Annotated in this window: 109 protein-coding genes, 1 tRNA gene and 1 pseudogene (2 of these 111 running past the window's edge); 61 read left to right on the top strand and 50 right to left on the bottom strand. The window is 64.1% G+C overall.

Annotated elements, in window-relative coordinates:
* Together FIV02_RS18725 and yjeH are read right to left on the bottom strand one after the other, a co-directional pair.
* A protein-coding gene (locus FIV02_RS18725) for a TAXI family TRAP transporter solute-binding subunit (RefSeq protein WP_134676962.1) crosses the window boundary here: on the bottom strand, positions 1-603 show its start. It extends 723 nt beyond the left edge of the window; only the first 603 of its 1,326 coding nucleotides appear in the window; it begins with the start codon at positions 601-603; the stop codon falls past the left edge of the window.
* A gap of 153 nt (positions 604-756) precedes the next feature.
* Complete coding sequence (gene yjeH / locus FIV02_RS18720; protein WP_152489466.1) at positions 757-2,019, bottom strand: L-methionine/branched-chain amino acid transporter; 1,263 nt, start codon at positions 2,017-2,019, stop codon at positions 757-759.
* 122 nt (positions 2,020-2,141) lie between these two features.
* Here yjeH and FIV02_RS18715 point away from each other — a divergent pair, with 122 nt between their 5' ends.
* From FIV02_RS18715 to FIV02_RS18670, 10 genes are all read left to right on the top strand, one after another.
* Positions 2,142-2,561 (top strand): Lrp/AsnC family transcriptional regulator, encoded by a 420-nt coding sequence (locus FIV02_RS18715; protein WP_152489465.1) that lies wholly within the window; start codon positions 2,142-2,144, stop codon positions 2,559-2,561.
* Entirely contained in the window at positions 2,558-3,787 is a 1,230-nt protein-coding gene (gene sbcD / locus FIV02_RS18710; protein WP_152489464.1) for an exonuclease subunit SbcD, read from the top strand. Before FIV02_RS18715 ends, sbcD begins: the two co-directional genes overlap by 4 nt.
* Before the next feature lie 163 nt (positions 3,788-3,950).
* Complete coding sequence (locus FIV02_RS18705; RefSeq protein WP_047590335.1) at positions 3,951-4,532, top strand: NAD(P)H-dependent oxidoreductase; 582 nt, start codon at positions 3,951-3,953, stop codon at positions 4,530-4,532.
* Between the two features lie 55 nt (positions 4,533-4,587).
* A complete protein-coding gene (locus FIV02_RS18700; protein WP_037049674.1) occupies positions 4,588-5,019 on the top strand; it encodes a hypothetical protein in 432 nt (143 codons plus the stop codon).
* A 70-nt stretch (positions 5,020-5,089) separates the two neighbouring features.
* The gene (locus FIV02_RS18695; RefSeq protein ID WP_152489463.1) at positions 5,090-5,461 is read left to right on the top strand and encodes an SH3 domain-containing protein; all 372 of its coding nucleotides are present in this window, start codon (positions 5,090-5,092) and stop codon (positions 5,459-5,461) included.
* Positions 5,462-5,522: 61 nt separating this feature from the next.
* Entirely contained in the window at positions 5,523-5,927 is a 405-nt protein-coding gene (locus tag FIV02_RS18690) for an MAPEG family protein (protein ID WP_037049667.1), read from the top strand.
* A gap of 106 nt (positions 5,928-6,033) precedes the next feature.
* Positions 6,034-7,125 (top strand): diguanylate cyclase, encoded by a 1,092-nt coding sequence (locus tag FIV02_RS18685; protein ID WP_256662997.1) that lies wholly within the window; start codon positions 6,034-6,036, stop codon positions 7,123-7,125.
* Between the two features lie 70 nt (positions 7,126-7,195).
* Entirely contained in the window at positions 7,196-10,630 is a 3,435-nt protein-coding gene (locus FIV02_RS18680; protein WP_152489461.1) for an AAA family ATPase, read from the top strand.
* 2 nt (positions 10,631-10,632) lie between these two features.
* Positions 10,633-11,175, top strand: a complete 543-nt coding sequence (locus FIV02_RS18675) for a hydrolase (RefSeq protein WP_152489460.1) — start codon at positions 10,633-10,635, stop codon at positions 11,173-11,175.
* Positions 11,176-11,293: 118 nt separating this feature from the next.
* A complete protein-coding gene (locus FIV02_RS18670; protein WP_172979178.1) occupies positions 11,294-12,067 on the top strand; it encodes an ABC transporter substrate-binding protein in 774 nt (257 codons plus the stop codon).
* 139 nt (positions 12,068-12,206) lie between these two features.
* Here the strand turns inward: FIV02_RS18670 and rlmF are convergent, their stop codons facing one another.
* The 4 genes from rlmF to FIV02_RS18645 form a co-directional block, all read right to left on the bottom strand.
* Positions 12,207-13,208 (bottom strand): 23S rRNA (adenine(1618)-N(6))-methyltransferase RlmF, encoded by a 1,002-nt coding sequence (rlmF, locus tag FIV02_RS18660; protein ID WP_152489459.1) that lies wholly within the window; start codon positions 13,206-13,208, stop codon positions 12,207-12,209.
* A gap of 210 nt (positions 13,209-13,418) precedes the next feature.
* The gene (locus FIV02_RS18655) at positions 13,419-15,248 is read right to left on the bottom strand and encodes an SLC13 family permease (protein WP_037049653.1); all 1,830 of its coding nucleotides are present in this window, start codon (positions 15,246-15,248) and stop codon (positions 13,419-13,421) included.
* 30 nt (positions 15,249-15,278) lie between these two features.
* Positions 15,279-15,575, bottom strand: coding sequence for a helix-turn-helix domain-containing protein (locus FIV02_RS18650; RefSeq protein ID WP_047590726.1), 297 nt, complete (start codon positions 15,573-15,575; stop codon positions 15,279-15,281).
* A gap of 215 nt (positions 15,576-15,790) precedes the next feature.
* Positions 15,791-16,660: a LysR substrate-binding domain-containing protein gene (locus FIV02_RS18645; RefSeq protein WP_152489458.1), complete on the bottom strand. Its 870-nt coding sequence runs from the start codon at positions 16,658-16,660 to the stop codon at positions 15,791-15,793.
* A 157-nt stretch (positions 16,661-16,817) separates the two neighbouring features.
* On the opposite strand from FIV02_RS18645, the gene FIV02_RS18640 reads away from it, so the two are divergent.
* Positions 16,818-17,480, top strand: a complete 663-nt coding sequence (locus FIV02_RS18640; RefSeq protein ID WP_152490143.1) for a DUF998 domain-containing protein — start codon at positions 16,818-16,820, stop codon at positions 17,478-17,480.
* On the opposite strand, the gene nhaD is transcribed toward FIV02_RS18640, so the two are convergent.
* The 6 genes from nhaD to FIV02_RS18610 all read right to left on the bottom strand — a co-directional run bounded on the left by nhaD (position 17,450) and on the right by FIV02_RS18610 (position 26,103).
* The gene (gene nhaD, locus FIV02_RS18635; RefSeq protein WP_037049647.1) at positions 17,450-18,832 is read right to left on the bottom strand and encodes a sodium:proton antiporter NhaD; all 1,383 of its coding nucleotides are present in this window, start codon (positions 18,830-18,832) and stop codon (positions 17,450-17,452) included. The genes FIV02_RS18640 and nhaD overlap by 31 nt on opposite strands.
* A gap of 145 nt (positions 18,833-18,977) precedes the next feature.
* Positions 18,978-20,411 (bottom strand): Na+/H+ antiporter NhaC, encoded by a 1,434-nt coding sequence (nhaC, locus tag FIV02_RS18630; RefSeq protein WP_152489457.1) that lies wholly within the window; start codon positions 20,409-20,411, stop codon positions 18,978-18,980.
* 187 nt (positions 20,412-20,598) lie between these two features.
* Complete coding sequence (locus FIV02_RS18625) at positions 20,599-23,430, bottom strand: valine--tRNA ligase (RefSeq protein ID WP_152489456.1); 2,832 nt, start codon at positions 23,428-23,430, stop codon at positions 20,599-20,601.
* Between the two features lie 168 nt (positions 23,431-23,598).
* Entirely contained in the window at positions 23,599-24,042 is a 444-nt protein-coding gene (locus FIV02_RS18620) for a DNA polymerase III subunit chi (protein ID WP_134676974.1), read from the bottom strand.
* A gap of 60 nt (positions 24,043-24,102) precedes the next feature.
* On the bottom strand, positions 24,103-24,522 hold the full coding sequence (locus FIV02_RS18615; protein ID WP_152489455.1) for a DNA polymerase III subunit chi: 420 nt from the start codon (positions 24,520-24,522) through the stop codon (positions 24,103-24,105).
* A 93-nt stretch (positions 24,523-24,615) separates the two neighbouring features.
* Positions 24,616-26,103, bottom strand: a complete 1,488-nt coding sequence (locus FIV02_RS18610) for a leucyl aminopeptidase (protein WP_152489454.1) — start codon at positions 26,101-26,103, stop codon at positions 24,616-24,618.
* A gap of 143 nt (positions 26,104-26,246) precedes the next feature.
* On the opposite strand from FIV02_RS18610, the gene lptF reads away from it, so the two are divergent.
* Together lptF and lptG are read left to right on the top strand one after the other, a co-directional pair.
* Positions 26,247-27,371, top strand: a complete 1,125-nt coding sequence (lptF, locus tag FIV02_RS18605) for an LPS export ABC transporter permease LptF (RefSeq protein WP_152489453.1) — start codon at positions 26,247-26,249, stop codon at positions 27,369-27,371.
* On the top strand, positions 27,364-28,428 hold the full coding sequence (gene lptG, locus FIV02_RS18600; protein ID WP_134676976.1) for an LPS export ABC transporter permease LptG: 1,065 nt from the start codon (positions 27,364-27,366) through the stop codon (positions 28,426-28,428). Before lptF ends, lptG begins: the two co-directional genes overlap by 8 nt.
* A gap of 56 nt (positions 28,429-28,484) precedes the next feature.
* Here lptG and FIV02_RS18595 read toward each other — a convergent pair whose 3' ends face one another.
* Together FIV02_RS18595 and FIV02_RS18590 are read right to left on the bottom strand one after the other, a co-directional pair.
* Positions 28,485-28,982, bottom strand: a complete 498-nt coding sequence (locus FIV02_RS18595) for an RDD family protein (protein WP_037049632.1) — start codon at positions 28,980-28,982, stop codon at positions 28,485-28,487.
* A 165-nt stretch (positions 28,983-29,147) separates the two neighbouring features.
* On the bottom strand, positions 29,148-29,360 hold the full coding sequence (locus FIV02_RS18590) for a cold-shock protein (protein WP_003298189.1): 213 nt from the start codon (positions 29,358-29,360) through the stop codon (positions 29,148-29,150).
* Positions 29,361-29,890: 530 nt separating this feature from the next.
* Between FIV02_RS18590 and FIV02_RS18585 the strand changes: the two genes are divergently transcribed.
* Both FIV02_RS18585 and FIV02_RS25050 read left to right on the top strand, forming a co-directional pair.
* Complete coding sequence (locus FIV02_RS18585; protein ID WP_152489452.1) at positions 29,891-30,112, top strand: hypothetical protein; 222 nt, start codon at positions 29,891-29,893, stop codon at positions 30,110-30,112.
* Between the two features lie 9 nt (positions 30,113-30,121).
* Positions 30,122-30,343 (top strand): hypothetical protein, encoded by a 222-nt coding sequence (locus FIV02_RS25050; RefSeq protein ID WP_152489451.1) that lies wholly within the window; start codon positions 30,122-30,124, stop codon positions 30,341-30,343.
* A gap of 612 nt (positions 30,344-30,955) precedes the next feature.
* On the opposite strand, the gene FIV02_RS18575 is transcribed toward FIV02_RS25050, so the two are convergent.
* From FIV02_RS18575 to FIV02_RS18510, 14 genes and pseudogenes are all read right to left on the bottom strand, one after another.
* Positions 30,956-31,183: a DUF4224 domain-containing protein gene (locus FIV02_RS18575; RefSeq protein WP_152490142.1), complete on the bottom strand. Its 228-nt coding sequence runs from the start codon at positions 31,181-31,183 to the stop codon at positions 30,956-30,958.
* Between the two features lie 372 nt (positions 31,184-31,555).
* Positions 31,556-32,119 (bottom strand): DUF4124 domain-containing protein, encoded by a 564-nt coding sequence (locus FIV02_RS18570; RefSeq protein WP_172979177.1) that lies wholly within the window; start codon positions 32,117-32,119, stop codon positions 31,556-31,558.
* Between the two features lie 115 nt (positions 32,120-32,234).
* Positions 32,235-32,813: a hypothetical protein gene (locus FIV02_RS18565; RefSeq protein WP_152489449.1), complete on the bottom strand. Its 579-nt coding sequence runs from the start codon at positions 32,811-32,813 to the stop codon at positions 32,235-32,237.
* A gap of 3 nt (positions 32,814-32,816) precedes the next feature.
* Complete coding sequence (locus FIV02_RS18560; RefSeq protein ID WP_172979176.1) at positions 32,817-36,050, bottom strand: tape measure protein; 3,234 nt, start codon at positions 36,048-36,050, stop codon at positions 32,817-32,819.
* 108 nt (positions 36,051-36,158) lie between these two features.
* Positions 36,159-36,479: a hypothetical protein gene (locus FIV02_RS18555; protein WP_152489447.1), complete on the bottom strand. Its 321-nt coding sequence runs from the start codon at positions 36,477-36,479 to the stop codon at positions 36,159-36,161.
* A 150-nt stretch (positions 36,480-36,629) separates the two neighbouring features.
* On the bottom strand, positions 36,630-38,351 hold the full coding sequence (locus FIV02_RS18550; protein WP_256662994.1) for a DUF927 domain-containing protein: 1,722 nt from the start codon (positions 38,349-38,351) through the stop codon (positions 36,630-36,632).
* Positions 38,352-38,374: 23 nt separating this feature from the next.
* On the bottom strand, positions 38,375-39,298 hold the full coding sequence (locus FIV02_RS18545; RefSeq protein ID WP_152489446.1) for a toprim domain-containing protein: 924 nt from the start codon (positions 39,296-39,298) through the stop codon (positions 38,375-38,377).
* A gap of 5 nt (positions 39,299-39,303) precedes the next feature.
* Positions 39,304-39,582 (bottom strand): hypothetical protein, encoded by a 279-nt coding sequence (locus FIV02_RS18540; protein WP_152489445.1) that lies wholly within the window; start codon positions 39,580-39,582, stop codon positions 39,304-39,306.
* Positions 39,575-39,838, bottom strand: a complete 264-nt coding sequence (locus FIV02_RS18535) for a hypothetical protein (RefSeq protein WP_152489444.1) — start codon at positions 39,836-39,838, stop codon at positions 39,575-39,577. Before FIV02_RS18535 ends, FIV02_RS18540 begins: the two co-directional genes overlap by 8 nt.
* Positions 39,831-39,995, bottom strand: a complete 165-nt coding sequence (locus FIV02_RS24850; protein ID WP_172979175.1) for a hypothetical protein — start codon at positions 39,993-39,995, stop codon at positions 39,831-39,833. The genes FIV02_RS18535 and FIV02_RS24850 overlap by 8 nt, the downstream gene beginning before the upstream one ends.
* 284 nt (positions 39,996-40,279) lie before the next feature.
* On the bottom strand, positions 40,280-40,582 hold the full coding sequence (locus FIV02_RS18525) for a helix-turn-helix domain-containing protein (RefSeq protein WP_152489443.1): 303 nt from the start codon (positions 40,580-40,582) through the stop codon (positions 40,280-40,282).
* Positions 40,583-40,807 (bottom strand): AlpA family transcriptional regulator, encoded by a 225-nt coding sequence (locus FIV02_RS18520; protein WP_152489442.1) that lies wholly within the window; start codon positions 40,805-40,807, stop codon positions 40,583-40,585.
* A 170-nt stretch (positions 40,808-40,977) separates the two neighbouring features.
* Complete coding sequence (locus FIV02_RS18515) at positions 40,978-42,078, bottom strand: hypothetical protein (RefSeq protein ID WP_152489441.1); 1,101 nt, start codon at positions 42,076-42,078, stop codon at positions 40,978-40,980.
* Positions 42,079-42,382: 304 nt separating this feature from the next.
* A pseudogene (locus FIV02_RS18510) lies at positions 42,383-42,800 on the bottom strand (tyrosine-type recombinase/integrase); the annotation flags it as partial.
* 300 nt (positions 42,801-43,100) lie between these two features.
* Here FIV02_RS18510 and FIV02_RS18505 point away from each other — a divergent pair.
* Genes FIV02_RS18505 through FIV02_RS18495 form a run of 3 tightly spaced genes read left to right on the top strand, consistent with a single transcriptional unit; the run spans position 43,101 to position 44,954 of the window.
* Positions 43,101-43,652: a hypothetical protein gene (locus FIV02_RS18505; RefSeq protein WP_152489440.1), complete on the top strand. Its 552-nt coding sequence runs from the start codon at positions 43,101-43,103 to the stop codon at positions 43,650-43,652.
* Positions 43,653-43,694: 42 nt separating this feature from the next.
* Positions 43,695-44,597: a hypothetical protein gene (locus FIV02_RS18500; protein ID WP_152489439.1), complete on the top strand. Its 903-nt coding sequence runs from the start codon at positions 43,695-43,697 to the stop codon at positions 44,595-44,597.
* Between the two features lie 9 nt (positions 44,598-44,606).
* Entirely contained in the window at positions 44,607-44,954 is a 348-nt protein-coding gene (locus FIV02_RS18495) for a hypothetical protein (RefSeq protein WP_256662993.1), read from the top strand.
* A 163-nt stretch (positions 44,955-45,117) separates the two neighbouring features.
* On the opposite strand, the gene FIV02_RS18490 is transcribed toward FIV02_RS18495, so the two are convergent.
* A complete protein-coding gene (locus FIV02_RS18490) occupies positions 45,118-45,750 on the bottom strand; it encodes a hypothetical protein (protein ID WP_152489438.1) in 633 nt (210 codons plus the stop codon).
* Positions 45,751-46,090: 340 nt separating this feature from the next.
* On the opposite strand from FIV02_RS18490, the gene FIV02_RS18485 reads away from it, so the two are divergent.
* Both FIV02_RS18485 and FIV02_RS18480 read left to right on the top strand, forming a co-directional pair.
* Positions 46,091-46,639 carry a hypothetical protein gene (locus FIV02_RS18485; RefSeq protein WP_152489437.1) on the top strand — a complete coding sequence of 183 codons (549 nt, stop codon included), beginning with the start codon at positions 46,091-46,093 and terminating at the stop codon, positions 46,637-46,639.
* A 292-nt stretch (positions 46,640-46,931) separates the two neighbouring features.
* A complete protein-coding gene (locus FIV02_RS18480; RefSeq protein WP_152489436.1) occupies positions 46,932-47,360 on the top strand; it encodes a hypothetical protein in 429 nt (142 codons plus the stop codon).
* Between the two features lie 806 nt (positions 47,361-48,166).
* Here FIV02_RS18480 and FIV02_RS18470 read toward each other — a convergent pair.
* The 3 genes from FIV02_RS18470 to FIV02_RS18460 form a co-directional block, all read right to left on the bottom strand.
* Positions 48,167-49,075 (bottom strand): SppA protein, encoded by a 909-nt coding sequence (locus tag FIV02_RS18470; protein WP_152489435.1) that lies wholly within the window; start codon positions 49,073-49,075, stop codon positions 48,167-48,169.
* A 197-nt stretch (positions 49,076-49,272) separates the two neighbouring features.
* A complete protein-coding gene (locus tag FIV02_RS18465) occupies positions 49,273-50,496 on the bottom strand; it encodes an integrase arm-type DNA-binding domain-containing protein (protein ID WP_152489434.1) in 1,224 nt (407 codons plus the stop codon).
* Positions 50,497-50,671: 175 nt separating this feature from the next.
* Positions 50,672-50,756, bottom strand: a tRNA-Leu gene (locus FIV02_RS18460).
* Positions 50,757-50,959: 203 nt separating this feature from the next.
* Here FIV02_RS18460 and FIV02_RS18455 point away from each other — a divergent pair.
* From FIV02_RS18455 to FIV02_RS18420, 8 genes are all read left to right on the top strand, one after another.
* Positions 50,960-51,733 carry an ABC transporter substrate-binding protein gene (locus tag FIV02_RS18455; RefSeq protein ID WP_152489433.1) on the top strand — a complete coding sequence of 258 codons (774 nt, stop codon included), beginning with the start codon at positions 50,960-50,962 and terminating at the stop codon, positions 51,731-51,733.
* A 35-nt stretch (positions 51,734-51,768) separates the two neighbouring features.
* Positions 51,769-52,812 carry a tRNA preQ1(34) S-adenosylmethionine ribosyltransferase-isomerase QueA gene (gene queA, locus FIV02_RS18450; protein WP_037049630.1) on the top strand — a complete coding sequence of 348 codons (1,044 nt, stop codon included), beginning with the start codon at positions 51,769-51,771 and terminating at the stop codon, positions 52,810-52,812.
* A 20-nt stretch (positions 52,813-52,832) separates the two neighbouring features.
* A complete protein-coding gene (tgt, locus tag FIV02_RS18445; protein ID WP_172979227.1) occupies positions 52,833-53,948 on the top strand; it encodes a tRNA guanosine(34) transglycosylase Tgt in 1,116 nt (371 codons plus the stop codon).
* A gap of 40 nt (positions 53,949-53,988) precedes the next feature.
* Complete coding sequence (gene yajC / locus FIV02_RS18440) at positions 53,989-54,318, top strand: preprotein translocase subunit YajC (RefSeq protein ID WP_037049627.1); 330 nt, start codon at positions 53,989-53,991, stop codon at positions 54,316-54,318.
* 67 nt (positions 54,319-54,385) lie between these two features.
* Positions 54,386-56,254, top strand: coding sequence for a protein translocase subunit SecD (gene secD / locus FIV02_RS18435; protein ID WP_152489432.1), 1,869 nt, complete (start codon positions 54,386-54,388; stop codon positions 56,252-56,254).
* Positions 56,255-56,263: 9 nt separating this feature from the next.
* Positions 56,264-57,181: a protein translocase subunit SecF gene (secF, locus tag FIV02_RS18430; protein ID WP_047587610.1), complete on the top strand. Its 918-nt coding sequence runs from the start codon at positions 56,264-56,266 to the stop codon at positions 57,179-57,181.
* A gap of 118 nt (positions 57,182-57,299) precedes the next feature.
* Positions 57,300-57,842: a glycine zipper 2TM domain-containing protein gene (locus FIV02_RS18425; RefSeq protein ID WP_037049619.1), complete on the top strand. Its 543-nt coding sequence runs from the start codon at positions 57,300-57,302 to the stop codon at positions 57,840-57,842.
* A 102-nt stretch (positions 57,843-57,944) separates the two neighbouring features.
* A protein-coding gene (locus FIV02_RS18420; protein ID WP_152487935.1) for an IS3 family transposase occupies positions 57,945-59,164 on the top strand; the annotation gives its coding sequence in 2 pieces (ribosomal slippage) (positions 57,945-58,293 and positions 58,293-59,164; 1,221 coding nt in all).
* A 61-nt stretch (positions 59,165-59,225) separates the two neighbouring features.
* Here FIV02_RS18420 and suhB read toward each other — a convergent pair.
* Positions 59,226-60,041: an inositol-phosphate phosphatase gene (suhB, locus tag FIV02_RS18415; protein WP_037049615.1), complete on the bottom strand. Its 816-nt coding sequence runs from the start codon at positions 60,039-60,041 to the stop codon at positions 59,226-59,228.
* Positions 60,042-60,186: 145 nt separating this feature from the next.
* Here suhB and trmJ point away from each other — a divergent pair, with 145 nt between their 5' ends.
* The 23 genes from trmJ to FIV02_RS18300 all read left to right on the top strand — a co-directional run bounded on the left by trmJ (position 60,187) and on the right by FIV02_RS18300 (position 81,469).
* Positions 60,187-60,966, top strand: coding sequence for a tRNA (cytosine(32)/uridine(32)-2'-O)-methyltransferase TrmJ (gene trmJ / locus FIV02_RS18410; protein WP_037049613.1), 780 nt, complete (start codon positions 60,187-60,189; stop codon positions 60,964-60,966).
* Complete coding sequence (gene cysE, locus FIV02_RS18405; protein WP_037049612.1) at positions 60,959-61,744, top strand: serine O-acetyltransferase; 786 nt, start codon at positions 60,959-60,961, stop codon at positions 61,742-61,744. Before trmJ ends, cysE begins: the two co-directional genes overlap by 8 nt.
* Before the next feature lie 136 nt (positions 61,745-61,880).
* Positions 61,881-62,378, top strand: a complete 498-nt coding sequence (gene iscR / locus FIV02_RS18400) for a Fe-S cluster assembly transcriptional regulator IscR (protein WP_037049610.1) — start codon at positions 61,881-61,883, stop codon at positions 62,376-62,378.
* 30 nt (positions 62,379-62,408) lie between these two features.
* Positions 62,409-63,623, top strand: coding sequence for an IscS subfamily cysteine desulfurase (locus FIV02_RS18395; protein WP_047587601.1), 1,215 nt, complete (start codon positions 62,409-62,411; stop codon positions 63,621-63,623).
* Between the two features lie 71 nt (positions 63,624-63,694).
* Complete coding sequence (gene iscU / locus FIV02_RS18390) at positions 63,695-64,081, top strand: Fe-S cluster assembly scaffold IscU (protein WP_017362576.1); 387 nt, start codon at positions 63,695-63,697, stop codon at positions 64,079-64,081.
* A 13-nt stretch (positions 64,082-64,094) separates the two neighbouring features.
* Positions 64,095-64,418, top strand: coding sequence for an iron-sulfur cluster assembly protein IscA (gene iscA / locus FIV02_RS18385; protein ID WP_021442761.1), 324 nt, complete (start codon positions 64,095-64,097; stop codon positions 64,416-64,418).
* Positions 64,419-64,427: 9 nt separating this feature from the next.
* Entirely contained in the window at positions 64,428-64,949 is a 522-nt protein-coding gene (gene hscB / locus FIV02_RS18380; RefSeq protein WP_152489431.1) for a co-chaperone HscB, read from the top strand.
* A 45-nt stretch (positions 64,950-64,994) separates the two neighbouring features.
* On the top strand, positions 64,995-66,860 hold the full coding sequence (gene hscA, locus FIV02_RS18375) for a Fe-S protein assembly chaperone HscA (protein WP_152489430.1): 1,866 nt from the start codon (positions 64,995-64,997) through the stop codon (positions 66,858-66,860).
* Positions 66,861-66,863: 3 nt separating this feature from the next.
* Positions 66,864-67,205: an ISC system 2Fe-2S type ferredoxin gene (fdx, locus tag FIV02_RS18370; RefSeq protein WP_037049601.1), complete on the top strand. Its 342-nt coding sequence runs from the start codon at positions 66,864-66,866 to the stop codon at positions 67,203-67,205.
* Positions 67,206-67,221: 16 nt separating this feature from the next.
* Entirely contained in the window at positions 67,222-67,422 is a 201-nt protein-coding gene (gene iscX, locus FIV02_RS18365; RefSeq protein ID WP_037049599.1) for a Fe-S cluster assembly protein IscX, read from the top strand.
* A 183-nt stretch (positions 67,423-67,605) separates the two neighbouring features.
* Positions 67,606-68,037: a nucleoside-diphosphate kinase gene (ndk, locus tag FIV02_RS18360; protein ID WP_037001951.1), complete on the top strand. Its 432-nt coding sequence runs from the start codon at positions 67,606-67,608 to the stop codon at positions 68,035-68,037.
* Positions 68,038-68,065: 28 nt separating this feature from the next.
* Complete coding sequence (rlmN, locus tag FIV02_RS18355) at positions 68,066-69,214, top strand: 23S rRNA (adenine(2503)-C(2))-methyltransferase RlmN (RefSeq protein ID WP_037049593.1); 1,149 nt, start codon at positions 68,066-68,068, stop codon at positions 69,212-69,214.
* Positions 69,215-69,227: 13 nt separating this feature from the next.
* Positions 69,228-69,989 (top strand): type IV pilus biogenesis/stability protein PilW, encoded by a 762-nt coding sequence (gene pilW, locus FIV02_RS18350; protein WP_152489429.1) that lies wholly within the window; start codon positions 69,228-69,230, stop codon positions 69,987-69,989.
* Positions 69,986-70,978, top strand: a complete 993-nt coding sequence (locus tag FIV02_RS18345; protein WP_152489428.1) for a RodZ family helix-turn-helix domain-containing protein — start codon at positions 69,986-69,988, stop codon at positions 70,976-70,978. The genes pilW and FIV02_RS18345 overlap by 4 nt, the downstream gene beginning before the upstream one ends.
* Before the next feature lie 3 nt (positions 70,979-70,981).
* On the top strand, positions 70,982-72,094 hold the full coding sequence (gene ispG / locus FIV02_RS18340; protein WP_047587591.1) for a flavodoxin-dependent (E)-4-hydroxy-3-methylbut-2-enyl-diphosphate synthase: 1,113 nt from the start codon (positions 70,982-70,984) through the stop codon (positions 72,092-72,094).
* A 161-nt stretch (positions 72,095-72,255) separates the two neighbouring features.
* Complete coding sequence (hisS, locus tag FIV02_RS18335) at positions 72,256-73,545, top strand: histidine--tRNA ligase (protein ID WP_152489427.1); 1,290 nt, start codon at positions 72,256-72,258, stop codon at positions 73,543-73,545.
* A 32-nt stretch (positions 73,546-73,577) separates the two neighbouring features.
* Positions 73,578-74,216 (top strand): tetratricopeptide repeat protein, encoded by a 639-nt coding sequence (locus FIV02_RS18330; protein WP_037049583.1) that lies wholly within the window; start codon positions 73,578-73,580, stop codon positions 74,214-74,216.
* Positions 74,209-75,360 carry an outer membrane protein assembly factor BamB gene (gene bamB, locus FIV02_RS18325; protein WP_037049581.1) on the top strand — a complete coding sequence of 384 codons (1,152 nt, stop codon included), beginning with the start codon at positions 74,209-74,211 and terminating at the stop codon, positions 75,358-75,360. The genes FIV02_RS18330 and bamB overlap by 8 nt, the downstream gene beginning before the upstream one ends.
* A 110-nt stretch (positions 75,361-75,470) precedes the next feature.
* A complete protein-coding gene (gene der, locus FIV02_RS18320) occupies positions 75,471-76,949 on the top strand; it encodes a ribosome biogenesis GTPase Der (RefSeq protein ID WP_037049579.1) in 1,479 nt (492 codons plus the stop codon).
* Between the two features lie 95 nt (positions 76,950-77,044).
* Positions 77,045-78,193, top strand: a complete 1,149-nt coding sequence (locus FIV02_RS18315; protein ID WP_152489426.1) for a pyridoxal phosphate-dependent aminotransferase — start codon at positions 77,045-77,047, stop codon at positions 78,191-78,193.
* A 97-nt stretch (positions 78,194-78,290) separates the two neighbouring features.
* The gene (locus FIV02_RS18310; RefSeq protein ID WP_152489425.1) at positions 78,291-79,073 is read left to right on the top strand and encodes an amidohydrolase; all 783 of its coding nucleotides are present in this window, start codon (positions 78,291-78,293) and stop codon (positions 79,071-79,073) included.
* A gap of 17 nt (positions 79,074-79,090) precedes the next feature.
* Positions 79,091-79,546 carry a hypothetical protein gene (locus FIV02_RS18305; RefSeq protein WP_152489424.1) on the top strand — a complete coding sequence of 152 codons (456 nt, stop codon included), beginning with the start codon at positions 79,091-79,093 and terminating at the stop codon, positions 79,544-79,546.
* Positions 79,547-79,756: 210 nt separating this feature from the next.
* Entirely contained in the window at positions 79,757-81,469 is a 1,713-nt protein-coding gene (locus FIV02_RS18300) for a GEVED domain-containing protein (protein WP_152489423.1), read from the top strand.
* 61 nt (positions 81,470-81,530) lie between these two features.
* Here FIV02_RS18300 and leuA read toward each other — a convergent pair whose 3' ends face one another.
* From leuA to FIV02_RS18240, 11 genes are all read right to left on the bottom strand, one after another.
* Positions 81,531-83,207 carry a 2-isopropylmalate synthase gene (gene leuA, locus FIV02_RS18295; protein ID WP_152489422.1) on the bottom strand — a complete coding sequence of 559 codons (1,677 nt, stop codon included), beginning with the start codon at positions 83,205-83,207 and terminating at the stop codon, positions 81,531-81,533.
* A 275-nt stretch (positions 83,208-83,482) separates the two neighbouring features.
* Positions 83,483-85,168 (bottom strand): flagellinolysin, encoded by a 1,686-nt coding sequence (locus FIV02_RS18285; RefSeq protein ID WP_152489420.1) that lies wholly within the window; start codon positions 85,166-85,168, stop codon positions 83,483-83,485.
* Between the two features lie 66 nt (positions 85,169-85,234).
* Positions 85,235-86,506, bottom strand: a complete 1,272-nt coding sequence (locus tag FIV02_RS18280) for a mechanosensitive ion channel family protein (RefSeq protein ID WP_152489419.1) — start codon at positions 86,504-86,506, stop codon at positions 85,235-85,237.
* Positions 86,507-86,627: 121 nt separating this feature from the next.
* Complete coding sequence (locus tag FIV02_RS18275) at positions 86,628-87,470, bottom strand: peptidoglycan DD-metalloendopeptidase family protein (RefSeq protein WP_152489418.1); 843 nt, start codon at positions 87,468-87,470, stop codon at positions 86,628-86,630.
* A gap of 76 nt (positions 87,471-87,546) precedes the next feature.
* A complete protein-coding gene (locus FIV02_RS18270; RefSeq protein ID WP_037049555.1) occupies positions 87,547-88,311 on the bottom strand; it encodes a M15 family metallopeptidase in 765 nt (254 codons plus the stop codon).
* A 4-nt stretch (positions 88,312-88,315) separates the two neighbouring features.
* On the bottom strand, positions 88,316-89,596 hold the full coding sequence (locus tag FIV02_RS18265; RefSeq protein WP_080757016.1) for a TRAP transporter large permease: 1,281 nt from the start codon (positions 89,594-89,596) through the stop codon (positions 88,316-88,318).
* Entirely contained in the window at positions 89,593-90,072 is a 480-nt protein-coding gene (locus FIV02_RS18260) for a TRAP transporter small permease (RefSeq protein WP_152489417.1), read from the bottom strand. The genes FIV02_RS18265 and FIV02_RS18260 overlap by 4 nt, the downstream gene beginning before the upstream one ends.
* A 61-nt stretch (positions 90,073-90,133) precedes the next feature.
* Positions 90,134-91,174 carry a TRAP transporter substrate-binding protein DctP gene (dctP, locus tag FIV02_RS18255; RefSeq protein ID WP_152489416.1) on the bottom strand — a complete coding sequence of 347 codons (1,041 nt, stop codon included), beginning with the start codon at positions 91,172-91,174 and terminating at the stop codon, positions 90,134-90,136.
* 155 nt (positions 91,175-91,329) lie between these two features.
* Positions 91,330-92,268 (bottom strand): LysR family transcriptional regulator, encoded by a 939-nt coding sequence (locus tag FIV02_RS18250; RefSeq protein ID WP_037049545.1) that lies wholly within the window; start codon positions 92,266-92,268, stop codon positions 91,330-91,332.
* 8 nt (positions 92,269-92,276) lie between these two features.
* The gene (xseA, locus tag FIV02_RS18245) at positions 92,277-93,656 is read right to left on the bottom strand and encodes an exodeoxyribonuclease VII large subunit (RefSeq protein WP_152489415.1); all 1,380 of its coding nucleotides are present in this window, start codon (positions 93,654-93,656) and stop codon (positions 92,277-92,279) included.
* Between the two features lie 43 nt (positions 93,657-93,699).
* Positions 93,700-94,578 (bottom strand): LysR family transcriptional regulator, encoded by an 879-nt coding sequence (locus FIV02_RS18240; RefSeq protein WP_152489414.1) that lies wholly within the window; start codon positions 94,576-94,578, stop codon positions 93,700-93,702.
* Positions 94,579-94,666: 88 nt separating this feature from the next.
* Between FIV02_RS18240 and FIV02_RS18235 the strand changes: the two genes are divergently transcribed.
* The gene (locus FIV02_RS18235) at positions 94,667-95,122 is read left to right on the top strand and encodes a multidrug/biocide efflux PACE transporter (protein WP_152489413.1); all 456 of its coding nucleotides are present in this window, start codon (positions 94,667-94,669) and stop codon (positions 95,120-95,122) included.
* Between the two features lie 55 nt (positions 95,123-95,177).
* Entirely contained in the window at positions 95,178-95,732 is a 555-nt protein-coding gene (locus FIV02_RS18230; protein ID WP_152489412.1) for a sugar ABC transporter ATPase, read from the top strand.
* Between the two features lie 53 nt (positions 95,733-95,785).
* On the opposite strand, the gene FIV02_RS18225 is transcribed toward FIV02_RS18230, so the two are convergent.
* Positions 95,786-97,903, bottom strand: a complete 2,118-nt coding sequence (locus FIV02_RS18225) for a TonB-dependent siderophore receptor (protein WP_152489411.1) — start codon at positions 97,901-97,903, stop codon at positions 95,786-95,788.
* Between the two features lie 145 nt (positions 97,904-98,048).
* On the opposite strand from FIV02_RS18225, the gene guaB reads away from it, so the two are divergent.
* Together guaB and guaA are read left to right on the top strand one after the other, a co-directional pair.
* Positions 98,049-99,518, top strand: coding sequence for an IMP dehydrogenase (gene guaB, locus FIV02_RS18220; RefSeq protein WP_037049532.1), 1,470 nt, complete (start codon positions 98,049-98,051; stop codon positions 99,516-99,518).
* Positions 99,519-99,593: 75 nt separating this feature from the next.
* Entirely contained in the window at positions 99,594-101,171 is a 1,578-nt protein-coding gene (gene guaA, locus FIV02_RS18215) for a glutamine-hydrolyzing GMP synthase (protein ID WP_152489410.1), read from the top strand.
* A 58-nt stretch (positions 101,172-101,229) separates the two neighbouring features.
* Here guaA and FIV02_RS18210 read toward each other — a convergent pair whose 3' ends face one another.
* Both FIV02_RS18210 and FIV02_RS18205 read right to left on the bottom strand, forming a co-directional pair.
* Positions 101,230-101,745: a hypothetical protein gene (locus FIV02_RS18210; protein WP_152489409.1), complete on the bottom strand. Its 516-nt coding sequence runs from the start codon at positions 101,743-101,745 to the stop codon at positions 101,230-101,232.
* 2 nt (positions 101,746-101,747) lie between these two features.
* Positions 101,748-102,218, bottom strand: coding sequence for a hypothetical protein (locus tag FIV02_RS18205; protein ID WP_152489408.1), 471 nt, complete (start codon positions 102,216-102,218; stop codon positions 101,748-101,750).
* Positions 102,219-102,398: 180 nt separating this feature from the next.
* Here FIV02_RS18205 and FIV02_RS18200 point away from each other — a divergent pair, with 180 nt between their 5' ends.
* Genes FIV02_RS18200 through FIV02_RS18190 form a run of 3 tightly spaced genes read left to right on the top strand, consistent with a single transcriptional unit; the run spans position 102,399 to position 104,794 of the window.
* Complete coding sequence (locus FIV02_RS18200) at positions 102,399-103,772, top strand: multicopper oxidase family protein (RefSeq protein ID WP_152489407.1); 1,374 nt, start codon at positions 102,399-102,401, stop codon at positions 103,770-103,772.
* A 56-nt stretch (positions 103,773-103,828) separates the two neighbouring features.
* A complete protein-coding gene (tadA, locus tag FIV02_RS18195; protein ID WP_152489406.1) occupies positions 103,829-104,305 on the top strand; it encodes a tRNA adenosine(34) deaminase TadA in 477 nt (158 codons plus the stop codon).
* 21 nt (positions 104,306-104,326) lie between these two features.
* Entirely contained in the window at positions 104,327-104,794 is a 468-nt protein-coding gene (locus tag FIV02_RS18190; RefSeq protein ID WP_080757066.1) for a hypothetical protein, read from the top strand.
* A 4-nt stretch (positions 104,795-104,798) separates the two neighbouring features.
* Here FIV02_RS18190 and mltF read toward each other — a convergent pair whose 3' ends face one another.
* Positions 104,799-106,265 (bottom strand): membrane-bound lytic murein transglycosylase MltF, encoded by a 1,467-nt coding sequence (mltF, locus tag FIV02_RS18185; RefSeq protein ID WP_152489405.1) that lies wholly within the window; start codon positions 106,263-106,265, stop codon positions 104,799-104,801.
* Between the two features lie 167 nt (positions 106,266-106,432).
* Between mltF and purL the strand changes: the two genes are divergently transcribed.
* The 3 genes from purL (at position 106,433) to FIV02_RS18170 (ending at position 111,214) form a co-directional block, all read left to right on the top strand.
* A complete protein-coding gene (gene purL, locus FIV02_RS18180; protein WP_152489404.1) occupies positions 106,433-110,329 on the top strand; it encodes a phosphoribosylformylglycinamidine synthase in 3,897 nt (1,298 codons plus the stop codon).
* 142 nt (positions 110,330-110,471) lie between these two features.
* Positions 110,472-110,741: a CDGSH iron-sulfur domain-containing protein gene (locus tag FIV02_RS18175; RefSeq protein WP_152489403.1), complete on the top strand. Its 270-nt coding sequence runs from the start codon at positions 110,472-110,474 to the stop codon at positions 110,739-110,741.
* Between the two features lie 155 nt (positions 110,742-110,896).
* A complete protein-coding gene (locus FIV02_RS18170) occupies positions 110,897-111,214 on the top strand; it encodes a YqfO family protein (RefSeq protein ID WP_047589958.1) in 318 nt (105 codons plus the stop codon).
* 36 nt (positions 111,215-111,250) lie between these two features.
* Here the strand turns inward: FIV02_RS18170 and FIV02_RS18165 are convergent, their stop codons facing one another.
* Positions 111,251-111,754 (bottom strand): murein L,D-transpeptidase family protein, encoded by a 504-nt coding sequence (locus FIV02_RS18165; protein ID WP_037049461.1) that lies wholly within the window; start codon positions 111,752-111,754, stop codon positions 111,251-111,253.
* 18 nt (positions 111,755-111,772) lie between these two features.
* Positions 111,773-112,057, bottom strand: partial view of an NUDIX hydrolase gene (locus FIV02_RS18160; RefSeq protein WP_037049459.1) — the 3' portion only. It continues 270 nt past the right edge of the window; 285 of the gene's 555 nt are visible here — the last part of the coding sequence; the start codon falls outside the window, past its right edge — the gene reads right to left on this strand; its stop codon occupies positions 111,773-111,775.

The raw sequence follows: 112,057 nt of genomic DNA, 5'->3' as shown, positions 1-112,057 counted from the left end.
CGGGCCGACGAAGAACGCCGCGTCCAGCTCGCCGGCCAGCAGTGCGCGTGCGGCCTTGCCGCCGCCGATGTTCTGCCAGGTGTCGGGATACTGCTCGGGCAGGATCGCGTTGGCGCCGAGGATGGCGTCGCTGGCAGCGCGGGTGCCGCTGCCCTCGCCACCCAGGCCGAGCTTCAGCGGCAACAGGTCGGCGATGCGGTCCAGGCCGGTTTCACGGCGATAGAACAGCCAGAGCGGCTCCTGATAGATCGCCCCCAGGCTCTGCAGGCGGGTCTGCTCGTCCGGCGACAGTTGCCGCTCCAGGCCGCTTTGCACCAGGCCGATCTGCACGGCCGGGTCATCGGCCAGCAGGCGCTGCAGGTTGTCGCGCGAACCCGAGGTCGGCACCAGGCTGAGTTCGAAACCCTCCTTGGCCAGTTCTTCCTTGAGGCGTTCGGCGAACTGCTGGTAGGCCCCGCCCTGGGTACCGGTGGCCATGCTGGCGCTCATCGGCGGTGGCGGCGCGACGAACTGGAACAGCGCCCAGACCAGGCCGGCCACCACCGGGACGATCCACAGGTTGGCCAGGATCATGATCTTCAGGTCGTTGAGTACGCGGCGCATGGGGCTTCCTTGGGGCTGGGTTCAGGGTAAGGATAGAACCCCATGCGCCCCGAGGTCATCTGTAGCGCCGCTGGCCGGTAGCAATGCGGCTGACGGGCGTAGGGTGGACGACGCTTCACCCGTCCACCGACAGCGCCTTGCGTGAAAAGAGCGTTATCCACCCTGCGCCAGCGCCTTGTGCCTGTCGCGCAGGTGGCTCAACAGCAGCAGGACGGCAAACAGCGCCACGGCATACAGGGCGTCGCTGCTGAGCATCACCAGCACCGCGCTGCACAGCACTGCGCTGAGCCCGGCCAGCAGGCGCCAGATGCCATGCAGCAGGCTCCAGCCTGCGGCCATGCTGAGCAGGTAGATCAGCACGAAGTTGCCGTTGGCGTAGCGGATCAGGTCGTCCACCGACAGTTGCAGCACGGCCGAGAGCAGCGCACACAGCGCGCAACTGATCACGACCAGCAGCAAGGCCCGGCCGGGAACGCCATGGGCGTTGCGCACCGCCAGCCGGGCAGGCAGGCGGCCCTCGTCGGCCAGGCTCCAGATCAGGCGGGCGAAGCCCTGGATATACACGTTCATCGAGGCGAAGCAGGCCAGGTAGCCGAGCACCGCCACCAGCACGCGGGCGCGCTCGCCGAGCAGCTGCTCGAACAGCCGGGGCAGGGCGGTGGTGTCACTGTGCACGTCGCCGTAGGTGGCGAAGCTCAGGACCGCCACCGAACAGGCCCAGTACACCAGGCCGGCGAGCAGCACGCCGAGCAGCAAGGCCAGCGGGAAGTCCCGCTGCGGGTGTTTGAACTCCTCGCCCAGATGGGTGAAGGCCTCGATGCCGACGAAGCACCAGAACATCACCCCCAGCGCCGTCGGCAGCAGGTGCCACTGGCCGTCCAGCGCCGGCAACAGCGGCTGGTCGGCATGGGGCAGGTCGCCCATCCACCAGATCAGCGCCACGCTGGCGACGATGGCCACGGCGATCAGCCCCTGCAGCAGGCCCGAGGCCCTGGGCGGGCGCTGGCCGAGCAGGAGGATGGCGCCCAGGGTCGCCAGCTCGATGATCAGCAGGTCGCTGCGGTCGAGGTCGAACAGGGCCAGCCAGAAGCCACTGGCGATATGCAGGGCCGCCGGCAGGCCCACGGGCAGCACGGCGAGAAACAGCAGGGCGCTGACGCTCTCCATGCGCAGGCCGAAGGCGCGGCCGATCAGGTGCGGTGCCCCGCCCGCGTGGGGGAAGCGCTTGCCCAGCTGGGCGAAGGTGAATGCCACCGGCAGCACCAGAGCGATGAGCATCAGCCAGGCCCACAGCGACGCCTCGCCAGCGGCGGTGGCCGCCAGTGCCGGCACCACGAAGATGCCGGTGCCGAGCAGCGATGTGCTGAGCAGGGCAATGCCCTGCAGCAGGCCCAGCTCCTTGTTGAGTCGACTCATGGGGTATGCTCACGCCTTTGCAGATCCCGCTATGGTAGGCCGCCGCCTGATTACAGGCTGCCGCCTTTCACCGACGAAATGGCGGTTCTTCCCGTCAACCTGATTGCCGCTCGAGAAACACCGTGGACAAGTTCGATCGCCAGATCCTCGCTCTGCTGCGCAGCGACGCGCGCACCTCCGTCAGCCAGGTCGCCCGCGAGGTCAGTCTTTCCCGCTCGGCTGTCAGCGAGCGCATTCGCCATCTGGAACAGAGCGGCGTCATTCGCGGCTATCACGCCCAGGTCGCGGCGCCGGGTGAGGGTGGGGTCAAGGCCTTCCTCGAACTGTTCTACCAGAACGCCCGTTGCCAGGATTACGTCGAGCGCATGCGTGAATACCCGGAAATTCGCCACTGCAGCGGCATCAGCGGGGAAACCGACATGCTGGTGCTGGTCGAGGCGCCGAGCATGGCGCGCCTGAGCGAGGTCCGCGCGGCCATCGAGGCCTTCCCGCAGATGCAGCGGGTCAAGACCCACATCGTCGTGCAGGACTGGCCGCTATGAGCCTGCGCGTGCTGCACAGCTCCGACTGGCACCTGGGCCAGCACTTCATGGGCAAGACCCGCCAGGCCGAGCACCAGGCCTTCTGCGCCTGGCTGCTGGAGCAGGTGCGGACGCATGCCGTGGATGTGCTGCTGATCGCCGGTGACGTATTCGACACCGGTGCGCCGCCCAGCTACGCCCGCGAGCAGTACTACCGCCTGGTGGTCGAGCTGCGCGACGCCGGCTGCGCGCTGGTGGTCCTGGGTGGCAACCACGACTCGCCGGCCATGCTTGGCGAAAGCCGCAGCCTGCTGGCGCAGCTGGGCACCCAGGTGGTGCCGGCGGTGGGCCTCGACCTGGCCGAGCAGGTGCTGGTGCTGAATGATCGCCGCGGCCAGCCGGGCGCCATCCTCTGCGCCATCCCCTTCATTCGTCCGCGTGACGTGCTGGCCAGCCAGGCCGGGCAGAGCGCGCAGGACAAGCAGCAGTCGCTGCAACAGGCCATTGCCGCGCACTACCAGGCCCTGCACGCGCTGGCACTGGAGCGGCGCAACGAGATCGGGCAGCCCCTGCCGATCATCGCCACCGGCCACCTGACCACGGTCGGCGCCAGTGCCAGTGAGTCGGTGCGCGAGATCTACGTCGGCAGCCTGGAGGCCTTTCCCACCAGTGCTTTCCCGCCCGCCGACTACATCGCCCTGGGTCATATCCATCGGCCGCAGAAGGTCGGTGGCCTGGAGCATGTGCGCTACAGCGGTTCGCCGATCGCCCTGTCGTTCGATGAAACGCGCCAGCAGAAGGAAGTGCTGCTGCTGGAATTCGGCGAGGCCAGCCTGCAGTCGATCACGCCGCTGGCCGTGCCGGTGTTTCAACCCATGGCCAGCCTGCGCGGCTCGCTCAAGGAACTGGCCGGTGCCATCGCCGAGGTCGCTGCCCAGGGCACGGGCGAGCGGCCGGTGTGGCTGGAGGTGCAGGTCAGTACCGACGACTACCTCAGCGACCTGCAAGGCCGCATCAGCGCCCTCTGCGAGGGGCATGCCGTGGAAGTGCTGCGCATCCGTCGCGAGCGTGGCAACGCCAGTGCCAGCCTGGCCAGCGCCGCACGGGAGACGCTGGACGAATTGTCCGTCGAGGATGTCTTCGCCAGGCGCCTGCAACAGGAGGTACTGGACGAGGCGGACAGCCAGCGCCTGCTCGAGCGGTATCGCCAGGTGCTGGAGGCCGTGCAGGAACGCCAGGAGCGCTAGGCGCGTGGCGCGGCATTTTGCCCGACAGCGCTGGCCGCACGGGGCAAAGTCGCTATAGTGCACGCTCTTTCGATCTACCCGTGCTGCGAGGGTGGTGCCGAATGCGGGCGCAGGCTCGCTGGCCGCTGTCCTGCCGTAGCCGCCGCAACTGAAGGATCAGTGTGTGAAGTGTCTGGTGGTATTCGCCCATCCGCTGCAGGACAGCCTCTGTCGCCACCTGTGCGATGAAACCGTTGCGCACCTGGCGGGCAAGGGCTACGACATCGAGTTGCTGGACCTCTACGCCAGTGCCTTCGACCCACGGCTCAGCGAGGCCGAGCGGCAGAGCTACTACGCCGGCGCGTTCGACGCCGGGCAGCTGCAGGCCCAGCTGCGTCAGTTGCAGGCGGCGCAGTCGCTGGTGCTGGTCTTCCCCACCTGGTGGTTCGGCTTCCCGGCCATTCTCAAAGGCTGGTTCGACCGCGTCTGGGCGCCGGGCCATGCCTACCAGCATGCCGCCGATCTCGGTGCGATCACCCCGGGCCTGTTGCAGTTGCAGGAGGTGCGGGTGGTTACCACGCTGGGTTCGCCCTGGTGGGTCGACCTGTTCGTCTTGCGCCGGCCCGTCAGGCGGGTGCTCAAGCTCGCCCTGCTGGGGGCCTGTACCCGGGGCTGCAGCTTCCGGATGTTGTCGTTCTACCGCAGTGAGAAGGCCGACCGTGCGCGCGTCGACGCCTTCGTGAGGAAGATCAGGGCGCGTTTCTGAGCGCGCGGACGTGATGCGCCGGCCGTGATGCCGGCGCCTGGCAAGGAGAGTCGTGATGTTGCTACAGGCCAATGGGTTCTTGCTGCTGGGGGCGCTGCTGACGGCGCTGGCCGGCGTGCTGCACTTTGCCTGCATTTTCTGGGGGGCGCGGGGTTTCCAGGTGCTTGGCGCCGGTGAACAGCTGGTGGCGATGGCCGCACGGCGCCACTGGTATCCGCCGGTGGTAGCCTGCGCCATTGGCTGCGTGCTGTTGCTGTGGGCGCTGCTGACGCTGTCTGCCGCCGGCCTCGGCCCGCAGCTGGCGCTGGCGAAATGGGCGGTGCTGCTGATCACCCTGGTCTACCTCGGCCGGGCCCTGGCCTTTCCCTGGCTCAAGCGGGTGATCATCGGCAACAGCGAGCGCTTCTGGCACCTGAGTTCATTGCTCTGCCTGGGGCTGGCGGTGCTGCACGGCGTCGGCCTGGCCCAGGTCTGGCAGGCCGCCTAGGCGCTTCGACAGAGCGGAGAGCGGCGGGCATGTAGCGTTCGCCAAACCACAAGGAATACAGAGGTCGAGCATGCAACTGACGGAATACCGCGTCGTCACGGCGCACACCAGCGAGTACCCCGAGCCGATCCAGTTCGAGGCCGGCGCCCCGCTGACGCTGGGGGAAGTCTACGAGGGGCCGGAGGACTGGCAGGACTGGCGCTTCTGCCACACGCCGGGCCAGGCCGGCGGCTGGGTTCCGCAGCAGATCATCGAGGTGATCGCCGGCGACCGGGGCCGGGCGCGCGAGGACTATAGCGCCCGCGAGCTGGACGTCGTGGTGGGCGAGCGGGTGCTGGCGGGGCGACAACTGAATGGCTGGGCCTGGTGCCAGCGCAGCAGTGGCGACGCGTCGGGCTGGGTGCCGTTGGAAAATCTGCAGGCCGAGGGCGCCGCGCGATGAGCCGCCGACTGTCATCGACCGCGTTGTCCGCCGCTGGGCAGCGCCTGCATGAGCTGCCGTCATGAGCCATGCCTTGATCGCGCCGATGCTGGCCCATGTCGGTCTGGCCGGCTTTCTCTATGTGCTCCTGACCCTGGCGCGTGCGCCCAGTATCTGGGGCATCGGGCGGCGCGCCGATGGCTCGAACCCCTGGGCCGAGGTCGAGCCGCGCATCAGCGCCAACCTGTCCAACCAGTTCGAATGGCCGCTGCTGTTCTACGTCGCCTGCCTGCTGCTGATCCAGGCCGGCGTGCAGTCGCCGCTCGCGACCTGGCTGGCGTGGGGGTTCATCGGCGGGCGCCTGGCACACAGCCTGGTACAGATCGGCACCGGCAACGTGCGCCTGCGCGGCCTGGTGTTCACCCTCAACTTCCTGGCCGCGCTCGGGCTCTGGGCGTTGGTGCTGCAGCGCTATCTGCATGGCTAGCAACGAATCTCGCGGCCGACACTGGAGTCTGGACTGCGCGTGACGACGCCGATCCGGCAATAGCGATCTATGCTGTCGATGATGGCAAATGGACAGGGGTGCTAGGGTGCTGACGACACTGGCCCGGTTGCTGGACCCGCTGCATGGGGTGCCGGATGCGACCCGACAGCGTTTCGAGGACTGGTATCGCCAGGCGGCGATTCCACAGATTCGCTATGTCGCCTTCCTGACCATGGGGCTGTACCTGATCTACGCCGCCATCGAGCAGAATGTCGAAACCGATCAGCCCTTCGCACGCTTCATCGTGCATGCGCTGATGGTGCCGGGCGCCCTGCTGGCCACCGGACTGCTCAGCTTTCGACCCGGCCGGCAGACGCTGATGCTCGGCCTGTTGTCATGTGCGCCCATCGTGTCGGTGCTGTCGAATCTCTACTTCAACTTCGGCTCGTCACGTTTCGCGCTCTACGCGCCGGAAATCTACCTGAACCTGATGTGGACGTTCGCCATCTCGGGCCTGACCCTGAAGCGCGCGATGGCCACGGCACTGGTCTCGCTGTCGGCGATTCTCCTGGTCACCCTCGAACACTCGCTCACCCCGGGGCCGCAGCGCCTGCACCTGATCTGGATTCTCGCCTCGTTCTCCTTCGGGCTGCTCAGCGCCTTCCTGCTGGAGAAGGCGCACAAACGCATGTTCCTGCAGCAGGACAGCCTGGAACTGAGCGCCAGCCTCGACGGCCTGACCGGGCTGTGGAACCGCTCGCGCACCGAGGCGTTCCTCGCCGACGAGCAGGCCAGGGCCAACCGCTACGGCACGCCGTTCTCGGTGGTGCTGATCGACATCGACCATTTCAAGCACGTCAACGACACCTTCGGTCATGCGGTGGGCGACAGCGTGCTGCGCCAGTTCGCCACGCTGCTGCGCGAGAGCGTGCGCGCGGTGGACAAGGTCGGCCGCTTCGGGGGCGAGGAGTTTCTCATCGTCCTGCCGGAGATCGGCTCGCATCAGGCCGTGGCAGCCGTGCAGGCGCTGCGGCGGCGTATCCAGGCGTTCGCCTTCGACACCGTCGAGCGCAAGACCGCCAGCTTCGGTATCGCCGAATACCGCCCAGGCGAAACCCTGGAGGCACTGATGGCCCGGGCCGACAAGGCGATGTATCGGGCCAAGGCCAGCGGCCGCGACCGCGTCGAGGCGCTGTAGCGGCATTCGGGCCTGCAGCGCGCGGCGGAGAATGCCAGAATGGCCGCCTCCAACGGCTTCCGACCTGTGCATGAAAATCCTCAGCCTGCGCCTCAAGAACCTCAACTCCCTGAAGGGGGAGTGGAAGATCGACTTCGCCGCCGAGCCCTTCGCCGACAGCGGCCTGTTCGCCATCACCGGGCCGACCGGTGCCGGCAAGACCACCTTGCTCGATGCCATCTGCCTCGCGCTCTATCACCGCACGCCGCGCATGAGCACGCTGTCGGCCAGCGGCAACGAGCTGATGACCCGGCACACCGCCGACTGCCTGGCCGAGGTCGAGTTCGAGGTCAGGGGGCAGGGCTACCGTGCGTTCTGGAGCCAGCGCCGAGCGCGGGACAAGGTCGACGGCGCGTTGCAGGCACCCAAGGTGGAGCTGGCGCGCATCGAGGGTGGCGAAATCCTCACCGACAAGATCCGCGAGAAGGAGAGCCTGACCGCCGAACTGACCGGCCTGGACTTCGAGCGCTTCACCAAATCCATGCTGCTGGCCCAGGGCGGTTTCGCCGCGTTCCTCGAGGCCAACGCCAACCAGCGTGCCGAACTGCTGGAAGAACTGACCGGCACCGAGGTCTACGGGCGGATTTCCCAGCAGGTCTACGAACGCACCAAGGCTGCCGAGCAGGCGCTGGGCCTGCTGAAAAGCCGCGCCCAGGGCATGGAACTGCTGGATGAAACGCGGCGCACGGAGCTGCAGGATGAAGCCGAGCGCCTGGCGCAGGAGCAGGCGCCGCTGCTCGCCGAGCAACAGGCGCTGCAAGGGCAGCAGCGCTGGCGAGAAGCCTTGCAGCGTGCCGAGCAGCAGGCCGCCGAGGCAGCACAAACCGTGCAACAGGCCCGGCAGCGCCAGGCGGACGCGGGTGATGAGCTGCAGCGCCTGGCCGCCAGCGAGCCGGCCTCGCGCCTGCTGCCCCTGCACCAGGCCTGGCAGCAGGCGCGGCAGGAGCGCGAGCAGGCCGAGCACGACCTGATCGCGCTGCGCGAACGGATGCAGGCCTGCACCGAACGTGAGCGGCTGGCGCTGTGGCAGGCCAGCCGTTATGCCGCGCACGGTTGTGCCCAGCGTCAGGCCGCGCTGACGCAGCTGCAGCAGCAGTATGCCGAGGTGCAGGCCTGGCTGGGCGAACGCAGACAGCATGCGCGTCTGGGCGAGCTGCTCAGCGGCTGGGACGAGCGCTTCACCCAGCGCTCCAGGGGCGAGCAGGGCGTGCAGGCGGCGCAGGCGCGGCTGAGCGAATCCGCCACGCAGCTCGCCGCGCTGCAGCGCCAGCGTGAGGCGCAGGGGGCGCGTCTGACCACGCTGCAACAGCAGCTGGAGCAGGCGCGCGCTGCCGAGGCGCAGCAGCAGGCCAGCGTGCAGGACCTGCTGGGCGCGGCGGGAGAGGCGGGGCTGTGGCAGGAGGTGCAGGGCCAGCAGGCGCGCAGCCGCGTGTTCGACCGCTTGCAGCAACTGGCGCAACGCCGTGAGGCGCTGGGCGGGCAACTCGCCGGGCTGCCGCCGCGCCTGGCCGAACTGCAGCGTCTGCAGAGGGACAAGAATGCCGAGATCGGCGCGCTGCGCGAGCGCTACAAGGCGCTCAAGCAGCAGTGCGCCGACAAGGAAAAGCTGCTGGAGCAGGAACAGCGCATCCACGACCTGGAGGCCCATCGCGCCCGCCTGCAGCCGGGCGAGGCCTGCCCGCTGTGCGGCTCGCATGAGCATCCGGCGATCGAGCAGTATCAGGCGCTGAATGTCTCCGCCACCGAACAGGCGCTGGCGCAGTGCCGCAGTGACCTGGGCGAACTGGAGAGCCAGGGGGCCAGCCTGCGTGATGAACTGACCCGCCTGGCCGCGCAGATCGAGCAGTTGCACGCGCAGCAGGCCGAGGCCCAGGCGCAGTTGCAGCCGCTGGATCAGCAATGGCAGCAGCAACTGAGCGAGCACGACATCCGCCTGCACGATGCCGCCGAGCTGGGCCCGATGCAACAGCAGCACGAGCAGGCGCTGGCGGCGCTGCAGGCGCGTCTGCAGAGCGTGCAACAGCAGCAGGCCGAACTGCAGCGTCTGCGCGAGCTGCGCGAGACGGCCGAGCGTGAGCAGAGCGAAGCACAGCGGCAGCAGGCCCTGCTCGAGCGCGATCTGGACAACACCCAGGCGCGTCTGGCCGAGCAACAGGCCGACCTGAACGATCTGCAGGCCGGGCAAGCACAGCAGACCGAGGCATTGCTGGCCAGCCTGGAGGGTTTCGCCAGCGAACTGCCGGCTGACGGCGAGGGCTGGTTGGCGCAGCAGAAGGCCGCCTGGCAGGCCTGGCGCGACACGCAGGCACGCGAGCAGCAGTTGCTCGAGCAGAAGCACGAGGCGCAGCGGCAGCTGGACGAGGACCAGGCACAGGCCGCGCAGTGGTTGCAGCGCTGGCAGGCCACTGGCGTGGCTGACCTGGCTGAGCCTGCACCCGTCAGCGATTCACGGCAGGCCTGGCGCGAGGCCGCCGAGCGCTTGGCCGCCGCGCAGCGTGAACGTGATGGCCTGGCCGGCAGCGAGCAGGCCCAGGTGGCGTTGCAGGCACGCCTGCAGGCGCGCCTGGATGACTGCCAGCAGGCCTGGCAGCAGGCGTTGGCCGGCAGCCCGTTCGCCGACCAGGCGGCGTTCGAAGCGGCGCTGCTGGGCGATGAGGAACGTCAGCGCCTGCTGCAGCTGAAGGCCGATCTGGAGCGCGCACACACCCAGGCGGCGACCTTGCAAGCGGCGGCGCAGGCCGAGGTACAGCGCCTCCAGGGCGAGGCGCAGAGCGCCCTGAGCCTGGCCGAGCTGGGCGAACAGATCCAGGCGCTGCAGGATCGCCTGCGTGCATTGAGCGAGCGCCAGGGTGAGGTGCGGGCCCAGCTTCAGGCCGACGCGGCACGGCGCAGCAGCCAGCAGGCGCTGTTCGCCGAAATCGCCGCACAGGAGGGCGAGCATGCCCTCTGGCAGCAACTCAACGGCCTGATCGGTTCGGCCGATGGCGCCAAGTTCCGCAAGTTCGCCCAGGGCCTGACCCTCGATCACCTGATCCACCTGGCGAACCGCCAGCTGACCCGCCTGCACGGCCGCTACCAGCTGGCGCGCAAGAGCAGCGGCGAGCTGGAGCTGGAGGTGCGTGACACCTGGCAGGCCGACGTGGCCCGTGATTGCCGCACGCTGTCCGGCGGCGAGAGTTTCCTGGTCAGCCTGGCCCTGGCCCTGGCGCTGTCCGATCTGGTCAGCCACAAGACCAGTATCGATTCGCTGTTCCTCGATGAAGGCTTCGGCACGCTGGATGGCGAGACCCTGGAGGTGGCGCTGGACGCCCTGGACAACCTCAACGCCAGCGGCAAGACCATCGGCGTGATCAGTCACGTCGAGGCGATGAAGGAGCGTATTCCCGTGCAGCTGCGGGTACACAAGGGCGTCGGCCTCGGCTACAGCCGGCTCGATGCGCGTTTCGCGGTGAAGGAAGGAGCGTAGCGATGTTGATGCGAGCGAAGGATTCCACCCTGCTGGTGATCGACCTGCAGGCACGGCTGTTGCCAGCCATCGACGCGGGCGCGGCGCTGGTCGAGCAGGCCACCTGGCTGGTGCGTGTGGCGCAGCGCCTCGACGTGCCGGTGATCGCCACCGAGCAGTACCCCAAGGGGCTGGGTGCAACCGACCCCGGCCTGCGCGAACTGCTGCCGGCGCACGGGCTGCGCGAGAAGATCCATTTTTCCGCCACGGCGGGCGCCGGGCTGTTCGACCTGCCGGGAGGCGAGCGCCGCCAGTTCGTGGTGTGCGGTGCGGAGACCCATGTCTGCGTGCTGCAGACGGTACTCGGCCTGCTGGCCGCCGGGCGCGAGGTGTTCGTGGTCGACGAGGCGGTGGGGTCGCGCCGCCCGCGTGACAAGGCATTGGGCCTGGCGCGCATGGAGCACGCCGGAGCGCTGATCGTCTCGCGCGAGATGGTCGCCTTCGAATGGCTGGAGCAGGCCGGCACCGAGCAGTTCCGCGAGATCAGCCGCACCTTCATTCGCTGACGCGCGCCTGCCTCCGCAGGCTGGGGTGGCCAACTGCGCCTATGCTTAGGCACGGGATCATCAGTCGGTCATTCGCCACGGCCTGCCTGCCGGGCGGTGATACGTTGGAGTGCGGTCATTGTTCAGAACGCTGCAGTGTTGCGTGTTGGGGTTGCTGCTGGGGGCCAGCGTTGCCGCCGAGTCAGCGCTACGGTTCTGCCATGAGGACCAGGATTCGTACCCCTGGGTCATGAGCGATGGCAGCGGCCTCAACAAGGAACTGCTCGATCTCGTCCAGCAGCAGCTCGGCCTGCAGTTCACCTATGTGGCGGTGCCCTGGAAGCGCTGCTTGGCCGGCTTGCAGCATGGGCTGTATGACGGCGCTTTCGCCGCCAGTTTCAAGCCCGAACGCCAGCGGATGGGTCGTTATCCCCTCGATGCGGAGGGCCGGCCGGATACCCTCAGGCGCCTGCATTCGTCGCGCTACACCCTCTATCGGCGCGCCGGCAGCGCGGTGTCCTGGGACGGCCGGCGCTTCAGCCATCTGAACGGCCGCGTGGGCTCGCTCAGCGGCTTCTCCATTCGCGACCTGCTGCTGGCCCATGGCCTGGAGGTGGACGAGTCCAGCCGTGACCCGCTGGCGCTGTTGCAGATGCTCGAGCATGGCCGTATCGAGGCCGCTGCCTTGCAGACCCAGCGCGGTGATTTCGTGCTGCAGGCCAATCCCCAGCTCGCGCAGTCGATCGAGAAGCTGCCGCAGCTGCTCGAGGAAAAACCCTACTACCTGATGCTGTCCAATGCGCTGCTGGCGCACGAGCCGGATCTGGCCGAACGGATCTGGGCCGAGGTGCAGCGCCAGCGTGAGTCGGCCGTCTACCAGGAGCGGAGAGCCGCCTACCTGGCGAAGCCCTAGGCTTTGTACGAAAAGTGCCTGCGCTCGGTGATGCTGCGTTGAAATCGCTCTCAGAATGCTCATTTACAGCACGTAAACTGCGCTTCTTCGAGCGATTTCGCCTGGCCTGACCTTCGCTCGACGACTTCTCGTACAGAGCCTAACGCCAGCGGTTCTGGCGCCAGGCCTCGCGCTGGGCGGCGTCCTTGAACGTCCAGGCCACCAGACGGCTCTGCTTCTGCCCCTGGGACATGCCGAGAATGCGCACTTCGCTGGCGCCGGCCCTGGCCAGCCAGCCCTGCAGCAGTTCCACGTTGCCGCCCTTGGACACCAGGCTGCTGAACCACAGCACCTGCTCGGCGACCTGCGCGCTCTCGCTGGCCATGCGCTTGAGGAACGCCGCCTCGCCACCGGGGCACCACAGTTCGGCAGCCTGGCCGCCGAAGTTGAGCACCGGCAGCTTGCGTTTCGGGTCGAGCTTGCCGAGGTTGCGCCATTTGCGCGTGCTGCCACGGGTGGCGTCCTCGGCTCTGGCGTGGAAGGGTGGGTTGCACAGGGTCAGGTCGATGCGCTCGTCCGCTTGCAGCAGGCCGACAAAGACATGCGCCGCATCGCTTTGCTGGCGCAGCTCGATGGCACCCTGCAGCGCGCGGTTGGCCTGCACGATGGCGCGTGCCGAGGCCAGTGCCGCCGGCGCGATATCGGCGCCGATGAAGTGCCAGCCGTATTCGCAGTGGCCGATCAGCGGGTAAATGGCGTTGGCGCCGACGCCGACGTCCAGCGCCTGAATCACCGCGCCACGGGGAATCTGCCCCGCGTTGTCGGTCGCCAGCAGGTCGGCGAGGTTGTGCAGGTAGTCGGCGCGGCCGGGAATCGGCGGGCACAGGTAACCATCGGGAATGTCCCAGTGGCGGATGCCGTAGTACTGCGCCAGCAGCGCACGGTTGAAGACCTTCACCGCCTGCGGATTGGCGAAGTCGATGCTCGGCTTGCCATGGGGGTTGCTGATGACGAACTGGCCGAGTTCCGGGCTGGCCTTGATCAGCGCCGGGAAGTCGTAATGTCCCTGGTGGCGATTGCGCGGATGCAGTTCGCCCTTGCTCGGCGCCGTCTTCACGGCGGCGGGGGCGGGCTTGCGTGGGCGTTTCGGTGGCTGTGGCATGGACGAGCTTCGGGCAGGCGGGCGGCGATTTTCCCACAGTCGGGCTGGCCGTGCAGCCGGGGCATCGCCTGGTGGCATCCGCAGGGCGCCTCTGGAAACCCGGACGAGGCGGTCAGCACCAGGCAGGAACGAGCGAAGAACGCTCGGAGTCGCGCCCGACTTCACCTGCGCTGAATGAGCCGTTCGGGCGCAGCAGTTTCCAGCGCTCGCCTACAGCGGGAAGATCAGCGGCACCAGCCCCACGCTGACGATCATCACCAGCAGGGTGAAGGGCACGCCGATGCGCACGAAATCGCCGAAGCGGTATTGCCCGGGGCCCAGTACCAGGGTGTTCACCGGTGAGGAGATCGGCGTCATGAACGCGGCCGAGGCGGCCAGGGCCACGGTCATGGCGAACGGCAGGGGCGAGGCATCGAGCGCCTGCGCGGTGGCGATCGCCACGGGCGCCATCAGCACCGCCGTGGCGGTATTGGAGATGAACAGGCCGATGACGGCGGTCAGCACGAACAGGCTGGCCAGGATCAGGCGCGGCCCGGCATCGCCCAGGCCACCCACCAGCCCCTGTACTGCCAGTTCGACGCCACCGGTCTGTTGCAGCGCCTGGGCGAAGGGCAGCATGCCGACGATGAGGATCAGCGTCGGCCAGTGGATCGCGCGGTAGGCACTGTCCAGATCGATGCAGCGAAACGCCCCGAGCAGCAGGCAGGCAATCAGCGCGGCCTGCACGTTGGGCACCAGGCCGCTGACCATCAGCAGCACCATCACCGCCAGGCTGAGCAGGGCATAGGGCGCCTTGCGCGCCGCCGGTGCCACCTCGGCGACCTCGGCTGGCAGGCTGAGCACCAGAAAATCGCGGCTCAGCCCCTGCAGGCGGTGGATATCGCGCCAGGCGCCCGCCACCAGCAGGGTATCGGAGGCCTTGAGCTTCTCGTCGACCAGCAGCCCCTCCAGGGCGCCACCCTGGCGACGCAGGCCGACCACGTTGAGCTTGTGCCGCGAGCGAAAGCCCAGCTCCTGGATGGTCTTGCCCGGTAGCTGCGACTCCGGCGGCAGCGCCACCTCGGCCAGGCCCAGCTCATGCGCGTGCAGGCTGAAGTACGAGTGCGGCAGCGGCATGGGCTCCAGGCCGAGGGCCTGGTAGCTGCCAAGCAGGCCGATGGCGGGGCTGGCGATATCCACCAGCAACACATCGCCGGGCTCCAGCAGGGTGTTGCCGCTGGCCATCAGCAGCAGGGTACGCAGGCGTTGCCGGCGCTCGATGGCGATGACGTTGATGCCGTGCTCGCGGCGCAGTTGCAGTTCGTTGAGCACCTGGTTGGCCAGCGGCGAGTCCGCCCGTACACGCAGGCGCCGCTCGCGCTCGCCGAGGCGATAGCGCTCGGCCAGGTCGGCCAGGGTCAGGCGCGGCGGTTCGGCATTGCCGCCGGCCTCGGTGCGCACCAGCCAGCGACGGGCCAGCAGCATGTAGCCGATGCCGAGCAGGAGGATGGCCAGGCCGATCGGGGTGAAGGTGAAGAAGTCGAAGCCCGCGAGGCCGGCGCGTCGCAGTTCGGCGTGCACCACCAGGTTCGGCGGCGTCGCCACCAGGGTCAGCATGCCGCTGATCAGCCCGGCGAAGGCCAGCGGCATCATCAGGCGCCCCGGCGCCAGGCGCAGGCGAGCGGCGACGCCGAGTACCACGGGAATGAAGATGGCGACCACGCCGGTGGAACTCATCACCGAACCGAGGCCGGCCACGGCCAGCATCAGCAGGATCAGCAGGCGCGTCTCGCTGCTGCCGGCCCTGGCCACCAGCCAGTCACCGAGGCGATAGGCGATGCCGGTACGCACCAGGCCGTCGCCGATGACGAACAGCGCGGCGATGAGGATCACGTTGGCATCGCTGAAGCCGGCCAGGGTCTGCTGCAGGTCGAGTACACCGGTAAGCGGCAGGGCGACCAGCACCAGCAGGGCGACCACGTCCATGCGTGGCTTGCCGATGACGAACAGGGAAATGGCGCCGGCCAGCAGGCCAAGCACCCAGAGAAGATCGGGATTCATCGCAGCTCCAGAAAGCACGGAGCGATTGTTTCAGGGATAACCGAGCGTGGTCTTGATCTGCTGCAGGTTGCCGGCGATCCAGCGCTTGTCGATCGGCCCCCAGTCGCGGATCAGGTACTGCCCGGCATTGTTGCGTTCGCCCTGGCCCTGGGCGAACTGGCAGTCGATGTCCAGTTCGACCAGCGCCGAGAGGGTGTCCTGCGCCGTGCGTCGCGGCATGCCGGTGGCCTCCATCAGCGCCGGCACGCTGGTCGCGGCGCCGCTGTCGATCAGCCAGGCGACGTAGAGGCGGCGGTAGAAACTGGTCTTGGTCTTGCTCACGTCCATGCGCTGGGTGTCCACGTCGGGCCGGGATTGATCGGGGGACTATATCAGCGTGGCGCTGCTCGTGGCACAGAGGGTGGCAGGTGGATTCCTCATGGGAATGCACTGGATGATAAATATGAATTTTTATTATTGCCCGGCGACAGCGGCTTCGGCCCGGCGCAGCGGTTCTTCTCCAGTCTGTTCTGGGGCGCCTGGATCACTTCGCGGCGTGCCGATTAGCGTGTGGCGCTCTGCTCCAGCAGCCAGGCCTGGAACAGCGCCAGCGCAGGTGGTGACTCGGCGTTGGGGCGGGTGACCAGCACGTAGCGCTCGGCCAGTTCTGCCAGCACCGGCCAGGGCGCGCTGAGGCGCCCATCGGCCAGGTCCTGCTCGACATAGCGGCGCGGCACCAGGGCCATGCCGATGCCCGCCTTGGCGGCCTCGATGAGCAGGGCATAGCGGTCGTACACCGGGCCCTGGTCCGTGTGGGCCAGTGCCAAGGCGCTCAGCTCGGCATAGCGTGCCCAGCCGAAGGGGCTCTCGTGCTTGTGCAGCAGCGGCATCTGCCTGGCCGGCCGGGCCGCCAGCTGCGGGTGGCAGACGGCGATCAGCGGTTCCTCGAACAGGGCCTGGACCTGCATCCCCGGCCAGTCGAGGTGGGCATGATGGATCGCCGCGTGCAACTCGCTGTCCGCCAGGGAAAACGGCTGCGTGCGCTCGCGCAGGTTGATCTGGATATCCGGGTGCAACTGGCGAAAGTGCACCAGGCGCGGGATCAGCCAGCGGCTGGCCAGCGTCGGCAGGACACCGATCTCCAGGGCACTGTCGGCGCTGGCGCGCTGGGTCAGTTGCCGGGTGTGGCGCTCGATGTCGGCCAGCAGCGTGCGCATCTGCGTGGCGTAGCCGGCACCGGCAGTGGACAGCTCGACGCGGTTGCCGACGCGGTGGAACAGGCGCACGCCGAGGAAGTCTTCCAGCTTGGCGATCTGCCGGCTGATCGCGCCTTCGCTCAGCGACAGCTCCTGGGCGGCGCGGGCGAAGCTCTGGTGGCGAGCGGCGGCTTCCAGGGCCAGTAGTGCGGCGGTGCTGGGTAGGCGTCTGCTCATTCTGGCCGTCCGTGTGCGAGGCGCGACAGGATGACGCATGTGCAAGCTGCCTTGCAAAAAAATCGGTAACGCCCGCGCCCAGGCCTGCCTAGCATGTCGCCGGGTTGCCACCGTTGCTGGTGGCGCTGTCATCGACGGAGTGAAGGAGCGTGTCGTGCTGAAGACGAGTGATCGGGTGTTGCTGGGCAGTGGTGTACTGATTCCTTGCTGGCTGTTGCTCGGCGTGGCGCTGACGGCGCTGGCCTACCCCGGCTACAGCCACCTGCAGCAGGCCATGAGCGAGCTGGGCGCGCAGGGGGCACCGACCCATGGTTTTTCCGCCTGGGTCAACAACCTGCCGCTGGGGCTGCTGTTCATTCTCTTCGGCCTGGGCGTGGCGCGCCGCTTTCCTGGTTCGAAGCTGGCATTGCTCAGTGCGCTGATGATCGGCCTGCATGGCCTGGGCAGCCTGGGCACCGGCTATTTCGCCTGCGACCAGGGCTGTGCGCCAGCGCAACCGTCGCTGTCGCAGCAGTTGCACAACCTGGCGGGGCTGCTGATGTTTGTCTCGCTGACGCTGGCCTGCGCCCTGTGGATCGTGCTGGCACGGCGGCTGTTGCAGTCGCCCGGGCTGGCGCTGTTCTCGGCATTGTGCCTGGTGCTGGCGATCGTCACGGTGTGGCTGATGGCCACGGCGGTTGCCAGTGGCCAGCTGTTCGGCCTGTACCAGCGCCTGAACTACGGGATATCGGTGCTCTGGGTCGCGGCGCTGGCATTGCAGGTACTGCGTGCCAGCGCGGGACGCACCGCTCAGCCGAGCACGGCGGCGAGCGCCATGTAGGTGGCCGCGCCGGCCAGGTAGCCGATGAAGGCCAGGCCGCTGATCTTCTTCAGGTACCAGATGAAGTTGATCTTCTCCATGCCCATGGCTGCCACACCGGCGGCGGAGCCGATGATCAGGCAGCTGCCGCCGGTGCCGGCGCAGTAGGCGAGCATTTCCCAGAAGTTGCCGTTGACCACGAAGTTGCTCAGCCACGGCAGCTCCTCGGCGGCGGCGGTGGCGAGCATCTCCGGGCTGACCAGCGGGTACATCTTCATCGCCCCGGCGACCATCGGCACGTTGTCCACGACGGCCGACAGGATGCCGATGGAGATGGCGATGCTGTAGACGTTGCCGAGACCGTCCTTGAGCAGGGTGGCGACCTGGATCAGGTGGCCGGCACTGGACAGCGCGGAGACCGCCAGGAGGATGCCGAGGAAGAACAGCACGCTGGTGATGTCGATCCGACGCAGGACGCCGACCACGGACAGCGGGTCCTTCTCTTCGCTGTTCTTGCTGCGGTGGATGATCTCGGTGGTGATCCACAGCAGGCTGAGGCCGAAGAGGATGCCCATGTACGGCGGCAGGTGAGTGATGGTCTTGAAGATCGGCACGAAGATCAGCGCGCCGAGGCCCAGGCCGAAGACCAGATTGCGCTCGAACGGCGTGGTCGGGTCGCGGCGGCTCTCGGCGCTTTCCTTGATGCGCGGCTCGGAGACTTCGCCCTTGAGGACGAAGCTCATGATCAGCAGCGGAGCCAGCAGGCAGACCAGGCTGGGCAGGAACAGCTTGGCGATGATGCCGGTGGCGGTGACCTGGTCACCGATCCACAGCATGGTGGTGGTGACGTCGCCGATCGGCGACCAGGCGCCCCCGGCGTTGGCCGCGATGACCACGATGCCGGCGTAGAACCAGCGCTCGTGCCGGTCGGCGATCAGCTTGCGCAGCAGCGAGATCATCACGATGGTGGTGGCCAGGTTGTCCAGGGCGGCGGAGAGGAAGAAGGTGATCAGCCCCACCAGCCACAGCAGGTGGACACGCTTGGTGGTGCGGATGCGGTCGGTGATGACCTTGAAGCCTTCGTGGGCGTCGATCAGCTCGACGATGGTCATCGCCCCCATCAGGAAGAACAGGATCTCGGAAATTTCCCCCAGGTGATGGCGCAGCTCTTCGACGACGTGATGGGTGTTGGTGCTGGAGCCGGCGGTGCCGGTGCCGAGCAGCGGCAGGATGCTGTCCGCGCCGAGGACCAGGAGGGTCCAGGCGATCACGGCGGTGAGCAGGGCGGAGGCTGCCTTGTCGATCTTTAACGGGTGCTCGAGTGCGATGCACAGGTAACCGAGGACGAATACGAGGGCCATCAACGCATACATGGAGGGTCCGCCTGTTTTCTTCTGTTGATATTGAAGGTCGGTAGGCGGGGGAAGATGCCTGAAACAACTTGCAAAAGGAAAGGACTTAATGCCGCAGCGGCGCTGCGAGGGCGATCCATGCCGCTCGCGCGCAGGTAGTCAGGCGTTATTGCAGCGCAGCGGTGCGGCGTGGCGGCAGCAGGTAGGCCAGGGCGATGGCCAGCACCGGCATGATCAGGTTGAAGAAACAGTACGGCAGGTAGCTCAGAGTGGCCACACCGAGCGTGGCGGCCATGTAGGCACCGCAGGTGTTCCAGGGCACCAGCACCGAGGTCAGGGTGCCGCCGTCTTCCAGGGCGCGGGACAGGCTGGTTGGCGGCAGGTCGCGGGCCTCGTACTCGGCGCGGTACATGCGCCCCGGCAGCACCAGGGCGATGTACTGGTCGGCGGTGATGAGGTTGGTGCCGATGGTGGTGGTGATGGTGCTGGCGACCAGGCCGCTGTCGCTGCGCACCAGGCGCAGGGCGCTCTGCAGCAGGCGCTGCAACAGGCCGAGGCGCTCGAGCACGCCACCGAAGCACATGGCGCAGATGATCAGCCACACCGTGGTGAGCATGCTGGCCATGCCACCCTTGGACAGCAGACCATCGAGTTCGGCATTGCCGCTGGCCGACTCGTAGCCGGCGAACAGCGCGTTCCAGACCGTCTTCAACGGCGCCAGGGCCCCGGCCGAGGGATCGGCCAGGCGCGCCATCACGTCGGGCTGAAAGGCGATGGCGAACAGCGCACCGACCAGCGCGGCGAGGAACACGGCAGGAAAGGCCGCCCACTGACGCACCGCGAGCAGCAGCAGGAAGGCCACCGGCAGCAGCAGGTGCCAGCCCAGGCGGAACTGGGCTTCCAGCGCGGCGAGGACCTCGCTGATGCGCCCCGTGTCGTGTTCGGCGCTGGCCTGCTGGCCGAGGGTGAAGAAGATCGCCAGGGCAATCAGCAGCGCCGGCACTGTGGTACGCAGCATGTTGCGGATATGCGCGAACAGGTCGGCGCCGGCGGCGGCTGGCGCCAGGTTGGTGGTGTCGGACAGCGGCGACAACTTGTCGCCGAAGTAGGCGCCGGAGATGATCGCCCCGGCGGTGATCGCCGGGTCCAGGCCGAGGCCGGCCGCCACACCCATCAGACCGATGCCGAGGGTGCCGGCCACCGTCCATGAGCTGCCGATGGACAGCGCGGTGAGCGCGCAGATCAGGCAACTGGTGACGTAGAAGTACTCGGCGCTGATCAGCTTCAGGCCGAACCAGATCATGGTCGGCACGGTGCCGGCGAGAATCCAGGTACCGATCAGCGCGCCGACGGCCAGCAGGATCAGGTTGGCCTTCATGGCCATGTGAATGCCAGCGAGTATGCCTTCCTCGATCTCGCTCCAGCGCAGGCCGTTCTTCAGCCCGACCAGGCCGGCGACGAAGGCGGCGCTCATCAGGGCGATCTGGTTCGGGCCGCTGGAGGAACCGTCACCGAACAGGTAGACGGAGAGGCTGAGGAGAACGACGAGCACGCCGATAGGCAGCAGTGCATCGAGCAGGGAAGGGGAACGGGCTGTCATGGGTATACCGGAAAATCAGATGAACCTTGGGGCGGGCTGGTGGCCGCGACTGCGCTGTCAGGGCTCGTGGCGGTGACTGCATGGAGGCAGGCGCTGGCGCGCAGCGGGATGTCAGGGCCGAAAGCCCCTCCTGGAAAAAACAGGCCCGCGCCGGTTAGGGCGCGGGCCTGTGGGTGTCGCCGGGGGATCAGAGTGCGGCGATCTTGCCGCGCTGCTCGACCATCTTGGCCAGGGCCTGCTCGGCCTCGGCCAGTTTGGCGCGCTCCTTCTCCAGCACTTCGGCAGGGGCCTTGGCGACGAAGCCTTCGTTGCTCAGCTTGCCGCCGACACGCTTGACCTCGCCTTCCAGGCGGCCGATCTCCTTGTCCAGGCGCGCCAGTTCGGCGTCCTTGTCGATCAGCCCGGCCATCGGCACCAGCACTTCCATCTCGCCGACCAGGGTGGTGGCGGACATCGGCGCTTCTTCACCGGCAGCCAGCACGCGTACCGATTCCAGCTTGGCCAGCTTGTTCAGCAGCGGCTCGAAATCGGCCAGGCGGCGCTGATCCTCGGCGCTGGCGTTGGCCACGATGATGTCGATGCGCTTGGCCATGGAGATCTTCATCTCGCCACGGATCTGGCGCACGCCGAGCATCAGCTGCTTGACCCACTCGATATCGCCTTCGGCGGCGGCGTTGATGCGGGTCTCGTTGGCCACCGGCCACGGCTGCAGCATCAGGGTGTCGCCCTGCACAGCGGCCTGGCCCTTGATGCGCTGCCAGATTTCTTCGGTGATGAACGGCATGAACGGGTGAGCCAGGCGCAGGATGACTTCCAGCACGCGCACCAGGGTGCGGCGGGTGCCGCGCTGACGCTCGAGCGGCGCGTTCTCGTCCCACAGCACCGGCTTGACCAGCTCCAGGTACCAGGCGCAGTACTGGTCCCAGACGAACTCGTAGAGCGCCTGGGTGGCCAGGTCGAAGCGGAAGGCATCGAGCTGGCGGGTGACTTCGGCTTCGGTGCGCTGCAGCTGGCTGATGATCCAGCGGTCGACCGAGGACAGTTCGACCTCTTCGCCATTCACGCCAGTGTCCTGGCCATCGGTGTTCTCGATGACGAAGTTGGCGGCGTTCCACAGCTTGTTGCAGAAGTTGCGGTAGCCCTCGACGCGGCCCATGTCGAACTTCACGTCGCGGCCGGTGGTGGCCAGCGAGCAGAAGGTGAAGCGCAGGGCGTCGGTGCCGTAGCTGGCGATGCCTTCGGGGAACTCGGCCCTGGTCTGCTTGGCGATCTTCTCGGCCAGCTTGGGCTGCATCATGCCGCTGGTGCGTTTTTCCAGCAGCTCGTCGAGGGTGATGCCATCGACGATGTCCAGCGGGTCGAGCACGTTGCCCTTGGACTTGGACATCTTCTGCCCCTGGCCGTCGCGCACCAGGCCGTGCACGTAGACGGTCTTGAACGGAATCTGCCCGGTGAGGTGGGTCGACAGCATGATCATCCGGGCGACCCAGAAGAAGATGATGTCGAAGCCGGTGACCAGCACGTCGGTGGGGTGGAAGGTCTTGAGGAAGTCGGTCTGCTCGGGCCAGCCGAGGGTGGAGAAGGTCCACAGGCCGGAGCTGAACCAGGTGTCCAGCACGTCTTCGTCCTGGCGCAGGGTGGCGCCTTCGAGGTTGTACTTGGCGCGTACTTCCGCCTCGTCGCGACCGACGTAGACGTTGCCGGCTTCGTCGTACCAGGCCGGGATGCGGTGGCCCCACCACAGCTGACGGCTGATGCACCAGTCCTGGATGTCACGCATCCAGCTGAAGTACATGTTCTCGTACTGCTTGGGCACGAACTGGATCTCGCCACTCTCGACCACGGCGATGGCTTGTTCCGCCAGCGGCTTGGTGGAGACGTACCACTGGTCGGTCAGCCACGGCTCGATGACGGTGCCGGAGCGGTCGCCCTTCGGTACTTTCAGCGCGTGGTCTTCGATCTTCTCCAGCAGGCCGGCCGCCTCGAAGGCTGCGACGATCTGCTTGCGCGCCTCGAAGCGGTCGAGGCCGGCGAACTGCGCCGGAATGCCCGCGTCGACCTGTTCGTTGACGCTGCCGTCGAGGTTGAACACCTGGGCGGTGGCCAGCACGGCAGCGTTCTTGTCGAAGATGTTGATCAGCGGCAGGTTGTGGCGTTTGCCCACTTCATAGTCGTTGAAGTCGTGCGCCGGGGTGATTTTCACGCAGCCGGTACCGAACTCGGGGTCGCAGTAGTCGTCGGCGATGATCGGGATGCGGCGGCCTACCAGCGGCAGATCGACATAGCTGCCGATCAGTGCCTTGTAGCGTTCGTCTTCCGGGTGCACGGCCACGGCGCTGTCGCCGAGCATGGTTTCCGGACGGGTGGTGGCGACGATCAGGTAGTCATTGCCTTCGGCGGTCTTCTTGCCGTCGGCCAGCGGGTAGCGCAGGTTCCACAGCGAGCCTTTCTCGTCGTGGTTTTCCACTTCCAGGTCGGAGATGGCGGTGTGGAACTTGGTGTCCCAGTTGACCAGACGCTTGCCACGGTAGATCAGGCCATCGTCGTGCAGGCGGACGAAGGCTTCCTTGACCGCTTCGGACAGGCCGTCGTCCATGGTGAAGCGCTCGCGCGACCAGTCGACCGACGAGCCCAGGCGGCGAATCTGCCGGGTGATGGTGCCGCCGGACTGGTTCTTCCACTCCCAGACCTTCTCCAGGAACTTCTCGCGGCCCAGGTCGTGGCGGCCGATGCCATCGGCGGCCAGCTGGCGCTCCACCACCATCTGGGTGGCGATACCGGCGTGGTCGGTGCCCGGCTGCCACAGGGTGTTGCGGCCCTGCATGCGGCGGAAGCGGATCAGCGCATCCATGATGGCGTTGTTGAAGCCGTGCCCCATGTGCAGGCTGCCGGTGACGTTCGGCGGCGGGATCATGATGGTGTACGGCTCACCGCTACCTTGTGGGGCGAAGTAGTCGTTCTGCTCCCAGGTCTGGTACCAGTTGGATTCGATGGCGTGCGGCTGGTAGGTCTTGTCCATGCGCGGCGGGACCCTTGTGACGGCTGATCGGAAAAGCCGACAAGTATAACGGGGATCAAGCGGGCGGCGTAAGGGCGGCGCGTCGGTCGACGCAACGCTGCAGTCGCAGGGCCGGGGAACCCGCCAGCCGGCAGCCTGGCGGGTAGCGCCCGCCCGGCATGGGGCGCGTCAGGGTTTGCGCGGGGGCAGCAGGCGCGGCAGGCGGGCTTCCAGGCGACGCTTGAGTTCGGCTTCGATCTGCGGCACGAAGTCGTCGATCACATCCTGCAGAATCAGTTGCGCTGCGGCGCGCAGCTCGCCATTGAGGTGCTGCAGGTCGCGGGCGCTGTCGTGCAGGCGCGGCTCCAGGCGTTCGCGTATCGGGCTGGGCGCCGCTTCGCTGGGCGTCGCCGGCTGCGCTGCCGGTTTCGCCTGGGCGGCCGGCGTGGCGTGGAACGGCGGAGGCGGGCCGGGCGGGGCGCTGACGATGTCGGACAGCACGGGGATGCTGTCCGGATCGAGCGAGTCGATCAGCAGCGGTGGCTCGTGGCTGTCATCACCCAGGAGCTCGCGGATCGACTCCAGATCATGCAGCAACTGAACGGGTTTTTGCGGAGGCTTGGGGGTGTCCATGACGGTCAGCGCAGCGATAGGAAAAGGCAGTGTGACAAAGGGTGTGAGCGTTGCCGGACCCTAAAGTTCGACACGTTGCGGATCATACCCGCGCTGGCGGTAGGCGCGGAAATTCTCGCGACAGGCGTTCAGCAGTTCCGGTTGCTGGTTGACGATCTCGATGATGCGGGCAAAGCGCTCGACATGCGGCGACAGGCTGCTGCCGAGGTTGATCAGCACGCCCTGCTCGGCGCTGGGGACCTCGTCGGTGCCCAGTACCACAGGCGACAGCGGCGCATCGCGGTGCAGGTCGTGGGGCACGAAGCGCTCGGCCTTGAACTGCCAGAGCAGGTCATCGAGCTCGCCACACTGCGCCTCGTCGCTGCCGCGCAGGAACACCGGCAGGCCGGCGTTCCAGGCCTTCAGTGCCAGCTGGCAGGCGGCCCGCAGGCGCCCGGGGGCGTCGCTGGAGGAAAGGACGTAGAACTCGATTCTGGGCATGATTTCTTCGGCGGTGATAAAGGGCAGACGTAGCCCGGATGCAATCCGGGACAGCTGTATGTCCGCGGATTGCATCCGGGCTACGGAGTGGCATCAGGCCTTGGCGCGATCCAGCAGGTACTGGGTCAGCATCGGGACCGGTCGGCCGGTGCCGCCCTTGTCCTTGCCGCCACTGATCCAGGCGGTGCCGGCGATATCCAGGTGCGCCCAGTGGAAGTTCTTGGCGAAGCGCGACAGGAAGCAGCCGGCAGTGATGGTGCCGGCCTTCGGCCCGCCAATGTTGGCGATGTCGGCGAACGGGCTGTCGAGCTGTTCCTGGTACTCGTCGTGCAGCGGCAGCTGCCAGGCGCGGTCGTCGGCGCTTTCGCCGGCCTTGAGGATCTGCCTGATCAGGGCGTCGTTGTTGCCCATCAGGCCGGAGACGTTGCTGCCCAGGGCGACGATGCAGGCGCCGGTGAGGGTGGCGATGTCGATCACCGCCTGCGGCTTGAAGCGCTCGGCGTAGGTCAGGGTATCGCACAGCACCAGGCGGCCTTCCGCGTCGGTGTTGAGGATTTCCACGGTCTGCCCGCTCATGGTGGTGACGATGTCGCCAGGGCGGGTGGCGCGGCCGCTGGGCATGTTCTCGGCGCAGGCCAGCAGGCACACCAGGTTGATCGGCAGCTGCAGTTCCAACACGGCTTTCAGGGTGCCGAACACACTGGCGGCGCCGCACATGTCGTACTTCATCTCATCCATGCCGGCGGCCGGTTTGATGCTGATGCCGCCGGTGTCGAAGGTGATGCCCTTGCCGACCAGGGCAAAGGGTTTCTCGTCCTTCTTGCCGCCCTGGTAGTGCATGACGATCATCCGCGGCGGCTGCTCGCTGCCCTGGGCCACGGCGAGGAAGGCGCCGGCGCCGAGTTCCTTGAGCTTCTTCTCGTCGAGGATTTCCACCTTGAGGTTCTTGTACGCCTTGCCCAGGGCCTTGGCCTCTTCGGCCAGGTAGCTGGGGTGGCAGAGGTTCGGCGGCAGGTTGCCCAGGTCCTTGGTGAAGGCCACGCCGGCGGCGATGGCGCGGGCGTGCTGCAGGGCGCGCTCGGCATCGGCCAGCTCGGCCTTGTCGACGGCCAGGGTGACTTTCTTCAGTGCGCGAGGATCGGCTTTCTTGCTCTTGAACTGCTCGAACAGGTAGCTGCCGTCGGCCAGGGTTTCCACGATCAGGCGCGCCTTGCCGTAGGCATCACGGCCCTTGACCTTGAGTTCGCCGAGGGCGAGCAGGGCGTCGCTGCCGCCCAGGCCCTTGAGTACGCCGTGCACGCTGGCAATCAGTTTGCGCAGCTGACGGTCGGACAGATCGCCCTTGCCGCAGCCCACCAGCAGCACGCGCTCGGCCTTGAGGCCCGGCAGGCTGTGCAGCAGCAGGGTCTGCCCCGGTTTGCCGGTGATGTCGCCACGCTTGAGCACGGCGCTCAGTGCGCCTTTGCTGGCCAGGTCCACCGCCTTGGCGGTTTCACTCAGTTTGCGGCCTTCGCCGATGGCGACGACCAGGGTAGCGGTCTTCAGGGTTTCCGGGCGTGTACTTTTGACGAGGAATTCCATAATGAGCTGTCCCCAAGACAAAGAGTCAGGTTTGACGGATAATGTCCGCCATTTTTCGAGGGCTCACCCTGCGGTGGGCCGGCAAGTAGGTGCGGCTAGTTTGAGCGCTCGCGCCTGAGCCTGACAACCCTGGAGCGTCCGGTTTGATCGTCTTCCGTTATCTATCCCGCGAAGTGCTGGTAACTCTCAGTGCGGTAAGTGCCGTACTGCTGGTGATCATCATGAGTGGTCGTTTCATCAAATACCTGGCCCAGGCAGCGCAGGGGGTTCTCGACCCCGGCGTGCTGTTCATGATCATGGGCTACCGGATACCAGGCTTCCTCCAGCTGATTCTGCCGCTGGGCCTGTTCCTCGGTTTTCTGCTGGCTTACGGTCGCCTGTACCTGGACAGCGAGATGACGGTGCTGTCCGCCACCGGTGTCAGCCAGCAGCGTCTGACGGCCTACAGCCTGGCGCCGGCCCTGATCGTCGCCCTGCTGGTGGGCTGGCTCAGCCTCGGCCTGGCGCCGCAAGGCGTTGCCGGCGTGGCGCGCATTCTCAACCAGCAGGACGCCCTGACCGAACTCGACACCCTGGTGCCGGGGCGCTTCCAGTCGATCCGCGACGGCTCGCGGGTGACCTATTCGCAGGAACTCTCCGCCGACCGCAGCGAGCTGCGTGGTGTGTTCATGTCGGAGAAGCGCTTCTCCACCGACGGCACCTCCGAGCGCGGCATCACCGTGCTGGTCGCCGAGAGCGGGCGCCAGGAAATCCAGGGCGATGGCAGCCGCTACCTGATTCTGGAGAACGGCTACCGCTACGACGGCGAACCGGGTGAGGCCGACTACCGCGCCATCCAGTACGACACCTACGGCGTGCTGCTGCCCAAGCCCGAGGTCGCCATCGAGGCCAACGAACGTGAGGCGATTCCGACCCGCGATCTGTTCGGCAGCGACGACCCGGTGCTGCAGGCCGAGCTGCAGTGGCGCCTGTCCCTGCCGCTGCTGGTGTTCGTGGTCACCCTGCTGGCCGTGCCGCTGTCGAAGGTCAACCCGCGCCAGGGGCGCTTTCTCAAGCTGCTGCCGGCGATCTTCCTCTATATGGCGTACCTGGGGCTGCTGATCGCCGCCCGTGGCGCGCTGGACAAGGGCCGCCTGCCAACGGGGCTCGGGCTGTGGTGGGTGCATGGCATCTTCCTGGCCATCGGTTTGTTGTTGCTGTACTGGGAGCGTCTGAGTCTGTGGTGGGCCAGCCGTCGTGCGGCGGTGTCGGAGGTGGCCCATGGCTAAGCTGGATCGTTACATCGGGGCGCAGGTATTCATCGCCATTCTCGCGGTGCTGGGCATCATTCTCGGCCTCGCGCTGCTGTTCGCCTTCATCGATGAGCTGGGTGACCTGAACAAGGGCGACTACGGTCTCGGCCAGGCTCTCTGGTACGTGCTGCTGACCGCGCCGCGCCGCGCCTACGAGATGCTGCCGATGGCCGCGCTGATCGGCTGCCTGATCGGCCTCGGCACGCTGGCCAGCAACAGCGAACTGACCATCATGCGTGCCGCTGGCGTGTCCATCGGGCGCATCGTCTGGGCCGTGATGAAGCCCATGCTGGCACTGATGCTGGTCGGCATTCTGATCGGCGAGTACGTTGCGCCGCTCACCGAGAACCAGGCCCAGGCCGATCGTGCCCTGGCCCAGGGCGGCGGCGCTGCGCAGAGTTCCAAGCGCGGCATGTGGCATCGCCAGGGGCAGGAGTACGTGCACATCAATGCCGTGCAGCCCAATGGTGTCCTGCTCGGGGTGACCCGTTATCGCTTCGATGATGAGCGTCGGTTGCTGTCGGCCAGCTTCGCCCGTCGCGCCGAGTATCGCGACAGCCACTGGATGCTGCGCAACGTGCAGACCACTCTGCTGCACGAAGACCGCTCCGAAGTGGTCAAGCAGGACCAGGAGCGCTGGGATATCGAGCTCAATCCGGAACTGCTGAACACCGTGGTGATGCAGCCCGAGTCGCTGTCGGTCACCGGCCTGTGGCAGTACATCCACTACCTGGCGGAGCAGGGCCTGAACAACGCGCGTTACTGGCTGGCCTTCTGGACCAAGCTGCTGCAGCCGCTGGTGACCGGGGCGCTGGTGCTGATGGCCATCTCGTTCATCTTCGGCCCGCTGCGTTCGGTGACCCTGGGTCAGCGCGTGTTCACCGGTGTGCTGGTAGGGTTCGTGTTCCGCATCGCCCAGGACCTGCTCGGCCCATCCAGCCTGGTGTTCGGCTTCTCGCCGTTGCTGGCGGTGCTGGTGCCTGCCGGTGTCTGTGCGTTGGCCGGCGTCTGGTTGTTGCGGCGCGCAGGCTGAGTCAGATCCACAAAAAAGCCGGTTCATTGAACCGGCTTTTTCATGTCTGCCATTGGTTATTTCTTGTGGACGTTCTTGGGTAGCTGCACGACGCGGCTGCCCGAATAGATGTCGTGCCAGGTACGGCCCTGCTTGTCCCACAGCAGCCAGAGAAAGCCGAGCCCGGCGAACAGCCAGGAGCCGATCGCGACCACGAAGCGCAGCAGGGCCTGCCACAGGTCGATGGCACTGCCATCGGCATTCTGGATGCGCAGGCCCCAGGCCTGCATGCCCAGGGTCTGGCCATTGTGGGTCCAGAACTTGGCGAAGAAGGCGAACAGCGACAGCAGTGCCAGGCTGGCGAGCACCGGGTCATGGTCCAGTGCGCCGGCTTCGGCCATGGCTCTCAGCGTATCGCCGCCGTGGATCATGCGCAGGATGCCCTGCTGGTAGGCCAGGGTCACGACCATGACCAGGGCGACGCAAAGCAGGAAGTCGTAGAAGATGGCCGCCAGGCGACGAATCAGCCCGGCAGTGGGGAAGTCTCCCTGCGGGCGTAGCGTGTGTTTCGGCATGATGGGCTCGCTGTGACGAAAGTGCGCGCCATTCTAACCGCGAGCGGGCGGAGGGGATAAAAAAGCGTCTCGCTGATCTGTTACCTGGCGCTGCAGGGCGTGGGCCCGAACGACAGGCATAAAAAACCCCTGATGAAGATCAGGGGTTTTTCAAAGCTGCGGCAATCAGCCCAGGATCTGAACCTGGTCGGCCTGCATGCCTTTTTGACCTTGCACAGCGACGAAGCTGACTTTCTGGCCTTCTTTCAGGCTCTTGAAGCCGTTGCCTTCGATCGCGCGGAAGTGCACGAACAGATCCGGACCGCTCTCGGGAGTGATAAAACCAAAACCTTTCTCGTCGTTAAACCACTTGACGGTACCGTTCTGACGATTCGACATGTCTTTTTCCTTGAAACTAGAGTTGATGACAGCCTCCGAGTATAGAGGGCTGAGACTGGTTGCAAGGAGTAATAGAAGTCGAGCGGGATGTAGCGGATCTAGATGATCTGCTGCACCAGAGTCACGATTCACAGCGACCCATGCAAACAGTTCGATCACTCTACGCTAACTTTTGCGCAATTGCCAACCCCTGCCAGGTACGTCGCCAGCCAGGTTTTACGGGGCCTGCCGAGGCGCTGGGAAAGTGCAGCGACAGCAGGATTGCAACAATTGCATGGATTGTTCGTGCAGAAATGAAAAAGCCCGCAAGACCAATGTCTTGCGGGCCATGTCGTGGTGCCCGGGGGAGACTCGAAGTTTGCGCTGTAAGGCTTGCCCCTATGGTGCAAGCTTGTTTTGGCTGATGAGGATGCCCCTAAATCTGCCCCTAAAACGAAAAGTGCCATCAGGTTGGAGTTGACTCTGCCGCGCGGGTGATTGCCCCGGTGGTCTACTACTGTTGATCGCAGCATTTTCATCAGGAGGTTGGCATGGCGAAGCGTGAGCTCATCAAAATCAGCGAGTTTCAGCGCCGGCGCTGGGGCGAGAACGGCACCCCTCCATGCAGCCAGGCAATTCGTAACTACATCAGGAACGGTACCATCCCAGGGGAGCAGATCGGGAAGTTGTGGTATGTGGACTGGATCGCCTACCAGGCAGGGAGTCGTAACGAACTTGTGGCGATGGTGCTGCGGGATGTGGAGAGGATGTAGGTCTGGATTATGGAGCCTGAAATCATCCATGTGCCGGAGCTGGCAAAGCTCTTAGGGCGCACTGAGTCATCTATCAGGAGCGCAATCCAGTCGCGCCCCAATTGGCTACCGCCGTTCTTCAAGCAGGGAGCGCGCATCTGCTGGCGCTTGGAGAGCGTTCGGACGTTTCTCCGCGAATATGAGGCCGGCGAACACCAAGCGCTGAAGACGGGCCGGCCGCGACTTCGGTAACAGCTCATGATCTAGCACCTACCCGATCCACCTTGCGCATTTGGTTCTGGCTACATGGGCGGCAAATGTACAAGGCGTACAGGCCCCTAGTACAGACGTAGCTCAGGCCCTGCGCGGCTTGCGGCAGATCATGGCGTGACGTGTGGTGGAGCATTGGAAGGTCGAAAAACTGTCGACTACCGCGCGGCTCAACGCCTTCCCCGTGGGGGCGGGGGTAGGCCAGGGCCCCCGCCTACCTGTCGCCGACGGGGTTGGTCGGAATGCCCGGCGCTGTGTCGTCGTTCGGCCTACCTGGGCGCGGGCCAGGTTGGTGTATGCCCGCGGCCCTGGGCACCGGCCGGTGCGGCCTGATGGGTAACAACAACACAACAACCAACCCCCTAAAAATTCTCATACATAGCGCGGCGCCGGGGCCCGAATTACCCTCGAGGCGCCCCCGTCCGGGAGGACCCAAAGCAGGGGGGCGAGGTGCTAAAGGTGATTCTGAGTAACGTTTAGATGCGAGGGAACCAAGGGAACCGGGGGAACCTCCAGCAATGGCGAGGCTTTCAGAGGTTCCCCCTAGAGTGGTTGAGGGGGAACTGAGGGAACCGGATGAGCCGCGGCCACCCTTCAGCGCTTTCTAGGTTGCATCCGATCAAGCCGGAGCTGAGGCCCCGGCTTGGTGGGCTGCCGAGCAGGGCCCCCGCCTAGGCGCTCGAGCAACGGTGCACGCAACACCTTGGGCCGGCCGTCTCCGCCGACTAGATAAGGGATCTGTTGAGCATCGAGCCAACGGGCTTGCGCCGAAGGCTTTCGGTAGCCAGTGAGGTCGGCGACCTCTTCAGGTGTGAGTAGCATCATCTCTTTGCTCTGTGGGGTGGGGCCAAAAGGCGGGAGCATCCCATCATTTGTGTTCCTTCACCCTCTCCACATAGAAATTCAAGAATCAGCGGAAACGCCCGCCATTACTGGTCTGCGCTCTTTACGCAGAAGTGCAGGAGCAGGGCATTCGAGGTTTCGGGGAGGTTTCCCCCATAACCCGCCACATGCCGGGTTCATCCTGGAGTTGAGGGTGACCCCCAGTGGGGGGATGAGCTCGGATTTCCTCAAAGTGAGGAAATCCCACGTTCACCCCGACGATGGCGCAGATTTGCGCCATGCACGAGAAAGCCTGCAATGCAGGGAATCTGCTGCTATCGATCTGGCTGGGCGTGCTGCTCGCCCTTCTCGTCAGTTCCGGTGCCCCGACTGGTAGCTGCCGCGCACGCAGCCGTTACTGTCATAGCCGACAGAGGTTTGATCCAGATACTTGTCGTTCCAGTACGTGCTCGCCCCGGCACCTCGAGCATGGCCGTCACGATTGGGCGTGCCATACATCGATTCAACGTCCTTGCGGGACATGCCAGGCACGATCTCTCCGCGCACTTTGGCGGTACGTAAGTCGCGATCAGACAGACCGGTACTGCATGGCGATCGCTCTGCAGACCCTCCAACCACGGTCACTGACGTTCCGCCTCCGGCTTGTTGGGCTGGTTGCTGTGCATAGCGTTGGGTTGAGGGGTAGTGCTGCGCTTGTGTCCGGTTAACCGGCTCCGCCATTTTGGTTGGTGCGCTGGAGCCACTTGGGGCTTGATTGCGCGCCGAAATCACATCATCGAGAGCATGGTTATCGGGGCAGTTTTGCTGGGTGAATGTCACCTTGCCCTTGGCATCGACGCATTTGAATACGGTCGCAGCTTGAGCAGCTGGCATGGCTCCAGCGAGCAGGCACATCAAGAAAACTGATCTGATCATGGGGTTCCCTCCCTGCGGCTTGCTTTGGCAATTTACCATCGTTGTGCCACCACACAAAGCTTCGACGGGCTGGGAGAGGAGTAGCCCCGCGCGCGTGACGCTGGGGCTGTGATGATCAAACCAGGTCTGTGGCTGGGTAGTAGAGCGCGAGCGTGGTAGCTATCACGCCTGCGGTATCAAGGTCTTTTTGCTCGCGCTCACGCCTCAGCCAAAGCACTTTGGTTTTGGCCTTTGCAGTGTCTTCGGTTTGCAGGTGAAGGCGAAAAACGATCCAGAGCGGCTCCTGGAGATCGGCAGTTGTAGCACCTTGAAACACGGCGATGTCTGAAGGCGAGCAGCCGAGCCGAGCAGCGATCTGCCTGGCATGCTCGGCGGTCACTTCATTAGGGGATGACTCTACCGTTTCAACAACGTTGAAGGGCGCCAGCAGTAGCCTTTCGAGCCACCATTGGGAGGTGCCAAGCCGCTCATCCAGAGTCTCATCGGGGAGGCTCATAAGCTCAGAGCTGTTGGGCAACCGATCCAACCGAATGCGCAAATCCGGGTAACGCGCCAGGAGCATGTCCATGGCCTCGCCGGCCTCTGCCGCAGTGGGAAAAGGGCCGAGTCCGCTGGGGAACTTGAACACCGGATGGTGTGTAGACAGGTAGTAGCAAAGCAGCCGCCCACCATGGCGGTTCCATTCATTTGGCATGAGCTATCTCCTCTTCATTGAGGGGCCGAACTTGTTAGCTAATCGGCGTAAGTTCATCTCTGTTGTCTTATGGACAAGTACCTCATGAGTCTGTCCTCCACCCAAGTCGAGCCCAAGATAACCGTAGTCGCTAAGATCCGGCCCGCGCGAGGCCTCGACTGTACGCTCTAGCTGTTGGGCTGCCATCGGCACGCTGGGTGCCAGGGCGCTGCTCACCAGGCCGCCATCGGCGAACCGTGGCAATTGGCGGCTGTTGAGTCGCTGCAGCAGCGCGGAGCCGTAGTGCCTCACGGCATCAGCGCGCATGACAAACTCCCCATTGGAAAGCCTGGCCAGAATGCTATCGCTGGTGCCGGTGCCCGGCCCACGGATCAGCCCGCCGTCGGCGTAGCCATCGACCTGACCGGCAGAGGTGGCTCCGGCTTGCCCGGCCACCGGCGTAACCGGAATGACCAGCTCCCGTTTGAAGCGTTGCGCCAACTCGGCAACCTGCTGTTGCGCCTGGGTAGCGGCCTCCTGGTCAACCTGCAGCTCCACGTCTACAGGCGGCAAGTTGGTGAAGCTGTTTTCGCCATCCTGGCGGATGCCTTTGGGCAGCACGCCGACCTCAACTGGCGGCAGGTTCGTCCAGCTATTCGCACCGTCCTGGCGGATGCCTTGCGGCGTCACTGCAACATCGACCGGGGGCAAGTTCGTCCAGCTGTTGGGGCCGTCCTGGCGGATGCCAGTAACCCTCACCTCAGCATCCACGGCGGGGACGTTGGTGAAGCTGTTCGGGCCAGTTTGCCTGATCTGTGTTTGTGCTGGTGCAGCAGCGGGACTGCTCGGCTTACTGACTGGCGGCTTGATGTTGCCAGCTGGCGTTGGTTGGGTATTTGCGGCAGGCAGATCGGGCAGCTCCAAGGCACGCCCGGTGGCCTGGGCTAACTGCGCAAGCTGAGCATATACCTTGTCCAGCGCCGTCTGATCCATCGTGACGGTGATGGTGGTGTCTTTCAGCTCATCGAGCAGTGTTTTCAAGTCGGCCGTTTGCTTCTGGGCTTGCTCGAAGCTGCTCTTGGCTTTGTCGAGACTCACCTTGTCGGCCTGATCCTCGATATCTTTCAGGCTCTTGATGAAGCCCTCGAAGCCGTAGGTGTTCTCGCCGGCATCGGCCAGGTCCAGCAACATTTTCAGCGCCGCCTGGGCGTTCTTCTTGGCGCGCTCGAAGTCGTTAGCCTCCAGGGCCTGGCGTGCAGCTACGCGCAAGCTCATAGCGTTGCCGAAGCTGGCTTCACCACCGGCGCCATCAGAGCGCAGGCGATCGAGTGCTTCCTTGTAGCGAGTTTCGGTGTCGAGCTGCGCCTGCTTGGCCTTGTCCAGTTCCTTGAGCGCTTCCCGCTCCGCCTTCGCCCGCGCCTTCACCGCATCGGCCGAGGCCTTCACTTCGGCGTCACGCAGTTTAGCCAGCTCGCTGAACTTCTCGCGCTTGGCGGCCACCTCCTGCTGGTCAAGTTTCTTCTGCTCATCAAGCGCCTGGCGTTCGGCCTCGCGCTGCTGGCGGGCTGTTTCCTGTTGCGCCTTGTAGGCCTCCAGGCTCATACCGGAAAGCTCGGCGCCGACCTTGGCGATTTCCTCTTCCAGCTCTTTGCGCCACCGTACCAACCCTTCCGGGGCGAATTGCTTCATGAGCACGGCCACTGTATTGGAGCCGATGAAGCTATCGCCGGTGATCGCGTTGTTGACCTCTTTCAGGGTCTTTTCCAGCTTGGTCAGCTTGTCGACGTTGCCGCTGGCCTTGGCTGCCGCATAGCCGATGTTGTCGCCCAGTTCGGCGAAGCCGCTCGCAGCCGATACCGCAACGCTCGCCAGGTACACCATGGCGGAAGCGATCTTGACCAGGTTCTCGACGATCAGCGGATCACCGATGGTCTTGGTCAGATCCTCGATTGCTGCAACCAAGGGCTTCGTGTCGGCCTTGCCGATGGCATCTTCCCATGCATTGTTGAGGCGGGTTAGTGCATCGCTCACCAGGATGTTCATGCCATCGACTGCGCCGCCGAGTGAATCGAGCTGGCTGATCACTGCTGGCACCCACACGTCCGTGGTGAGCTGCCCTTCGGTGGCCATCTTCGCCAGCTCTTCACGGGTCAGGCCGAGTGACCGGGTCAGAGCATCGGCCAAGGCTGGGGTCGTGCGAATCATGGCCGTGAACGCATCGCCCTGCAGCTTGCCGTCCTGTAGAGCGTTGCTGAATTGTTGCAGTGCGGCGGCCGCCCGCTCGCCACGCGCTGCGCTGGCCACCATTCCCAGACCGACCGCCTCGACGAAGCTCAGCACCTCATCATTGCTGAAGCCGCGATCACGCAGGGGCGCTAGGGAGTTCACGAAGTTTTCAGCGTTGCCCCGCATGTCCGTGAAGGTGCGGTCGCTGATATCACGCAACCGCTCCATACCCTGCGCATACTCTTCCTGACTGCCACTGGCGAGCTTGATACGGTCGGTCAACTCGACCCAGTTGTCTGCAATGCGGATAACGCCCTGTAGGCCCCGAAACGCACCATATGCTCCGCCGGCCTGTGCCGCGAGGGCGGCAGCACCGCCACCGATGCGCGAGCGCTGCTGTTCGGTATTGACGCCGCGAATCGCCTGCTGTGTTTCGCGTACCCGCTGAGTCAGCGCCTGCTGGGCTACTGCCAGCTCACGGGCCGTAAGGTTGCCGCTCGTGCGCAGCAGCTGGTACTGACCCCGCAGACGCTCAACCTCAACTTGCGCAGCACGATAGCGGCCAACGCCCAAATCCTGAGCCGCCGTCCTGATGGCCTGATCGTTGCGGCCAGAGGCAAGCCCCTTGGCCAGCGTGCTTTGGAGCCTTTGCTGCTCGGCGGCCAGGTTCCGGGTATCAACCCCCGCGGCTTGCAGTTCGGCGCGCTGCTCACGCACCTTGGCTTTCTGCCGATCAAACTCACGGGTAGCGTTAGCCAGAGTGCGCTGCGCCTGCGCATAGGCGCGATCGAGCTGGCGCACCGGCTGACCAGCCTGCTCTATAGCCCGTTTCAGTTCGTCAACTCGGCGCTTTGCCTCGAAGTAAGCGCTACTCGCTGCCTTGGCGTTCTGTTGTGTTTCCTTCAGGGCATCAATCTGGCGTAGCGGCTTCTCAATGCTGCGCACCAGTTCTGCATACTCGCGGCGAAAGCCGGCCACCTCTTTCGTGGCTTGGCCGACGTCGGCGGTTAACTTGAGCTCAACGTCTGTCATTAGTGCCTCCTGTGGCATTCAGTGATGCGAGAAAGAACGACCACGGATAGCAAGGGGCGCTGGCGTGCCCCAGTTGCACCATGGCCGAAATACAACGGTCCAGCTCTCTCAAGCTGTGGGCGCCGCCTGCTTGACCAGGCGCCCCATGAACCCGAAAAAATCGGGGTTCAGCTCCTTGCAGAGCTCGATCACTTCCCGGATCTGGGAGGGGCGTAGTCCATCGAACTGCTCGCGCGTCAAACTGGTCATTCGCAGCAGGTCACCGATGGAGCACTCGGTAAAAAGAGCTTCGTCCACCAGATCGCGTTGGGCCTGCGGGGCAAGTAGTTCGGCCAGCCAGTTGCGTACCTGCAGCACGCTCAGTTCGCGCACGGTTACCGAGATGTTGCCGAGTTGCAGCTCTTTGCTGTTGGTGATGTTCGCGGTCATTGTTTGTTCCTCTTGTGGGTTGGTGTGTCAGTGGGGTTGGCTTGTTGATAGGGCGGTTGAAGCTCAGCCGTTCGTGGGGGAACCGATGGAACCAGGGGAACCGAGCTAGCAAGTAGCAGGGCATTCAAGTGGATGGCTGTGAACATGGCGTCAGCCCTCCAAGAGGTGTAGGTGGTACAGGCGGCGGCTCTGACCGTCGGCCTTTACCTGTTTTGCGCGCTTGCCGGCTTCGCCTCGCTCAGCGATCCACCCGGCCGCGTCCAACACATCCAGCACCGTGCGCTGTTCGAAACCGGGCACGGCGCGCCGCAGCCCTTCGCTGGTGAACAACCAGATGCGCTGTCCGCAGCTCTCTCGCCACCAGCCCGCCCGATCTCGGATCGGCGGGCAGTCCCTGCCCAGTTCGGAAAAATGGGCTTCTCCATGGCGGGTGATGAACTCCAGCACTAGCGCCTTGATGGCGGCATCTTCGCTGGTGTCCGCGCTGCGCTCGCTCTGCCAACTGGCGAACAGCTCCAGCATGGCCAGGCGTGCGGCCTCTGGCGCCAGCGGCAGAAGTCCGCAGCTGATAGCTAGCTCTCCCGCCAGCGCCAGTAGGGCGAAGCGATCCGCTGCGCGCCCTTCCAGGTTGTTGCGGGGCTGGTACTGACTGCGCAGCAGTGTCAGCGCATCGGGCATGCTATCCAGGCCCTCACCGTCCAGCAGGTAGCGGACAAAGGCGGGGCCGGCGTGGCCGTAGTGGGTGACGCTGGCGCGCTTGATGGCCTTGGACAGGCTGGCGCCATCGGTGTGGTCGTGCAGGTGATCCCAGCAGCCGAAGCGGCGGGTGGCGCTCAAGTCCAGCAGCCGCACCTCCTGGCCGGCTTTGCTGCGCTTTCCCGCCTCGGCCATCTTGGCGGGCAGCGTCAGTTCCCCGGACGACAGCAGCGACACGCGCCAGCGGTTGGTTGTGCGTGCGCCCCCGGTGCGGGTTGCTCGAGCGCGCCCGGTACCGTTGGCCAAGGCGTAGACGATATCGCCGACCTTGGTCGGGTCGGCCTCGCCCAGCTCATCCAACACCAGCAAGGCGTCATTGCGCTGGCTGGCGATCCCCTCCAGGCCATTGCCGGTGGCGTTCCAAGTGCGCAACAGCTCCTCGCCGTGGCCCCATACCGAGGCGGCGGCCTGGGCGATGCTGCTTTTCCCAGTACTGCTCTTGCCATACAGGTTGACCCCGCCGCTCTGCTGGCGCGCTGGGTGCAGCAGGGGGCCAGCCAGGGCGGCACAGATGCCCAGGATCAACAACGGGTTGCCATCGGAGAAGCGCGCCACGCTATCGCGCCAGCCGTCCAGGTCGCCGGCCCGAGGGAAGTCGTCCAAGCTGGCCGCCTCGCTTTGCAGGATGGCGTCACCCTGGCCGATATTCTCGCCGGGCATGATGAACAAGGTGGAACCGTGCCAGCCAGTGGTGCTGGTTGCGGTGACTTGCCGGCCCGGACGCTGGCTCTGGATGTAGCGGTTCAACTGCTTGAAGCCGTCCGGGTCAATCTCCACGCCCATGCTCAGCAGTTCCCCGCGCAAGTCCTCCCCGCTACCGCGCAGCATGGCCATAGGCATGGCCCATTCCCGCCACTGGCCCAAGGTGTTACGGAACCTCAGCAGCCGCCCGAACTGGCCGCCATTGCTGCTGGTGATGGCCTCGACGTGCAGAGGCGAGCAAACCCACTGGTCGAACGGCACGGGCGCGGCGTCTCCTTTCCCGGGGCGCTGGCCGTGCCAGTAGACGCCAGCGCGTAGCTTCTGGCCGGTGCTGGTGGTGATGGGGTGGTCGTACACGCGAAAGGCTGGGCGCTCGATATCCGGCGTGGTGGCTTCGCTCACCAGTTGCAGCACGGTGGCTTTTTCCTTTGGCGCGCTCATGCTTGAGCCTCCCGCCATTGGCGCAAGTCGTTGAAGTCGGAGAGGTTCACGGGTGCGCTCGGCGGCCACTCGGGCAACACCAGCCCACAGCCAAGGGTGGCTGCGCTCTTGATAGCGGCGGTGCGGCCTGGGTTGCCTTCGGTCTGGCGGTCGTCGTCGCCGGCCACGATCAACACCGCGTCGGGGTGTCGGCGTTGCAGGCGGCGGCCCACGTCCAGCAGGTTGCCGGCGTTCATGGCGCAGGCGACAGCGGCGCCGGTCTCCTCGTGGATTGTTGCGCCCGTTGCCCAGCCCTCGCAGATGTACAGCGGTTGGCCGGCAGCGATGGTGCCCAGGCTCGAACAGCAGCCCTTGACCATGCCGCCGCTCAAGAAGCGCTTGCCCCCGTCCAGTTGTATGCGCTGCAGGTTGACCAGCACCCCGTCACGGCTCAGCGGCACTAGCAGCACATCACCCCGCTGGCGCAGGGTGTGCGAGCGGCAGCCCTTACCGACCAGGTAGGGGTGGCCCGGATCGGCGCGGTGAGCATCGCGCCACAGGCGGGCTGCGTACTCGGCCGCGGCCTGTTGGCGCTGGTGCTGCTCGGCCTCGCGCTGGCGCCTGGCATGCTCGATGCGCTGGCGCAGTTGTTCATGCTCCCTCGCGTTGGCTGGCGCGCGGCTGCTCCACTGGCGCCAAGTGCCGGCGTCCTTCCAACTGCCATAGGCGCCAGCGGCGATGCCATCCAGATGGAGCACATACCAGCCGTTACAGGTGCCAGCTTTGTCGCCAGGCACATGGAAACGGTGCAGGGCACCGTCAGCCACGGGCACCCACTCAAGCCGGCCATAGCTGGATTGCAGGGCATCGCGGAAAGCTAGCTCCACTTTCTCAAGGCCGAGCGAGGCCGTCGGCGCACAGGCGCCGTTTTTCTGAGTCATGGTGGTTACTCCTTGGCTTGGGCGGAGTCGACCGCGGCCTGCAGGTCGGAGGCGTCCCGCTGCAGATCTTGAGTCAAATCGTGGGCCAGGAACTGCGCCAGGCTGGCCAGCAACATGGCGCGCTCAATACGGCTCTCCACGCAGGCTTTCCCGCCCTCGAGCGCGCAATGGATGGAGTTGGCCAAGGCATCCAACCACTTGGCGTACTGGACGCGGCAACTGATCTGCTGAACAGCATCATCCGCAGCGGCCGCCAGTTGGCTGAGTTCAGTTGCTTTAGGCATCCGCCACCTCCACCACCTCCACCAGCTCCATGAGCTTGGAAAAGTCGTCGGAGATGGATTGCGAGAGGTAGATCTGGATCTGCATCAGCGAGCCGGCGCGACGGCTGTTGAGGTAAGCGCCCCCGGCACATTCAGCGCTAACCGCGTTGTCCAGCGTGATTTCGGCCAGCACCGTTGCGGTATCGATCTTCATTTCGAGGGCGTCGCCCAATTCCTTGACCTGGGCCTGCCTCTCGTGAGCTACCTGCTTACGCATGGCGCACCTCCTGAGATTCCAGGGCGCGAGCCTTGGCCATGGCTTCGTTGTAGCGAGCCAGGCGTACGGACAGGGAGGAGTTGCTGTGGAGTGCTGAAAGGGCGCGGGCCTTCCAGGCGTCCGCATGCGATGCGGACAAATTGCGGACAGTGTGCATGGGTGTAGCTCCGTGTGTGTTGTTGGAGCTGCCACGGATCGTCGCCAAACGAGTAAGGGTGGCAGCTGTGCGCAGGTTGGCGAACCGGGACACACGGAACCCGGCAGACCCGAGGGTCTCCCACGCACAGCCGCCATAACACGGCATTGCAGGCACAAAAAAAGCGCCTGCAATGGAATGGTGGGCGCTTGTGCGCCGTGTGGTGTTCGGGTCGCCAAACCCGGCCGCGGGATTGACCGCGACGGGCAGACCATAACGCCGTGCTGGCTGAAGCGCAAGGCCAATCATGCCGCTACCTCCAGCGTAGGCAGGGTACCCAGGTAGTACAGCGCAACGCCGTGGTGAGTGCGCCCATGTTCGTCGGTGAGGGTGAGACGGTGCGTTTTGATCGGGTGTCCTGCCTCGCGCAATTCCTTGATGCGAGCCGCAGGCATCATGATATTCAGCAAGCTGCGAGCAGTAATGGTGTCCACGGGGCCCTGGTGCAGTTTCTCCAGAAGTCGAGCGCGCTGGGCGCTGGTGCTGGTATCATCAAGGCGCGTTTTCTTGGGGCTGGCCTGTTGGTCGGCCTTTTCTTTGTCCGTCATTTAGGCGGCCTCCCCTCGACTGGCGGCGATGCGCTCATCGCACCAGGCCTGCACCTCTGCCTCGTTCCACACTACGGATTTGGGGCCCAGGTTGATTTGCTTGGGGAAGGTACCGGCCGCAATACGGCGGTAGATCTCGGAGCGCGAGAGGCTGGTGATTTGCTCCACAGCCTGGCGCTTGATGAATTGGCGGTCGAACTGGCTAGGGGTGGTTTTACTTGGCATCGTGTTAGCCCTCCTGGGCATTGCAAAGCGTTATCGGGAATCAACGCTTTCAATGCTGGCCAGGTGGCTGGCGCTGTAACAGGTGACAGGTTGCAGTAAAGGGGTGACAGGTTCGGGGCTGTACTGTGGATAACTGGCCGAATATCAGGCAGGACAGGGGGTGTAACCGGTCACCCCTTTTTCGGTGCTTTCTTGGCTACGGCCCCGCCCAGCTTGCGGGCCGGCCAGGTCAGAAACCACTGCAGGCGCTTCACCACTATTTCTTTAGGTTTGCCGAAATGCTGTTGCCATAAACGCCCCGCCAGCGGGCCTACGCCTATGCCGGCGGTTGTTGGGTCTGTCTGGCCGTTCTCAGTCATCTCGCACCAAACCATCACACTCCGCCGGCCTTCTACGGGTGATAAATGGTTGTTGGGGTTCATGAACTCGATGATTCCCGCGTGTTCGCGTAGTTGATCTTCTGCCAAGGTGAGTTTCCGGCAATCCTCCGCCGCAGCCCGTCTATAACGCTCTGCTTCCTCCCTGGCTTGCTGTAGCGCTTGCTCCAGAGTCTGCTCTCGCGCGTTACGACGCTCAATCTCCTTTCGGAGGGTTGCGGCTTGTTGTTCTGCTGCTTCTAGCCTTTCGCTTGCGCTTTGCTCGCCTTCCTGGCGCTGCTGTGCCTGGCGCAGGGCGAGGCATTCCGGGGTGCTTCCAGATAGCGGTGACTGGTGCTGTTCGGTCGGTAGTGCTCCTCCGTTGGGAGCTGGTGCTGGCGCCACCTGCTGCAAGCCAGCGGCGATGGTGGCGCGGGCCTCGGCCTCGCTTTCGACGCGTCCTATCCACTGCTTGGAGAGCAATACCGCGCCGGCCTGAGCTGCCCCGTTGGTTGTTTCAATCGTGTCCGCTGGCGCCCCTACGCTGTATCTGTCGAAGTAATCAGCCAGGGCCTCAATGGTTATGCCTCCGGCTCCGGTGGTGGGGTCGTACAGGGTCACACTGGCGGCGGTGTGGTCCAGGACTTGAGTGCTTGGGCCGATGGTGCGCAGAACATCGGCCAGCTCGCTGGCCAGCAGGCGCGGGTTAAGAGGGTGCTCTGCGGCCCACGACTCCACAACTTGAGTCAGTCGGACGCGCCCAAAGGGCTGTGGTGGTTGGTTTGGCAATTCCGCCATCCCTGTTTGTTCATACAGTAGGCGGCCCGATAGTAACAGGGCTTTTAAGTGTTTTGGGGAACACTGAGGAACATGAAAAAAATAATCCGGGAGGCTCTGGCGCTGGGCGCGCGCCACGTTTTCACCGCTCGCCAATTCGTGGCGCGCGGAATTGAGTACAACTCATGCACCATGCCTTCGGGGCGGAGGTGCCAAGTGCGGGCGAACGCCTTGGTTCCCCCGGTTCCCTATAGCTCCCTCACCGGGGGAACCGCTTAAAGCCGCGTCGCACTAGACGGTTCCACCAGTTCCCCCGGTTCCCCTGTAAATTGCACATGCACGGCGTTGGGTCGACGAAAGCCCGACCCCATAGGGCAGAAGCCGAAAGGGTCGCTCGCGACTTACACTTTCGTGAGTTTCCAGGGAACTGAGGGAACCTCAGCTACGCCTTGCGCTTGAGGCTCACCACGTTGGCGCCAGCGCGCAGGGCATCTATCGAATCGGCCCAGGCTTGCATCATCTCGCGGCGCTGCTCGAGGTAGGTGGCGTGGTCGTAGGTGTCGCGGATCTCGTCCTGATCTCCATGCGCGAGCTGACGCTCGATCCAATCACGGTTGTAGCCACGCCCGTTCAGCTCGGTGCTGAGCAGGTGGCGGAAGCCATGGCCGGTCTGGCGATCCTTGTAGCCGATCGACTGCAGGGCCAGGTTCACGGTATTTTCGCTCATGGGCCGGCTGGTGTCGTGCCGGCCTGCGAACGCCCGGGTACTTGCCGGTGAGCTGGTGGAGCTGGCGCAGGATGGCCGCGGCCTCGCGGGGGACGATGTGCGGGCTGCGGGCTTTCATCCTCTCCTTGGGAATTGGGGATGGTTAAGGCAGCGGTCTCACTGGACGTGAACGGGCGCTGATAACCCTATGGTGCCCAACGATAAGCACAGCGAGCTGCTGAGGAAAAGAACGCCTGCATACCCTCGAACACTGTGTTTGGGGGGGCGCCGTTGTCGAGGATGGCAGAAGGCTGGCATAGTCTGTTCCCATTGAGAACAGACAGGCCAGGTTTCTTACCCAAAATTACCCAAGAATTACCGTGCACTTACCCGCGGATCAGCTTGGGGGTTTTGGCTGTAAACCCTGCGCCGCAAGGGCTACGGACGCTCTGTGATGGCTGACAACCAATATTACCCGATCCTCATGGGGGCTCCGGATTTGGCAGATGTGCCTTTGACGGCTGACGAGGTTCACGCAATTGATGCTTTGCTCCTGTGCCGCCAAAAGCGGATACGGCTGTTGAGCAAGGAGCGTGATCAGCGGGCGCAAGCGGACCTCTATAGGCAATTGCAGTTTTTTACGAGCCGCTTACCCCCTGAGCTGGCGAACCTTGAACCTATTGAATTTTATGTGCCTTCGCCTTCAAGCGCCGACGAGCAGGCGAGTCTGCTCAGTGCTTTCTGGGCGGCAGTGCGTGTGTTGCAGGCACAAGGGCTGCAGATCAACCACGCCAGAGGCCGAGGGCTGCTAGCGATAAACCTCCCTCAGTTCAGGCAAATTATCAGTGCGTCACCGTACAAGCTTCAACTCGACCGGGACCTGTGTCGTGCACTGCGCGCTAGCGTTGATCCACTCTTTATAGAGGTCAAGAAGGTAAACAGCGTCGTTACTAGAGAGACTGTCCATTGTTGGATTTTTCAAGCGCTTGACGGTTGGCAGGAATAACAGTTGGCGGAATAAATAACTTGGAACTTGAGGAAGGGCTATATGGCTGTGTATGTTCTTGAAACTTCTTACACTATAAACTATACAACAAAGAAGCCAATTCCTATTCCTGAGATTGTAGATGCTCTACAAGCGCTCGAGCGAATCATTAAGCGCACGCCTGCATTTATTGAAAAATATTACGAAGGTATAATTATTACCGAGACGCAGGTTTATGTTGAGACGATTCAGGCCGGCTCTCTGCGGGAAGAGTTATTGATAAAGTATTTGTTCAGGACAAAGGATAATTATGACCAAGCCAAAGAGTTGGCTGGCAAGATTCTAGAGGATAACGAGGTGATTAAATATCTTGTTGCTATGGGCGTTGGCGCTACCTTGGTTTATGGGGGGAGCTTGCTTAGCAACACCGAATCACCTACTGCACCTCCGGCTATCACCGCGTACAACAACCAAATCATCAATATCGGCGGCGATATCGAGATGAAGGCCCAGGACATTGAGGCCGTTTTGAAGGGTATTACGGACAAGAAAAGCCTTGCGCGTGACGCTGTCAAAGTAGTCAAGCCAGCAAAAAATGATCCGGAGTCGTCTATTGAGATCGGCGATCTGTCTGCATTGACTATCGACAGGAAACTGGTAGCTGTCTTTCCAGAGAGCTATGAGCCGCCGTTGCCGACAGAAAGAAGTACGCGCTATGAGCGGCAAAAGATTGTTATTGACGCCAGCGATAGGCATAAGCATGGCACTGGTTGGGGCGGAGTGGTGCCGTCTTTGTTCCAGAGTCGAGTAAAGTTTGTGCTTGATGAAATGGTTGATCCGGCGTTACTTCATGGGCGAACCAATGCTATTGCGGATATCTCTGTTATTGAGCGTTATGTCCCCTCTAAGAAAGCTTACGAGGTCAAGGAAGTTCTCATTGAGGATGTCTTTCTTGATATGAAGTAGACAACTAGGATGGCACCACCCCCGAAAAGGAGTTCGACCATACCCATTCTTCGCTACCTCTGCGTTGCCCCCGCTTCCGCCCTAGTGGCCGCTTATGCGGCCGTCTGGATCGTCAGCCCTGCGCCGCTGGAGCGCACCGCCACTATTCTCCCGCTGCGAATCGACCAGGGCGACGGCCTGCTGATTTTGGGCGATTGGCGCACTGTGGAGGGCTACGACCACGTCACCACAAATGCCGTGGAGATTATCTGCAGCCGCGAGCGGCGAACCTGTCGAGAGGCCTATGCCGAGCTGCTGTACCACGGCAGCGGTGAGGATCTTGAAGCGCACGCCTACGACTACGAAGTGACCACCTGAGATGACCAGCGCTTGGTGGCCGTCGACAAGGACGGCATGGGCGAGTGCCTTGACCGCACTCTGAGCGTGGACCTGGTAGGCGAGGGCGCTACGCTGGAATGGCGCCCTGGTGAGGGCGAGTGCCAGGGCGATACCGCAAGGCGGTGCTGTTGGGCGATCCGCTTTAACTAGGGCGCTGTCGGCGAGCAAGGGTTGCCTGGGCACGGAGGGCGAGCCGATAGCTGATGAAATCGCTTACGACGAAGCGGCCAAACGCGATGGATGCGGCAAACGCGCTCGCTCCGAGGGTGAAGTCGTAGAGGTCGAATTGATACACCGAGACGGTGAAGTACAACGCGCCCATTATACCGATGGTCATTGCGGCAACGGCACTCCAGATCGCGGCGAATTTCTCGAAGGCGCCGATGACGATCTCAGGCTTATCGCGCCCGTCCGGCACCTCCAAGTGTCGGCATAGGCTGCGAAGCTGTGACTTTGTCCAGTTGCCGTCTTTATCCAGCGCTAGCAAGAAATCCATTTTTGATCGGCTGGTGGTGACGCCAGACGCGATGCGGAATGCCTCCAGCTCGATGGACGTTTCCAGGTAGTGGGATAAGTCCGGGTTTTTTGCGACGCTGGAGCGTAGCGCCTTCAGCCGCTCTAGCGGCTTACGCACGAAGTGTTTGTCATGCGCTTCGAAGGCGCTAAGGAGTGGTGCAATCAGCTTGGGGACGAGAGACAGCACCGTTACTGTTGCCGTGAATAGCGGCGCGTACTGGCTGCCGATTAGAGCTTGAGCTTGTTGAAGCAGATCCATTTGAGGGCAACGTCCATTGAAAAGACGGCAGTTTGCCCGCTGCGGGTTAGGCTGCCAAGGCGTTAGCCGGCTTGCATATTTCAGCCTAGTGGTAAGGTCTACGGACAACTGCCAATGATGGAGTATGCAGATGAGTAGTGATGTGAACGCGGCTGTGGGGGGAGCAACTGGCGGAGCGAGTTGCACAGCCGGCTGGGGAATGGTTGATGCCAGAGGACCGGCTGTTGCTGCGGTTTTACCGCCAACTCGATGCACGGGAACAGGCGTTTACTCGCCGAGCGATCGAGGCTCTAGTGAGTAGTTCGGAAAGACTAAATTGAGTCACAAAGAGGCAGTGAGCATGGCAGTAGATCTAGGCAAGATTTTTGACCTCTCGATGATGATTGATGCAATCGAAACCGAAGATGAGGTGGGCTGTGTGCTGAGGGTCCACCTTATGGCAGAGCAGATACTTATAAATTTTATTGAGCTGAAGAAATCAAGCGAGACCGAGAAATATCTAGGTCAGATGCGCGATTTCGGGGTCAAGATGGCCGTTGCGACTGCCATGGGGATGCCAGCTTGTATTCTTCAGGTTCTACATCACATCAATCGTATTCGTAACGACTTTGCCCATAGGGGAACCGGGAAGCTTGATTTGGGAGATGTGCAAAATATGCAGCGATTTGTAGATCAGATGGCTGAGCTTAATCCTAGATTTTTAGCAATAAAGGAAAGGGGCATTGAATTTGCCGATGGGAGAAAATTCAAATATGGAGCGGGTGGGGCACGGATTGACTTTAGTATCTCCGCTTTAAGCTTTCTGGGTGAGGCGGCGTTATACCTAGTGAAGTGCTCTATTCCAAAAGCGCTGGAGAGCGGTGACTTGGTGTTGGTTCCTAATAAATAAGAAGGGGGCGAAATATTAAAGCGTGCATGCTTGCTGTCTTTAATGTTTTGTTTTTCGATATTCTATTATGAGCTACCTCATTAAAGTATGTTTGATGCCCTGGACACTCGGGAGGTGGTGTGCCAGCACTTTCGCTACTACCTCGGCCGGTAGGTTTGGCAGGTGGCCAGGCCAATGGCGCTTGGCCTCTAATCTGGAGACTGCACCGTTCAGTTGCATGTCGATGCCCTTGCGGATGATCTCCCGGCGTTTCTCTTCTAACGCCTCTTGTTCCTGTAGATCTGGAGTAGTCATGACAGTTTCCAATATTGAGCGGTTTGATGAGTTAACTGGCCGGGTGTTGGCCAGGCTTTATGCAGAGTTCCCGCTGCCAATCCGGCTGATGCCAGACAAGTTCGTGGAGACGTCTTGGGTCGTGGATGCGTTCACCGGCGCCTTGGCTGCCAGCGCAGATACTGAGTTCTTCACTGCGACGGTGGATTGGCTGGCTGATGCGGGATATCTGCGTTATCAGGGGCTCGACCCGACCAAGGTGAATGGCTTTACCGGTGCTGTACTGACGGCCAAGGGGCTGGAGTTGTTGAAGGCGATACCGGATAGTCTGGGCGACTCGTTCGGTGAGCGACTGCGCGAGGCTGCGGCGACCGAAGGACGGGAAGGATTGCGCTCGCTGGTCTCCCAAGTGCTTGGTGCCGGTATTTCGCTGCTATCTAGCCAATAGCGTCTTGATCATGCTTGCTCGCCGTGCTGTATACGCCCAGCCGCCTGCTCAGCACTGGCCTTGCTGGCATACAGGTGCGTGAGCCGCTTGGGGTTAGTCTGGTCGCCGGCGGTGACTTTCTTCTGGGGCCCGGTTTTCTCGTTGCGGTACCAGACGAATGCGACGGTGTACGGCTCGGCGGTGTCGCTCTACAGCTCGTCGCCGTCTGGCAGTTGGCTGTGAGTTACTTGGAATGTGGCTGACCCCCTGCAGGGTTCGATCTATCGATTGACAGCTTGCACTCTGAAGCCTTTCACACAGGAGAGATTCACCATGCCAAGAATCAAAGCTGTACACGGGGTATGCCGTCCTGGCGAGCGATACCTCGATGAGGTGGCTGGCCCGGTCAGAGTAGGGTGTTACACCCATAGCGACCACCTCTGGATCTACTACCGTGGAACCGTTCAGGGACGGCCATGCGAGATTCGTATGGCGGCAATTCCTGACGACTTTCTATGTGGAGTGCGTCGAGGGGAGGGATATCGCTATAGCTGCATAGCCTTGGTCCGAGAGCGCGCAAGCCGCTAGGCTGCGTGAGCTATTGGCGGCTTATTGTCCGGCTAGGGGGCATTTGACTCTGGCTTTGCTGCTGAAAGATGGCTGAGATATGAGGTCTGGCATGTTGGTGCAAACGATTGCACCTGAAATGAAAAGCCCCACTGATGCGGGGCTTTTACAAAGATTATGATCAGCGATCCATTGATGCCGTTGGGCTCTGGCTATGGCTGCGAGGTGCGTTCACCATTGCGTCGGCCAGTGCTTGCCAGCTATCGCTCGCCCGCTTCATGCCCTCCGCCAGCTCCTTCGGCAACTGGTAGCTGGTGACCGGCTTCTGCGTTTGCTTCTGGCTGTTGGTCTGCATGTTGAACCTCGATCTCTTGAGAGTTCCAATTGAAGATTAGGTCGTTCAGTTGGGGGAGCAGAGTATACAGTTTTGACAGCAGTTGTAGCTCTCGTTCGTCAGGTGCTCTGACGCGGTCGAACAAGGTTCCTGCTTCTTTCCTATCGATCACAAAGCTATGGGCAGGATAGCCAGTAATCAAGTTAAGTAGTGCGTTCTGCTTCAAGTTCCGGCTGTCAGCCTCAAGGCGTTTGCCGTACTCAAATCCAACCGTGTTGGCTCGGAAAATCTCCCCAAGCCTGATGGGGTCGATCTGCCCATAGACTGGCTGGAAGACGCTTCCTGCAAGCTTTGCAGAAATCTCAGCAGCCATTTTCGTTGAGATGCCCGTTCGAGCCCTTGTGCTGTACATGAAGTCTTCAAAGGCTGAGTAGGTCTGTTTTCGGAGTAGTTCCAAGCCTTGTTGAATATCCATGCCTGAGGAACGCTCCATCAATTCATCCGGCTTAGTCATCTGGATATCCAGAGGCCCAAGCTCTCCTCTGTCAGCAATCACCAGCTCATGTGCTCCGATAGCAATGAGCGTGCCAGCGGATTTGCAGATGTCAGGCACAAGGAGCTTAAAGTCGCCGTAGTGATGCCGTAAGCATCGAGCAATTCGATACCCAGCGTGAGGATCGCCGCCGTGTGTGATGAGGACTAAATAGGCCGATTGGCTCAGCTTTTGCTGCTGGCAGACATGGGTGACCTGCTCGTATCCAGAGCGAGAGATATCACCGATATAGAGAATGATGTCCTCGTCAAACTCGTCGAAGCGCTTTACTCGGCGTTTCATAAATCCTCCCTGATGCCAATTATTTGGCTGTACTGCCAGCCTAGCAGGGCATTCGAGTTATCGCGGGGCAACCTGCCGTTACGCTTGGCGCTGAACGAGAAAAGATAGTCGAACGGAGAGAATAAGGGCTGAATGTCCAGGTTTTTATATCTAGCATTCATAGGATCGCACCGCCATCCATGGGTAATGTCGAGCGACTATGTCTTGCGCTTGATGCTCACCACGTTGGCGCCAGCGCGCAGGGCATCTATCGAATCGGCCCAGGCTTGCATCATCTCACGGCGCTGCTCGAGGTAGGTGGCGTGGTTGTAGGTGTCGCGGATCTCGTCCTGATCTCCATGAGCGAGCTGACGCTCGATCCAATCGCGGTTGTAACCGCGCCCGTTCAGCTCGGTGCTGAGCAGGTGGCGGAAGCCATGGCCGGTCTGGCGATTCTTGTAGCCGAGTGCCTGCAGCGCCAGGTTCACGGTGTTCTCGCTCATGGGGCGGCTGATGTCGTGCCTGCCGGCGAACACCAGCGGGTACTTGCCGGTGATCTGGTGGAGCTGCCGCAGAATAGCCACGACCTGGCGGGGAAGAGGGACGATGTGCGGGCGGCGCGCTTTCATCCGCTCCTTGGGTATTGTCCATGTCGCGGCGTCGAGATCGAACTCGGCCCAGGGCGCGGCGCGCAGCTCGCCCGGGCGAACGGCAGTCAGGGCCAGCAGTTGGATAGCGCTGCGGGTTAGGACGTGGATCTTGGCCGTCTCGACCTTGTCGAGGAGTTCGGGGAGCTCGGCGAAGGTGACGTGTGGGTGATGTTTGGTCGCTGGCGGCTGAGCAGCGATCACATCCAGATCGGTGGCAGGGTTGTGATCGATGGCGCCCTTAGCCAGACCGTAGCGGAAGATCTGATTCAGCCACTGGCGGGTTTTCTTGGCGACGTTGTGCGCGCCGCGGCTCTCGATCTTGCGGATCAATTCCACCAGGTCGGGCCTAGCCACCGACTCGAAGGGTTTCCTGCCCAGCGCGGGTAGTAGGTCCGACTCAAGGTAGGCCAACGCCTTGGCCGCGGTCGCCGGCGCCCAGCGGGGTGTGCGGTACCGGTGCCACTCCCTAGCCAGAGCCTCGAAAGTCAGCACCTCGGCCAACTGCGCCAGCCTGTCGGCCTTCTTCTGTTCGCCGGGGTCGATGCCCTCGACCAACTGCTGCCGCGCTTCTTCTCGGCGTCGCCGGGCTTGCTGTAGGGGCACGGTCGGATATGCCCCTAACGCCAGGCGCTTTTCCTTGCCGGCGTAGCTGTACTTCAGGCGCCAGAGTTTGGAGCCGCCAGGCATCACTTCCAGGTACAGGCCCTGGCCGTCGGCGAGTTTGTAGGGCTTGTCCTTGGGCTTGGCGACCTTGATGGCCGAGTCAGTCAGCGGCGTGGCTTTGCGGGGCATAGGGGCACCTGCGTAGGGGCATGAAACATGACCTAACTGGATATGCCCCTAAACATGCCCCTAAAACTTTGGGCTTGCAAGGGAATAGGTGGGAACTTTAGGCAATAAAAAACCGGCCAATGGGCCGGTTTTTCTAGTCTGGCGGTGCTTTTTGGCACTGCCTGGGAACATATCGTGGTGCCCCGGGGGAGACTCGAACTCCCACTCCTTTCGAAAACGGATTTTGAATCCGCCGCGTCTACCGATTCCGCCACCGGGGCACGATGGCGGCGCAGTATAGGGACGCGTCTTGCGCTGGTCAATCGGCGCAGCTGTCGTGGCAACGCTATGGTTGGGACACTGTGTAGCAGCGCTGCATCTGACTTTTTGTTGCGTCGGTGCTTAGAATCACGTCTGTCATCAAGCGCACCGAGGTGAGTGCTTATATAGGTGGCTTTGGGCAGTCCGGTCATGGAGGGGGAGTGTGGTCAGAGTCTTGTGCCGGGCAATTCTGCTGTGGCTGGCGCTCGTGCCCGTGGCGCGGGCGGAGGTGCTGGTCTATGCCGTCACCGATGAGAGCTGGGCGCCGTACTGGATTGTTGACGGCGAGCGGATCAGCGGCATCCTGCACGATTTCATGATCGCGCTGGATGCGCGCCTGCCGGACGACCTGCAGGCCAGCCACCCGCTGCCGCCGCTGCGCACGCAGAAGCTGTTCCGCGAGGGGCAGGTGCAGATCGAATGTTGCGTGAGCCGGAGTTGGCGGCGCGCTGCCGGGCAGGCCGAGGTTTCGCTCTGGAGCATTCCGGTACTGGATGCCGAAGAGATGCTGCTCTTCGCGCCGGGCAAGGGATTTCCCTTCCGGCACCTCGAAGACCTGCGTGGCCGCTCCATCGCCACGGTGCGGGGCTACGGCTATGTGGGCAGCGAGTATTTCCAGCGCAACGATGGTGCCGATGCTCATGCGCTGATCTTCCGGGTCGCCCAGGGGCACAGCGAGGCCGGTATTCTCGACCGGCTGGAGTGGCGCTACCTGAGAAGCCGCGATCCTCAACTGCAGGCGCCAAGCTGGCAGGTGGAGGAGGGTGCCGTGATCAATCGCTCGCAGTTGCGTCTACGCCTGCATCGTGACCATGCCGGGCACCTGGCGGCGATCAACGAGGCGATAGGGGCCCTGCAGGAGGACGGTACCCTGGCGCGTATCGTTGCAGAGTACGCGCCGCAGGCTCACGTGGCCGGACAAGGGGAAATCCGGTAAGCTTTGCGGCCCTGCTGAAATACCCCCGCCGAATCATGCGTGTTGCCGATTTTCACTTCGATCTCCCCGAGTCGCTGATCGCCCGCCATCCTCTGGCCGAGCGTCGCGCCAGCCGTTTGCTGCAGCTCGATGGCCCGAGTGGCGAGCTGCGTCATGGCCAGTTCACCGATGTGCTGGAGCAGTTGCGCCCCGGCGATCTCATGGTGTTCAACAACACCCGCGTGATCCCTGCGCGCCTTTTCGGCCAGAAGGCCTCCGGCGGCAAGCTGGAGGTGCTGGTGGAGCGTGTGCTCGATCAGTATCGCGTGCTGGCGCACGTTCGTTCGAGCAAGTCGCCCAAGCCTGGCTCGCAGATTCTCATCGATGGTGGTGGCGAGGCCGAGATGGTCGCGCGCCACGACGCCCTGTTCGAGCTGCGCTTCGCCGAGCCGGTGCTGCCGCTGCTCGAGCGCGTCGGACACATGCCGTTGCCGCCCTATATCGACCGTCCGGATGACGAGGCGGATCGCGAGCGCTATCAGACCGTCTATGCGCAGAAGGCCGGAGCGGTGGCGGCGCCGACCGCCGGGCTGCATTTCGATGACGAGCTGCTGGCGGCCATTCGAGGCAAGGGCGTGGAGACAGCCTTCGTGACCCTGCATGTGGGTGCGGGCACCTTCCAGCCGGTGCGCGTCGAGCGTATCGAGGACCACCACATGCACAGCGAGTGGCTGGAGGTCGGCCAGGATGTGGTCGATGCGGTCGCCGCCTGCCGCGCGCGCGGCGGTCGTGTCGTGGCGGTGGGCACCACCAGCGTGCGTTCCCTGGAAACCGCTGCCCGCGATGGCGAGCTGAAGCCCTTCAGCGGTGACACCGACATCTTCATCTACCCCGGCCGGCCGTTCCACGTGGTCGACGCCCTGGTGACCAACTTCCACCTGCCCGAGTCGACGCTGCTGATGCTGGTGTCGGCGTTCGCCGGTTATGCCGAGACCATGGCGGCCTATCGCGAGGCCGTGGCGCAGGGTTATCGCTTCTTCAGTTATGGTGATGCCATGTTCATCACCCGCAATCCCGCCGCGCGCGGGCCCGAGGTTTGAGTATGTCGCGCACCTGTCGCATGTCCTTCGAGTTGCTGGCCACCGACGGCAAGGCCCGTCGTGGTCGCCTGACCTTCCCGCGTGGCGTGGTCGAGACCCCGGCCTTCATGCCGGTGGGTACCTATGGCACGGTCAAGGGCATGCTGCCGCGTGACGTCGAGGGGATCGGCGCGCAGATCATTCTCGGCAACACCTTCCACCTGTGGCTGCGCCCGGGGATGGAGGTGATCAAGAAACATGGCGATCTGCACGACTTCATGCAGTGGCAGGGGCCGATCCTCACCGACTCCGGTGGCTTCCAGGTGTTCAGCCTGGGCGCCATGCGCAAGATCAAGGAAGAGGGCGTGTACTTCGCCTCGCCCGTCGATGGCGCCAAGGTGTTCATGGGGCCGGAAGAGTCGATGCAGGTGCAGCGTGACCTCGGTTCGGACATCGTGATGATCTTCGACGAGTGCACGCCGTATCCGGCCGAGTTCGACGTGGCCAAGCGCTCCATGGAGCTGTCGCTGCGTTGGGCCAAGCGCTCCAAGGACGCGCATGGCGAGAACACGGCGGCGCTGTTCGGCATCGTCCAGGGCGGCATGCACGAGGAGCTGCGCAAGCGCTCGCTCGACGGCCTCTGCGAAATCGGCTTCGACGGCCTGGCCATTGGCGGCCTGTCGGTGGGTGAGCCGAAGGAGGAGATGATCCGCGTGCTCGACTACCTGCCGCCGCAGATGCCGGCCGACAAGCCGCGCTACCTGATGGGCGTCGGCAAGCCCGAGGACCTGGTCGAGGGCGTGCGTCGCGGCGTCGACATGTTCGACTGCGTGATGCCGACGCGCAACGCCCGCAACGGTCACCTGTTCGTCGATACCGGCGTGGTGAAGATCCGCAATGCGGTGCACAAGCACGACGATTCGCCGCTGGACCCGACCTGCGACTGCTACACCTGCACAAACTTCTCCCGCGCCTACCTGCATCATCTGGACAAATGCGGCGAAATGCTCGGCAGCATGCTCAATACCATCCATAACTTGCGGCATTATCAGCGGGTTATGGCTGGTTTGCGCGAGGCTATCGGACAGGGTACATTGGCCGCCTTTGTCGAAACCTTCTATGCCAAGCGCGGCCTGCCTGTGCCGCCGCTGGACTGATTCCCGAACGATTCAAGATCCTTTCCATTAGGAGTGCTACATGAGCTTTTTCATTCCCGCCGCCTACGCTGACACCGCGGCTGCTGCCCCTGCAGGGAGCGGTTTCGAGTGGGTCTTCCTGATCGGCTTCCTGGTCATCTTCTATCTGATGATCTGGCGTCCGCAGGCCAAGCGCGCCAAAGAGCACAAGAACCTGCTCGGCGGTCTGCAGAAGGGCGACGAAGTGGTCACCAGCGGCGGCATCGCCGGCAAGGTCTCCAAGGTCACCGATGATTTCGTGGTGATCGAGGTGTCCGACACCGTCGAGCTGAAGTTCCAGAAGCAGGCCATTGCCGCCACCCTGCCCAAGGGCACGCTGAAAGCCATCTGATTCAGTTCATAGTTTCCATTCGACGGGGCGCTTTAAGCGCCCCGCGTCATAAGCGGGTGGCTCGTTCATGCTCAATAAATACCCTCTGTGGAAGTACCTGCTGATCCTGGCCGTGCTGGCGATCGGTCTGGTCTACTCCATCCCCAACCTCTATCCGGACGATCCTGCGATCCAGGTCAGTGGCGCCAGTTCGGCGCTGGCCATCGAGCAGGCGGATGTCGACCGTGCCAGCAAGGCGCTGCAGGATGCGGGCATCCAGGTCAAGGCCGCCAGCATCGACGAGCGTGGTCGCGGTGGCCTGATTCGTCTGGCCAAGCAGGATGACCAGTTGCCGGCCAAGGACATCGTCCGCCGTGCGCTGGGTGATGACTACGTGGTGGCGCTGAACCTGGCGCAGACCACACCCGACTGGCTGCGCAGCCTGGGCGCGAGCCCGATGAAGCTCGGCCTGGACCTCTCCGGCGGTGTGCACTTCCTGCTGGAAGTCGACATGGACAAGGCGCTGGATGTGCGTCGCAAGGTCTATGAAGGCGAGATCAAGAGCCTGCTGCGCAAGGAGCGCGTGCGCTACCGCAGCATGCCGGAAAGCAATGGCCGCATTCAGCTGGGCTTCGCCGACAGCGAGACGCTGGATAATGCCGAGCGCCTGATCCGCAAGGACTACAAGGACTTCGAACTGACCAGCGTCGAGCGTGGTGGTCAGCAGGTCCTGCAACTGGCACTGACCCAGGCCAAGATCGCCGAGATTCGCGAGTACTCGATCAAGCAGAACCTCACCACCGTGCGTAACCGGGTCAACGAGCTGGGCGTCGCCGAGCCGCTGGTCCAGCGCCAGGGTGCCAACCGCATCGTGGTCGAGCTGCCGGGCGTGCAGGACACTGCCGAGGCCAAGCGTATTCTCGGCAAGACCGCCAACCTGGAGTTCCGTCTGCAGGCCGAGCTGGACGCGCCGCGTGGTGCGACCGAGGACTTCGAATTCCGCGAGGCCGGTCGTCCGCCGGTACAGCTCGAGCGTGAGCTGATCATCACCGGTGACCAGGTCACCGACGCGCAGGCCAGCTTCGACGAGAACGGTCGCCCGCAGGTGAACATTCGTCTCGACGGCCATGGCGGCGACTTGATGAACCGCGCCACCCGCAACAACGTCGGGCGCAGCATGGCGGTGATCTTCATCGAACAGAAGCCGGTCACCCGCTACGTGCGTCAGACCGTCGACGGTGTCGAGCAGGAGGTCGCCGTGCCGACCTTCGTCGAAGAGAAGAAGATCATCAGCCTGGCGACCATCCAGTCGGCGCTGGGTAGCCAGTTCCGCATCACCGGTCTGAACGGCCAGGGCGAGTCTTCCGAGCTTGCGCTGCTGCTGCGCGCCGGTGGCCTGGCTGCACCGATGTACTTCGCTGAAGAACGCACCATCGGCCCGAGCCTGGGTGCGGAGAACATCGCCAAGGGTATCGAGTCCACCGAATGGGCGATGATCTTCGTGGCGCTGTTCATCATCGCCATCTATCGCTTCTTCGGTGTGCTGGCGACCGTGGCGCTGGCGTTCAACCTGGTGCTGCTGGTCGGTCTGATGTCGGCGATCGGCGCGACCCTGACCTTGCCGGGTATCGCCGGTATCGTGCTGACCCTGGGTATGGCGGTGGACGCCAACGTGCTGATCTTCTCGCGCATACGCGAGGAGCTGGCCAAGGGGCTGCATGTGCAGCGGGCGATTCATGAAGGTTTCGATCGTGCCTACTCGGCGATTCTCGACAGTAACCTGACCACCCTGCTGGTGGGCGGCATCCTGTTCGCGATGGGCACCGGCCCGGTCAAGGGCTTCGCGGTGACGCTGTCGCTGGGGATCGTTACCTCGATGTTCACAGCCATCATGTTCACCCGAGGTCTGGTCAACCTGATCTTCGGTGGTCGCAACGTCAAGAAGCTGTGGATCTGAGGTGCAGCCATGATCAAGTCAACCATTCGTTTCATGGCGATCCGCAACATCGCCTTCGCAATGACCGTCGTGCTGACCATCGTCGGCCTGGGTGCGCTGTTCACCAAGGGTCTGAACTTCGGTCTGGACTTCACCGGCGGTACCCTGATCGAGCTGCAGTACGAGCAGCCGGCCGACCTGGATCTGATCAAGAACGAACTGGGCCAGGCAGGCTACGTTGATGCCGTGGTGCAGAGCTTTGGCGCCAGCACCGATGTGCTGGTGCGCCTCGCCGGTGACGACGCGGACCTGGGCAACCAGGTCGCGGCGGCGCTGCGCAAGGTGGACGCGGCGACGCAGTTCGAGGTCAAGCGCGTCGAGTTCGTCGGTCCGCAGGTGGGTGAGGAGCTGCGCGACCAGGGTGGCATCGCCATGCTCCTGGCCCTGGGCGGCATCCTGCTGTACCTGGCATTCCGCTTCCAGTGGAAGTTCGGCGTCGGTGCCATCGCCTCGCTGGTGCACGACGTGGTCATCACCCTGGGGGTGCTGGCGTTCTTCCAGATCCCGTTCGATCTGACCGTGCTGGCTGCGGTGCTGGCGATGATCGGTTACTCGCTCAACGACACCATCATCATCTATGACCGTATCCGCGAGAACTTCCGCGTGCTGCGCAAGACGTCGCTGATCGAGAACGTCGACATCTCGATCACCCAGACCCTGCTGCGTACCATCGCTACCTCGTTGTCCACGGCACTGGCGCTGCTGGCGCTGCTGTTTTTCGGTGGCGACGTGCTGGCGGCCTTCGCGCTGACCCTGCTGGTCGGTGTGGTGGTGGGTACCTACTCGTCGGTCTATATCGGCGCCACGGTGCTGGTGTGGCTGAAGCTCAGCGTCGAGGATCTGATTCCTCCGGCGGTCGATGCAGAGGCCGACGACGGGCGTCCCTGATGTTGTGACGGGCGTCTAGAAAGTCAGCGAAAGCCGCAGCAAGTCGAACTTGCCGCGGCTTTTTGCTGTCCTAGGCAAGGAGAGAGGCGCGAGTCGCCGAGCCTGGGAGACACATAAAATGAACAAGTCAATGTTGGTAGGTGCCGTACTGGGTGCTGTGGGTGTGACCGCTGGTGGTGCCGTGGCCACCTACAGTCTGGTTGATCGTGGCCCGGACTATGCCGAGGTGCTGGCTGTCACGCCGGTCAATGAAACCGTGAAGACCCCGCGGGAAGTGTGCAAGGACGTGACCGTCACGCGTCAGCGTCCGGTGCAGGATCAGCATCAGATCGCCGGTACTGCCATTGGCGCTATCGCCGGCGGTCTGCTGGGCAACCAGATCGGTGGCGGCAACGGCAAGAAGATCGCCACGGTGGCGGGTGCGGTTGGCGGCGGCTACGCCGGCAACAAGATTCAGGAAGGGATGCAGCAGCGTGACACCTACACCACCACAGAAACGCGCTGCAATACCGTGACCGATACCAGCCAGAAGCTGGTGGGTTACGACGTGAAGTACCAGCTGGGCGAGAAGGTCGGCAGCGTGCGCATGGATCGTGATCCTGGCAGTCGCATTCCGCTCAACGACAAGGGCGAGTTGGTCCTGGTGCAGCAGACCCAGTGAGAAATGGCCGCCAATAAAAAACGCCCCTCGGGGCGTTTTTTATTGCGCTGTCCCGTCCTGAATAAGGTTTACACCTCCCATCCCGATTTTCCGGAGAGCTAGATGGAGCAAGGTGTAAAGCGCACGCAGCGAGATTACTCGCTGTCTTTTAAATTGGCCGTCGTTGATCAGATTGAAAAAGGCGAGCTGACCTACAAGCAGGCCCAGGTACGGTATGGCATCCAGGGTCGATCAACGGTTCTGGTATGGTTGCGTAAGCATGGTCGGCAAGATTGGAGCCAAGGGGCGTCGATCCGGGCCGAGAGGAGTTGCGCGATGTCCGCCCCCAAAACGCTCACTCCAGAGCAGCGGATCAAAGAGCTTGAGCAGCAGCTTGAGTTGATGAGCCAGAAAGCTCATTTCTTCGAGACCGTCGTTGATGTCCTGAAAAAGGACTACGGTGTATCGGTCGTAAAAAAGCGATCCGGCAAGTCCTCTCGCAAGGTCAAGTCGCAGGGCTGAGCATTGCCAGGGCTTGTCAGTTTCTCGGCATCAGTCGGCAGGCTTACTACAAGCGCAACCGAGTGGCTGATAGCAAAGCACGCCAAGCAGATCGGATTGTCGAGTTTGTTCAACAAATCCGGATGCGTCAGCCACGGCTAGGCACACGGAAGCTGCACTATCTGCTGCGCTGCCAGCCTGATAGGCAGGTCCAAGTTGGCCGAGACCGGCTGTTTGAAGTCTTGGGAGAGCGCCGTTTGCTGGTGCTACCCAAGCGGGCGTATCACAAGACAACTCAGAGCTTTCACCGCTTCTATCGTCATCCCAACCGACTGAAGCCAGGCCCGAATCAAATTGTCCCATCAAGGCCAGAGCACGTTTGGGTGGCGGACATCACTTACCTGCCTGCCAGAAGCGGCCCGCTATACCTAAGCCTGGTAACAGATGCTTACTCCAGAAAGATTGTTGGCCATCATGTGCATGAGAGCCTGCATGCCGAGTCGGTTGCGCAAGCCTTTAGACAGGCACTGCGCAAACGGCGGCGGCGTCAGCCGTTAGTCCATCACTCAGACCGAGGTATTCAATACTGCTCAGCGCTGTACCAGTCACTGCATGCACGGAACGGGGTGCAATGCTCGATGACTGACGGATATGACTGCTACCAGAACGCGCTGGCCGAACGGATCAATGGAATACTCAAAACAGAGCTGCTGCTGAGCAGTCCAGAAAATCTAGAGCAGGCGAGAACGATGGTTGATGAGACGGTGCAGATCTACAACACGGAGCGGCCTCACATGGCCCTGAAAAACAAAACGCCCGATGCGGTGCATCGGGCGTTTTGAGGCCTATCGGCCTACCTGAGCAGGTGTAAACCTATTTCAGGACTAGACACGCAGCTGAAACTCAGCGCTTCATCGAGGGCGCCAGGTGCGGCTGAATGGCGGTCAGCACGGCCTTGAAGCACTTGGTGTTGCCGGCGACGATCTGGCCCTTCTCGAGGAAATCGTGGCCGCCGCTGAAGTCGCTGACCAGGCCGCCTGCTTCCTGGATCAGCAGGGCGCCTGCAGCCATGTCCCACTCGGACAGGCCGAATTCCCAGAACGCATCGAAGCGGCCGGCGGCGACGTAGGCCAGGTCCAGGCTGGCGGCGCCGGCGCGGCGGATGCCGGCGGTCTGGCCGGTCAGGCTGCGGAACATGTTCAGATAGTTGTCCAGGTGGTCCAGCTGGCCATCGCGGAACGGGAAGCCGGTGCCGAGCAGGGCGCCGTCGAGGCTCTTGCGGTTGCTGACGCGCAGGCGGCGGCCGTTGAGGGCGGCGCCACGGCCACGGCTGGCGGTGAATTCTTCCTGGCGTACCGGGTCGAGGACGATGGCGTGCTCGAGGCGGCCGCGGTATTTGCAGGCGATGCTGATGGCGAAGTGCGGCACGCCACGGATGAAGTTGGTGGTGCCGTCCAGCGGGTCGATGATCCACTGATAGTCGGCGCCTTCGCCGCTACCTTCCAGCACGCCGCCTTCCTCGCCCAGGAAACCGTGGGTCGGGTAGGCCTTGCGAATGGCCTGAACGATCATCAGTTCAGCGGCCTTGTCGACCTCGGTGACGTAATCCTTGGCATCCTTCTCGTCGACCGAGATGACATCCAGGCGCTCGATGGAGCGAAAGATCATTTCACCGGCGCTGCGAGCGGCGCGCAGGGCGATATTCAGCATGGGCTGCATGGGAGGTTCACCTGGGGCGTTAAAGAAAGCCCGCCATGTTAGCAGAAAACCTTTGCCGATGAAGCGCCGTCTGTATGCTGCATGGCATTAATCTGAGGGCTTGGGTAAGATCGTTGCCCCCTTGTCTTCACTGAGAGTGCCTGCGTTGCTGGAAAATATTCGCGTGGTTTTGGTCAACACCAGTCATCCGGGCAACATCGGCGGCGCTGCGCGGGCGATGAAAAACATGGGCCTGTCGCGTCTGGTGCTGGTCGATCCCGTGGATTTTCCCAGCGGTGATGCTGTCGCGCGTGCCTCCGGTGCCACCGATGTGCTCGATGCGGCGCAGGTGGTTGGTACGCTGGAAGAGGCGTTGGTCGGCTGCAGCCTGGTGATTGGCACCAGTGCGCGCGATCGGCGCATTCCCTGGCCGCTGCTCGATCCGCGCGAGTGCGGTGTGACCAGTTGCGAGCAGGCGGCTGGCGGTGGCGAAGTCGCGTTGGTGTTCGGTCGCGAATATGCCGGGCTGACCAACGAAGAACTGCAGCGATGTCAATATCACGTGCATATCCCGTCGAACCCGGAGTTCAGCTCGCTGAACCTGGCGGCGGCGGTTCAGGTGCTGGTCTACGAAGTGCGGATGGCCTGGCTCACGGCGCAGAATCTACCGACCAAGGTGGAGAAGCTGGAGACCACGGCGGTGCTCAACTCCCAGGCGGCGACTGCGGATGAACTGGAGTCCTTCTACGGTCATCTGCGTCGCGTGCTGGTGATGATCGGCTTCCTCGATCCGCAGAAGCCCCGGCACCTGATGACTCGCCTGCGTCGCCTCTATGGGCGCAGTGCGGTGAGCAAGTTGGAAATGAATATCCTGCGCGGCATTCTCACCGAGACCGAGAAAGCCGTGCGCGGAGAGCCTCACAAGCAGGGGAAATCTGATGTTTGAACGCATGCGAGAAGATATCCAGAGCGTATTTCACCGTGATCCGGCCGCGCGCAATACCTTCGAGGTCGTGACCTGCTACCCCGGGCTGCATGCCGTCTGGCTGCACCGTGCCGCGCATTCGCTCTGGCGTTCGGGGTGGAAGTGGCCGGCGCGCGTGGTGTCCAACTTCGGGCGCTGGTTGACCGGCATCGAGATTCATCCCGGGGCCAGGATCGGTCGGCGCTTCTTCATCGACCACGGCATGGGCATCGTCATCGGCGAGACTGCCGAGATCGGTAACGACGTGACGCTGTATCAGGGCGTGACCCTGGGTGGCACCAGCTGGAACAAGGGCAAGCGCCATCCGACCCTGGAAGATGGTGTCGTGGTCGGTGCGGGGGCCAAGGTGCTCGGCCCCTTCACTGTCGGTGCCGGTGCCAAGATCGGCTCCAACGCGGTGGTGACCAAGGCGGTGCCTGCCGGTGCCACGGCGGTCGGCATTCCGGGCAAGATCATCGTCAAGTCCGACGGCGAGCAGGAGGCCAAGCGCCAGGCCATGGCCGAGAAAATCGGCTTCGATGCCTACGGTGTGGGGCAGGACATGCCGGACCCGGTGGCGCGTGCCATCGGCCAGCTGCTCGACCACCTGCACGCCGTCGACGGGCGTCTCGAGGGCATGTGCAAGGCCCTGACGGCGCTTGGCAGCGATTATTGCGGCAAGGACCTGCCGACGCTGCGCGATGAAGACTTCGCCGATGTCTGCAAGGACCAGCAGGCAAGCGACAAGCCCGCTGCGTGATGCACGAGGGGGCGGCATTTGCTATCATGCCGCCTCTTTTTGCGGTCAATTCCGAGTAAATCAATAGGTCTTATAGTTGACTTAAATACTCGGGAATCGCATACTTCGCCGCAATTCAGTGATTCGTGGTAGAGCCATGCGACTGACCACCAAAGGCCGTTACGCCGTTACCGCCATGCTTGACCTGGCGTTGCACGCACAGCACGGTCCCGTTTCCCTGGCCGACATCTCCGAGCGGCAGGGCATCTCCCTGTCCTATCTCGAGCAACTGTTCGCCAAGCTGCGCCGTGGCAGCCTGGTGTCCAGCGTGCGCGGGCCGGGCGGTGGCTACCAGTTGTCGCGCGACATGCGTGGCATTCAGGTGGCGCAGGTTATCGACGCGGTCAACGAGTCCGTCGACGCGACGCGTTGCCAGGGGCAGGGCGACTGCCATGCCGGTGATACCTGCCTGACTCACCATCTGTGGTGCGATCTCAGTCAGCAGATTCACGAATTCCTCAGCGGCATCAGCCTGGCTGATCTGGTCGCGCGCCATGAGGTGCAGGAAGTCGCGTTGCGTCAGGATCAGCGTCGCTGCTCCGGCAGGGGCACTGCACCGCATCTGGATAAGATTGAAGCGTCTGCCATCGAGTGAGCAGGGCGTTTGCCTGATAGGAGAAACCCAATGAAATTGCCGATCTACCTCGATTATTCCGCTACTACGCCGGTCGATCCGCGCGTTGCGCAGAAGATGAGCGAGTGTCTGCTGGTCGACGGTAACTTCGGTAACCCGGCTTCGCGCTCTCACGTGTTCGGCTGGAAAGCCGAGGAAGCCGTGGAAAACGCTCGTCGCCAGGTCGCCGAGCTGGTCAATGCCGACCCGCGCGAGATCGTCTGGACCAGTGGTGCCACCGAGTCCGACAACCTTGCCATCAAGGGCGTCGCGCACTTCTACAGCAGCAAGGGCAAGCACATCATCACCTCGAAGATCGAGCACAAGGCGGTGCTGGACACCACCCGCCAGCTCGAGCGCGAGGGTTTCGAAGTGACCTACCTGGAGCCGGGTGAAGATGGCCTGATCACGCCGGCGATGGTCGAGGCCGTGCTGCGCGAGGACACCACCCTGGTTTCCCTGATGCACGTCAACAACGAGATCGGCACCATCAACGACATCGCGGCCATCGGCGAACTGACCCGCTCCCGTGGCGTGCTGCTGCACGTCGATGCGGCGCAGTCCACCGGCAAGGTGGATATCGATCTGGAGAAGATGAAGGTCGACCTGATGTCCTTCTCCGCGCACAAGACCTACGGCCCGAAAGGCGTCGGTGCCCTGTACGTGCGCCGCAAGCCGCGTGTGCGTCTGGAAGCGCAGACCCATGGCGGTGGCCACGAGCGCGGCATGCGCTCCGGCACCCTGGCCACGCACCAGTGCGTCGGCATGGGCGAAGCCTTCCGTATCGCCAAGCAGGAGATGGCTGCCGAGAATCAGCGCATCACCGCCTTGCGCGACCGCTTCTACAGCCAGCTCGAAGACATGGAAGAGCTGTACGTCAACGGCAGCCTGACCGAGCGCGTGCCGCACAACCTGAACCTGAGTTTCAACTACGTCGAGGGCGAGTCGCTGATCATGGCGCTCAAGGACCTGGCCGTATCGTCCGGCTCGGCCTGCACCTCGGCTTCGCTGGAGCCTTCCTACGTGCTGCGTGCCCTGGGTCGTAACGACGAGCTGGCGCACAGTTCGATTCGCTTCACCTTCGGCCGTTTCACGACCGAGGAAGAAGTCGACTATGCCGCCGCCAAGGTCCGCGAAGCCGTGGACAAGCTGCGCGAGCTGTCGCCCCTGTGGGATATGTTCAAAGAAGGTGTCGACCTTTCCTCCGTGGAATGGGCAGCACACTGATAGCTGCCGAGGCGGATCGTTCGCAGAGCGCTCCGCCGGAGAGCGGTACCTGATGAGAGAGGAAGTACAACATGGCATACAGTGACAAGGTCATCGACCACTACGAAAACCCGCGCAACGTCGGCAAGCTGAATGCCGAGGACCCGGACGTCGGTACCGGCATGGTCGGTGCGCCGGCCTGCGGCGACGTGATGCGCCTGCAGATCAAGGTCAGCGAGAGCGGCGTCATCGAAGACGCCAAGTTCAAGACCTACGGCTGCGGCTCGGCGATCGCTTCCAGCTCCCTCGCCACCGAGTGGATGAAGGGCAAGACCCTCGACGAAGCGGAAAGCATCAAGAATACCCAGCTGGCCGAAGAACTGGCGCTGCCGCCGGTGAAGATCCACTGCTCCGTGCTCGCCGAGGACGCCATCAAGGCGGCCGTGCGCGATTACAAGCAGAAGAAAGGCTTGCTCTGATACGAGGTTTGCAATGGCCATCACCATGTCTGAAGCAGCTGCCCGCCACGTGCAGCGCTCCCTGGATGGGCGCGGCAAGGGCGAGGGCATTCGCCTCGGTGTGCGCACTACCGGGTGTTCCGGCCTGGCCTATGTTCTCGAGTTCGTCGATGAGCTGGCGGCCGAGGATCAGGTATTCGAGAGTCACGGCGTCAAGGTGATCATCGACCCCAAGAGCCTGGTCTATCTCGACGGCACCGAACTGGACTTCGTCAAGGAAGGCCTCAACGAGGGCTTCAAGTTCAACAACCCCAACGTGCGCGGCGAGTGTGGCTGCGGCGAGAGCTTCAACGTTTGAGGCGCTCGCGTGGGTAATCCTTGTCATTTCGCCCTGTTCGACCTGCAGCCGAGCTTTCGCCTCGACCTGGAGCAGCTGGCTGCGCGTTACCGCGAGCTGGCGCGCCAGGTGCATCCCGATCGATTCGCCGACGCTGGCGAGCGTGAGCAGCGCCTGGCGCTTGAGCGTTCCGCCTGCCTCAACGAGGCCTATCAGGTCCTCAAGACGCCCTCGCAGCGTGCGCGCTACCTGCTGGCCATGCGTGGCCCCGAGCTGCCGCTGGAAGTGACGGTGCAGGATCCGGACTTCCTGCTGCAGCAGATGCAGCTGCGCGAAGAGCTGGAAGAGTTGCAGGACGACGCCGACCTTGTCGGTGTCGCCGTCTTCAAGCGGCGCCTGAAAACTGCGCAGGAGCAGCTCAACGAGCGCTTCGCCGAATGCTGGGACGATGAGGCTCGCCGCGAGGAAGCCGAGCGTCTGATGCGTCGGATGCAGTTTCTCGACAAGCTCTCTCATGAAGTGCGCCAACTAGAAGAGCGCCTCGACGATTAACCTGTGGGTTGCCTCGGCAATCCGCCTGATGATTTCAAGAAGACCATGGCCTTATTGCAGATCGCCGAGCCAGGACAGAGCCCGCAACCGCACCAGCGCAGGCTGGCGGTGGGCATCGACCTGGGCACCACCAATTCGCTGGTCGCCGCTGTACGCAGTGGTCTGGCCGAGCCTCTGGCGGACGATGAGGGCAGGGTCATCCTGCCTTCGGCGGTGCGCTACCACCCGGATCATGTCGAGGTGGGCGAATCAGCCAAGCAGGCGGCTGCCAGTGATCCCCTCAACACCGTGCTGTCGGTCAAGCGCCTGATGGGGCGTGGCGTCGCCGATGTGCACCAGCTCGGCGAGCAGCTGCCGTACCGCTTCGCTGCGGGCGAGTCGCACATGCCCTTCATCGAAACGGTGCAGGGTGCGAAGAGCCCCGTCGAAGTCTCGGCCGAAATTCTCAAGACCCTGCGCCTGCGCGCGGAGCAGACCCTGGGTGGCGAACTGGTCGGCGCGGTGATCACCGTGCCGGCCTATTTCGATGATGCCCAGCGTCAGGCGACCAAGGATGCGGCGCGAGTCGCCGGTCTCAACGTCCTGCGCCTGCTCAACGAGCCGACTGCCGCTGCGGTTGCCTACGGCCTGGATCAGAAGGCCGAGGGCGTGGTCGCCATCTATGACCTGGGTGGCGGCACGTTCGATGTTTCGATTCTGCGCCTCACCGGTGGGGTGTTCGAGGTGCTGGCCACGGGCGGTGACAGTGCCCTGGGCGGCGATGATTTCGACCACGCCCTGGCTGACTGGATCATTCAGCAGGCCGGGCTGTCCAGTGATCTCGACCCGGCCACGCAGCGCGGTCTGCTGCAGGCCGCCTGTGCGGCGAAAGAGGCGCTGACCGACGCTGAGACGGTCGAGCTGAGCTTCGCCGAATGGCGTGGCTCGCTGTCGCGGGCGCAGTTCGAAGCGCTGATCGAGCCCATGGTCGCGCGCAGCCTCAAGGCCTGCCGGCGTGCGCTGCGTGATTCCGGCGTCGAGTTGGAGGACGTCAGCGCGGTGGTGATGGTCGGTGGCTCCACCCGTGTGCCACGGGTGCGCGAAGCGGTTGGTGAGCTGTTCGGGCGCACGCCGCTGACCAATATCGATCCGGATCAGGTGGTGGCCATCGGTGCCGCCATTCAGGCCGACACGTTGGCCGGCAATCAGCGTGGCGATGGCGAAGAGCTGCTGCTGCTCGATGTGATTCCGCTGTCGCTCGGTCTGGAGACCATGGGCGGTCTGATGGAGAAGCTGATTCCGCGCAACACCACCATCCCGGTGGCGCGGGCGCAGGACTTCACCACCTACAAGGATGGCCAGACGGCCATGATGATTCACGTGCTGCAGGGTGAGCGCGAGCTGATCGCCGATTGCCGCTCCCTGGCGCGTTTCGAGTTGCGTGGCATCCCGCCGATGGTGGCCGGGGCGGCCAAGATCCGCGTGACCTTCCAGGTCGATGCCGATGGTCTGCTCAGTGTCGCGGCGCGTGAGCTGGGCTCGGGCGTCGAGGCGAGCATTCAGGTCAAGCCGTCCTATGGCCTGACCGATGGCGAGATCGCACGCATGCTGCAGGATTCCTTTCAGAATGCCGGGGATGACAAGGCTGCGCGTGCGCTGCGCGAGCAGCAGGTCGACGCCCAGCGCCTGATCGAGGCCGTGGAAGCTGCGCTGGAGGCCGACGGCGAGCGTCTGCTGGATGCCGAGGAGCGCGAGGTCATCGAATTGCAGGTGCAGGAACTGCGCGATCTGCTCGCGGGTAGCGATGGTCCGGCCATCGAGCGGCAGACCAAGCGCCTGTCGCAGGTTACGGATGCGTTCGCCGCGCGGCGCCTGGATTCAACGGTTAAAGCCGCGCTGGCCGGGCGCAATTTGAATGAGATCGAGGAATAACTGATGCCGCAGGTGATTTTTCTGCCCCATGAAAGGTTCTGCCCGGATGGCCTGGTGGTCGAGGCCGAGCCTGGCGTCTCCATCCTCGAACTGGCCCACGAGCACCACATCGAAATGGAAAGCGCCTGTGGCGGCGTGTGTGCCTGCACCACCTGCCACTGCATCGTGCGCGAAGGTTTCGACTCGTTGAACGAGGCTGACGAGCTGGAAGAGGATTATCTGGACAAGGCCTGGGGGCTCGAGGCTCAGTCGCGTCTGGCCTGTCAGGCCATCGTCGGCGAGGAAGACCTCACCGTCGAGATTCCCAAGTATTCGCTGAACCACGCGGCCGAAGCGCCGCATTGACCCAGGAAGCACAAGCATGAGTCTGAAATGGGTTGATGTGCTGGATATCGCCATCGAGCTGAGCGAGCAGAAGCCGGATGTCGATCCGCGTTACGTGAACTTCGTCGATCTGCACCGCTGGGTCGTGGAGTTGCCGCAGTTCTCCGATGATCCGCAACGGGGCGGCGAGAAGGTCCTCGAGGCGATCCAGGCTGCCTGGATCGAAGAGGCCGAGTAGCGCGACGCCGCTCGCCTGCGGGGCGTGAAACCGCAGTTCCCGGTCGTCTGCCGGTCGTGGAGCTTCATCTCGTAGCGTTTACTTGCAGCTGGAGGCGAGTCGCCTGTGGCTGCCATCTCAGAACCCGCGTATAATTCGCGGGTTTAATTTTTCGCTTTAACCCTAAAGTTTCTGGAGCTTCACATGGCTGTTCAACGTACTTTCTCCATCATCAAGCCTGACGCCGTTGCCAAGAACGTCATCGGTGAGATCACCACCCGTTTCGAAAAGGCCGGCCTGCGCGTTGTCGCTTCGAAGATGCTGCAACTGTCCGAGCGCGAAGCTGCCGGTTTCTACGCTGAGCACAGCGAGCGCGGCTTCTTCAAGGATCTGGTTGCCTTCATGACCTCCGGTCCGGTCATCGTCCAGGTTCTGGAAGGCGAAGACGCCGTCCTGAAGAACCGCGAGCTGATGGGCGCCACCAACCCGAAAGAAGCGGCTGCCGGCACCATCCGTGCTGACTTCGCCGTTTCCATCGACGAGAACGCTGTTCACGGTTCGGATTCCGAAGCTTCTGCCGCTCGCGAGATTGCTTACTTCTTCTCCGCTACCGAGCAGTGCGCGCGCATTCGCTGATCGAAGCGAATGATGCGAGGGTGAAGCCATGACCAATACCACCGGCAAGATCAACCTGCTGGGCCTGACCCAGCCGGAAATGGAACAGTTCTTCGAGTCCATCGGCGAGAAGCGCTTTCGTGCCGGCCAGGTGATGAAGTGGATTCACCACTTTGGCGTCGATGATTTCGCCGCCATGACCAATGTCGGCAAGGCCTTGCGCGAAAAGCTCGAGGCCTCTGCCGAGATTCGCGGCCCTGAAGTGGTCAGCGAAAATATTTCCGCCGATGGCACGCGCAAGTGGGTGGTGCGTGTGGCGTCGGGCAGCTGCGTGGAAACCGTGTACATCCCGCAGAATGGCCGCGGCACCCTGTGCGTGTCGTCGCAGGCCGGCTGTGCCCTGGATTGCAGCTTCTGCTCCACCGGCAAGCAAGGTTTCAACAGCGACCTGACCAGCGCCGAGATCATCGGCCAGGTGTGGATCGCCAGCAAATCCTTCGGCAGCGTGCCGGCCAAGATCGACCGTGCCATCACCAACGTGGTGATGATGGGCATGGGCGAGCCGCTGCTGAACTTCGACAACGTCGTCTCCGCCATGCAGATCATGATGGATGACCTCGGCTACGGTATCTCCAAGCGCAAGGTGACGTTGTCCACCTCCGGCGTGGTGCCGATGATCGACAAGCTGGCCGAAGTGATCGACGTGTCGCTGGCGCTGTCGCTGCACGCGCCGAACGACGAACTGCGCAACCAGCTGGTGCCGATCAACAAGAAGTACCCTCTGGAAATGCTGCTTGCCGCGTGCAAGCGTTACATCTCCAAGCTGGGCGAGAAGCGCGTGCTGACCATCGAGTACACCCTGCTCAAGGGTGTCAACGATCAGCCTGAGCATGCTGAGCAGATGATCGCACTTCTTGCCGATGTCCCTTGCAAGATCAACCTGATTCCGTTTAATCCCTTCCCCTTCTCGGGGTACGAGCGGCCGAGCAATAACGCCATTCGCCGCTTCCAGGACCTGTTGCACAAGGCTGGCCATAACGTCACGGTACGCACCACCCGTGGTGACGATATCGATGCCGCCTGCGGCCAGCTGGTGGGCCAGGTCATGGACCGTACTCGGCGCAGCGAGCGTTATATCGCCGTGCGCCAGCTGGGCAGCGAGGCTCAAGAGCCGCGCAATGCCGCCAATCGAAATTGAAGAGAGGATGTCCATGACCTTGCGCCCTGCGCTGTTGTTGCTAGTCGTCAGTCTGCTGGGTGGTTGCGTGACCACCGGCCACGTTGACCCCATGAGTACGACAAAAGGGCGTGAAGAGGCGCGAGCCGCCTATGTGCAGCTGGGCGTCGCCTATATCCAGCAGGGTGACACCCAGCTGGCCAAGGTGCCGCTGAAGAACGCACTGGAAATCAACCCGTCGGATGCCGATGCGCATGCGGCGCTGGGCATGGCGTTCCAGCTGGAAATGGAACCCAAGCTGGCGGACGAGCACTATCGCAAGGCGCTGTCCCAGCGTCCGAAGGATGCTCGCCTGCTGAACAACTACGGTGGTTTCCTGTTCGAGCAGAAGCGCTATCAGGAAGCCATGGACACCTATCTCAAGGCCACCGAGGACAATCTCTACCCGGAACGCTCCAGGGTCTTCGAGAACCTCGGCCTGACCGCCCTGCAACTGGGGCGGCGAGACGAGGCCAAGAAATACTTCCAGCGTTCGTTGCGCCTGAGCAGCCGTCAGCCGCGCTCGCTGCTGGAGATGGCCGCGATGTCCTACGAGGACAAGGAGTATGTCCCGGCCCGTAGCTACTACGACAGCTACAGCGCAATGGCGCCGCAGAACGCGCGGAGCCTGCTGCTCGGTGCTCGTCTGGCCGAAGTGTTCGAGGACCGTGACCGGGCCGCCAGCCTGGGCCTGCAGTTGCGCCGCCTGTATCCGGCGTCCAAGGAATACCAGCAATATGTTTCGGGGCAACGATGAAAGCGGCCCATAGCGAAGTGACCCAGTCCATGTCGAACAATCCGGGCGAAAGCCTGCGCCAGGCCCGTGAGGTCAAGGGCTGGAGCGTTGCCGAGGTGGCTTCCCAGCTCAACCTGACCCAGCAGCGTCTCGCCCAGATCGAAGCGGGTGCCTTCGACAAGCTGCCCGGCACCACGTTTGCCCGTGGTTACATTCGTGCCTACGCCAAGCTGCTGGAACTCGACCAGAACCGTCTGGTGCTCGAGTTCGACCAGTTCACCGGAACCGATGCCACGGGCAGCAGCGTGCATGCCCTGGGGCGTATCGAGGAACCGGTGCGTTATTCGCAGAGCATCCTGCGCCTGGTGAGCTTCCTGCTGCTGCTGGCGCTGATCGGCGCCGGTTTCCTCTGGTGGCAGGATCAGGGGCGTCCGGTCGCCAGCCTGGCTGACGTCGGCATCGAGCATGTCGAGGTGGAGGGGGCCGATGGCACCACCCAGGTGCATTCTCTGGCCGAGCCGGAAGACCAGGCCGTGATCCTGGCCCAGGGCGACCAGCAGAGCAGCCCGCTGCTGTTGCCGGTCGAGCCGGGCGATGAGCCGGAAAGCGCCGGTGCCACTGATCAATCCACCAACGAGACAGGCGCAGCGAGCGCGGTCGTCGCCGAAACACCGAGCGTTGCAGGCGCGGGCGATGCACCGCTGGCAAGCAGCGAGGCGCAGGCGCCTGCCGCCGTTGAACCCGCTGCTCCGATTGCCGTATCCGCCGGGCAGGGTGCGCTCAACGTGCGCTTCACCGCCGACTGCTGGGCGCAGGTGACCGATGCCGACGGCAAGGTGCTGGTCAGCGCGCTGAAGCGCAGCGGCGAGCGCATCGAACTGACCGGCAAGGCTCCGATGGAGCTGCGTCTGGGTTTCGCTCGCGGAGCCCAGGTGACCTACAACGGCGAAAGCGTGGACGTTGCGCCGCACATGACTGGCGAAACCGCGCGCCTGAAACTGGGGTTGTAAAGCATGCATTGCGAATCGCCGATCAAGCGTCGTCTGTCACGCAAGATCTGGGTGGGCTCGGTACCGGTGGGCGGCGATGCGCCGATCGCGGTGCAGAGCATGACCAATACCGACACCAATGATGTCGCCGCCACCGTGGCGCAGATTCGTCGCCTGGAAGATGCCGGCGCCGACATCGTGCGGGTTTCCGTGCCTGACATGGACGCTGCCGAGGCCTTCGGCCTGATCAAGCAGCAGGTGCGCGTACCGCTGGTGGCCGACATTCACTTCGACTACCAGATCGCCCTGCGCGTGGCCGAGCTGGGCGTCGACTGCCTGCGTATCAACCCCGGCAACATCGGCCGCGAGGACCGCGTCAAGGCGGTGGTCGAGGCGGCGCGCGACAAGGGCATTCCGATCCGCATCGGCGTCAACGCCGGTTCGCTGGAAAAGGACCTGCAGAAGAAGTACGGCGAGCCGACCCCGGAAGCGCTGGTCGAGTCGGCGCTGCGCCATGTCGAACACCTGGACCGCCTCAACTTCCCCGACTTCAAGGTCAGCGTGAAGGCGTCCGACGTGTTCATGGCGGTCGAGGCCTATCGCTTGCTGGCCAAGCAGATCGAGCAGCCGCTGCACCTGGGCATCACCGAAGCCGGTGGCCTGCGCTCCGGTACCGTGAAGTCGGCCGTCGGCCTGGGCATGCTGCTGGCCGATGGCATTGGCGATACCATCCGCATTTCTCTGGCCGCCGATCCGGTGGAAGAGATCAAGGTCGGTTTCGATATCCTCAAGTCCCTGCGCCTGCGTTCGCGTGGCATCAACTTCATCGCCTGCCCGAGTTGCTCGCGGCAGAACTTCGATGTGGTCAAGACCATGAACGAGCTGGAAAGCCGCGTCGAGGACCTGCTGGTGCCGCTTGACGTTGCCGTGATCGGTTGCGTGGTCAATGGTCCAGGCGAAGCCAAGGAGGCGCATATCGGCCTCACTGGTGGCAGCCCGAACAACCTGGTCTACATCGACGGCAAGCCGGCGTCGAAGCTGACCAACGAGAATCTGGTGGATGAGCTGGAAAAGCTCATCCGCGACAAGGCGGCCGAGAAGGTCGCCGCCGATGCTGCCGTGATCGTTCGCGGCTGAAACCGGCCAGCCTGCGCGTCGAGCACATCGCGAGCGCGGGCCAGGCAAGGAAAATACGGGCGAAGAAGCGCAGTTTACGACTGTAAATGAGCATTTTGAGCCTGTTTTTGACGCTGCATCAGCAAGCACAGCAGTGTCGAGAGCAGGTTTAAGGATTATTTGTGAGCAAATCTCTGCAAGCCATTCGTGGCATGAACGACATCCTGCCGGAGCAGACGCCTGCCTGGCGCTACCTGGAAAACACCCTGGTCGACCTGCTCGACGGCTACGGCTACAAGGAAATTCGCCTGCCCATCGTCGAGTACACCGAGCTGTTCGCGCGCGGTATCGGCGAGGGCACCGATGTGGTCGACAAGGAGATGTACACCTTCCGTGACCGCAACGAGGAGTCCCTGACCCTGCGTCCGGAGGGCACTGCCGGTTGTGTGCGTGCTGTGCTCGAGCATGGTCTGTCCGGTGGCGGCCAGGTGCAGAAACTGTGGTACGCCGGCCCGATGTTCCGTTACGAGAAGCCGCAGAAGGGCCGTTATCGCCAGTTCCACCAGGTTGGCGTAGAGGCCTTCAACCTGCCGGGGCCGGACGTCGATGCCGAACTGATCGTGCTGACCTGGCGCCTGTGGAAGAAACTCGGCCTGGCCGATGCGGTGACCCTGCAGCTCAACAGCCTGGGTTCCAGCGAGGCGCGTGCGGCCTACCGCGATGCGCTGGTCGCTTACCTGCAGGAGCGTTTCGAGCAACTGGACGAAGACAGCCAGCGCCGTCTGACTACCAACCCGCTGCGCATCCTCGACAGCAAGAACGAGGCGACCCAGGCCGTTCTGGTCGGTGCGCCGACCCTGGGCGACTACCTCGACGAGGACTCGCGCCTGCACTTCGACGGCGTCAGGGCGCGCCTGGATGCCGCCGGCATCCGCTACGAGATCAATCACAAGCTGGTCCGCGGCCTGGATTACTACAACCGCACCGTGTTCGAGTGGGTGACCGACAAGCTCGGTGCCCAGGGCACGGTGTGCGCCGGTGGTCGTTATGACGGCCTGGTTTCCCAATTGGGTGGCAAGGCGACGCCGGGGGTCGGCTTCGCCATGGGCGTCGAGCGCCTGGTGCTGCTGCTGGAAACCCTCGAATTGTTGCCGGCCGAGCTGAACCGTGCCGCCGACGTCTACGTCTGCGCCTTTGGCGAGGCGGCCGAGCTGGCTGCACTGACCCTGGTCGAGCGCCTGCGCGATGAATTGCCGGCGCTGCGCCTGCTGCTCAACAGTGGCGGCGGCAGCTTCAAGAGCCAGTTCAAGAAGGCTGACAAGAGCGGCGCACGCTATGCGCTGATTCTGGGGGACGACGAATTGGCAGGGCGCGTGGTAGGTTGCAAGCCGCTGCGCGACGACAGTGAACAACAAAGCGTTGCCTGGGATGCTCTGGCCGAGCATCTGGCTGCCTGCCAGCAACAGGCCTGAGCAGGCTCTCGATTAGGAGTACGGGGTTAGACATGCAGACCGAAGACGAACAGATCGCGCAAATCAAGGACTGGTGGAATCGCAACGGCAAACCGTTGCTGACCGGCGGCGTACTCGCGCTGGTAGCCGTGCTCGGCTGGCAGGGTTGGCAGAAGTACCAGACCAACCAGGCGCAGAGTGCCTCCGCGCTGTATCAGCAACTGCTGGAAACCGCGCTGGATCCGGCCGGCAAGCCTGATGCAGGCAAGGTGGCCGAACTGTCCGGCAAGCTCGACAGCGAGTTCGGCGGTAGCCATTACGCGCAGTACGGCAGCCTGTTCGTCGCCAAGGTCGCGGTCGAGGCCGATCGTCTCGATGACGCCGCCGTTGCCCTGCAACGCGTGCTCGACAAGCCGGCCGACGCCACCCTCGACGAGCTGGCGCGTCAGCGCATGGCACGCGTCCTGGCTGCCCAGGACAAGGTCGACGAGGCGCTGAAGCTGCTCGACGCCAAGGTCGACGAGGCGTTCCTGGCCAGCCGCGAGGAGCTCAAGGGTGATCTGCTGGTCCAGCTGGGCCGCAGCGACGACGCGCACGCGGCCTACCAGAAGGCCAAGGATGCGCTGGCCGAGGACGCCGCCGTTGGCGGTCTGCAGATGAAGCTGGACGACCTGGCAAAAGGGGATGCGTGACGTGATGCGTTGGAAGAATGCCGCACTGCTGGCTCTGGCCGTTCTGGCCGTGGGTTGCAGCAGCAATAGCAAGAAGGAACTGCCACCCGCCGAGCTGACCAAGTTCGATACCGAGGTCGAACTGCGTACCGAATGGAGCCGCTCCGTCGGTGACGGCCAGGGCGAAACCTTCAACATGCTGGTACCGGCCATCGATGGCGACGTGATCTACGCAGCCGACGTCGAAGGCCTGGTCATGGCCATGGACCGCACCAGTGGCAAGGTCATCTGGCGCAAGAAGCTCGACATCCCGGTCTCCGGTGCCATCGGTGCCGGTTACGGCCAGGTACTGCTGGGCACGCTCAAGGGTGAGGTGATCGCCCTGGACTCCAGCGACGGCGAGGAGCAGTGGCGCTCGCGTGTGACCAGCGAAGTGCTGGCCGCCCCGGCGAGCAACGGCGATATCGTCGTGGTGCAGACCCAGGATGACCGCCTGATCGCGTTCGATGCCAGCACCGGCAATCAGCGCTGGATCGTCGAGAACACCCCGGCCGTGCTGACGCTGCGTGGCACCGGCGCGCCGCTGGTGACCAACCGCCTGGTGGTCGCGGGTCTGTCCAGCGGCAAGGTGGTGGCGGTCGACGCCCAGCGTGGCCTGCCCGTTTGGGAGCAGCGCGTGGCCATCCCGCAAGGTCGTTCCGAGCTGGAGCGCGTGGTGGATATCGACGGCGGCCTGCTGCTGTCCGGTGGCACTGTGTACGCGGTGAGCTATCAGGGCCGCGTCGCGGCGATGGACCTGGATTCCGGCCGTGTGCTGTGGCAGCGCGAGGCCTCCAGTTCGGTCGGTGTCGCCCAGGGCTTCGGCAACGTCTACGTCAGCCTGGCCAACGGCACCGTCGAAGGCATCGACGAGCGCAGTGCCTCGGCGCTGTGGAGCAACGATTCCCTGGCACGCCGCGAGCTGTCCGCGCCGCAGGTGTTTTCCAGCTACGTGGCGGTGGGCGATTTCGAAGGCTATCTGCACCTGCTGAGCCAGGTCGATGGTCGCTTCGTGGGTCGTACCCGTATCGACAGCGACGGTCTGCGCACGCGTCCGCTGGTGGTGGGTGACTGGCTGTATGTCTTCGGCAACAGCGGCAAATTGGTGGCGCTGACCATCAAGTGACCAACTATGCTGCATCCAGGCCCGGGCCTGGACGCAGCAGCGCAAAAGATTCCGGCCGCTGCCCGTGCAGCGGCCTTTGCATTTTCTGAAATAACGTAGTGGAGAGCCTGATGGTTCCCGTAATTGCCCTGGTGGGCCGGCCCAATGTCGGCAAGTCCACACTCTTCAACCGCCTGACCCGCAGTCGCGACGCCATCGTCGGCGACCTGTCCGGTCTGACCCGCGACCGCCAGTACGGCGAGGCGAAGTGGCAGGGGCGCACCTATATCGTGATCGATACCGGCGGTATCTCCGGCGACGAGGAAGGCATCGACGCGAAGATGGCCGAGCAGTCGCTGCAGGCGATCGAAGAAGCCGATGCCGTGCTGTTCCTGGTGGACGCGCGTGCTGGCATGACCGCCTCCGACCAGATGATCGGCGAGCACCTGCGCCGGCGTAACAAGCAGAGCTTCCTGGTGGTGAACAAGGTCGACAATCTCGACGTCGACCTGGCCCGCGCCGAGTTCAGTCCCATGGGCCTGGGCGAGCCGCTGGCGATCGCCGGTGCCCATGGACGCGGCATCACCCAGATGCTGGAAGTGGTGCTCGGTGCCTTCCCCAAGGATGCCGGCGAGCCGGAAGAGGGCGCCGAAGAAGAGGAAGAAGTGCTGGAAGGCCAGGAAGCCAAGCGCATCCCCGGCCCGAGCGAGAAGGACGGCATCAAGCTGGCCATCATCGGTCGACCCAACGTCGGCAAGTCGACCCTGGTCAACCGCATGCTCGGCGAAGAGCGGGTCATCGTCTATGACCAGGCCGGCACCACGCGCGACAGCATCTACATCCCCTTCGAGCGTGACGACGAGAAGTACACGCTGATCGACACCGCCGGCGTGCGTCGTCGCGGCAAGATCTTCGAGGCCGTGGAGAAGTTCTCCGTGGTCAAGACCCTGCAGGCGATCCAGGACTCCAACGTCGTGGTCTTCGTCATGGACGCCCGCGAAGGGGTGGTCGACCACGACCTCAACCTGCTCGGCTTCGTGCTGGAGAGCGGTCGTGCGCTGGTCATCGCCCTGAACAAATGGGACGGCATGGACCAGGGCCAGAAGGACTACGTGAAGACCGAGCTGGAGCGCCGGCTGTTTTTCGTCGACTTCGCCGACATTCACTTCATTTCCGCACTGCACGGCACTGGCGTCGGCCATCTGTACAAGTCGGTGCAGGCGTCGTTCAAGTCGGCCATCACCCGCTGGCCGACCAGCCGCCTGACGCAGATCCTCGAGGATGCCGTCAGCGACCACGCGCCGCCCCTGGTCAACGGTCGCCGGATCAAGCTGCGCTATGCCCACCTGGGTGGTGCCAACCCGCCGCTGATCGTCATCCACGGTAACCAGGTCGACGCGGTCCCGCGCGCCTACTCCCGTTACCTGGAGAACACCTTCCGCCGCGTGCTCAAGCTGGTCGGCACGCCGATCCGTATCGAGTACAAGGGCGGCGACAACCCGTACGAAGGCAACAAGAACAAGCTCACCGACCGCCAGGTGAACAAGAAGCGGCGCCTGATGAGCCACCACAAGAAGGCCGAGAAGAAGCGCAAGGACAAGAGACGATAGTCATAAGCGGCAAGCCTCAAGCTACAAGAGGAGCCGAGCCGCTTTTGCTTGCGGCCCGAAGCTTGTAGCTTGCAGCTTTCCCCGAGGAAGTCGCGATGCTCGCCAGCAAACTGCCCAACGTCGGCACCACCATCTTCACGCGCATGTCTCAGCTCGCTCTGGATACCGGGGCGATCAACCTGTCCCAGGGCTTTCCCGATTTCGACGGGCCGCAGGCGCTGCGTGAAGCAGTGGCGCGCCATGTCCTGGAAGGGCGCAATCAGTATTCGCCGATGACCGGTCTGCCCGCCCTGCGCCAGCAGGTGGCAGCGAAGATTGCACGCAACTACGGCGTGCAGCGGGACGCCGACAGCGAGATCACCATCACCCCCGGTGCCACCGAGGCGATCTTCTGCGCGGTGCAGGCGCTGATCCGTCCGGGCGACGAGGCCATCGTCCTCGATCCCTGCTATGACAGCTATGAGCCCTCCGTGGAGCTGGCGGGCGGTCGCTGCGTGCACGTGCCGCTGGCCCTGGCGGATTTCGCCGTGGACTGGCAGCGCCTGGCCGATGCGATCACCCCGCGTACCCGGCTGATCTTCCTCAACTCGCCGCACAATCCCAGCGGCGCGCTGCTGTCGCGCGGCGACCTGGACCGCTTGGCCGCGCTGATCCGCGAGCGCGATATCCATGTGATCAGCGACGAAGTCTATGAGCACCTGATCTTCGACGGCGTGCAGCACGCCAGCGTGCTGGCGCACGACGAGCTGTACGCGCGCGCCTTCGTGGTCAGCTCGTTCGGCAAGATCTACCACGTCACCGGCTGGAAGACCGGCTACGTGGTGGCGCCGCCTGCGTTGAGCGCCGAGCTGCGCAAGATCCACCAGTACGTGAATTTCTGTGGCGTCACGCCGTTGCAGCATGGCCTTGCCGACTTCATGGCCAGTCACCCCGAGCACGTCGAGGAGCTGCCTGCGTTCTACCAGACCAAGCGCGACCTGTTCTGCGACCTGCTGGCCGGCTCGCGTTTCACCTTCACCCGCGCACCGGGCACCTACTTCCAGCTGGCCGACTACCGGGCGATCCGTCCTGATCTGGACGACGTCGCCATGGCCGAGTGGCTGACCCGTGAGCATGGCGTGGCGGCGATCCCTGTCTCGGTGTTCTACCAGTCCGCACCGCAGGATCTGCGTCTGGTGCGCTTCTGCTTCGCCAAGCGCGAGGACACCCTGCGCCAGGCGGCGGAGAAACTCTGCGCGGTGTGATGCAGGCTGATCACCGCGACGCGTGATCCAGCAGGGCGGGGTGGGTGTGAAACGCGACATCCGCCCTGCGCGCTACCGATTTCCCCGAGGCCCTGATATGACCGACAAAACCGATCTCGAACTGGCGCTGATCCAGACTTCTCTGGCCTGGCACGATCCGGCCGCCAACCGCGAGCACTTTCAGACCCTGCTGGAGCAGGCGCGCGGCGCCGATCTGGTGATCCTGCCGGAGATGTTCACCACCGGCTTCTCGATGGAGTCGGCAACGCTGGCCGAACCGGAGGATGGCCCCAGCAGCACATGGCTGCGCGAGCAGGCGCAGCGTCTCGATACGGTGATCTGCGGCAGCCTGATCATCCAGGCCGACGACGGCAGCTATCGCAATCGCCTGCTCTGGGCGCGTGCGGATGGTTCGCTGGCGCATTACGACAAGCGCCACCTGTTCCGCATGGCCGGCGAGCACAAGCATTTCCAGGCCGGAGACGAGCAGGTCGTGCTCGAGCTCAAGGGCTGGCGTGTCCGCCCGCTGGTCTGTTATGACCTGCGCTTCCCGGTCTGGAGCCGCGACGCGGGTGGCACCGATCTGCTGCTCTACACCGCCAACTGGCCCGCTGCCCGCCGCCAGCACTGGAACCGCCTGTTGCCGGCGCGGGCCATCGAAAACCTGTGCTATGTCGCGGCTGTGAACCGGATCGGCGAGGATGGCAAGGGGCATGGATATACTGGCGACTCCCAGGTGCTGGACTTCCAGGGCGAGCCGCTGCTGCAGGCGAACGCCGCCGATGGCGTGTTCCGCCAGCGCCTGGCGGCCGAGCCGCTGGCGGCCTATCGCGAGCGTTTCCCGGCGCACCTGGATGCCGATGCCTTCACCATGAACTGAATCAGGAGCGACACGACATGGACGTACAGCAGGAAAACCCCTTCCAGACCCCGCAGGCGGACCTGCAGCAGGCTTCTGCCTCGACGCTGCCGCTGTACAGGATTGCCGCGGTGGGGCTGGGCACCTTTCTCGGCACACCGCTGGCTGGTGCCTGGATGCTCGCGCACAACCTGCAGCTGCTGGGCAAGGCCGACCGTGTCGCGATGGTCTGGGGCGTTGCCGTGTGCCTGCTGGCGCTGACCCTGGCCCTGGCCTTCGTCTTGCCGGAAGAAGTACCCACGCTGCCGTTCGCCATCGGGCAACTGCTGGGCATGGTGATGCTGGCCAAACACCTGACCGAGGCCGATATCCAGCAGCACGCCGCTGCTGGTGGCACCTTTCTCTCCAACTGGCGGGCGGCAGGCATTGCCGTGCTCTTCTCGATCGCCGTGATGGTGCTGCTGTTCGCCGTGCTGATGATCCTGGACGTCTGATCCGTGTCCGCCCCGTGCCGTGCGGGGGCGTTCGCCTCTGCAGCACGTGGATCGATCGCGGATGGCGGCGATTCGCCAATAAATTCCGGACGGCCGCTCGCTTTGCCTCTAGCATTGCTGGCGCAGGGACGCGTCGATGGAAGTGGGCACAGGCTTGGCCCTGATAGCTCTGTCGCTCCCTGCCCAACATGAACGCAAGGAGCGAAAACAATGCACAAGACACTCATGGCGCTGGGCACCTGCCTGGCGATGAGCCCGCTGATGGCAGCCACGTACTGCGACAGCCGGGGTAACAGTGGCAGTGAATGGATCGCCGGAGTCAGCGTCAATGGCGCGAGCCAGACGTCCGGCAGCGATGGCGGTTACCTGAACGCCACGGGTCAGCCTCCCTTCCAGCTGACGGGGCAAGGTGACCGGCTGGAGCTCCGTCCCGGTTTCCGCAACACCCAGTACGTCGAGAACTGGGGGGCCTGGATCGACTTCGACCAGAACGGCAGTTTCGAGGCGAGCGAGAAGGTGCTGGTCGCTCAGGGCAGCACCGTCGTCTCCGCACCCATCGCGGTGCCTTCCGGCAGCGCCGGTACCACCCGCATGCGGGTACAGATGCGCTGGGGCGCCACCGCGCAGCCGTGCGGGGCCTATGGCTACGGCGAAACCGAGGATTACCTGGTCAAGCTGCCAGACGGCGCAGGGCAACCGACGCTGCCCTACAGCCTCACGCTGGAGCCCGGTTTCTGGGTGTCCCGCAGCGGCGATCTGGGCGACAGGCTGACGCTGGTGGTCGAAGAGGACGGCAAGCGCGTCCTCGGGCGCAACGCGGCCGGCAACCTGCGTGATCACTATTGGAACAATGCTGCCGGCAAACACTACCGGATCTGGCTGGAGAGCTTCATCGACGGCGGCTACAAGACCGTCTCGAATGTCGTGGCCTACCAGCCCGGCGTCACTGACCGTGTTGCGCTGAGCCGCAATGCCGATCAGGGCAGCATCAGTTCGTCGGCCGCGTTCCAGGGCAACTGGGTGATCGCCGCACAGGGCGGCGAGACGCTGCGTCAGCCAGCGCAGGCCGGTGTTCCGCTGCAGTTCGCCTTCAACCATGGCGAGCGTTACCAGGTCTGGGCCGAAGCCAGCGTGAACGGCAAGGACGAGGCCATCTCGGTTCCGCTCGCCTTCCGCGAGGGCTTTCCCGCTCGCTACATCGACCTGGAGGTCGAGGCGGACTTCCAGCTGCGGCATGACGGTCCTGCCGACAAGCCCCTGAACTGGGTCATTCGCGAGGACGGTGTCGAGGTGCTGCGCCAGCCCACCGGCGGTACCGCGGAACTGCGCTACCCGTTCCAGCAGGGCCGTGCCTACAAGGTCTGGATCGAGCAGGCCGTTGGCGGCGAGATGGTGCAGGTCTCCGATGCCGAGTACTTCTCGCCGGGGCTGACGGACCTCTATCAGTTGAGCATCGGCGACAATCGCCAGGTCAGCCGCAGCGGCAACATCGGTGATGCCCTGACCTGGGTGATCGAGGAGGAGGGCAATATCGTTCTGGAGCGTAACGCGGCCAACGAGCTGGCCTACACCTACTACCGCTTCGATCCCGCCAAACGCTACCGCGTATGGCTGAAGCGCTTCCAGAATGGCTACTACCAGCGGGTGTCCAACGTGGTGCGTTATGGCCGGGCCGCCGAGGACTACCTGCCGCTCTACCAGCTGACGGTGGACGCCAACCAGACCCTGACGCGCACCGGGGGCGTACACGCCATGCTGACCTGGGTGATCGAGCAGGATGGCAGCATCGTTCTGCAGCGCCTGGCGGAGAACGAACAGAGCTATCGCTACTTCGCCTACAGCGCGGGCAAACGCTACCGCTCCTGGCTGAAGGCCTATATCGACGGCCGCTACCAGCGCGTCTCGCCGGTGGTCAGCTACTGAGCCCCAGCTGAAACGAAGAACCCCGCCGAGCGGCGGGGTTCTTTTTTCAGCCTGCTGCCTTTCAGGCCGCTTCGGTCTTCAGTTCAGCCTGCTTGACCGCGCGGTTGAGTGCGCTGAACAGTGCACGGAAGCTGGCGGTGGTGATGTTCTCGTCGATGCCGATGCCATGCAGCGGGCGCTGGCCGTCCAGGCGAATCTCGATGTACGAGGCCGCCTTGGCACTGGCTCCGGCACCGATGGCGTGCTCGTGGTAATCCATGATTTCCACGGACAGCGGCAGGCTCGACACCAGGGCTTCCAGCGGGCCCTTGCCCGAGCCGCTCCAGCGCTGCTCCTGGCCGTCGACCTGGACCTTCAGCTCGACGCTGCTGTCGCCATTCTCTTCCTGCAGGCGATGACCCTTGAGCTCGTAGGGCGACGTCGCCTTGAGGTACTCGCTCTCGAGCAGCTGGTGGATCTGCGACGCGGTCATCTCCAGGCCCAGGCGATCGGTCTCGCGCTGTACCACCTGGCTGAACTCGATCTGCATGCGGCGCGGCAGGTTGATGCCGTATTCCTGCTCCAGCAGGAAGGTGATACCACCCTTGCCGGACTGACTGTTGACGCGAATCACCGCCTCGTAGTCGCGGCCGATGTCGGCCGGGTCGATCGGCAGGTACGGCACTTCCCAGACGGCTTCCGGGTCCTGCTGGGCGAAGCCCTTGCGGATGGCGTCCTGGTGCGAGCCGGAGAACGCGGTGTGCACCAGGTCGCCGACGTACGGATGACGCGGGTGCACCGGAATCTGGTTGCAGTCTTCCACCACCTTGCGCACGGCGTCGATGTCGGAGAAGTCCAGCTCAGGGTCGATGCCCTGGGTGTAGAGGTTCAGGGCCAGGGTCACCAGGCAGACGTTGCCGGTCCGCTCGCCGTTGCCGAACAGGCAGCCTTCGACGCGGTCGGCGCCGGCCATGACGGCCAGCTCCGAGGCGGCGACGCCGGTGCCACGGTCATTGTGCGTGTGCACGCTGATCAACACGCTGTCGCGGCGGTCGACGTGGCGGCCGAACCATTCGATCTGGTCGGCGTAGTTGTTCGGCGTGGCGCACTCGATGGTGGCCGGCAGGTTGAGGATCAGCTTGTTCGCTGGAGTCGGCTGGAACACGCCGATCACCGCGTTGCACACCTCGACGGCGAAGTCGATCTCGGTGCTGCTGAACACCTCCGGCGAGTACTCGAAGCCCCACTGGGTTTCCGGCGCGGCGTCGGCCAGGCGCTTGATGGTGCTGCCGGCTGCGACGGCGATGGCTTTCACCCCCGCCTTGTCCTGGTTGAAGACGATCTTGCGGAAGCTCGGCGCGCAGGCGTTGTAGTAGTGGACGATGGCCTTCTTGGCGCCCTTGAGCGACTCGAAGGTGCGTTCGATGAGGTCGTCACGGGCCTGGGTCAGTACCTGGATGGTGACGTCATCGGGAATGTGGCCGCCTTCGATCAGCTCGCGGACGAAGTCGAAGTCGGTTTGCGAGGCGGACGGGAAGCCCACTTCGATTTCCTTCAGGCCCACGGCGACCAGGCACTTGAAGAAACGCATCTTCTTCTCGGCGTCCATCGGCTCGATCAGCGACTGGTTGCCATCACGCAGGTCGGTCGACAGCCAGATCGGTGCCTTGTCGATGATCTGGTCCGGCCAGGTGCGGTCCGGGATCTGGATCTGGGTGAACGGGCGGTACTTCTTCGATGGATCTTTGAGCATGGTCATGAGGCTAATCCTTGGTTCGGCGCTGGGCCGGGGGCAACACGGAGGCTTGGGGCGAGACGAGGATTCAGCCACGCAGTCGTGGGCTGACCAGGCGCAGGCAGCGGTGTTGCCGCATCAGAATGAGGGTATGTGCAGTGTTCATGTCGCTAACCCTACGTTCGGTAGGGAATGATGGCAATACTTACGGAAAAAACGCCTGAAAATTTCGCGCTGTCGTGTATGCGGGCGATTAATTGCGCTTCTTGGCGCAAGGCTTGCGACGGATTGCGCAGGGCTCAGGCCAGCAACTCGAGTACCGCCTGCGGGCGCTGGTTGGCCTGGGCGAGGATGCTCTGCGCGGCTTGCTGGATGATCTGCCGCGAGGCGAGGTTGGCGGTCTCGTTGGCGAAGTCGGTGTCGAGGATGCGCGAGCGACTGGCTGCGGTGTTCTCGGCGATGTTCTGCAGGTTGCTGATCGTCGACTCCAGGCGATTCTGCACCGCGCCCATGTAGCCTCGCTGGCGGTCGATGTAGGCCAGGGCGTCGTCGATGTCCATCACCGCCAGGCCGGGGGTGTCCTGCAAGCTGAGGCGGCCGAGCGCCAGGGTGTCGACATTGAACGCGCCCAGGCCGATCTGAATGGTTTCGTAGGCCTCGGCGCCGACCTGGAACTGCGTCAGGGCGCTGCCGCCGACCGCCGTGTCGTTGAACAGGGTCGGTTCGACGAGGCGGAACCCCTGCGAGCCTGGGACCCCGGTACCCTGATTGAGCAGCACGTTCTCGGCCGTCAGCGTCGGCCCGCCGTCCGCGTCCAGGCCGCCGATGGCGCCGGTGTCGGCGTTGCTCAGGTCGAGGCCCGCCACGTAGGCAGCCGCGTCGCTGCTGAACTGGCTCTGGAAATCTGCGAGCCCGGTGAACGCGCCATGGCTGGCATTGCTCAGCGCCTGGTCCAGCGTGGAACCGGGATTGCTGTTCAGGTAGCCCATGATGTCCTTGATGCCCTTGCCACCCTCGGCCTTGATGCTGGCATGCATGTAGCGCACCGCCGCATAGCCGCCGGAGTAGCCTGCGGAGCCGCTGACGTCGTCGGCATTGAAGGCGCTGACGATCGCCGTGGTATTGGTACCGCCGGCGGTGTCGGCGGCCAGGCGCTCGTCCGCACCCTGTACGGCTTCTGCGGCGCCCTCGATGAACCAGGCGGGCAGGCCGGCGGCGAAGTTCATGGTGCGGCCCATCACCGCGTGGGTCATCTCGTGGGCAATCACGCGGTCGGTGTACTGCGGGTAACTGCCGCCGTCGGGTAGCGAGCTGGCGTCGAAGTACGCGAGGTTGACGTTGAGCACCTGATTGAGCACGCGACCGTTGCCATCCGCGCCGCTGGAGGAGACCGACGCCAGGGCCTGGCTGCTGGCGTCGTTGCTGAAGGTGATTTTCAGCTCGGCGCCGTCGGCGCGCAGACCGAAGGCGTCGAAGACGCGCTGTTCTCCTTCGCTGATCCAGAAGCCCTTGAGCGAGTTGAGCACGGCGCGCTGGTCCAGGTCGCCGAGGGCAGAGGACTGGCCCTGGGCGAAGACCTTGCGGCCGGCGAAGGTGGTGGTCTCGTTGACCCGGTCGATCTCCTGCAGCAGCTGCTGCGCTTCCTGGTCGAGCGCCTGGCGCTCGCTGGCGCCGTTGGAACCATTCATTGCCTGCAGGCCGAGCGAACGGATGCGCTGCAGGGCGTCGGTCACGCTTTGTAGCGCGCCCTCTGCGACCTGCAGCAGCGAAATACCGTCGTTGGCGTTACGTATCGCCACGCCCAGCCCGCGTGCCTGCGAGTTGAGGCGGTTGGAGATCTGCAGCCCGGCAGCGTCATCCTTGGCACTGTTGATGCGCTGCCCGGTGGACAGGCGCTGCAACGAGATGTCGAGGCCGGTGTTGTTGCTCTCCAGTTGGCGACGCGTGAACGACGAGGCGATGTTGGTATTGACCGTCAGCATCATCGGCTCACTGGTAGCCGCCGGGCGATTACCCGGCTCTACCGAGAGATCGGCGCGATGCTGCTGGACTTAAGCCATTTCGCTGTTGAGGCGACGAGCGGCGGGGGCCTTCTCTCGCAGCGCCTGGAAATCGGCCCCGCTCGGATGCTGGAACACGCGCAGGCCGAACTCCGGGAGGATGGCCAGCAGATGGTCGAAGATGTCCGACTGGATGCCCTCGTAGGCATTCCAGGCCGTGGTGTTGGTGAAGCAGTAGATCTCCAGCGGCAGGCCATCGGCGGTCGGGCTGAGCTGGCGCACCAGCAGGGTCATGTGCTGGTGGATGTGCGGGTGATGGCGCAGGTAATGCTCGACGTAGGCACGGAAGCTGCCGATGTTGGTGATGCGGCGGGTGTTGACCGCTTCCTTGCTGTGTTCGGCAAGCCTGGTGTTCCAGTCGAGCAGCTCCTGGTCCTTGTGGTCGAGGTAGTCGTCGAGCAGCATGAAGCGGCGCAGGCGGGCGATTTCCTCGTTGCTCAGGAAGTGCACGCTGGTCTGGTCGAGGTAGAGTGCGCGCTTGATCCGTCGGCCGCCGGATTCCTGCATGCCGCGCCAGTTCTTGAACGGGTCGGTGATGAAGCGCCGGGTCGGGATGGTGGTGATGGTCTTGTCCCAGTTCTGCACCTTGACCGTGTGCAGGGCGATGTCGATCACGTCGCCATCGGCGTTCAGGTTGGGCATCTCCACCCAGTCACCGACGCGAATGATGTCGCTCGACGAGATCTGCACGCTGGCCACCAGCGACAGCAGGGTGTCCTGGAAGATCAACATCAGCACGGCGGCCATGGCGCCAAGGCCGGACAGCAGGATCAGCGGCGAGCGGTCGATCAGCGCGGCCACCATGAGGATCGCGGCGATCGCGTAGATGGCGATCTTGATCACCTGCAGGTAGCCCTTGATCGGCTTCAGGTGGGCATTCGGGCGTCGCTGGTAGAGGGTGTTGAGGATGTCCAGAAAGGCGCCGATGGCCATGGCGATGGTCAGCACGATGAAGGCGCTGCAGACGTTGCGCGTCACCTCGACCACGGCCTCGGGCATGTCCGGTACCAGCATCACGCCGCTGGACAGCACCAGCGCCGGCACGACGTTGGAGAGCCGCTTGATGATGCCGCTTTCCTTGATCTGGCCGTGGCGACCCACGGTCGTGGCGCCGATCACACGATAGATGGCGCGCACCAGGATGTGCTTGACCACCCAGTTCGACAGCCAGGCCGCCGCGATCAGGGCGAGTGTGGCGCTGAGGGTCAGCAGTTCCGGCTGTTGCTTCAGCCAGTCCATCCAGGTGTTGAGCTCATTCGGCATATCCGGCTCCGCTGCGGGCATGAGGCAGGCCGGCCTTGCGGGGCCGACCGTTTGAGCCGCCGTACCCTAGCAAAAATCGGCGCGCCAACCCAGCGCTCAGGTGTTGCAGGCTGCGTCCAGTTCAGGGTTTGAACGCGCCGATGAAGATTGCCGGGTCGACCCGTGCATCGTTGAGGCTGACGTTCCAGTGCAGGTGCGGGCCGGTGGCGCGCCCGGTGGCGCCGACCTTGCCGAGGTGACCGCCGCGAGGGATCTCGTCGCCGAGTTTCACGTCGATCGCCGACAGGTGGCAGAACATGCTGATCAGGCCCTGGCCATGGTCGAGGAATACCGTCCTGCCATTGAAGAAGTAGTCGCCGATCAGGATCACCTTGCCGGCAGCCGGCGCCTTGATCGAGGTGCCACGGCTGGCGGCGAAGTCCAGGCCCGAATGCGGGTTGCGTTCCTCGCCATTGAAGAAGCGGCGCAGGCCGAAGGGGCTGGAGAGCGGGCCGTCGACGGGTTTGTCGAACAGCAGGTTGCTCGGCTGGCGGGCGCTGAACTGGCGGTAGGCGCGGGTCTGTTCGGCCAGCTCGCGCTCGATACGGGCAAGGTTCTTGGCGTTGGGGTTGACCTGCTGCTGATTCTTGAGGGTGATGCGCTGCTCGGTGTAGTGCTTCGCGCCGACTTCGAAGGCGAGCGACTGGCCTCCCTCGATCTGCACCTGTTGCGTGCCCGGCTTGACGCTCAGCGGGATGCCGACGATGGCGATCCAGCGCTGCCCGTCCTCACGAATGGTCAGCACCGGCTTGCCCTGGTAGCGAACCTTCGGCGCCTGGGCCTGGCCACCCAGATCGAGCACGGCCACGCCGCCGGGTACCGGCTTGTTCAGCAGGCGGGTGATGAAACCCTCGGCGTGGGCCGGCGCGGCGAGGCTCAGTGCGAGCAGCAGGAATGTGGCGAGCAGTGGCAGGGGACGGGGCATGCGAGGCGGTCCGGGCGAGGGCAGGGGCGCCTATGCTGGCGTAAATGCCGGCATCGGAAAAGCCTGTGGCAGCGCCTCAGCGGCCGTTCAGGCCGAGTTGCTGTTCGAGCTGCTGGCGCCAGAGGCTGTCGAGGGTCTGCAGCTGCACGGGGCCGTACAGCGCCTGAGGCTCGCCCTGGTGCCAGGCCCACAGCTGGTCGCCGTAGTCGTAGTGCCACCACTCGCTGGGCAGGTTGCTGAAGCCCTGGGCGAGCATGGCGTTGTACAGCGTGCGCCGGTTGGCGCGTACCTGCTGGCCCGCCGCTTCACCGTCGGGGCCTTCGAAGTGGGCGCTGGCCGAGCGCGGGCTGGCCTCGTCGAAGGCGGTGCCCATGTCCAGCCAGTGGCCGTCATCGTCGCACAGGGTGACATCGACGGCGCCACCGGTCAGATGCGGGCTGGGATTGCCACGGCTGCTGTTGGGCGGCGAGACGAACTGGCGCGTCAGATGCTCGAGGTGCGCCTCGTCAGCGTCGGGGTAGTACTCTTTGAGCGCGTCGTAGAGGCTGTCGTAGAGGTATTGCTGCACGGCGAACGGACGCCAGGCGTCGAGCACCACCAGGTGCAGGCCTGCCGGCAGGCTCTTGGCCACTTGCAGCAGGCGTTCGAACACCGCGCTGCGCGAGTGGCATTCAGCCATGGCGTGGCACACGCCCATGCGGGCGTATGCCGGGTACACGCGCAGCGTGCGGCTCAGGCTCAGCGGGTGCAGCGGCTCATCGCACTCGACGATGGGGATCGCTGCGACCGCCTGCCAGTCGGGTTCTGCTCGGTAGGGGATGGGGGTGGTCAGGTCGGTCATGGCATCAGCTCAGCAGGCGCGGCAACCAGAGGGTCAGCGAGGGGAACAGGATCAGCAGGTAGAGTACGCCCAGGGCGGTCAGCACGAATGGCCAGATACCCTTGAACATCTCCATGATGTTCAGCTTGCTGACGGCGGCGACGATGAACAGGCAGGCGCCCATGGGCGGCGTGATCATCGCGATGGTGATGTTCAGGGTGAAGATCAGCCCCAGGTGCACCGGGTCGACGCCGGCCGCTAGCGCCACCGGGACGATGATGGGCGTCAGCAGCATCAGCACCGAGACCTCTTCCATGACCATGCCGCAGATGAAGATGATCGCGCTGATCACCAGCAGGATCAGCGTTGGCGAGTCGCTGAACGGCCCCAGCAGTTCGGCGAACGCCGCCGCCACCTGGGTGTAATTGAGCAGCCAGTTGACCACCGAGGCCGCTGCGATGATCGCGTAGATGCTGCCGGTCAGGCGCACGGTGTCGCGCAGCCCATCCCACAATCCGCGCAGCGACAGCTGTCCCTGCAGCATGCCGATCACGGCCACGTAGAGCACGATCAGCGCGCCTGATTCGGTTGGCGTGACCAGGCCCATGACGATGCCGGCGACGATCAGCACCGGAGCGACCAGTGCGGTGGCTGCGCCGGAAAACGCAGCCAGCACCTCGCCCCAGCTCGGAGCCTGGTGCCGCGCCTGCAGCCCGGCCTTGCGCGCATACAGGGCGTTCATGCCCATGAACGCCAGCGCCAGCAGCAAGCCGGGCACCACGCCGGCCAGGAACAGTTCGCCGATCGAGGTATTGGTCAGCGACGAGTACAGGATCATGAAGATGCTTGGCGGAATGATCGGGCCGATCAGCGAGCTGCCGGCAGTCAGGCCTGCGGCGAACTTGCGTGAGTAGCCTTCTTTTTCCATGGCCGGCACCAGTAGCGAGCTGAGAGCCGAGGCGTCGGCGGCGGCCGAGCCGTTGACCCCGGCGAAGAACACGCCGGCGACCACGTTGACGTGGCCGAGGCCGCCGCGCAGGTGGCCGACCATGGCATTGGCCAGGCGGATCAGGCGCGGGGTCATGCCCGAGTTGTTCATCAGGTTGCCGGCCAGGATGAACAGCGGGATGGCCATCAGCGAAAAAATGTCCATGCCGCCGAAGAAGCGCTGCGGCAGGATGTTGACGAACAGCCCGATGTCGACGAACAGGAAGCCGACCATCGCGGTGAGCAGCAGGCAGAAAAACAGCGGCAGACCCAGCACCAGGTTGACGGCGAAGGTCAGCAGCATGGCCAGACCCATCATGGCTGCACCTCCACCTGTTGCGAGTTCGGCCAGGGGCCGCGCAGCAGCACCATCAGCACCAGCAGGCCAAAGCCCAGCGGCAGCGCCAGCAGTGGCCACGTGCGGCTGATGCCCAGGCCCAGGCTGCGAAAGCGTCCGGCCTCGAGTGCATAGCGCAGGCTGACCCAGGTGGCGAACGTGAAGAAGGCGCAGGCCGCCAGCCACTGGTACAGCTGCAGCCAGCGCGCCAGGCGTGCCGGCAGGCGCTGTTCGAGCAGGTTGATGCGCATGTGCCCGCCCTCGCTCCACAGTGCGCCGAGCAGCAGCATCACACTGCCGATGATCAGGTAGCGGGCCATTTCGTCCATCCAGATCGGCGAGCTGCCGATCAGGTAGCGGGCGAACACCCCGTAGATGAGTAGCAACAGGTCCAGCAACAGCAGCGCCGCACCCAGGTTGAGCACCATGGCGCGCAGGCGCTCGATAAAGGAGGACATAAGGACTCCGGGCAAGAGAAGCAGCGCCCTGTCAGTCAGGGCGCTATGGGTCAGGCGGGGACTATTGGGCGGGCTTCAGACCGACATCCTGCAGGGCTGTTTCGACCCATTGCGCATCGATGTCCTGCTCACCCAGCCACTTCAGATAGGCCGGCTGGCCCTGGCTGCGGAAGGCCTGCAGGTCCTCGGCGGAGGGGCGGATGATCTGCATGCCCTTGTCCTGCAGAAATGCCAGCTCCTTCTCCTGCTGGGTGGCGATGGCTTCGCGGTTGAGCAGCGTGGCCTCGCGGGCGGCATCGAGCAGAGCCTGGCGCGCTTCGGCCGGCAGCGATTCGAGCAGCTCGGCGTTGGCCACCAGGAACTGGTCGGAGTACTGGATGTTGGCCAGGGTCAGGTACTTCTGCACCTGGTACAGGCTGCCGAGGATGATGTACGAGGTGGGGTTCATCTGGCCGTCGGCCACGCCCGAGCGCAGGCCCATGTACAGCTCGGTCCAGGGGATCGGCGTGCCGGAAGCGCCGAACGATTCGTAGAGCGCTACCTGGCTGGGGTCCATCGCGCGAAAGCGCAGGCCCTGGAAGTCCTGTGGCGACTTGATCGGCTTCTTGTTGTTGGTGAAGTTGAGAAAGCCACCTTCCTCGACCACCGCCAGCATCTCGGTGCCGGTACGCGAGCGGAACTCCTCCCGCGCGGCCTGCCAGTAGCGGCCGTCGTCGAAGAAGCGGTGGGCGGCCTTGGCGTCCTCGAACATGAAGGGGATGGCGCTGACGTAGATCTCCGGGAACAGTGGGGCGATGCCGGCGAAGGAGGCGATGTTCAGCCCCGGGCCGCTGATGACCTGCTCCATGCGCTGCTCTTCTTCACCGAGCATGCTGTTGGGGTAGAGCTTGATCTGCAGCTCGCCGTCACTCTTCTGCTCCACCAGGCGCTTGAAGTTGCTGGCGAACAGGTGCACCGGGTTCTTTTCCAGGTCGGCCGCGCCGTTGTAGCTCATGTTGATGCTGGTAGCGGCCTGGCTCAGCGATGCGCCCAGGCCCATGGCACTGACCAGCAGCGCCGCACAGAAACGGCGGCCGAACTGACCGAACAGAGTCGATTGCATATTGTTTTCCTTATGGCAGAACGATGGTGGGAAAGCCGCGCGGATGCTGTTGTTGTTCGAACCTAGAGCGCGTCAGCAGCGGTACGCTAGCTGTTGTTGTGTTGACTGTTCAAGAAGGCTTGTGATGCAAAAAATGCAACGCGAGCGGGCTCGGCTCAGCGTGTGCGCGACAGGCTCGGCGCGTCGCCGCTGAAGAAGCGCATGCTCTGGCGCAGGTGTTGCAGACAGGCCTGCCCGGCAACCGTGAGTTCGCGGCCCTTGTGGCTGAGGATGCGCGCGCGGGCATCGTGCAGGGCCAGGTTGGCCAGGGGCAGACGGCGGATGCTGCCGGCCTTGAGTTCGTCGCTGACCGTCAGCTCGGGCATGAAGGCCACGCCGATGCCGGATTTGACGAAGTTGGTGAGCACCGCCACCGAGTTGGTGCGCAGCTTCGGGCGCAGTTCGACGTGTTCCAGCTGGGCGACCATCACCGCCAGCTGGCCCATGCCCGTGCTGCTATGGATCAGCGCCAGGGCCTCGCCGCGCAGGGCGGTCATGGGGATCGGCCCCGGGTGTTCGAGCAGTGGATGGTGCGGCGGGGTGATCAGGTCCAGTGGCTGGCGCGTGTCGACGTGAACCTGCAGCGCCTCGTCCTCGACAGGGGCATAGACCAGCGCCAGATCCACGGCATCTTCCTTGAGCAGGCCGAGCGCCTCGTTGGCGCCGGCCATGCGCACCTCCAGGTCGATGCCGGGGTAGCGCAGGATGAAGCTCTGCAGCGGCTGGGCGATCAGGTCGGTGATGAAACCCTCGCCGACCGCGATACGTACGCTGCCCTGGCGCAGGCCCTGAAGGTCGCTCAGGCGCGACAGCACGCCCTGTTCGTTGGCCCGCTGCTGGCGGTAGTGGGCGACCAGCATGTCACCGGCCTCGGTCGGGCTGACGCCTTGCGAGGTGCGTTCCAGCAGACGGATCTGCAGCTCTTCCTCCAGTGCGCTGAGCTGGCGGCTGATGGCCGAGGGGTCGACGTTCAGGTGCTGCGCGGCCTTGCGCAGCGAGCGAAAGTGGATGACCTCGTTGAGGTAGGCCAGGGCGCGCGGGTTCAGGCGGGACATCGGCGGGCTCAGTCCAGCAGCGACAGGGTCGCGGGTTGGATGTGGTTGTCTTCGACGCGTACGTCCAGTTCGCCCTCGCTCAGGCGTGCCTTGAGGCGCTGGCCCGGCTGCGTCTGGGCGGCGCTGCGCACGGCCTGACCGCGTTCGTCGAGGAGGATGCTGTAGCCGCGACCAAGGGTGGCCAGCGGGCTGACGATCTGCAGTTGCCCGGCCAGCGCGCCGAGGCGCTGGCGCTGGTTGCGCAGCTGACCCTGCATGGCGCGTGGCAGGCGTTCGGCCAGGCCGTCGAGGCGCTGGCGCAGCAGGGCCAGACTGCGTCCCGGATGCTGGGCCGCGAGGCGGGCGTCGAGACGGGCCAGGCGCTCGCGCTGGCTGGCCAGCTGCTGGTTGAAGGCGCGGCGCAGGCGCATGTCCAGGTCATCCAGGCGCTGCGCCTGCTGGCGCAAACGCTCGCCGGGGTGGCGCAGGCGCTTGCTCACGCCGTCCAGGCGCAGGCGCTCGCGGGCCAGGCGACCCTGCATGTGCAGGACCAGGCGACGTTGCAGGTTGTGCAGACGCTGCAGCAGTTCGCTGCTGTCCGGAGCCAGCAGTTCGGCGGCAGCGGAGGGCGTCGGGGCACGCACGTCGGCGACGAAGTCGGCGATGGAAACGTCCGTCTCATGGCCCACGGCGCTGACGATGGGCGTGCTGCAGGCCGCCACGGCGCGGGCCACGGCCTCTTCGTTGAAGCACCAGAGGTCTTCCAGCGAGCCACCGCCACGGGCCAGGATCAGTGCGTCGAAGCCCAGCGCGTCGGCTCGTTGCAGGGCACGGACGATCTGCGCGGTGGCCTCGCGCCCCTGGACGGCGGTGGGGATCAGGTTCAGTTCGACCTGCGGCGCACGGCGGCGGAACACGCTGATGATGTCGCGGATCACCGCGCCGGTCGGCGAGGTGACGATGCCGATGCGCCTCGGATGGGCGGGCAGGGCGATCTTGCCGGTGCTGGCGAACAGCCCCTCGGCGCCGAGTTTTTCCTTCAGCGCTTCGAAGGCCAGGCGCAGGGCGCCATCGCCGGCGGGTTCGACGGCATCGAGAATCAGCTGGTAGTCACCCCGGCCCTCGAACAGCGACACCTTGCCACGGACCTTCACCGCCAGCCCGTCGCGCAGCGCCTGGCGCACCCGTGCGGCGTTCTGCCGGAACAGCGCGCAACGCACCTGGGCCTGGCCATCCTTCAGGGTGAAGTAGATGTGCCCGGACGCCGGGCGCGCCAGGTTGGAGATTTCCCCCTCGACCCAGATGCCGGAAAACACATCCTCCAGCAGCAGGCGGGCGCGGTTGTTGAGCTGACTGACGCTGAGCACCTCGCGGTCGAGGTTCAGCCGTGCAAAGGGATCGTTGATCATGGGGCGGCATGATAAGCGCAGCGGGCAGCGGGCGCGACCTCCGTCAGGTACCGCCTTGCAGGCGCTGCAGCAACCACGCGGCAACCGGCCCGAGCGTGCGCTGGCGCGACCAGATGGCATCGACCGGCATGCGCCGTGGCCAGCCGCTGCAGGGCAGTTCATGCAGGGCATCGAAGCCATAGGTCTCGACCAGTTGCCGTGGCAGCTCGGCCCAGCCGAAGCCCAGGCGCGCCATCTCCAGCAGCATCAGGTAATCCGGTGCCGCCCAGCAGCGTCCACCGCTGCCGGGCAGGTCATCGCGGTTGGCGTCGTCGTCGGCCACGCTGCTCAGGCGCAGCAGGCGCCAGTGCGAGAGGTCTTCCGGGCGCACATGCGAGCGCTCGGCCAGCGGGTGCTCCCTGGCGACGAACAGGCCGAATTCGCTGCTCATCTCCAGGCGGGCATGGGCGATGTGCGGCGGGTAGCGATCCTGCGCCGCCAGCAGGCCGATCTGGGCCCGCCCCTGGTTGACCAGGTCGAGCACGTCGGCCTGCTCGGCGATCAGGCTTTCGAACTGCAGGTCGGGAAAGCGTTCGTCCAGTTCCTGCAGGCGGGCTTCGTACTGCTTCGGCTGGTAGGCGTCGGAGAGGGCCAGGGTCAGGCGCGCTTCCTGACCGCTGGCCAGTCCGGCGGCGTGGCGGGCCAGGCGGTCTGCGGCCGCCAGCACCTCGTCGGCGTGGGCCAGCAGGCTGGCGCCGGCCTCGGTGAGCTGCAGGCGACGAGGGCCGCGCTCGAACAGCGCCACGCCCAGGTCGATTTCCAGTCGAGCGACGGCTTCGCTGATCGTCGACTGGCTCTTGCCCAGGCGCCGTGCCGCCGCACTTAGTGAGCCACTGTGAGCGGCCTGGGCGAAGGCCTGAAGGGATTCGGGAGATATGTTCATATCGGTTTCGCCGATGGCAACTCACTTCGTCATGGCAGGTTTGCCGATGATCATAGCGCCCATCGCTTCCTGTCACGAGGTTTCAGTCATGAGCCAGCCACTGCCACGCACCCTGCGCGAACGCATCGTCCATGCCCTGGCGTTCGAAGTCATCGCCGTACTCATCTGCGCGCCAACCCTGGCCTGGCTGATGGGTAAGCCGCTGCTGCATCTGGGCGTGCTGACGCTGATGTTCTCCACGGTGGCCATGCTCTGGAACATGCTGTTCAACTACCTGTTCGACCGTGCGCAGCGGCGCATGGGCTTCGCGCGCGGCCTGGGCGCGCGCGTCAGTCACGCCTTGCTGTTCGAACTCGGTCTGGTGGTGGTGCTGGTGCCGCTGGCTGCCTGGTGGCTGTCGATCGGTCTGCTGCAGGCATTGCTGCTGGATATCGGCCTGCTGCTGTTCTTCCTGCCCTATACCCTGGGCTTCAACTGGGGCTACGACCTGCTGCGGGAGCGGGTCCTGGCCCGGCGCGAGCTGGCGATCTGCCGGGGGGCTTGATTTGCCCGCGGCAGGGCCTAAGCTGCCGCCTCTGTTCGCTGCCAGCCCAAGCCTCATGACCGCACAACTCGTTCTCGTTCCACAGATATCCACGCTTCCCGCGCATGAGCAGAAGGCGAGGGCGCTGCTGCGCTGGTTGGTCAAGCGGCGCATCGTCGAGGCGCTGCCGACCACCTGTGGCCAGGGCGGCAACGGCATGGCCTATGCCATCGGTCCGGGCGCGCGGCAGGTCGCCGAGCGCCCCGAGCTGTTGCCGTACGGTCAGCCCCACAATGGCCTGGAGATCATCACCCACCGCTGCATCTATGTGCCGACGCGCGGCTTTCTCGAAGAAGCGGGGTGTGCCGAGTGTCGGCGGGAGGTGGGGGTGCCGCTGTTCGACAGTCTGGAGGTCTGGTGGCCAGGGGAAACCGACAATTTCACCTGCCCGGAATGCGGGCATGAGGATGACATCAACGGTTTCCTGTTCCTGCAGCCCTGCGGCTTCTCCAACCTGGGCTTCATCTTCAACGGCTGGGTGGAGGCCGGACTGCGCCTGGCGTTCGTCGAGGAGTTCGGCGAACGCCTGGGCTTCGCCCTCCGCCAGGTGCGGGTCGACGACCCGGCCTGAGCCGGGCGGCGACCGCGACACCAGCCAGCGGCGGTCGTTGCTGGCACATCGCCTCAGAAGGTGATGCTGGCCGACAGGCGGGCGGTGCGTGGCTGGCCGACGCTGACGTTGAGCTCGCTACCCGTGGTGGAGGGGTAGTAGTGCTTGTCGAAGATGTTGTCCAGGTTCAGCTGCAATGCGGTCTGCTGGCCCAGCAGCGGATACTCCCAGCGAATGAACGCATCGGCCAGCGTATAGCTGTCGAGGCGGAAGCTGTCGGCATTGTCGCCGGTGCGTTCGCCGACATAGCGAGCGCCGCCGCCGATGCGCCAATGGCCCAGCTGTTCGTCGATGGGCAGCTCGTGGGTCAGGTAGAGGCTGCCGGTGTGGCGTGGCGCCTGGGCGAGCCGGTTGCCTTCGTTGGCGGGGTCGTCGAGAACTTCCGTGTGGGTGTAGGCGTAGGTGGCGATCAGCGCCCAGCGCTCGGCGATCTGCCCGGCGAGATCCAGCTCCACGCCGCGCGAGCCGACCTTGCCGGCGGCTTCGATGTCATCGCCAGAGCCCACCACGACGTTCTCCTTGACGATGTCGAACAGCGCCAGGTTCAGGCTCAGGCCCGGTCGCAGGTCGTATTTCGCGCCCACTTCGTAGCTGCGTCCTTCTTCGGGGTCGAAGGTCTGGCCGCTGTCGGTGACGCTGGTGTTGGGCACGAACGAACGGCTGTAGTTGCCATACAGCGAGAGTGCCTCGCTGGCCTTGTAGACCAGCCCGGTGAAGGGAATCAGGGTCTGGTCATTCTTGCTGTACAGCTCGCTGCGACTGGCGCCCAGCCCCTGGGCGATGTACTGGTCGTAGTGCTGATAGCGGCCGCCCAGTACCAGAATCCAGCGCTCGTCGAGGTGCCAGTTGTCCTTGAGGTAGAGCGAGGTCGACGTCAGCTCGTTGCGACGGTTGCTCTGCGTGGCGCTGACCACGCTGGGTTCGGGCAGGTTGCCGTAGACCGGGTCGTGGATGCTGATGTCGCGCCGCATGCTGGCGAGGTTGCGGTAGGTCTTGCCGCGGTACTGGTCATTGAGTTCGTGCTCGACACCGATCAGCAGGTCATGCCGCTGGCCGAACAGGCGCTGCTGGCCGATGAAGTCCAGGCTGCTGTAGCGGGTTTCATCGTCGTAGTGCGCGCCGTTGCCGACGCGCCTGAACGTGCCGGTCGTGGCATTCAGCGAGTTGGCCACCGGCTGGGCGATGGAGAGGCCGTAGGTGTCATTGTTCCAGGCGTGGGTGAAACGGGTCTTCCAGTCGTCGTTCAACTGATACTCGAATACCGCGCGGGCGCTCTCGGCGATGCCCCGGGTTTCGGCCCAGCGCTCATCCAGGCGCTTGGCGTAGTCGTCAGCGGCAGGGTGGCCGTCGCTGAACACGGTGCCCCGGTCGAACGGTGCGGAGTAATCGTTGTATTCGTACGCCAGCGTCAGGCTGGCACGCTCGCCGGTCCAGGTCAGCGACGGGGCGATCAGCACCTGCTCGTGGCTACCGTAGTTGCGCCAGTAGTCTTCGTGCTGGCGCTCGGTGATGAGGCGGTAGGCCAGGCCGCTGTCACCCAGCGGGCCGGTGGTGTCCAGCGACAGCGAGCCGCCGCCCTCGCTGAACAGGGAGCCGCTCAGGGTCGTGCGCTGCTGGTACTGCGGCAGCTTGCTGATGACGTTGATCAGCCCGCCCGGGTCCATCGCGCCATAGAGCAGTGCGGCAGGCCCCTTGAGTACCTCCACCCGTTCGCTGGTAGCGGTGAAGTTCTTCGACAGGTTCGAGCGGATGCCGTCACGCAGGATCGAGCCGTCGGAGTTGGTGCCGAAGCCGCGCTTGATGAAGGCATCCTTGGTACTGCCCAGGGTGTTGCTCTGGCTGACACCGCTGACGAACTTCATCGCGTCGTCCAGCGAGCGGACCTGAAAGTCTTCGATGGTCTGCGGTGTCACCACCTGGACCGATTGAGCCTCATCCTTGAGTGCAACGGAGGTTTTGCTGGCCGTGCTGCTGCGCCTGGCCTGGTAACCGTCATCGTCGACGACGGGGGTGGCGACGATGTCCTGGCTGGGCAGTTCCAGTTCCTGCGCCAGCAGCTGGGAGGTCGGGAGCAGGCAAAGGCTCAGCAGCGCTGCGCGCGGGCAGCACCGGGATAGGCGGGTGAGTTTCATTTGTTACTCGGATGCGGATGTTTTTGAGAATCATTATTTTATGATCTCTCTGCCATCGCTGCCTAGCGTCACACTTTGCATTGAGTGCATCGCGGTGGCTGGGTATAATGCCGCGCTTCTTATTTTCCCGCTCGGGAGCCCGCCCATGCTGCGCATCAGCCAAGAAGCACTCACTTTCGACGACGTCCTGCTCATCCCCGGATACTCCGAGGTACTGCCCAAGGACGTCAGCCTGAAGACCCGCCTGACCCGCGGCATCGAACTGAACATCCCGCTGCTGTCCGCTGCCATGGACACCGTCACCGAAGCGCGCCTGGCCATCGCCATGGCCCAGGAAGGCGGCATCGGCATCATCCACAAGAACATGACCATCGAGCAGCAGGCGGCGGAAGTCCGCAAGGTCAAGAAGTTCGAGGCCGGCGTGGTCAAGGACCCGATCACCATCGAAGCTGACGCCACCGTGCGCGACCTGTTCGAGCTGACCCGCCAGAACAACATCTCGGGTGTACCGGTGCTCTCCGGCGGCGACTTGGTGGGTATCGTCACCTCCCGCGACGTGCGCTTCGAGAATCGCCTGGATGCCCTGGTACGTGACGTGATGACGCCGAAAGAGCGCCTGGTCACCGTCAAGGAAGGCGCCGACAAGGAAACCGTGCGTGAGCTGCTGCACAAGCACCGCATCGAGAAGGTCCTGATCGTCGACGACGCCTTCACCCTCAAGGGCATGATGACCGTCAAGGACATCGAGAAGGCCAAGGCCTACCCGCTGGCCAGCAAGGACGACCAGGGTCGTCTGCGTGTCGGTGCTGCCGTCGGCACCGGTGCCGATACCGGTGATCGCGTGGCTGCACTGGTCAACGCCGGGGTGGACGTGATCATCGTCGACACCGCTCACGGTCACTCCAAGGGCGTGATCGACCGCGTACGCTGGGTCAAGCAGAACTTCCCGGAAGTCCAGGTCATCGGTGGCAACATCGCCACTGGCGCGGCTGCCAAGGCGCTGGTCGAAGCGGGCGCCGACGGTGTCAAGGTCGGTATCGGCCCAGGCTCGATCTGCACCACCCGTATCGTTGCCGGCGTCGGCGTCCCGCAGATTTCCGCCGTGGCCAATGTGGCTGCCGCCCTGGCCGGTACCGGTGTGCCGCTGGTCGCCGATGGTGGCATCCGCTTCTCCGGTGACCTGTCCAAGGCCATCGTCGCTGGCGCCTCCGCCGTGATGATCGGTTCCATGCTGGCCGGTACCGAAGAGGCGCCGGGCGAAGTCGAACTGTTCCAGGGCCGTTCCTACAAGGCTTACCGTGGCATGGGTTCGCTGGGTGCCATGGCACAGGCGCAAGGTTCGAGCGACCGCTACTTCCAGGACTCCTCGGCCGGTGCCGAGAAGCTGGTGCCGGAAGGCATCGAAGGCCGCGTACCCTACAAGGGCGCCATGGCTGCCATCGTTCACCAGCTGATGGGTGGCCTGCGTGCATCCATGGGCTACACCGGCTGCGCCACCGTCGAGGAAATGCGCACCAAGCCAGAGTTCGTGCGCATCACGGGCGCCGGCATGGCCGAATCGCATGTCCACGACGTGCAGATCACCAAGGAAGCCCCGAACTACCGGGTTGGTTGATCCGCTGCAATGTTATGAATAACGGGGCTGTTCGATCAGCCCCGTGTCATTTGTGAATACCTACGAGAGACGGCCATGGCCCAAGACATTCACGCCCACCGCATCCTGATTCTGGACTTCGGTTCCCAGTACACCCAACTGATCGCCCGTCGCGTGCGCGAGATCGGCGTCTATTGCGAACTGCACCCCTGGGACATGAGCGACGAGGACATCCGCGCCTTCGCCCCGCGCGGCATCATTCTCGCCGGTGGTCCGGAGTCGGTGCACGAAGCCAACAGCCCGCGTGCACCGCAGGCGGTGTTCGACCTGAATGTGCCGGTGCTGGGCATCTGCTACGGCATGCAGACCATGGCCGAGCAGCTCGGTGGCAAGGTGGAAGGCTCCGACCTGCGCGAATTCGGCTACGCCCGTGTCGACGTGGTCGGCAAGAGCGAGCTGCTCACCGGCATCGAAGACCATGTCGACGCCGACGGCGTGCTCGGTCTGGATGTGTGGATGAGCCACGGTGACAAGGTCACCCGCCTGCCGGAAGGCTTCCACGTACTGGCTGCCACCCCGAGCTGCCCGATCGCCGCCATGTGCGACGACGCCCGCCACTACTACGGCGTGCAGTTCCACCCGGAAGTGACCCACACCAAGCAGGGTGGTCGCATCCTGTCGCGCTTCGTCCTGGAGATCAGCGGCTGCGAAGCCCTGTGGACCCCGGCCAACATCGTCGATGACGCCGTTGCTGCAGTACGCGCCCAGGTTGGCGATGCCAACGTCCTGCTCGGCCTGTCCGGCGGCGTGGACTCCTCGGTGGTCGCCGCGCTGCTGCACAAGGCCATCGGCGACCAGCTGACCTGCGTGTTCGTCGACAACGGCCTGCTGCGCCTGCACGAAGGCGACCAGGTGATGGCCATGTTCGCCGAGAACATGGGCGTCAAGGTGATCCGCGCCAACGCCGAAGAGCAGTTCCTCGGCAACCTGGCCGGCGAAGCCGAGCCGGAGAAGAAGCGCAAGATCATCGGCCGCACCTTCATCGACGTGTTCGATGCCGAGGCCAGCAAGCTGGACAACATCCGCTTCCTCGCCCAGGGCACCATCTACCCGGACGTGATCGAGTCGGCTGGCGCCAAGAGCGGCAAGGCCCACGTGATCAAGAGCCACCACAACGTCGGTGGCCTGCCGGAGGAAATGAACCTCAAGCTGGTCGAGCCGCTACGTGAACTGTTCAAGGACGAAGTGCGCAAGATCGGCCTGGAACTGGGCCTGCCCTACGACATGGTCTACCGCCACCCGTTCCCGGGCCCGGGCCTGGGCGTGCGCATCCTCGGTGAAGTGAAGAAGGAGTACGCCGACCTGCTGCGTCGTGCCGACCACATCTTCATCGAAGAGCTGCGCAAGGCCGACTGGTACCACAAGACCAGCCAGGCGTTCGTGGTGTTCCAGCCGGTGAAATCGGTCGGCGTGGTCGGTGACGGCCGTCGCTACGCCTGGGTCGTCGCCCTGCGCGCCGTGGAAACCGTGGACTTCATGACCGCTCGCTGGGCGCACCTGCCCTACGAGCTGCTGGAGACCGTCAGCGGCCGCATCATCAACGAGATCGAGGGCATCTCCCGCGTCACCTACGACGTGTCGAGCAAACCGCCAGCGACCATCGAGTGGGAGTGATCCCGCAGCGTTGCATGAGGAAACCGGCTTAGGCCGGTTTTTTCATGGCTGCATGCTTTCAGTGTTGCAGTAGAGACAGCGTGACGATGAGTGCGAACAGGCTCAGGCTCAGAAAACTGACAAGGAGCAGGCGTCTGTCCTTGCGAATCTGGCTGGTGAGTATCGCTTTGTGCTGGCGCCAGTCGCAGGCGATCGTGATCCATCGTTTATCCAGCAGTTGTTGCCAATCCTCTTCACTCAGCCAGCAGGCGACGTGGTGTGCAGGTAGGTCCAGTGCGGGGAACAGCTCCTCGCAGGTCAGCGGCCCCAGAGATATCTGAAAGTGCTGTCCATGGCGCTCGCAATCCAGTTCGAGGCGGATTTGCGGGCGGCTATCCTGAGCGTCTTGGTTATCGGGATCGGGTGTGGAAATTTCATAGGCTGTGATTTGCGCTGTGCCTGGACGCAGCAACGCGCTAAGGATCTTTGCCCAGAGCAGTCGCGCGAGTTTGTAAAAGGCCCAAGCGGAGAAGGCGAGCAGCAGCAAACTGATCAACCACAGCAGGCCGCCGAGTATGACGAAGACCACGATCATGCTCAGAAGCCTGTCAGCAGTGCCGGTGCGGCTGCCCAGACCGCATATCCCATGAACATCAATGCCATTGCGGCGATAGGGGAGGCGGCGCTTGGGGACTCGGGAGTGGCATTGGCCGGGTTTGCCTTGGGAACGTAGAGCAGAATGGTCCCTGCTTGCGGGTTGAGTTCCACATGATCGTTATCGAGTACCAGATGCTCCACTTCGTAGGTGCGTTGTTCGTACTCGTAGCGCAGGCGATAGACATACTTGAAGCTGACCATTGTGGCTTTGCCAGCGCTGATGCGGGCTTTGACAAGCTTCTGATCGATGATCGCTGCTTTAACGATTTCATGCGCGCGGCTTAGTCGGTAGCAGTCAGACCAGATCACTTCGCCGAATGCGGCCATGAGCCCGATCCACGCGAGCAGGATCAGGGGCGTCATTGCGGCGAGCATGATCGCCAAGGGGGCGTCGAAAAAGAAACTGTCCATGTCCGGGGGAGCGTTTTCCTGAGATTACCGGGCGATTCTATCTCGCTAAGTGTGTTCCTTTCCTGGCGTTGCCTCTCAATGGCGGCCGCGGCAATTTGTCTTTGCAGATGCTCGTCTGCCACTGCATGAAAATGAGAAGATACCGCAATTGAGTCTGCTCACAGATTGCCGAGGATGAAGATGTCGTTTACTCGCAGACAAGTGCTCGCCGGCCTGGCCGGTCTCGGTGTGGTCGGCCTTGGCGCTGGCGGCGTGCGCTACTGGCTGGGGCGTCCGGAGAACGTCGCGACCCATGATTACGAGCTGATCGCTGCGCCGGTCGATATGGAGCTGGTGCCGGGGCATGTGACGCCGGCCTGGGGGTACGGTGGTCAGGCGCCTGGGCTGGAGCTGCGGTGCCGCCAGGGCGAGCGGCTGCGGGTGCGCTTCATCAACAAGCTGGAGCAGCAGAGCACCATCCACTGGCATGGCATCAGGCTGCCGCTGGAAATGGATGGCGTGCCCTATGTCTCGCAGGCGCCGGTGTTGCCGGGCGAGTACTTCGACTACGACTTCATCTGCCACGACGCCGGCAGCTTCTGGTATCACCCGCATACCACCAGCGCCGAGCAACTGGGGCGCGGCCTGGTCGGGCCGCTGATCGTCGAGGAGCGCGAGCCGACCGGCTTTCGCCATGAGCGCACGCTGAGCCTGAAGACCTGGCATATCGATGAGCAGGGCGCGTTCACGCCGTTCATGGTGCCGCGCCAGGCGGCGCGTGAAGGCACCCGTGGACGGCTGACGACCATCAACGGCACGCCCAACCCGACGCTGGAGCTGCCGGCGGGGCAGGTGGTGCGTCTGCGCCTGATCAACCTCGACAACACCGTCACCTACCGCCTCAACCTGCCGGGTGGTGAGGCGCGTATCTATGCCCTGGACGGCAACCCCGTGCAGCCCCGGCCATTGGGCAAGGAGTACTGGCTCGGTCCGGGCATGCGCATCGACCTGGCGCTCAGGGTGCCGGCCGCCGGCGAGACGCTGTCGCTGCGCAATGGGCCATTGCGTCTGGCGACCCTCGAGGGTGTCGCCAGCACGGAGGCAGCGGGCGACTGGCCACCGGCGCTGCCGGCCAACCCCATCGCCGAGCCTGACCTGGCGCGTGCCGAGACCCTGCGCTTCAACTTCGAGTGGGCGGCCGCCCTGGCATCGCCGGCCGACGAAGCGGCCGGGCGCTACAAGTACTGGCAGATCAACGGCCAGGCCTGGGACATCAACGACAAGACCTGTGCCGACCGGCCCATCGCCACGCTGAAGAAGGATGGTCACTACATCTTCGTGCTGCGCAACATGGCGCAGTACCAGCACCCGATCCACCTGCACGGCATGACGTTCAAGGTGCTGGGTTCCGACCGGCGCAAGATCGTGCCGTACTTCACCGATACCTATCTGCTGGGCAAGAACGAGACGGCGCGCATCGCCTTCGTCGCCGATAACCCCGGGGTATGGATGTTCCATTGCCATGTGATCGACCATATGGAAACGGGGCTGATGGCGGCCATCGAAGTGGTGTAGGGTGGGCGCCGTTTTCAGGCCGGCCTCGGTGGCCGGCCACCCTACGGATTGATGCAATGAAACGACCGCAGATCATCGACCGCTCGCACGACGAGCACTTCATGCGCCTGGCGCTCGACCAGGCACGCCTGGGCGCGGAACAGGGCGAGGTGCCGGTCGGTGCGGTGCTGGTGCAGGACGGCGAGGTGGTGGGGCAGGGCTACAACTGCCCGATCCTGCGCCACGACCCCAGTGCCCATGCCGAGATGGTGGCAATCCGTGCTGCCGCGCTGTCGGTGCAGAACTATCGGCTGCCGGGCAGCACCTTGTACGTCACGCTGGAGCCCTGCAGTATGTGCGCCGGTCTGATCGTGCACGCCCGGATCGCGCGGGTGGTATTCGCCGCCAGCGAGCCGCGTGCAGGGGTGGCGATCAGTCAGGGGCAGTTCTTCGACCAGGGCTTTCTCAATCATCGCGTACTGGTTGAGGGCGGTCTGCTGGCCGACGAGAGCGGGGCGCTGCTGAAACAATTCTTCAAGGCTCGGCGTGGCTGAGCATCGTCAAAGGACATCATCATGAACAAAGGGATATTGGGTCTGCTGGCACTGTTGGCGTTGCCGGTGGCGGCCGAGGAGCAGGAGGTGTACCTGCTGGCCACGGTGCAGTTGGGCGGCTCCAATCTGGCGCAGAGCATCTTCCTGCACGAGCCGCAGATCACCACGCTCGAGGATTGCCAGGAGGCCGTGCGAGTCGGTCAGCGTGACCGCGACTGGCAGCGTTATCACCATATCTTCATGCGTGACCGTTTCCAGGGCTTCACCGGCCACCTGGATTACCGTTGCGTGTTCAGTGCCCAGCGCTTCAGTGGCTGGAACGACCGGGCGCGCTACAACCAGCCCTACCTGATCAGCATCGACGAGCAGGCCAATCTGCAGGTCGAGCGCATGTCGAGCCAGGCTCAGTGCGCCACGCGTCTGAAGGGGCTGTCACAGGCACAGCGAGCGATCAGTCGCTGCTCGGTGGGCAACCAGAACCTGCTGTAAGGGCTTACAGCGGCGGGGTTTCTTCTTCGGGCTTGCGTTTGTCGATGCCCGGCACATGGACGCCACTCTCGGCGACCTGCGTGCCTTCCAGCTGCGGCTGGGTCACCCAGGTGAGGATGTCGTAATAGCGGCGGATGTTGCGCACGAAGTGCACCGGCTCACCGCCACGGGCATAGCCGTAGCGCGTCTTGCTGTACCACTGCTTCTGCGCCAGGCGCGGCAGGATCTTCTGCACATCGGCCCACTTGTTCGGGTCCAGGCCTTCGGCTTCGGTCAGCTTGCGCGCATCTTCCAGGTGACCGCCGCCGACGTTGTAGGCTGCCAGGGCGAACCAGGTGCGGTCCGGCTCGGCGATGCCTTCCGGCAGTTGCTGATGAACCTGGATGAAGTAGCGGGCGCCGCCATCGATGCTCTGCTTGGGGTCGAGCCGGTTGGAGACGCCTACCGACTGCGCGGTGCGCTGGGTGAGCATCATCAGGCCGCGCACGCCGGTCTTGGAGGTGGCATTGGGTTGCCACAGCGATTCCTGGTAGCCCATCGCGGCCAGCAGGCGCCAGTCGATCTGGTTGGCCTGGCCGGCCTGGCGGAACATCTTCTCGTAGCGCGGCAGGCGTTTCTGCAGGTGCTGGGCGAAGGTGTAGGCGCCCACGTAGCCGAGCACGTCGACATGGCCGTAGTAGCGTTCCTTCAGGCGCTGCAGGGTGCCGTTGGCCTGGGCGCGCTCGAGGAAGGCGTCGATCTCCAGCAACAGGCTCTCGTCGTCGCCGGCGGCCACGGCCCAGCGCATGGTGTTGGTGTCGTCCAGGTCGAACGCGACGCGTACGTTGGGGAAATACACCTGGTTCATCGCCAGCTCGTTGGAGTCGACCAGGGTCAGGTCGATCTGCCCTTCGTCGACCATGCGCAGCAGGTCGACCACCTCGACGGCGTCGGAGACTTCGAACTTGAGTTCGGGGAACTGCTGTTTCAGGGCTTCCAGCTGCTCGGCATGGCTACTGCCGGCCAGCACCAGGATACGCTTGCCGACCAGGTCTTCCGGCTTGGTCGGGCGAGACTCGCCGTTGCGGTAGATGACCTGCGGCGTGACCTCCAGATAAGGGATGGAGAAGCGTGCCTGGCGCTGACGCTGCGGCGTATCCACCAGGCCGGCTGCCGCCATCACCGGGCCGTCGGGGCGGGCGAGGCTGGAGAACAGGCTGTCGAGATTGTCTGCCGTCTCGATCTTCAGTTCGAGGCCGAGGTCGGCGGCGAAACGCTTGGCCAGTTCGTATTCGAAACCGGTAGCGCCGTTGCGGTCCTGGAAGTAGGTGGCGGGGCTGTTACGAGTGACCACGCGCAGCTCACCCTCCGCCTTTACCTGCTCGAGTACGCTGGGCTTGGGTTCTTCGCCACAGCCAGTGAGCATCAGGAGGGTTCCAATCGCCAACAGCCCTGTGGCGCAACGCATGCGTATCGCAGGTCGTGCAAACATCGGCGCAGTATACGCAAAGCATCGTCGCTGCCATATCTCGACAGCGACGCGCTTCTCTGCTAGCGATCGCCCGTCTCGAAAGCGCCCGGCACGGGTGCTGTGAACGCGGCTTTAGGCTAGAATGCACGGCCTCTAAGCACACCCCTTCTCCAGAGGCTGTACCGACGATGTTGATCCTGCGCGGCGCTCCCGCCCTTTCCGCTTTCCGCCATGGCAAATTGCTCGAGCAACTGACCAGCAAGGTGCCGGCCGTGACCGGGCTGTACGCCGAGTTCGCGCATTTCGCCGATGTCACTGGCGTACTCAACACCGATGAAGAACAGGTGCTGGCGCGCCTGCTCAAGTACGGCCCGAGCGTTGCGGTGCAGGAGCCCAGCGGCAAGTTGTTCCTGACCATTCCGCGTTTCGGCACCATCTCGCCCTGGTCGAGCAAGGCCAGCGATATCGCCCGCAACTGTGGCCTGGCCAAGATCCAGCGCCTGGAGCGCGGCATCGCCTATTACGTCAGCGGTGAACTGAGCGAGGCCGACAGCGCTGCCGTCGCCGCGCTGCTGCATGACCGCATGACCCAGCTGGTGCTGAGCACCCTCGAGGACGCGGCGGCTCTGTTCAGTCATGCCCAGCCCAAGCCGCTGACCGCCGTGGACATCCTCGGTGGTGGCCGTGCGGCGCTGGAGCAGGCCAACCAGGACCTCGGTCTGGCACTGGCCGAGGACGAGATCGACTACCTGGTCAAGAGCTTCAACGAGCTGGGGCGCAACCCGCACGACATCGAACTGATGATGTTCGCCCAGGCCAACTCCGAGCACTGCCGCCACAAGATCTTCAATGCCAGCTGGGACATCGACGGCGAGAGCCAGGACAAGTCGCTGTTCGGCATGATCAAGAACACCTACCAGATGCACAGCGACGGCGTGCTGTCCGCCTACAAGGACAACGCCTCGGTCATCGAGGGCTTCAGCGCCGGGCGCTTCTTCCCCAACCCGGAAAGCCGCCAGTACGGCGCGGTGCAGGAGCCGGTGCACATCCTGATGAAGGTGGAGACGCACAACCACCCGACCGCCATCGCGCCGTTCCCTGGTGCCTCCACCGGCTCCGGTGGCGAGATCCGCGACGAAGGCGCGACCGGTCGTGGCGCCAAGCCCAAGGCGGGCCTGACCGGTTTCTCGGTGTCCAACCTGAACATCCCCGATTTCCTCCAGCCCTGGGAAAAGCCGTACGGCAAGCCCGAGCGCATCGTCAGCGCGCTGGACATCATGATCGAAGGCCCGCTCGGCGGCGCCGCGTTCAACAACGAATTCGGTCGTCCGGCGCTCAACGGCTACTTCCGTACCTTCGAGCAGGCGGTCAGCAGCCCGCGTGGCGAGGAGGTACGCGGCTACCACAAGCCGATCATGCTCGCCGGCGGCCTGGGCAACATCCGTGAGAACCACGTACAGAAGGGCGAGATTTCGGTCGGGGCCAAACTGATCGTGCTCGGTGGCCCGGCCATGCTCATCGGTCTGGGTGGTGGCGCCGCGTCGTCGATGGCCACTGGCGCCAGCTCGGCCGACCTGGACTTCGCCTCGGTGCAGCGCGAGAACCCGGAAATGGAACGCCGCTGCCAGGAGGTCATCGACCGCTGCTGGCAGCTGGGCGAAGCCAACCCGATCAAGTTCATCCACGACGTCGGCGCCGGTGGTATCTCCAACGCCCTGCCGGAGCTGATCAACGATGGCGGCCGTGGCGGTCGCTTCGAGCTGCGCAAGGTGCCCAACGACGAGCCGGGCATGGCCCCGCACGAGATCTGGTGCAACGAGTCGCAGGAACGCTACGTGATGAGCGTGGATGCTGCCGACTTCGAGCGCTTCCAAGCCATCTGCGAACGCGAGCGCTGCCCGTTCGCCGTGGTCGGCGAGGCCACGGCCGAACCGCACCTGACCGTGACCGACAGCCATTTCAGCAACACCCCGGTGGACATGCCGCTGGAAGTGCTGCTGGGCAAGCCGCCGCGCATGCACCGCAGCGTGCAGCGTGAAGCCGAGCAGGGCGACGACTTCGCCGCCAGCGCAGTGGCCATCGATGATGCCATCGAGCGCGTGCTGCGCCACCCGGCCGTGGCCAGCAAGAGCTTCCTGATCACCATCGGCGACCGCAGCATCACTGGCCTCGTCGCGCGCGACCAGATGGTCGGCCCGTGGCAGGTGCCGGTGGCCGATTGCGCCGTCACCGCCACCAGCTTCGACGTCTACACCGGTGAAGCCATGGCGATGGGCGAGCGCACGCCGCTGGCACTGCTCGATGCCCCGGCTTCCGGGCGTATGGCGGTCGGTGAAACCATCACCAACCTGGCGGCTGCGCGAATCGGCAAGCTGTCCGACATCAAACTGTCGGCCAACTGGATGGCCGCTGCCGGCCACCCGGGTGAAGACGCGCGTCTGTACGACACCGTCAAGGCCGTCGGCATGGAACTGTGCCCGGCACTGGGTATCACCATCCCGGTGGGCAAGGACTCCATGTCGATGAAGACCCGCTGGCAGGACGAGGGCGTCGACAAGAGCGTCACCGCGCCGCTGTCGCTGGTCATCTCCGGCTTCGCGCCGGTGCAGGACATCCGCCAGACCCTGACCCCGCAACTGCGCATGGACAAGGGTGAAACCGATCTGATCCTGATCGATCTGGGCCGTGGCCAGAACCGCATGGGTGCGTCGATCCTGGCGCAGGTCTATGCGCAGATCGGCCAGCAGGCACCGGACCTCGACGACGCCGAAGACCTCAAGGCCTTCTTCGCCGTGATCCAGGGCCTGAACGCCGACGGCCACCTGCTGGCCTACCACGATCGCTCCGACGGCGGCCTGCTGACCACCGTGCTGGAAATGGCCTTCGCCGGTCATTGCGGGCTGTCGCTGAACCTCGACGCACTGGCGGGCGATGCCTCCGAGCTGCCGGCGGTGCTGTTCAACGAAGAGCTGGGCGCGGTGATCCAGGTGCGCCAGGATGCCACCCCTGAAGTGCTGGCGCAGTTCAGCGCCGCAGGCCTGGATGACTGCGTGGCGGTGATCGGCCAGGCGGTGAACAACGGCGACGTCAACATCAGCTTCAACGGCGAGTCGGTGTTCGCCGGCGAGCGTCGTCTGCTGCAGCGTCAGTGGGCGGAAACCAGCTATCGCATCCAGCGCCTGCGCGACAACGCCCAGGGTGCCGACCAGGAATTCGACCTGCTGCTGGAAGAAGACAACCCCGGTCTGTCGGTCAAGCTCGGCTTCGACGTCAACCAGGACATCGCCGCGCCCTACATCAAGAAGGGCGTGCGTCCGCAAGTGGCGATCCTGCGCGAGCAGGGCGTCAACGGCCAGGTGGAAATGGCCGCCGCGTTCGACCGCGCCGGTTTCTCGGCCATCGACGTGCACATGAGCGATATCCTCGCCGGTCGTGTCAGCCTGGAAGAGTTCAAGGGCCTGGTGGCCTGCGGTGGCTTCTCCTACGGTGACGTGCTCGGCGCCGGTGAGGGCTGGGCCAAGTCGGTGCTGTTCAATGCCCGCGCCCGCGATGCCTTCCAGGGCTTCTTCGAGCGTCGCGACAGCTTCGCCCTCGGCGTGTGCAACGGCTGCCAGATGATGAGCAACCTGCACGAGCTGATTCCGGGCACCGAGTTCTGGCCGCACTTCGTGCGCAACCGCTCCGAGCAGTTCGAGGCGCGCGTGGCCATGGTCCAGGTGCAGGAGTCGGCGTCGATCTTCCTGCAGGGCATGGCCGGTTCGCGCATGCCGATCGCCATCGCCCACGGCGAGGGTCATGCCGAGTTCGAGAGCGAAGAGGCGCTGCTGGAGGCCGACCTGTCCGGCACCGTGGCCCTGCGTTACGTCGACAACCATGGCAAGGTCACCGAAGCCTACCCGGCCAACCCCAACGGTTCGCCGCGTGGCATCACCGGCCTGACCAGCCGTGACGGCCGCGTGACCATCATGATGCCGCACCCGGAGCGGGTGTTCCGCGCCGTGCAGAACTCCTGGCGCCCGGATGAGTGGCAGGAAGACGGCGGCTGGATGCGCATGTTCCGCAACGCCCGCGTCTGGGTGGACTGACAGCGGCCGCGTAGCGGCCCTCTGCCGCCCCTCTCCCGTTATTGGGAGAGGGGCCGGTTCCGGCGTTCGTAGCCCGGGTGCAATCCGGGAAAACCTGTGGCATACCTTCCCTGGATTTCATCCGACTACGCAGGCCTTGTGCATGGCCGATGATCCTCTCCCCATTCTCCCCGAAGTTCGCCTGGTCAGTCCCGGTGAAGCCCATCGCCTGTGCCGCTGCGGCCAGTCTGCGCAGTTGCCGGACTGCCACGCCGGTTGCCCGCAATCCCTGATCCTGCGTCCCGAGCGCGAGCAGCGGCTGTTGCTCTGCCGCTGCGGACGCTCACGGAGCATGCCTCATTGCGATGGCAGCCACAGCCCACCGGCCCCCGGCCTGGCCGACAAGTGGCGGCGTTTTTTCGCCGGCAGCTGAGAACGTCGCGCCGATCATTCGAGTCGAACGCAGCGAATCGTTTCCCGCCTCGGGCGGATTTGTGCGGGCGACCGCAAGACAAAGTCATGGCGAAATGACACTATATTGGCGTCATGACTTGTCTGCTGTTCGGTTGCCCATCTGCGGAGAACTTGATGTACAAACTGTGTTTCTACGTGCCGGAAGCCCATCTGGAGCCGGTGAAAAAAGCGGTGTTCGCTGCCGGGGGCGGGCGTATCGGCCTCTATGACAGTTGCTGCTGGCAGGTACTCGGCCAGGGCCAGTTTCGCGCTCTGGAGGGCAGTCAGCCGTTCCTGGGGCAGGTCGGCGAGATCGAACAGGTTGCCGAGTGGAAGGTGGAGATGGTCGTCGCGGACGAGCTGATCCACGATGCGGTCAAGGCCCTGAAAAAACACCACCCGTACGAGACGCCGGCCTTCGACGTCTGGCGACTGTCCGATCTGCAGTTCTGAGAAAGGCGCCGATGGCGCCTTTTTCGTGGCGTGACCTCAGGGGCGAATCTCGATCAGCGTCCCGTCCTTGACCAGGCTCCACACCTCGCGCATGTCGTCGTTCTTCATGGCGATGCAGCCCTCGGTCCAGTCGAGGGTGTGGAAGAACCACTCGGGGTACTCCTCGTCCAGCGGCGTGCCGTGGATCATGATCATGCCGCCCGGTGGCACACCGGCGTTCTTCGCGTGTGCCAGGTCACGGGCATTGGGGTAGGAGATGTGCAGCGACAACTGGTACTTGTCGCTCGGCTTGCGCCAGTCGATCCAGTAGAAGCCCTCCGGCGTACGCAGGTCGCCCTCGCGCTGCTTGGCGCCGGTGGGTTGCTTGCCCAGGGAGATGCGGTAGGACCTGATGGTCTCGCCGCGCTGCTGCAGGTGCAGCTGGCGCTCAGACTTGAGGATGAGCACCTTGTCGACGGTGCGCGTGCCGCTCGCCGGCGTGGTGCTGGCGAAGGCATTGAGGCTGAGGGTCAGGCAAAGCAGGGGCAGCAACCAGCGCATCGGGATCGTCCGCAAGGGTCAACGGGGTGTGTAGTGGGCGCGCAGCGCTTCGAGGGGTTCGTTGCGTACCGGAAAGAGATTCTGCCGACGGTCGGCGAAGAAGCATTCTAAGGTACGGCCTATGGTGGGGAAAGCCAGCTCTGACCAGGGGATCTGCGCTTCGTCGAACAGGCGCACCTCCAGGCTTTCCTCGCCCACGGCGAAGTCGAGGTCGACCAGCTCCGCGCGAAACATCATGTACACCTGGCTGATGTGCGGCAGGTCGAAGAGGGTATAGAGACTGAGGTCGCGTACCCGTGCGCA

The organism is Pseudomonas sp. THAF187a (assembly GCF_009363395.1).
In the GTDB taxonomy this organism is placed as follows: Bacteria; Pseudomonadota; Gammaproteobacteria; order Pseudomonadales; family Pseudomonadaceae; genus Aquipseudomonas; species Aquipseudomonas khazarica.
The sequence above is the reverse complement of the archived record's forward strand: the minus strand, read 5'-3'. Positions and strand labels throughout refer to the sequence as shown.

Bases quoted from the DNA above. Each gene is read 5' to 3' on its own strand.
- yjeH (WP_152489466.1), bottom strand. From the start codon at position 2,019: ATGAGTCGACTCAACAAGGAGCTGGGCCTGCTGCAGGGCATTGCCCTG.
- sbcD (WP_152489464.1), top strand. From the start codon at position 2,558: ATGAGCCTGCGCGTGCTGCACAGCTCCGACTGGCACCTGGGCCAGCAC.
- FIV02_RS18700 (WP_037049674.1), top strand. From the start codon at position 4,588: ATGTTGCTACAGGCCAATGGGTTCTTGCTGCTGGGGGCGCTGCTGACG.
- FIV02_RS18695 (WP_152489463.1), top strand. From the start codon at position 5,090: ATGCAACTGACGGAATACCGCGTCGTCACGGCGCACACCAGCGAGTAC.
- FIV02_RS18690 (WP_037049667.1), top strand. From the start codon at position 5,523: ATGAGCCATGCCTTGATCGCGCCGATGCTGGCCCATGTCGGTCTGGCC.
- FIV02_RS18680 (WP_152489461.1), top strand. From the start codon at position 7,196: ATGAAAATCCTCAGCCTGCGCCTCAAGAACCTCAACTCCCTGAAGGGG.
- FIV02_RS18675 (WP_152489460.1), top strand. From the start codon at position 10,633: ATGTTGATGCGAGCGAAGGATTCCACCCTGCTGGTGATCGACCTGCAG.
- rlmF (WP_152489459.1), bottom strand. From the start codon at position 13,208: ATGCCACAGCCACCGAAACGCCCACGCAAGCCCGCCCCCGCCGCCGTG.
- FIV02_RS18655 (WP_037049653.1), bottom strand. From the start codon at position 15,248: ATGAATCCCGATCTTCTCTGGGTGCTTGGCCTGCTGGCCGGCGCCATT.
- FIV02_RS18650 (WP_047590726.1), bottom strand. From the start codon at position 15,575: ATGGACGTGAGCAAGACCAAGACCAGTTTCTACCGCCGCCTCTACGTC.
- FIV02_RS18645 (WP_152489458.1), bottom strand. From the start codon at position 16,660: ATGAGCAGACGCCTACCCAGCACCGCCGCACTACTGGCCCTGGAAGCC.
- nhaD (WP_037049647.1), bottom strand. From the start codon at position 18,832: ATGTATGCGTTGATGGCCCTCGTATTCGTCCTCGGTTACCTGTGCATC.
- nhaC (WP_152489457.1), bottom strand. From the start codon at position 20,411: ATGACAGCCCGTTCCCCTTCCCTGCTCGATGCACTGCTGCCTATCGGC.
- FIV02_RS18625 (WP_152489456.1), bottom strand. From the start codon at position 23,430: ATGGACAAGACCTACCAGCCGCACGCCATCGAATCCAACTGGTACCAG.
- FIV02_RS18620 (WP_134676974.1), bottom strand. From the start codon at position 24,042: ATGGACACCCCCAAGCCTCCGCAAAAACCCGTTCAGTTGCTGCATGAT.
- FIV02_RS18615 (WP_152489455.1), bottom strand. From the start codon at position 24,522: ATGCCCAGAATCGAGTTCTACGTCCTTTCCTCCAGCGACGCCCCCGGG.
- FIV02_RS18610 (WP_152489454.1), bottom strand. From the start codon at position 26,103: ATGGAATTCCTCGTCAAAAGTACACGCCCGGAAACCCTGAAGACCGCT.
- lptG (WP_134676976.1), top strand. From the start codon at position 27,364: ATGGCTAAGCTGGATCGTTACATCGGGGCGCAGGTATTCATCGCCATT.
- FIV02_RS18595 (WP_037049632.1), bottom strand. From the start codon at position 28,982: ATGCCGAAACACACGCTACGCCCGCAGGGAGACTTCCCCACTGCCGGG.
- FIV02_RS18590 (WP_003298189.1), bottom strand. From the start codon at position 29,360: ATGTCGAATCGTCAGAACGGTACCGTCAAGTGGTTTAACGACGAGAAA.
- FIV02_RS18585 (WP_152489452.1), top strand. From the start codon at position 29,891: ATGGCGAAGCGTGAGCTCATCAAAATCAGCGAGTTTCAGCGCCGGCGC.
- FIV02_RS25050 (WP_152489451.1), top strand. From the start codon at position 30,122: ATGGAGCCTGAAATCATCCATGTGCCGGAGCTGGCAAAGCTCTTAGGG.
- FIV02_RS18575 (WP_152490142.1), bottom strand. From the start codon at position 31,183: ATGCTACTCACACCTGAAGAGGTCGCCGACCTCACTGGCTACCGAAAG.
- FIV02_RS18570 (WP_172979177.1), bottom strand. From the start codon at position 32,119: ATGATCAGATCAGTTTTCTTGATGTGCCTGCTCGCTGGAGCCATGCCA.
- FIV02_RS18565 (WP_152489449.1), bottom strand. From the start codon at position 32,813: ATGCCAAATGAATGGAACCGCCATGGTGGGCGGCTGCTTTGCTACTAC.
- FIV02_RS18560 (WP_172979176.1), bottom strand. From the start codon at position 36,050: ATGACAGACGTTGAGCTCAAGTTAACCGCCGACGTCGGCCAAGCCACG.
- FIV02_RS18555 (WP_152489447.1), bottom strand. From the start codon at position 36,479: ATGACCGCGAACATCACCAACAGCAAAGAGCTGCAACTCGGCAACATC.
- FIV02_RS18545 (WP_152489446.1), bottom strand. From the start codon at position 39,298: ATGACTCAGAAAAACGGCGCCTGTGCGCCGACGGCCTCGCTCGGCCTT.
- FIV02_RS18540 (WP_152489445.1), bottom strand. From the start codon at position 39,582: ATGCCTAAAGCAACTGAACTCAGCCAACTGGCGGCCGCTGCGGATGAT.
- FIV02_RS18535 (WP_152489444.1), bottom strand. From the start codon at position 39,838: ATGCGTAAGCAGGTAGCTCACGAGAGGCAGGCCCAGGTCAAGGAATTG.
- FIV02_RS24850 (WP_172979175.1), bottom strand. From the start codon at position 39,995: ATGCACACTGTCCGCAATTTGTCCGCATCGCATGCGGACGCCTGGAAG.
- FIV02_RS18525 (WP_152489443.1), bottom strand. From the start codon at position 40,582: ATGACGGACAAAGAAAAGGCCGACCAACAGGCCAGCCCCAAGAAAACG.
- FIV02_RS18520 (WP_152489442.1), bottom strand. From the start codon at position 40,807: ATGCCAAGTAAAACCACCCCTAGCCAGTTCGACCGCCAATTCATCAAG.
- FIV02_RS18505 (WP_152489440.1), top strand. From the start codon at position 43,101: ATGGCTGACAACCAATATTACCCGATCCTCATGGGGGCTCCGGATTTG.
- FIV02_RS18500 (WP_152489439.1), top strand. From the start codon at position 43,695: ATGGCTGTGTATGTTCTTGAAACTTCTTACACTATAAACTATACAACA.
- FIV02_RS18495 (WP_256662993.1), top strand. From the start codon at position 44,607: ATGGCACCACCCCCGAAAAGGAGTTCGACCATACCCATTCTTCGCTAC.
- FIV02_RS18490 (WP_152489438.1), bottom strand. From the start codon at position 45,750: ATGGATCTGCTTCAACAAGCTCAAGCTCTAATCGGCAGCCAGTACGCG.
- FIV02_RS18485 (WP_152489437.1), top strand. From the start codon at position 46,091: ATGGCAGTAGATCTAGGCAAGATTTTTGACCTCTCGATGATGATTGAT.
- FIV02_RS18480 (WP_152489436.1), top strand. From the start codon at position 46,932: ATGACAGTTTCCAATATTGAGCGGTTTGATGAGTTAACTGGCCGGGTG.
- FIV02_RS18470 (WP_152489435.1), bottom strand. From the start codon at position 49,075: ATGAAACGCCGAGTAAAGCGCTTCGACGAGTTTGACGAGGACATCATT.
- FIV02_RS18465 (WP_152489434.1), bottom strand. From the start codon at position 50,496: ATGCCCCGCAAAGCCACGCCGCTGACTGACTCGGCCATCAAGGTCGCC.
- queA (WP_037049630.1), top strand. From the start codon at position 51,769: ATGCGTGTTGCCGATTTTCACTTCGATCTCCCCGAGTCGCTGATCGCC.
- tgt (WP_172979227.1), top strand. From the start codon at position 52,833: ATGTCCTTCGAGTTGCTGGCCACCGACGGCAAGGCCCGTCGTGGTCGC.
- yajC (WP_037049627.1), top strand. From the start codon at position 53,989: ATGAGCTTTTTCATTCCCGCCGCCTACGCTGACACCGCGGCTGCTGCC.
- secD (WP_152489432.1), top strand. From the start codon at position 54,386: ATGCTCAATAAATACCCTCTGTGGAAGTACCTGCTGATCCTGGCCGTG.
- secF (WP_047587610.1), top strand. From the start codon at position 56,264: ATGATCAAGTCAACCATTCGTTTCATGGCGATCCGCAACATCGCCTTC.
- FIV02_RS18425 (WP_037049619.1), top strand. From the start codon at position 57,300: ATGAACAAGTCAATGTTGGTAGGTGCCGTACTGGGTGCTGTGGGTGTG.
- suhB (WP_037049615.1), bottom strand. From the start codon at position 60,041: ATGCAGCCCATGCTGAATATCGCCCTGCGCGCCGCTCGCAGCGCCGGT.
- cysE (WP_037049612.1), top strand. From the start codon at position 60,959: ATGTTTGAACGCATGCGAGAAGATATCCAGAGCGTATTTCACCGTGAT.
- iscR (WP_037049610.1), top strand. From the start codon at position 61,881: ATGCGACTGACCACCAAAGGCCGTTACGCCGTTACCGCCATGCTTGAC.
- FIV02_RS18395 (WP_047587601.1), top strand. From the start codon at position 62,409: ATGAAATTGCCGATCTACCTCGATTATTCCGCTACTACGCCGGTCGAT.
- iscU (WP_017362576.1), top strand. From the start codon at position 63,695: ATGGCATACAGTGACAAGGTCATCGACCACTACGAAAACCCGCGCAAC.
- iscA (WP_021442761.1), top strand. From the start codon at position 64,095: ATGGCCATCACCATGTCTGAAGCAGCTGCCCGCCACGTGCAGCGCTCC.
- hscA (WP_152489430.1), top strand. From the start codon at position 64,995: ATGGCCTTATTGCAGATCGCCGAGCCAGGACAGAGCCCGCAACCGCAC.
- fdx (WP_037049601.1), top strand. From the start codon at position 66,864: ATGCCGCAGGTGATTTTTCTGCCCCATGAAAGGTTCTGCCCGGATGGC.
- iscX (WP_037049599.1), top strand. From the start codon at position 67,222: ATGAGTCTGAAATGGGTTGATGTGCTGGATATCGCCATCGAGCTGAGC.
- ndk (WP_037001951.1), top strand. From the start codon at position 67,606: ATGGCTGTTCAACGTACTTTCTCCATCATCAAGCCTGACGCCGTTGCC.
- rlmN (WP_037049593.1), top strand. From the start codon at position 68,066: ATGACCAATACCACCGGCAAGATCAACCTGCTGGGCCTGACCCAGCCG.
- pilW (WP_152489429.1), top strand. From the start codon at position 69,228: ATGACCTTGCGCCCTGCGCTGTTGTTGCTAGTCGTCAGTCTGCTGGGT.
- FIV02_RS18345 (WP_152489428.1), top strand. From the start codon at position 69,986: ATGAAAGCGGCCCATAGCGAAGTGACCCAGTCCATGTCGAACAATCCG.
- ispG (WP_047587591.1), top strand. From the start codon at position 70,982: ATGCATTGCGAATCGCCGATCAAGCGTCGTCTGTCACGCAAGATCTGG.
- FIV02_RS18330 (WP_037049583.1), top strand. From the start codon at position 73,578: ATGCAGACCGAAGACGAACAGATCGCGCAAATCAAGGACTGGTGGAAT.
- bamB (WP_037049581.1), top strand. From the start codon at position 74,209: ATGCGTGACGTGATGCGTTGGAAGAATGCCGCACTGCTGGCTCTGGCC.
- der (WP_037049579.1), top strand. From the start codon at position 75,471: ATGGTTCCCGTAATTGCCCTGGTGGGCCGGCCCAATGTCGGCAAGTCC.
- FIV02_RS18315 (WP_152489426.1), top strand. From the start codon at position 77,045: ATGCTCGCCAGCAAACTGCCCAACGTCGGCACCACCATCTTCACGCGC.
- FIV02_RS18310 (WP_152489425.1), top strand. From the start codon at position 78,291: ATGACCGACAAAACCGATCTCGAACTGGCGCTGATCCAGACTTCTCTG.
- FIV02_RS18305 (WP_152489424.1), top strand. From the start codon at position 79,091: ATGGACGTACAGCAGGAAAACCCCTTCCAGACCCCGCAGGCGGACCTG.
- FIV02_RS18300 (WP_152489423.1), top strand. From the start codon at position 79,757: ATGCACAAGACACTCATGGCGCTGGGCACCTGCCTGGCGATGAGCCCG.
- leuA (WP_152489422.1), bottom strand. From the start codon at position 83,207: ATGACCATGCTCAAAGATCCATCGAAGAAGTACCGCCCGTTCACCCAG.
- FIV02_RS18285 (WP_152489420.1), bottom strand. From the start codon at position 85,168: ATGATGCTGACGGTCAATACCAACATCGCCTCGTCGTTCACGCGTCGC.
- FIV02_RS18280 (WP_152489419.1), bottom strand. From the start codon at position 86,506: ATGCCGAATGAGCTCAACACCTGGATGGACTGGCTGAAGCAACAGCCG.
- FIV02_RS18275 (WP_152489418.1), bottom strand. From the start codon at position 87,470: ATGCCCCGTCCCCTGCCACTGCTCGCCACATTCCTGCTGCTCGCACTG.
- FIV02_RS18270 (WP_037049555.1), bottom strand. From the start codon at position 88,311: ATGACCGACCTGACCACCCCCATCCCCTACCGAGCAGAACCCGACTGG.
- FIV02_RS18265 (WP_080757016.1), bottom strand. From the start codon at position 89,596: ATGATGGGTCTGGCCATGCTGCTGACCTTCGCCGTCAACCTGGTGCTG.
- FIV02_RS18260 (WP_152489417.1), bottom strand. From the start codon at position 90,072: ATGTCCTCCTTTATCGAGCGCCTGCGCGCCATGGTGCTCAACCTGGGT.
- dctP (WP_152489416.1), bottom strand. From the start codon at position 91,174: ATGCAATCGACTCTGTTCGGTCAGTTCGGCCGCCGTTTCTGTGCGGCG.
- FIV02_RS18250 (WP_037049545.1), bottom strand. From the start codon at position 92,268: ATGTCCCGCCTGAACCCGCGCGCCCTGGCCTACCTCAACGAGGTCATC.
- xseA (WP_152489415.1), bottom strand. From the start codon at position 93,656: ATGATCAACGATCCCTTTGCACGGCTGAACCTCGACCGCGAGGTGCTC.
- FIV02_RS18240 (WP_152489414.1), bottom strand. From the start codon at position 94,578: ATGAACATATCTCCCGAATCCCTTCAGGCCTTCGCCCAGGCCGCTCAC.
- FIV02_RS18235 (WP_152489413.1), top strand. From the start codon at position 94,667: ATGAGCCAGCCACTGCCACGCACCCTGCGCGAACGCATCGTCCATGCC.
- FIV02_RS18230 (WP_152489412.1), top strand. From the start codon at position 95,178: ATGACCGCACAACTCGTTCTCGTTCCACAGATATCCACGCTTCCCGCG.
- FIV02_RS18225 (WP_152489411.1), bottom strand. From the start codon at position 97,903: ATGAAACTCACCCGCCTATCCCGGTGCTGCCCGCGCGCAGCGCTGCTG.
- guaB (WP_037049532.1), top strand. From the start codon at position 98,049: ATGCTGCGCATCAGCCAAGAAGCACTCACTTTCGACGACGTCCTGCTC.
- guaA (WP_152489410.1), top strand. From the start codon at position 99,594: ATGGCCCAAGACATTCACGCCCACCGCATCCTGATTCTGGACTTCGGT.
- FIV02_RS18210 (WP_152489409.1), bottom strand. From the start codon at position 101,745: ATGATCGTGGTCTTCGTCATACTCGGCGGCCTGCTGTGGTTGATCAGT.
- FIV02_RS18205 (WP_152489408.1), bottom strand. From the start codon at position 102,218: ATGGACAGTTTCTTTTTCGACGCCCCCTTGGCGATCATGCTCGCCGCA.
- FIV02_RS18200 (WP_152489407.1), top strand. From the start codon at position 102,399: ATGTCGTTTACTCGCAGACAAGTGCTCGCCGGCCTGGCCGGTCTCGGT.
- tadA (WP_152489406.1), top strand. From the start codon at position 103,829: ATGAAACGACCGCAGATCATCGACCGCTCGCACGACGAGCACTTCATG.
- FIV02_RS18190 (WP_080757066.1), top strand. From the start codon at position 104,327: ATGAACAAAGGGATATTGGGTCTGCTGGCACTGTTGGCGTTGCCGGTG.
- mltF (WP_152489405.1), bottom strand. From the start codon at position 106,265: ATGTTTGCACGACCTGCGATACGCATGCGTTGCGCCACAGGGCTGTTG.
- purL (WP_152489404.1), top strand. From the start codon at position 106,433: ATGTTGATCCTGCGCGGCGCTCCCGCCCTTTCCGCTTTCCGCCATGGC.
- FIV02_RS18175 (WP_152489403.1), top strand. From the start codon at position 110,472: ATGGCCGATGATCCTCTCCCCATTCTCCCCGAAGTTCGCCTGGTCAGT.
- FIV02_RS18170 (WP_047589958.1), top strand. From the start codon at position 110,897: ATGTACAAACTGTGTTTCTACGTGCCGGAAGCCCATCTGGAGCCGGTG.
- FIV02_RS18165 (WP_037049461.1), bottom strand. From the start codon at position 111,754: ATGCGCTGGTTGCTGCCCCTGCTTTGCCTGACCCTCAGCCTCAATGCC.